At 47.1% G+C, this 115,343-nt stretch carries 99 protein-coding genes, 1 rRNA gene and 1 riboswitch (1 of these 101 running past the window's edge); of the genes, 78 read left to right on the top strand and 22 right to left on the bottom strand.

Annotated features, from left to right (window positions below):
* The 5 genes from AB4114_RS24610 to AB4114_RS24590 form a co-directional block, all read left to right on the top strand.
* Window positions 1-30, top strand: the 3' end of a protein-coding gene (locus AB4114_RS24610) for a sensor histidine kinase (protein ID WP_441990815.1). The gene continues 1,758 nt to the left of window position 1, outside the view; the window shows 30 of its 1,788 coding nt (coding positions 1,759-1,788); its start codon lies beyond the left edge, outside the window; its stop codon occupies window positions 28-30.
* Window positions 31-260: 230 nt separating this feature from the next.
* Entirely contained in the window at window positions 261-1,121 is an 861-nt protein-coding gene (locus AB4114_RS24605) for an ABC transporter permease (protein ID WP_235549681.1), read from the top strand.
* Complete coding sequence (locus AB4114_RS24600) at window positions 1,115-1,975, top strand: carbohydrate ABC transporter permease (RefSeq protein ID WP_441990814.1); 861 nt, start codon at window positions 1,115-1,117, stop codon at window positions 1,973-1,975. The genes AB4114_RS24605 and AB4114_RS24600 overlap by 7 nt, the downstream gene beginning before the upstream one ends.
* A 94-nt stretch (window positions 1,976-2,069) precedes the next feature.
* A complete protein-coding gene (locus AB4114_RS24595) occupies window positions 2,070-3,608 on the top strand; it encodes an extracellular solute-binding protein (RefSeq protein WP_441990813.1) in 1,539 nt (512 codons plus the stop codon).
* Between the two features lie 100 nt (window positions 3,609-3,708).
* Window positions 3,709-4,536 (top strand): phytanoyl-CoA dioxygenase family protein, encoded by an 828-nt coding sequence (locus tag AB4114_RS24590; protein ID WP_441990812.1) that lies wholly within the window; start codon window positions 3,709-3,711, stop codon window positions 4,534-4,536.
* A 122-nt stretch (window positions 4,537-4,658) separates the two neighbouring features.
* Here AB4114_RS24590 and AB4114_RS24585 read toward each other — a convergent pair whose 3' ends face one another.
* Both AB4114_RS24585 and AB4114_RS24580 read right to left on the bottom strand, forming a co-directional pair.
* Window positions 4,659-5,642 (bottom strand): hypothetical protein, encoded by a 984-nt coding sequence (locus tag AB4114_RS24585; RefSeq protein ID WP_441990811.1) that lies wholly within the window; start codon window positions 5,640-5,642, stop codon window positions 4,659-4,661.
* A 548-nt stretch (window positions 5,643-6,190) separates the two neighbouring features.
* Window positions 6,191-7,312 (bottom strand): metallophosphoesterase family protein, encoded by a 1,122-nt coding sequence (locus tag AB4114_RS24580; protein WP_441990810.1) that lies wholly within the window; start codon window positions 7,310-7,312, stop codon window positions 6,191-6,193.
* Window positions 7,313-7,573: 261 nt separating this feature from the next.
* Here AB4114_RS24580 and AB4114_RS24575 point away from each other — a divergent pair, with 261 nt between their 5' ends.
* The 3 genes from AB4114_RS24575 to AB4114_RS24565 are packed head-to-tail and all read left to right on the top strand — an operon-like array spanning window position 7,574 to window position 9,518.
* A complete protein-coding gene (locus AB4114_RS24575; protein ID WP_171632822.1) occupies window positions 7,574-7,942 on the top strand; it encodes a GntR family transcriptional regulator in 369 nt (122 codons plus the stop codon).
* Entirely contained in the window at window positions 7,942-8,838 is an 897-nt protein-coding gene (locus tag AB4114_RS24570) for an ABC transporter ATP-binding protein (protein WP_441990809.1), read from the top strand. Before AB4114_RS24575 ends, AB4114_RS24570 begins: the two co-directional genes overlap by 1 nt.
* Entirely contained in the window at window positions 8,835-9,518 is a 684-nt protein-coding gene (locus tag AB4114_RS24565; protein ID WP_441990808.1) for a hypothetical protein, read from the top strand. The genes AB4114_RS24570 and AB4114_RS24565 overlap by 4 nt, the downstream gene beginning before the upstream one ends.
* A 67-nt stretch (window positions 9,519-9,585) precedes the next feature.
* On the opposite strand, the gene AB4114_RS24560 is transcribed toward AB4114_RS24565, so the two are convergent.
* Window positions 9,586-10,113 (bottom strand): SRPBCC family protein, encoded by a 528-nt coding sequence (locus AB4114_RS24560; protein WP_441990807.1) that lies wholly within the window; start codon window positions 10,111-10,113, stop codon window positions 9,586-9,588.
* 48 nt (window positions 10,114-10,161) lie between these two features.
* Window positions 10,162-10,497: an ArsR/SmtB family transcription factor gene (locus tag AB4114_RS24555; RefSeq protein WP_441990825.1), complete on the bottom strand. Its 336-nt coding sequence runs from the start codon at window positions 10,495-10,497 to the stop codon at window positions 10,162-10,164.
* A 272-nt stretch (window positions 10,498-10,769) separates the two neighbouring features.
* On the opposite strand from AB4114_RS24555, the gene AB4114_RS24550 reads away from it, so the two are divergent.
* Window positions 10,770-11,474 (top strand): 3D domain-containing protein, encoded by a 705-nt coding sequence (locus tag AB4114_RS24550; RefSeq protein WP_441990806.1) that lies wholly within the window; start codon window positions 10,770-10,772, stop codon window positions 11,472-11,474.
* 79 nt (window positions 11,475-11,553) lie between these two features.
* On the opposite strand, the gene AB4114_RS24545 is transcribed toward AB4114_RS24550, so the two are convergent.
* A complete protein-coding gene (locus AB4114_RS24545; protein WP_441990805.1) occupies window positions 11,554-12,393 on the bottom strand; it encodes an alpha/beta hydrolase in 840 nt (279 codons plus the stop codon).
* Between the two features lie 254 nt (window positions 12,394-12,647).
* Between AB4114_RS24545 and AB4114_RS24540 the strand changes: the two genes are divergently transcribed.
* The 27 genes from AB4114_RS24540 (at window position 12,648) to AB4114_RS24410 (ending at window position 47,115) form a co-directional block, all read left to right on the top strand.
* A complete protein-coding gene (locus tag AB4114_RS24540) occupies window positions 12,648-12,944 on the top strand; it encodes a LiaF transmembrane domain-containing protein (protein WP_441990804.1) in 297 nt (98 codons plus the stop codon).
* Window positions 12,945-12,994: 50 nt separating this feature from the next.
* On the top strand, window positions 12,995-13,690 hold the full coding sequence (locus tag AB4114_RS24535; RefSeq protein ID WP_171632813.1) for a PspA/IM30 family protein: 696 nt from the start codon (window positions 12,995-12,997) through the stop codon (window positions 13,688-13,690).
* Window positions 13,659-14,120, top strand: a complete 462-nt coding sequence (locus AB4114_RS24530) for a PspC domain-containing protein (protein ID WP_441990803.1) — start codon at window positions 13,659-13,661, stop codon at window positions 14,118-14,120. Before AB4114_RS24535 ends, AB4114_RS24530 begins: the two co-directional genes overlap by 32 nt.
* A 3-nt stretch (window positions 14,121-14,123) precedes the next feature.
* Window positions 14,124-14,810 (top strand): PspA/IM30 family protein, encoded by a 687-nt coding sequence (locus tag AB4114_RS24525; RefSeq protein ID WP_441990802.1) that lies wholly within the window; start codon window positions 14,124-14,126, stop codon window positions 14,808-14,810.
* 607 nt (window positions 14,811-15,417) lie between these two features.
* Window positions 15,418-16,920, top strand: a complete 1,503-nt coding sequence (locus AB4114_RS24520; protein WP_441990801.1) for a sugar ABC transporter ATP-binding protein — start codon at window positions 15,418-15,420, stop codon at window positions 16,918-16,920.
* A gap of 10 nt (window positions 16,921-16,930) precedes the next feature.
* Entirely contained in the window at window positions 16,931-17,920 is a 990-nt protein-coding gene (locus AB4114_RS24515) for an ABC transporter permease (RefSeq protein ID WP_441990800.1), read from the top strand.
* A gap of 68 nt (window positions 17,921-17,988) precedes the next feature.
* Entirely contained in the window at window positions 17,989-18,996 is a 1,008-nt protein-coding gene (locus AB4114_RS24510) for an ABC transporter substrate-binding protein (RefSeq protein WP_441990799.1), read from the top strand.
* Between the two features lie 194 nt (window positions 18,997-19,190).
* Complete coding sequence (locus AB4114_RS24505) at window positions 19,191-20,735, top strand: response regulator transcription factor (protein ID WP_441990798.1); 1,545 nt, start codon at window positions 19,191-19,193, stop codon at window positions 20,733-20,735.
* A 20-nt stretch (window positions 20,736-20,755) separates the two neighbouring features.
* Entirely contained in the window at window positions 20,756-22,534 is a 1,779-nt protein-coding gene (locus AB4114_RS24500; protein WP_441990797.1) for a sensor histidine kinase, read from the top strand.
* A 181-nt stretch (window positions 22,535-22,715) separates the two neighbouring features.
* Window positions 22,716-24,023: an ABC transporter substrate-binding protein gene (locus tag AB4114_RS24495; RefSeq protein ID WP_441990796.1), complete on the top strand. Its 1,308-nt coding sequence runs from the start codon at window positions 22,716-22,718 to the stop codon at window positions 24,021-24,023.
* Window positions 24,024-24,133: 110 nt separating this feature from the next.
* Complete coding sequence (locus tag AB4114_RS24490) at window positions 24,134-25,012, top strand: carbohydrate ABC transporter permease (protein WP_028553433.1); 879 nt, start codon at window positions 24,134-24,136, stop codon at window positions 25,010-25,012.
* On the top strand, window positions 25,009-25,833 hold the full coding sequence (locus AB4114_RS24485) for a carbohydrate ABC transporter permease (protein ID WP_441990795.1): 825 nt from the start codon (window positions 25,009-25,011) through the stop codon (window positions 25,831-25,833). Before AB4114_RS24490 ends, AB4114_RS24485 begins: the two co-directional genes overlap by 4 nt.
* Window positions 25,834-25,884: 51 nt before the next feature.
* Window positions 25,885-28,941, top strand: coding sequence for a glycoside hydrolase family 2 TIM barrel-domain containing protein (locus tag AB4114_RS24480; protein WP_441990794.1), 3,057 nt, complete (start codon window positions 25,885-25,887; stop codon window positions 28,939-28,941).
* A 506-nt stretch (window positions 28,942-29,447) separates the two neighbouring features.
* Window positions 29,448-31,064, top strand: a complete 1,617-nt coding sequence (locus tag AB4114_RS24475) for a response regulator (protein WP_441990793.1) — start codon at window positions 29,448-29,450, stop codon at window positions 31,062-31,064.
* Entirely contained in the window at window positions 31,061-32,854 is a 1,794-nt protein-coding gene (locus AB4114_RS24470; protein ID WP_441990792.1) for a cache domain-containing sensor histidine kinase, read from the top strand. Before AB4114_RS24475 ends, AB4114_RS24470 begins: the two co-directional genes overlap by 4 nt.
* A gap of 15 nt (window positions 32,855-32,869) precedes the next feature.
* Window positions 32,870-33,850, top strand: coding sequence for a substrate-binding domain-containing protein (locus tag AB4114_RS24465; RefSeq protein WP_441990791.1), 981 nt, complete (start codon window positions 32,870-32,872; stop codon window positions 33,848-33,850).
* Window positions 33,851-34,006: 156 nt separating this feature from the next.
* Window positions 34,007-34,906, top strand: a complete 900-nt coding sequence (locus AB4114_RS24460; protein ID WP_441990790.1) for a hypothetical protein — start codon at window positions 34,007-34,009, stop codon at window positions 34,904-34,906.
* Window positions 34,903-35,295, top strand: a complete 393-nt coding sequence (locus tag AB4114_RS24455; protein ID WP_441990789.1) for a DUF3905 domain-containing protein — start codon at window positions 34,903-34,905, stop codon at window positions 35,293-35,295. The genes AB4114_RS24460 and AB4114_RS24455 overlap by 4 nt, the downstream gene beginning before the upstream one ends.
* A gap of 130 nt (window positions 35,296-35,425) precedes the next feature.
* Window positions 35,426-35,863, top strand: a complete 438-nt coding sequence (locus tag AB4114_RS24450) for a BrxA/BrxB family bacilliredoxin (protein WP_068665909.1) — start codon at window positions 35,426-35,428, stop codon at window positions 35,861-35,863.
* 416 nt (window positions 35,864-36,279) lie between these two features.
* Entirely contained in the window at window positions 36,280-37,089 is an 810-nt protein-coding gene (gene nadE, locus AB4114_RS24445) for an ammonia-dependent NAD(+) synthetase (RefSeq protein ID WP_056617478.1), read from the top strand.
* Window positions 37,090-37,499: 410 nt separating this feature from the next.
* Complete coding sequence (blaI, locus tag AB4114_RS24440; RefSeq protein WP_441990788.1) at window positions 37,500-37,874, top strand: penicillinase repressor BlaI; 375 nt, start codon at window positions 37,500-37,502, stop codon at window positions 37,872-37,874.
* A gap of 46 nt (window positions 37,875-37,920) precedes the next feature.
* Window positions 37,921-39,375, top strand: coding sequence for a M56 family metallopeptidase (locus tag AB4114_RS24435; protein WP_441990824.1), 1,455 nt, complete (start codon window positions 37,921-37,923; stop codon window positions 39,373-39,375).
* Between the two features lie 473 nt (window positions 39,376-39,848).
* Window positions 39,849-40,817, top strand: coding sequence for an ABC transporter permease (locus tag AB4114_RS24430; protein WP_441990787.1), 969 nt, complete (start codon window positions 39,849-39,851; stop codon window positions 40,815-40,817).
* A gap of 36 nt (window positions 40,818-40,853) precedes the next feature.
* Complete coding sequence (locus AB4114_RS24425) at window positions 40,854-41,741, top strand: carbohydrate ABC transporter permease (protein ID WP_441990786.1); 888 nt, start codon at window positions 40,854-40,856, stop codon at window positions 41,739-41,741.
* An 87-nt stretch (window positions 41,742-41,828) separates the two neighbouring features.
* Entirely contained in the window at window positions 41,829-43,532 is a 1,704-nt protein-coding gene (locus AB4114_RS24420) for an extracellular solute-binding protein (protein WP_441990785.1), read from the top strand.
* 129 nt (window positions 43,533-43,661) lie between these two features.
* On the top strand, window positions 43,662-45,575 hold the full coding sequence (locus AB4114_RS24415) for a sensor histidine kinase (protein WP_441990784.1): 1,914 nt from the start codon (window positions 43,662-43,664) through the stop codon (window positions 45,573-45,575).
* Window positions 45,553-47,115, top strand: a complete 1,563-nt coding sequence (locus AB4114_RS24410) for a response regulator transcription factor (RefSeq protein ID WP_441990783.1) — start codon at window positions 45,553-45,555, stop codon at window positions 47,113-47,115. The genes AB4114_RS24415 and AB4114_RS24410 overlap by 23 nt, the downstream gene beginning before the upstream one ends.
* Window positions 47,116-47,408: 293 nt before the next feature.
* Here AB4114_RS24410 and AB4114_RS24405 read toward each other — a convergent pair whose 3' ends face one another.
* Window positions 47,409-48,386: an aldo/keto reductase gene (locus tag AB4114_RS24405; protein WP_441990782.1), complete on the bottom strand. Its 978-nt coding sequence runs from the start codon at window positions 48,384-48,386 to the stop codon at window positions 47,409-47,411.
* A 198-nt stretch (window positions 48,387-48,584) separates the two neighbouring features.
* On the opposite strand from AB4114_RS24405, the gene acpS reads away from it, so the two are divergent.
* Window positions 48,585-48,971 (top strand): holo-ACP synthase, encoded by a 387-nt coding sequence (gene acpS, locus AB4114_RS24400; RefSeq protein WP_441990781.1) that lies wholly within the window; start codon window positions 48,585-48,587, stop codon window positions 48,969-48,971.
* 255 nt (window positions 48,972-49,226) lie between these two features.
* Here acpS and AB4114_RS24395 read toward each other — a convergent pair whose 3' ends face one another.
* Entirely contained in the window at window positions 49,227-49,823 is a 597-nt protein-coding gene (locus AB4114_RS24395) for a hypothetical protein (protein WP_441990780.1), read from the bottom strand.
* 99 nt (window positions 49,824-49,922) lie between these two features.
* Between AB4114_RS24395 and mutY the strand changes: the two genes are divergently transcribed.
* The gene (mutY, locus tag AB4114_RS24390) at window positions 49,923-51,047 is read left to right on the top strand and encodes an A/G-specific adenine glycosylase (RefSeq protein WP_441990779.1); all 1,125 of its coding nucleotides are present in this window, start codon (window positions 49,923-49,925) and stop codon (window positions 51,045-51,047) included.
* 22 nt (window positions 51,048-51,069) lie between these two features.
* On the opposite strand, the gene AB4114_RS24385 is transcribed toward mutY, so the two are convergent.
* Window positions 51,070-51,753, bottom strand: coding sequence for a Crp/Fnr family transcriptional regulator (locus AB4114_RS24385; protein ID WP_441990778.1), 684 nt, complete (start codon window positions 51,751-51,753; stop codon window positions 51,070-51,072).
* Between the two features lie 150 nt (window positions 51,754-51,903).
* Here AB4114_RS24385 and AB4114_RS24380 point away from each other — a divergent pair, with 150 nt between their 5' ends.
* Window positions 51,904-52,248, top strand: coding sequence for a DUF805 domain-containing protein (locus AB4114_RS24380; protein ID WP_441990777.1), 345 nt, complete (start codon window positions 51,904-51,906; stop codon window positions 52,246-52,248).
* A 64-nt stretch (window positions 52,249-52,312) separates the two neighbouring features.
* Here AB4114_RS24380 and AB4114_RS24375 read toward each other — a convergent pair whose 3' ends face one another.
* The 5 genes from AB4114_RS24375 to AB4114_RS24355 form a co-directional block, all read right to left on the bottom strand.
* Window positions 52,313-52,924, bottom strand: a complete 612-nt coding sequence (locus AB4114_RS24375) for a superoxide dismutase (RefSeq protein WP_028555379.1) — start codon at window positions 52,922-52,924, stop codon at window positions 52,313-52,315.
* A gap of 96 nt (window positions 52,925-53,020) precedes the next feature.
* A complete protein-coding gene (locus tag AB4114_RS24370) occupies window positions 53,021-53,245 on the bottom strand; it encodes a hypothetical protein (protein ID WP_171629432.1) in 225 nt (74 codons plus the stop codon).
* A 70-nt stretch (window positions 53,246-53,315) separates the two neighbouring features.
* Window positions 53,316-54,440 carry a Ger(x)C family spore germination protein gene (locus AB4114_RS24365; RefSeq protein WP_441990776.1) on the bottom strand — a complete coding sequence of 375 codons (1,125 nt, stop codon included), beginning with the start codon at window positions 54,438-54,440 and terminating at the stop codon, window positions 53,316-53,318.
* Window positions 54,437-55,537, bottom strand: coding sequence for a GerAB/ArcD/ProY family transporter (locus AB4114_RS24360; RefSeq protein ID WP_441990775.1), 1,101 nt, complete (start codon window positions 55,535-55,537; stop codon window positions 54,437-54,439). Before AB4114_RS24360 ends, AB4114_RS24365 begins: the two co-directional genes overlap by 4 nt.
* Entirely contained in the window at window positions 55,534-57,090 is a 1,557-nt protein-coding gene (locus AB4114_RS24355) for a spore germination protein (protein ID WP_441990774.1), read from the bottom strand. Before AB4114_RS24355 ends, AB4114_RS24360 begins: the two co-directional genes overlap by 4 nt.
* Before the next feature lie 316 nt (window positions 57,091-57,406).
* Here AB4114_RS24355 and AB4114_RS24350 point away from each other — a divergent pair, with 316 nt between their 5' ends.
* From AB4114_RS24350 to AB4114_RS24310, 9 genes are all read left to right on the top strand, one after another.
* Complete coding sequence (locus AB4114_RS24350; RefSeq protein WP_436233776.1) at window positions 57,407-57,838, top strand: GNAT family N-acetyltransferase; 432 nt, start codon at window positions 57,407-57,409, stop codon at window positions 57,836-57,838.
* Between the two features lie 142 nt (window positions 57,839-57,980).
* The gene (locus AB4114_RS24345; protein ID WP_441990773.1) at window positions 57,981-58,535 is read left to right on the top strand and encodes a DUF402 domain-containing protein; all 555 of its coding nucleotides are present in this window, start codon (window positions 57,981-57,983) and stop codon (window positions 58,533-58,535) included.
* Window positions 58,536-59,135 (top strand): signal peptidase I, encoded by a 600-nt coding sequence (lepB, locus tag AB4114_RS24340; protein WP_441990772.1) that lies wholly within the window; start codon window positions 58,536-58,538, stop codon window positions 59,133-59,135.
* A gap of 40 nt (window positions 59,136-59,175) precedes the next feature.
* Window positions 59,176-60,357 carry a tRNA epoxyqueuosine(34) reductase QueG gene (gene queG / locus AB4114_RS24335; RefSeq protein ID WP_441990771.1) on the top strand — a complete coding sequence of 394 codons (1,182 nt, stop codon included), beginning with the start codon at window positions 59,176-59,178 and terminating at the stop codon, window positions 60,355-60,357.
* A gap of 1 nt (window position 60,358) precedes the next feature.
* Complete coding sequence (locus AB4114_RS24330; protein ID WP_441990770.1) at window positions 60,359-60,895, top strand: methylated-DNA--[protein]-cysteine S-methyltransferase; 537 nt, start codon at window positions 60,359-60,361, stop codon at window positions 60,893-60,895.
* 34 nt (window positions 60,896-60,929) lie between these two features.
* The gene (locus tag AB4114_RS24325; RefSeq protein ID WP_441990769.1) at window positions 60,930-61,961 is read left to right on the top strand and encodes an HD-GYP domain-containing protein; all 1,032 of its coding nucleotides are present in this window, start codon (window positions 60,930-60,932) and stop codon (window positions 61,959-61,961) included.
* A 78-nt stretch (window positions 61,962-62,039) separates the two neighbouring features.
* On the top strand, window positions 62,040-62,261 hold the full coding sequence (locus AB4114_RS24320) for a YneF family protein (protein WP_056617548.1): 222 nt from the start codon (window positions 62,040-62,042) through the stop codon (window positions 62,259-62,261).
* Window positions 62,262-62,286: 25 nt separating this feature from the next.
* A complete protein-coding gene (gene folE, locus AB4114_RS24315; protein ID WP_171629464.1) occupies window positions 62,287-62,874 on the top strand; it encodes a GTP cyclohydrolase I FolE in 588 nt (195 codons plus the stop codon).
* 261 nt (window positions 62,875-63,135) lie between these two features.
* Complete coding sequence (locus AB4114_RS24310; RefSeq protein ID WP_441990768.1) at window positions 63,136-64,461, top strand: deoxyguanosinetriphosphate triphosphohydrolase family protein; 1,326 nt, start codon at window positions 63,136-63,138, stop codon at window positions 64,459-64,461.
* Window positions 64,462-65,028: 567 nt separating this feature from the next.
* Here AB4114_RS24310 and AB4114_RS24305 read toward each other — a convergent pair.
* Both AB4114_RS24305 and AB4114_RS24300 read right to left on the bottom strand, forming a co-directional pair.
* A complete protein-coding gene (locus tag AB4114_RS24305; RefSeq protein ID WP_441990767.1) occupies window positions 65,029-65,154 on the bottom strand; it encodes a hypothetical protein in 126 nt (41 codons plus the stop codon).
* A gap of 794 nt (window positions 65,155-65,948) precedes the next feature.
* Entirely contained in the window at window positions 65,949-66,974 is a 1,026-nt protein-coding gene (locus AB4114_RS24300; protein ID WP_441990766.1) for an alpha/beta hydrolase, read from the bottom strand.
* A gap of 297 nt (window positions 66,975-67,271) precedes the next feature.
* Here AB4114_RS24300 and AB4114_RS24295 point away from each other — a divergent pair, with 297 nt between their 5' ends.
* The 3 genes from AB4114_RS24295 to AB4114_RS24285 all read left to right on the top strand — a co-directional run bounded on the left by AB4114_RS24295 (window position 67,272) and on the right by AB4114_RS24285 (window position 70,637).
* Window positions 67,272-68,015, top strand: coding sequence for an IclR family transcriptional regulator (locus tag AB4114_RS24295; RefSeq protein WP_056617559.1), 744 nt, complete (start codon window positions 67,272-67,274; stop codon window positions 68,013-68,015).
* Window positions 68,016-68,701: 686 nt separating this feature from the next.
* The gene (locus AB4114_RS24290; RefSeq protein ID WP_441990765.1) at window positions 68,702-69,598 is read left to right on the top strand and encodes a cation diffusion facilitator family transporter; all 897 of its coding nucleotides are present in this window, start codon (window positions 68,702-68,704) and stop codon (window positions 69,596-69,598) included.
* A 121-nt stretch (window positions 69,599-69,719) separates the two neighbouring features.
* The gene (locus AB4114_RS24285; RefSeq protein WP_441990764.1) at window positions 69,720-70,637 is read left to right on the top strand and encodes a hypothetical protein; all 918 of its coding nucleotides are present in this window, start codon (window positions 69,720-69,722) and stop codon (window positions 70,635-70,637) included.
* Between the two features lie 113 nt (window positions 70,638-70,750).
* On the opposite strand, the gene sleB is transcribed toward AB4114_RS24285, so the two are convergent.
* A complete protein-coding gene (gene sleB, locus AB4114_RS24280) occupies window positions 70,751-71,419 on the bottom strand; it encodes a spore cortex-lytic enzyme (RefSeq protein WP_441990763.1) in 669 nt (222 codons plus the stop codon).
* A gap of 229 nt (window positions 71,420-71,648) precedes the next feature.
* The gene (gene acnA, locus AB4114_RS24275) at window positions 71,649-74,366 is read right to left on the bottom strand and encodes an aconitate hydratase AcnA (RefSeq protein WP_171629457.1); all 2,718 of its coding nucleotides are present in this window, start codon (window positions 74,364-74,366) and stop codon (window positions 71,649-71,651) included.
* 235 nt (window positions 74,367-74,601) lie between these two features.
* On the opposite strand from acnA, the gene AB4114_RS24270 reads away from it, so the two are divergent.
* The 10 genes from AB4114_RS24270 to AB4114_RS24225 all read left to right on the top strand — a co-directional run bounded on the left by AB4114_RS24270 (window position 74,602) and on the right by AB4114_RS24225 (window position 84,983).
* Complete coding sequence (locus AB4114_RS24270; RefSeq protein WP_441990762.1) at window positions 74,602-75,624, top strand: amidase domain-containing protein; 1,023 nt, start codon at window positions 74,602-74,604, stop codon at window positions 75,622-75,624.
* A 40-nt stretch (window positions 75,625-75,664) separates the two neighbouring features.
* A complete protein-coding gene (locus AB4114_RS24265; protein WP_441990761.1) occupies window positions 75,665-76,807 on the top strand; it encodes a D-alanine--D-alanine ligase in 1,143 nt (380 codons plus the stop codon).
* Window positions 76,808-76,814: 7 nt separating this feature from the next.
* A complete protein-coding gene (locus tag AB4114_RS24260) occupies window positions 76,815-77,132 on the top strand; it encodes a hypothetical protein (protein WP_441990760.1) in 318 nt (105 codons plus the stop codon).
* 491 nt (window positions 77,133-77,623) lie between these two features.
* On the top strand, window positions 77,624-78,613 hold the full coding sequence (gene uvsE, locus AB4114_RS24255) for a UV DNA damage repair endonuclease UvsE (RefSeq protein WP_441990759.1): 990 nt from the start codon (window positions 77,624-77,626) through the stop codon (window positions 78,611-78,613).
* A gap of 97 nt (window positions 78,614-78,710) precedes the next feature.
* The gene (gene fabI / locus AB4114_RS24250; protein ID WP_028555353.1) at window positions 78,711-79,481 is read left to right on the top strand and encodes an enoyl-ACP reductase FabI; all 771 of its coding nucleotides are present in this window, start codon (window positions 78,711-78,713) and stop codon (window positions 79,479-79,481) included.
* 195 nt (window positions 79,482-79,676) lie between these two features.
* On the top strand, window positions 79,677-80,543 hold the full coding sequence (locus AB4114_RS24245; protein WP_441990758.1) for an inositol monophosphatase family protein: 867 nt from the start codon (window positions 79,677-79,679) through the stop codon (window positions 80,541-80,543).
* A gap of 195 nt (window positions 80,544-80,738) precedes the next feature.
* Window positions 80,739-81,704 carry a sugar kinase gene (locus tag AB4114_RS24240; protein ID WP_441990757.1) on the top strand — a complete coding sequence of 322 codons (966 nt, stop codon included), beginning with the start codon at window positions 80,739-80,741 and terminating at the stop codon, window positions 81,702-81,704.
* 64 nt (window positions 81,705-81,768) lie between these two features.
* Window positions 81,769-82,431 carry a bifunctional 2-keto-4-hydroxyglutarate aldolase/2-keto-3-deoxy-6-phosphogluconate aldolase gene (locus tag AB4114_RS24235; protein ID WP_056617588.1) on the top strand — a complete coding sequence of 221 codons (663 nt, stop codon included), beginning with the start codon at window positions 81,769-81,771 and terminating at the stop codon, window positions 82,429-82,431.
* Between the two features lie 69 nt (window positions 82,432-82,500).
* On the top strand, window positions 82,501-83,373 hold the full coding sequence (locus tag AB4114_RS24230) for a DinB family protein (RefSeq protein WP_441990756.1): 873 nt from the start codon (window positions 82,501-82,503) through the stop codon (window positions 83,371-83,373).
* 134 nt (window positions 83,374-83,507) lie between these two features.
* Complete coding sequence (locus AB4114_RS24225) at window positions 83,508-84,983, top strand: amidase family protein (RefSeq protein WP_441990755.1); 1,476 nt, start codon at window positions 83,508-83,510, stop codon at window positions 84,981-84,983.
* A 254-nt stretch (window positions 84,984-85,237) separates the two neighbouring features.
* Here AB4114_RS24225 and AB4114_RS24220 read toward each other — a convergent pair whose 3' ends face one another.
* From AB4114_RS24220 to AB4114_RS24205, 4 genes are all read right to left on the bottom strand, one after another.
* Entirely contained in the window at window positions 85,238-85,363 is a 126-nt protein-coding gene (locus AB4114_RS24220) for a DUF6254 family protein (RefSeq protein ID WP_235549887.1), read from the bottom strand.
* Between the two features lie 144 nt (window positions 85,364-85,507).
* Window positions 85,508-90,049 (bottom strand): glutamate synthase-related protein, encoded by a 4,542-nt coding sequence (locus AB4114_RS24215; protein ID WP_441990754.1) that lies wholly within the window; start codon window positions 90,047-90,049, stop codon window positions 85,508-85,510.
* 519 nt (window positions 90,050-90,568) lie between these two features.
* Window positions 90,569-91,912 carry a glutamate-1-semialdehyde 2,1-aminomutase gene (locus AB4114_RS24210; RefSeq protein WP_441990753.1) on the bottom strand — a complete coding sequence of 448 codons (1,344 nt, stop codon included), beginning with the start codon at window positions 91,910-91,912 and terminating at the stop codon, window positions 90,569-90,571.
* 498 nt (window positions 91,913-92,410) lie between these two features.
* Window positions 92,411-93,457 carry an LCP family protein gene (locus AB4114_RS24205; RefSeq protein ID WP_441990752.1) on the bottom strand — a complete coding sequence of 349 codons (1,047 nt, stop codon included), beginning with the start codon at window positions 93,455-93,457 and terminating at the stop codon, window positions 92,411-92,413.
* A gap of 231 nt (window positions 93,458-93,688) precedes the next feature.
* Here AB4114_RS24205 and AB4114_RS24200 point away from each other — a divergent pair, with 231 nt between their 5' ends.
* From AB4114_RS24200 to AB4114_RS24190, 3 genes are read left to right on the top strand one after another with little or no spacing between them, the layout of a single operon-like run.
* Window positions 93,689-94,741 carry an ABC transporter ATP-binding protein gene (locus AB4114_RS24200; RefSeq protein WP_441990751.1) on the top strand — a complete coding sequence of 351 codons (1,053 nt, stop codon included), beginning with the start codon at window positions 93,689-93,691 and terminating at the stop codon, window positions 94,739-94,741.
* Window positions 94,734-95,528, top strand: coding sequence for an ABC transporter permease (locus tag AB4114_RS24195; RefSeq protein WP_068671557.1), 795 nt, complete (start codon window positions 94,734-94,736; stop codon window positions 95,526-95,528). The genes AB4114_RS24200 and AB4114_RS24195 overlap by 8 nt, the downstream gene beginning before the upstream one ends.
* 3 nt (window positions 95,529-95,531) lie before the next feature.
* Window positions 95,532-96,317, top strand: a complete 786-nt coding sequence (locus tag AB4114_RS24190; RefSeq protein ID WP_441990750.1) for an ABC transporter permease — start codon at window positions 95,532-95,534, stop codon at window positions 96,315-96,317.
* Between the two features lie 85 nt (window positions 96,318-96,402).
* Here the strand turns inward: AB4114_RS24190 and AB4114_RS24185 are convergent, their stop codons facing one another.
* A complete protein-coding gene (locus AB4114_RS24185) occupies window positions 96,403-97,269 on the bottom strand; it encodes a YheC/YheD family protein (RefSeq protein WP_441990749.1) in 867 nt (288 codons plus the stop codon).
* A gap of 223 nt (window positions 97,270-97,492) precedes the next feature.
* Between AB4114_RS24185 and AB4114_RS24180 the strand changes: the two genes are divergently transcribed.
* The 14 genes from AB4114_RS24180 to AB4114_RS24115 form a co-directional block, all read left to right on the top strand.
* Entirely contained in the window at window positions 97,493-98,659 is a 1,167-nt protein-coding gene (locus tag AB4114_RS24180; RefSeq protein WP_441990748.1) for an AMP-binding protein, read from the top strand.
* A 14-nt stretch (window positions 98,660-98,673) separates the two neighbouring features.
* Window positions 98,674-99,639 carry a 2,3-diaminopropionate biosynthesis protein SbnA gene (sbnA, locus tag AB4114_RS24175; RefSeq protein ID WP_441990747.1) on the top strand — a complete coding sequence of 322 codons (966 nt, stop codon included), beginning with the start codon at window positions 98,674-98,676 and terminating at the stop codon, window positions 99,637-99,639.
* Window positions 99,640-99,655: 16 nt separating this feature from the next.
* A complete protein-coding gene (locus tag AB4114_RS24170) occupies window positions 99,656-100,636 on the top strand; it encodes a 2,3-diaminopropionate biosynthesis protein SbnB (protein ID WP_441990746.1) in 981 nt (326 codons plus the stop codon).
* Window positions 100,637-101,617: 981 nt separating this feature from the next.
* Entirely contained in the window at window positions 101,618-102,895 is a 1,278-nt protein-coding gene (locus AB4114_RS24165) for a phytoene desaturase family protein (protein WP_441990745.1), read from the top strand.
* Between the two features lie 44 nt (window positions 102,896-102,939).
* The gene (locus AB4114_RS24160; protein WP_441990744.1) at window positions 102,940-103,851 is read left to right on the top strand and encodes an RNA polymerase sigma-70 factor; all 912 of its coding nucleotides are present in this window, start codon (window positions 102,940-102,942) and stop codon (window positions 103,849-103,851) included.
* A 146-nt stretch (window positions 103,852-103,997) separates the two neighbouring features.
* Window positions 103,998-104,480 (top strand): thioredoxin-dependent thiol peroxidase, encoded by a 483-nt coding sequence (bcp, locus tag AB4114_RS24155; RefSeq protein WP_441990743.1) that lies wholly within the window; start codon window positions 103,998-104,000, stop codon window positions 104,478-104,480.
* 200 nt (window positions 104,481-104,680) lie between these two features.
* On the top strand, window positions 104,681-106,147 hold the full coding sequence (locus AB4114_RS24150; RefSeq protein WP_441990742.1) for a polysaccharide deacetylase family protein: 1,467 nt from the start codon (window positions 104,681-104,683) through the stop codon (window positions 106,145-106,147).
* Between the two features lie 64 nt (window positions 106,148-106,211).
* Entirely contained in the window at window positions 106,212-107,189 is a 978-nt protein-coding gene (locus AB4114_RS24145) for an AAA family ATPase (protein ID WP_441990741.1), read from the top strand.
* A gap of 10 nt (window positions 107,190-107,199) precedes the next feature.
* Window positions 107,200-108,411, top strand: a complete 1,212-nt coding sequence (locus AB4114_RS24140; protein WP_441990740.1) for a DUF58 domain-containing protein — start codon at window positions 107,200-107,202, stop codon at window positions 108,409-108,411.
* Entirely contained in the window at window positions 108,398-110,851 is a 2,454-nt protein-coding gene (locus AB4114_RS24135; protein WP_441990739.1) for a DUF4129 domain-containing transglutaminase family protein, read from the top strand. The genes AB4114_RS24140 and AB4114_RS24135 overlap by 14 nt, the downstream gene beginning before the upstream one ends.
* Window positions 110,852-110,962: 111 nt before the next feature.
* Complete coding sequence (gene guaA / locus AB4114_RS24130; RefSeq protein ID WP_441990738.1) at window positions 110,963-112,501, top strand: glutamine-hydrolyzing GMP synthase; 1,539 nt, start codon at window positions 110,963-110,965, stop codon at window positions 112,499-112,501.
* Between the two features lie 158 nt (window positions 112,502-112,659).
* Window positions 112,660-113,022 carry a DUF1304 domain-containing protein gene (locus AB4114_RS24125; RefSeq protein ID WP_441990737.1) on the top strand — a complete coding sequence of 121 codons (363 nt, stop codon included), beginning with the start codon at window positions 112,660-112,662 and terminating at the stop codon, window positions 113,020-113,022.
* A 130-nt stretch (window positions 113,023-113,152) separates the two neighbouring features.
* Window positions 113,153-113,253, top strand: a riboswitch (purine riboswitch).
* A gap of 233 nt (window positions 113,254-113,486) precedes the next feature.
* Window positions 113,487-114,890, top strand: a complete 1,404-nt coding sequence (locus AB4114_RS24120; RefSeq protein ID WP_441990823.1) for an NCS2 family permease — start codon at window positions 113,487-113,489, stop codon at window positions 114,888-114,890.
* A 368-nt stretch (window positions 114,891-115,258) separates the two neighbouring features.
* A 16S ribosomal RNA gene (locus tag AB4114_RS24115) occupies window positions 115,259-115,343 on the top strand; the annotation flags it as partial.

Below are 115,343 nucleotides of genomic sequence, written 5' to 3'. Positions count from 1 at the left end.
TCTGTAGAACATACAGAGAAACCAAAATAAAACGTTTGCAAGAATTCGGACATTTTCGCAGGATCACTGTATATTTTCCAAAGAAAGCGCTTGCTATACTAAACGTAACCCGTTGGAAGCGAGTACAGAGATGGAAAAGAGGTGTCCTTATGGATCAGCAAATCATGATTGAACAGCAAACAAAGGCGGGGAACAAGGTAAAGGAATCCAGGTTTAAACTATCTGCTAGGCAGGTTTGGGCCTTCCGTGCATTTTACCTCATGCTGTTGCCCGGTGTTGCTTACTACATTATATTCCGCTACATTCCCATGTACGGTGTAATCATTGCGTTTAAAGATTTTCAAATATTGGATGGCATTCTCGGCAGTGGTTGGGCGGATCCATGGTACAAACATTTTCAAACGTTTTTTAATTCTCCGTATTTCGGACAGCTCATGGTTAACACCTTCGTTATTAGCATTTATAAGCTGCTGTTCGGTATGGCTCCACCAATCATTATGGCGTTGCTTCTCAATGAATGCAGGCTTCGTTGGTTCAGAACTGTTGTCCAGACGCTAACGTACATGCCGCACTTCTTATCTTGGGTCATTATTTATGGGATCCTAATGGCGCTTCTATCGCAAAACTCCGGAATCGTCAATCGCTGGATCGAAGATGCTGGCGGACAATCTATCGGATTCATGACATCGATTGATTACTTCCGTACGATTCTGGTAAGTTCGGAAGTTTGGAAAGATCTAGGCTGGGGGGCCATTATCTACTTGGCTGCAATGACAGCAATTGATCCGACCTTGTACGAGGCAGCCCGAGTTGATGGTGCAAGCCGTCTTCGGATGATTTGGCACATTACGCTTCCAGGCATTCGAAATGTCATTGTGCTTCTACTCATTTTGAAGCTGGGACATATTATGGATGCCGGTTTTGATCAAATCTATATTCTTTATAACATTCAAGTGTATCAAGTTGCAGATATATTGGATACCTGGGTATTCCGAACAGGACTGCAGCAGCTTAACTTCAGCCTGGGGGCTGCCGTCGGTTTGTTCAAATCCGTGATCGGGCTCGTTCTGGTCCTTGGTTCCAATCAATTATCTAAGAAGTGGGGTGAGGGCATATGGTAAGAGGCTGGGAAGACCGGATCGTGAATACGATCGTCATTATCATTCTCGGGCTTGCTGCGCTAGCGGCAATTCTACCGCTGATGTATGTAATCGCCGTATCCATTACTCCATTCTCTGAGGTACTGAAAAACGGAGGCTTCATCCTCATTCCGAAATCCGTCACCTTTAGTGCGTATCACAAGCTTTTCACCGAAACGAATATACCAAAGGCTTTCTGGGTGACGATCTTCATCACCGTTGTAGGTACGCTGGTAAACCTGATATTGACATCCCTAATGGCTTATCCACTAAGTCGCCGCAATCTGCCAGGCAGAAGCTTGTTCCTTCTCATGGTCGTCTTTACAATGTTGTTCAGCGGGGGGCTCATTCCAACTTATTTAGTTGTAAAGTCTCTAGGGCTCTTGGATTCTGTTTGGTCTATGATATTACCAAATGCGATTTGGAGTTTTAATATCCTGATTATGAAAAGTTTTTTTGAAAGCCTTCCTGAAGAGTTGTTTGAATCCGCACGGATGGATGGCGCAAAGGAATTCCGGATTTTATGGCAAATCGTATTGCCGCTCTCAATGCCATCTATGCTCACAATTGGTTTGTTTTATATGGTCGGCCATTGGAATGAATTTTTCCAAGCGATTATGTATGTGACAGACCGCAGTTTATTTCCTTTGCAAGTCGTTATTCGTGAAATTCTCATGCTTACCCAGCAACCGCTGGAAAATGCTGAAAATATGCTGCCCACTGAAACGATGCAAATGGCATCTGTTGTCGCTGCAAGCTTACCCATTATTCTTGTATATCCGTTTATCCAAAAGCATTTCACCAAAGGCATGCTTATGGGCTCTGTCAAGGGTTGACCCCGTATGCCAGATGATCAGGACTGCAGCCTGAGATTCAGGTAACGGCGACATATTGAAACATCATTAACTTTGAAAGAAAGAAGGGGTATCTATGAAAAGGAAATTGCTCGTACCTATGCTTCTCGCTATGACTTTCACCGGTGGAACACTAATTGCCGGCTGCGGTGGAGCACCTGCTGCAGATAAACCCGCTGACAAACCAGCGGAGAGCACCAAAGCGGTTACTAGCTCAAAACCAGTTAAGCTTGATATCATTGAAACCGGCAGCGGTCTTCCTTCTCCAGATCAAGACATTATTAAGCAAGAGATAGATAAGGTGTTGAACACAGATCTCAATTTAACCGTATATGCATCAGGCGATGATTATAAAAATCAGTTGAATGTACGTATGTCTTCTGCAAACTTCCCGGACTTGTTCGCTGTAGACCGCCAGCAACTAAAACAATTCACAGATCAAGGCCTTCTTCTTGACCTGACGCCTTATTTAGACAAACTGAAGCCAACCAAAGACTTTATTGGCGAGGACAGCTTGAAGAAAGGGATGCTAGGCGGTAAAACGTATGCAATTTCGAAGTCACCGCAGGTTCCCTACAATACGTATTGGATTCGTCAGGATTGGTTGGATAAGTTGAACCTGAAGGTTCCTACCACACCGGATGAATTGCTCGAAGTGGCCAAAGCATTTACAGAGAAGGATCCGGACGGCAATGGAAAGAAAGATACGTATGGTCTCACAGGCGGTAAAGCGGGTGCATTTGATACCGTTTTCGGAGCCTTTGGCGTTGGTCAAGACGGTGGTACACCGAGCATCTATGTTAGAGATAATAAAATGGTGAACGCGCTGTATGATCCTGGAATGAAGGATGCGCTTGCTTTTGTTCAGAAAATGATTGCTTCTGGCTCTGTGGATCCTGAGCTTTTGGCCAATACAGGCCTCCAGCATCAACAAAAGGCGATTAAAGGGCAAGCCGGTATCGTTTATCTGGATTGGCCGAATATGACGAAGGACCAATTCGTTGAACAGATGAAAGCGGTTAATCCGAATGCCAAATGGGTGCAGGTCGATGCGTTGAAAGGTCCAGGCGGCAAATATGCAAGCGTCTACGACATTGGGAAGTCAGCAGCTATGTATGCGATTCCGAAGTCGCTTGAAAAAAATCCGGAGAAGCTGCAAAAGGTCATCGAATTGCTTAATTATGTTTCATCGAAAGATGGTTCTTTGCTGGTACAATACGGCGTGAAGGGCAGGCACTACAATCTCGAAGGAACTAAAGTGGTTCCGACCGATCTGATGGGCAAAGAAGGTGGTTACTTCTGGTTGTATCAATTCGCAGGACGGCCGGAAATGGAGTATTTGACAGTGAAATTCGGTCCGCAGGCCAAATTTATGGAATTTGCAAGTAAACAGCCGCATATCGATGGATTGGCAGGTTTTGTTGACATGCCAACCGGCTATAATGCCGCAGACGCGAGCCGTTACATTGAAGAGGAGTTTTCCAAATTCCTGTATGGCAAACGTCCGCTCAGCGAGTATGACAGCTTCCTCAAAACATTGGAAAGTTCCATGAATTATAAAGCGTATTTGGATGCAGCGGAGAAAAGGATTAAAGAACTTGGCTACTTGAAGTAAAATGGTGAGGAAAGGAAGGAGAGGGTGCTTCCTCCTTCCTTTACCACTATTATTTACTCGTGTAAATTTAAAGTTATCCTATAAAAAGGAGCGAATCACTATGACTACAAATAATCTGAACATACCTGCCTTAATTCAACAATTTAATGAGGACGGTTATTTAATTTTACCTGGCATTTTATCGGAAGAAAAGGTCAATCGGTTGAATGCCGCCATTGATAGGATCGTTGCCGAGGAGCCAGAATCCTTAGCCCATAACATTTATAACAGTGTGGAGCGTGACGGTGAAATTGCTTCACTGATCGACGAGCCTTCTCTGCTCCCGCTAATGGTCAATCTGCTGGGTTTTAACATTCAACTGCATATCTCGCATTTGACCATTCGGAAACCGAATCCGAACGATGTGAAAACCGAATCACACAGTTTCATTAACTGGCATCAAGACGGACCGCATCCGCAGTTCCCCCAACAAAACGGCATCACCTCTACGTATTACATCAAAACGTGCTACATTCTAAGCGACATGTCACAGCCGGACCGCGGCAATACGAAAGTCATACCAGGTTCTCATAATAAGCCGTTTCATCCCGGGAGCCAGGACGTGAATGGTCAAGTGGTTGGCGAAGTGCAAGTCTGTGGTAAACCTGGGGATGTATTTATTTTCCCGCAAAACCTATGGCATGCTGGGGCGCCTAACCGCTCTGAGTTTACACGCAGACAATTGTTTCTAGGCTATAGTCCGATCTGGATGAGGCCGATCGATTACCGCAACGCTTCTGACCGGTTGTTGGAAAATGCATCACCGCAACGTAAGCAGCTATTGGGCGTTATTGACAAAGATCCATTTAAATACTACGTTCCACAGGAATCCATGGTACCTTTGAAGGCGCTATACGTGCAGGATGCTGGGGAAAGTGTCTATAAGTAAGCTCAGCAGGGTGAAACATAGGATTAGTAGAATAGATGTTGCTAGGCGTTCTCTCTATTAGAGGGGACCCTTTTTGCAGAATGCGGACAGTTTAAGTGTATTGATATGTCCAGGGTTTCCGCCTATAGCGGCTTATCCGGCTGAACCCACATATCCCCGGCCCAAGTATGAATATGGTACCACCGTTCACCTTGCGGATCGGTCCATCGTTCGAATGCATCTACGGTTTGAGCCGATAGCACCCCGAAGGATGGGAAAGGCATTGTTGGAAACAGATAGAGCCTGACGTCCTTCAATAGAGTAAGCCGTTCATTGATTGCTTCAGCCCCTACAGGCTCAGCAAAATCAGGCTGAATCCAAAAAGTACTGCCATCCTGAGACCGAACATGGTAGATGCCATTCTGTGTTTTTTCCAAGGCAAATACTTTCTGTGGAGGAATCATCTTAACATCCGAGGGACGTTGCAGACGATTCGATGTATCATAGTCCTCCATGTACAAGGTTGCGGTCGGCAGATCCACCTCCTGATTCACAATCTCCATATCTAGTAACATTTGAGGTTGAGAGACAACCCACATATCTCCTAGCCAAGAAGTCTCAATGCGATAAGAGTTGGTTAAGTAGGATGCAGGTGATTCAAATATGGCATTCGCATGAACCGTTTGCGGGGCGAGTACAGCATCCGTTCTCGTCGATAAAGATGGTTGCGTATACAGATAGGAGTCCCAGAGCAGTGCAATGTTCGTATCAAGCGGCTTGAGGATGCCAATTTTGTCATAATCCAGGTGCATCCAGAGATCACCAGCCCAGGTGGTCTTAATTTTAATCCATACCTTTTCCCCGCGCTGTTTGGTGTACCAAGCTTGCTCTGCATCAACCGTGGTCACATTTTGAGGAGTGAGTGCGGCAAATGGTTTGCGCGATTCGTCTGTTGTGGAGTAGAGCGGCGTCTCCTCGAGTAAGGTGATGACCGGTGGGACTTTAGGCGGAATAAATTCTCTTTGCGGTGGTGGCGCAGCATTTGCCTGCAAATTGCTAATAACATTGAACAACATCATGACAAAGACAAGGGCAATGACATGCCTGATTCGTGTTTTGAATTTCATATACTGTTTTCACCTCAATTTCCTAATGTTGTAAATATAGACTTGGTAAAAAGCTAAATTGTTGCAAGCGTATCGAATCTTTTCGTAATTGAAAAGAAAAAGCCAGTCCCCGAAGGACTGACTTTCAATTATTCATATACGTCTGTAGCTGCGTGGGAGTCGGCCCGTATTGTTAATAAAACCAATCTGAGCAGCCGTCAGGCGCTGTTTCGTAGAAATGAACGATGACTACCAATTCGTGTTTAGATGTAGAAACTACAGCTAATTTGCTCGAACTCGACGTATTTTCATGATTTAATGGAAAAAGTCCATCTAATTTGTATGAAACTTGAAGGGACGTGGGAATTGGAGAAATATAGCTACAGGAAATACAGTTAATCTTTCAAATTCGAGAAATCCACTTCAAATAGATGGAGAAAATCCAGTTAGATGGTCGAAGCAAGCTTATTACTCATCGGTTATTACCTGAAAAAGAGTCTGTCTCAAAAAGTCTAAATTGACTTTGAGACAGACTCTTTGTATATAATCCTACTTGGAGAAACTGTAGTCTACTTCACATCATACCCCTTCGCGATGGATGGCTCGATCCATCGCTTTTCAGTATGCTCCCGGCGTAGAATGACGACGCGTTTGGGGTAGACGTCGACGACGAGGCTCTGGCTAAGCGACTTCGTCTCGGGCTCGTTCTGGGCGCTCCATACCTCACGGATGGAGGCGCTCGAAGCAGCAAGAAACTTCAGCTGCTTCACTTGGTTGGTCGTTTCAACGTTCCAGTGGGTGTGCCCACTGAACAAAATGACGTTCGGGTGCGCGTCAAGTATCGCGCGCAGTTCCTGGTGCTGGACGACGCCCAGCTCCAGGTCCGTGCCATCCAGCGTGCGCGGCAGCGGCTGGTGGAGGAACACGAACACGGGCTTGCCGGCATCCGCCGAGCCCGCGGCCGTGAGCCGCTCGCGCAGCCAGCTGAGCTGCGCGGGAGAGAGATACGCATCCTCGTTGATGGATGCGTCCACGTCCCTGTACGCTTCCCCGCTAAGGAACAGGAAGCGATAGCCCTCCACGACAAGCTCGTGATACGGCTTGTCATACCCCATCATGCGGTCGAATAACGCGACCGCATTCGCACTCGACCACGAAGAATTCATCTTCGTGTAATCCATCGTGCCATCCGGCTTGCGCCACACGCCGTAGTAATCGTGGTTGCCCATGGTCGCCTGCACAGGGGCATGGGGCTGGCGGCTAAGCAGCGTCAGCAAACTGCGATAATCGCTCTCACTGCCATTCGTGAGATCACCGTTCAGGACAAGCAGCTTGCTGTCAGGACGCAGCTCATGGTGATCTGCGAGCGCTTGCCGCAGAAGCCGCTGGGAAGCTGAGTCCGACGATAGGATATGAACGTCGCTCATCACCGAGAAGGAAAACAACGGTGCGGCGGTTTGTGGCTCATCTTGTGCAGTAGTTGTTTGTGGCTCATCTTTTGCAGTAGTAGTTTGTGGCTCATCTTGTGCAGCAGCGGTTTGCGGCTCATCTTGTGCATCTGCAGTTTGCGACGCCACTTGCACAGCAGCATGCTGTGACGCGCGAGTAGACTTTATGCTTTCTCCAACAGGGTTAATCAACGCTAACCCCAACAAAACCACGAAACTACTCCGTATGATAGATAGAAACATAGAGAACCTACCTTTCTATTAAGTATGTAGTGATACGCTTGCTCTATGTCTCTCTTTAACCATCTCTATCTCTCTTTAACCAACTCTTGTCCTTTTCTTTACCTCGTCAGGCTCCCAGCCCACGCCCTATTGGTATTCCCCTCTAAGGCAACTATTTAACTACCCAATTTTTGTAACTCGCTTGACATGGAACTTGTTTGGTTGTATGGTTAATTACATGAGTAACTAACCAAAGTAGTAACGAAAGCGGTGGTGAGAATTGTGGGATTTATGATGGATGATAGCCGCCCGATTTTTGTGCAAATCGCAGAACAGATTGAAGATGACATTATCGAATCACGCATGCTGGAAGAATCGCAGGTTCCTTCTACGAATCAATTTGCAGCCTTTTATCAGATCAATCCGGCAACGGCAGCGAAGGGTGTTAACCTGCTAGTGGACCAAGGGATTTTATACAAGAAGCGTGGAATTGGCATGTTTGTAGCGGAGGGAGCGAGGGCTAAGCTAATGGAGAAGCGGAAAGAACTCTTTTATGAGCAATATGTTGTGACGATGGTGAAAGAAGCTGAGAAACTGGGCATAACGGTAGAGCAATTGACGGAAATGGTGCGGAGAGGGGAGAAATCCTAATGATGAACGTTGTTGAGGTAAAAGGACTGACGAAAGCCTATGGCCAAGTTAAGGCTGTTGACGGGGTCAGCTTTACGGTAGAAGCGAACAAAATCTATGGCTTGCTCGGCAGAAATGGCGCAGGCAAAACAACCATCATGCATATGATCTCCGCCCAGCAGTTCGCGACAAGCGGTGAGCTTAAGGTGTTTGGCGAAGAGCCTTTTGAGAATAGTCGTGTGCTGAATCAGATTTGTTTTATCAAAGAGAGCCAGAAATATCCGGATACTTTCCGAATTATTGACGTGCTGGCGGTTGCCAAAACGTTATACCCGAACTGGGATGATGCGTATGCCAACGCGTTAATTGAAGATTTCCGACTTCCGATCAAAAGGAAAATTAAAAAGCTTTCCAGAGGGATGCTCTCCTCCGTGGGGATTGTGGTTGGGCTCGCTAGCCGTGCACCATTGACAATCTTCGATGAGCCATATCTGGGCTTGGATGCTGTAGCACGCGTACTTTTCTATGATCGCTTGCTGCAAGATTACGCAGAGTATCCACGGACCGTCATCCTCTCTACGCATTTGATTGACGAGGTAAGTCGTTTACTGGAGCATGTGCTTGTGATCGATAATGGTAAGTTGATTCTTAATGAAGATGCCGATGCATTACGCGGCCGTGCTTGTACGGTTTCGGGTTTGAAATCAGCGGTAGATGCGTTCACACGGGGGAAAGAGGTGTTGGAGCGCAACGCAATTGGTTCTGCTGGAACAGCAACGATCATCGGTGCCCTCTCGACGCAGGATCGGGCATATGCCGAAGAGTTAGAACTCGAATTTGCTCCAGTATCAATTCAGCAATTGATCGTTCATCTGACACGCACGCAAGTCGCGGGAAAGGGGTCTGAATCACTATGAACCGAGTTAAGCAAGTCGTCATGCTCCATCTGAGGAACAAGAACACATGGTTTATGGTTCCATGGGCCATCCTTGGCGCTAATTTTCTAATCAATGCTTTAATTGCTCTCTCACTTAATAATGGTGAAACCATCAATACAGGCGCGGTTGCTTCTATCTTCGTATATGCATTTGTAGCAGGTACGCTGACGATTAAAGAAACGTTCCCGTTCGCCATTGGTCTTAGTATTCGGAGAAAAGATTATTTCTTAGGTACAGCCTTGACTGTCCTTTTGGTAAATAGCATTTCGGGGATTGCCCTAACCATACTTTCGGCCATTGAACAAGCAACAGACGGGTGGAACGTGAATTTACATCTGTTTAAAATAGGTTTTCTGAGCAATCTGCCGTACATTGGTATACTGGGGTTTAATATCCTCCTATTGGTACACTGCTTTTTCCTCGGGTTTGCTATTTCTAGCTTGCATCGCCGTTTTGGCAGCATGTCCATGTACATCTTTTTTACAGCGACGCTGCTAATTGGGACGATTGGTTCTTATACGATGACGCATTTCGAGCTATGGAGCGATTTTGGCCATTGGGTAGCTGATAATTACATGGATTTGTTCTGGTATATGATCCCGTTGGTCGTTATCTATTCGCTCATTTCCTATGGGTTGCTGCGCAAAGCAGCTGTATAAATACAAACAAAAACGAGCTACAGAAGAGTTCTTCTGATGGCTCGTTTTTTGTTATTTGTGTATGAGATTAAGCTGTAATTTTCGCAATGTAGTCATCCAATTGCTTGAAGGTTCCGCCAAATCCTTCTTCCATAGAACCTTTCATCGAAGCGAAGAACTGAATTTCTTCTTCCGTGGCGTTGATCGGGCCGCCGCTCATGACGATGATCGTTTTGCCATCTTCTTCGGTGAACGTTAATTTATTTAAGATTTCAAGCGGGAAAATAGGGCTGAACGGTGCACGAATTACGTTACCTTCCGTGTCTGCGAAAGAGGTCACATAGGAAAGCTTCTCCGGTGCAACAACCTCTTGATACGCGAATCTGCCAAACATTTCAAAACCTTCCGGTGACTTCATTCCGTAGTGGAAAAGGCCCCCTGGGCGAACATCCAGTGATACGACCGTCAACTCCATACCCGTTGGCCCCCACCATGCAGCTAAGTGTTCAGGCTCTGTCCATACTTTATAAACAAGCTCGCGCGGTGCGTTAACGATACGTGTAATCACCAATTCTGTACCTTCATGATTCATTTCAAATGTGTTCTGTTGTGTCATGTCTATTCCTCCATTATTTAAAATCGTTTACGCTAGCTTGATCGCGATTTATTTCGAATCAGCTGGCTTGATTTCCTTAGCTTGCAGAGCCTCTATATAGGCTTCCATGCGATCAAATCGGGTTTCCCACAGGCGCCGGAAGGAACCTAGCCAGTTTTCGATGTCCTGAAGGGACTGCGGCCGCAGTTTATAGACCCTTCGATTCGCTATTGGCTGTACCTCTACGAGCCCTGCTTCACTAAGTACACGCAGATGCTTGGAAACTTGCGGCTGACTAAGGCCGAGCCGATCGACGATCTCCCCTACAGTTAGGGGGCCGTCTCTTAAAAGCTCAACCATGTGCAAGCGATGTGGTTCGGCAAGAGCACTGAATATCGTATTCATGTATTGAATATAACTCAAATGGAATATTCCTGTCAAGGCATATAAAGATGGGGAATTTTATCATCTGGACTCATCTTTTTGCAATCGGATATCTTCTAGAGGTTTACTATCGTGAACAGAATAAGGTGGAAATATACAAGACAACTTTTATGGTTCTCTCTTATTGTTTCTATGTATCTAGCATTAATTTCATAGTAAAGGTATAGAATGTTTACTTTTAGCCGAGTCTAGTAGCTATAACTCTATTAACTTTTTTAGGAGGAGCTATAGCTATGATGTTTCGTAAAATATGTATATCGACCTTATCCTTAATTGTGTTGCTTGGTTTGTGGTTCATGCAATCGAAGGTGTATTCGTATCCGTCGAGCTTTGAAGATATGTCCATGTCACCAGTCTATGTGGCCTCTTCGAATGAAAGCTCGGATTCTTCGATAGCTGAAACTCCAGCCGCTGCAGTCGAGCAAGCTGCGACAACGTACAAAGTAAGCCGAGGAGATACCCTTTTCAAAATAGCAAAAAGCTTTGAAATCGCCGTCGATGATCTCATTGCTGCCAATTCAATTTCGAATCCAAACCAATTAACGATCGGGCAAAGTCTGACAATCCCGCTTGTCGCTGTAGCCTCTACATCATCGGATGGACAGCCGAAAATTATCAAAAAAGTAATTAATACAACGTTAACCGCATACACTGCGGGTTTTGAATCGACAGGCAAAAAAGCCTCTCATCCTACATACGGCATCACTTATAGCGGTATCAAAGCCAAGGAAGGGCGCACGATTGCTGTAGATCCCGCCGTCATTCCTTTAGGATCCACGGTGTTCATCGAAGGCATTGGCATCCGGAAAGCGGAAGATATCGGATCGGCGATTCGCGGCTCTCGAATTGATGTCTTCATGAATGATTTGGGCCAAGCACAGGAGTTTGGTGTGAAAAAGAACGTGAAGGTGTACGTGCTAGATAGGGAAACCGTGTAGCAGTTACTATGAAGATAGGAAAGACCGACGTCATTGACGTCGGTCTTTCTTTCATTTTCAAGCATATATCTTTGGCTTATTAGTCGGTAAGAGTATGCAGATCCAACCAACCCAGTAAATCAGAAAGGAATTGCTCTCGTCCTAAGTCATCAAAAGGACGATGAAGCATCCTATCGTAAGCGTAGCTCTTTTTATCTTGCGAACCCACCAAGTGCAGGAATTGCTGAAGTTTCGCGGGGGGAGTCAATTTATCTTCTAAGCCATATTGCAGGAGAAGGGGGAGTTGAAACAATTGTGCTTGATTCAAGATTCTTGGAATGGCTTGGCTTAGTCCAAGGCCTAAACCTGGCGTTACGGTACTATGACGCAAAGGATCTGATTGCAGCTTCGCCGCCATGTCGGGATCTTGTGTTAATCCATCGACACTGCCTGATTTTTGAATGGTGAGTTGTGGTCTTATTTTCCCCAGAAGTTTAATGAGCCAGCTCTCAAAGGTCGTCATTTCATACGAAATCGCGGGAGCTACCAAAACGAGTCCACTAATCCCCGTGCCCCGATCGAGCACATAGTCCGCACTAATCACGCCACCCATACTGTGACCAATGATAAAGATAGGCAATTCAGGATTTTCAGATAGGACGAGTTCTCTAAATAGATGCAGATCTCCTTTGTATTCATCCCATGAACGTATAAATCCACGAATACCGGGGCTTCGCCCATGACCGCGCGAATCAGCCGAATAGACGATATACCCCCCCTGTACGAGTGCGTTACACATATTGACTAAACCACCGCTGTGGTCGCCGTGTCCATGGACAGCAATAATGGCGCCTTTGACTGGTACTTCTGATGGAGTGGCTCTTCTATAGAAAAGTCCAACCCCACCAATTCCCTGAAAAGTTCCCTCCGAGATGTTCACAAGAGAATCCTCCTTACGCAATAAAGCGAGATAGTTCAAACTAGCCCTTATTTTACCATACTTCCAAAATGGCACTCACGATAATTTTAGCCATGCCATCAAGGGGAATGCCTGTCTATCATAGGTCGTAGACCCACCCCGACTAAGGTCTAGGAGTAAATACCGTCCACGGTCCGTTTTGGAAAGCCGCGATTTTACCTAGAATAAAGACATGAAGAAGACGACGACAAAGGGCGAAAGGCGGTGACGAAACGATGAAAAGAAATACAGGATTTGCCGCTCTGCTAATCGCATTCGGCGCACTGATTTTATTCAATAAGCTAGGTTTTCACTTAGGAGACTTTATTGGCTCGGTGATGGGATTTGTAATTCCCCTCATTATGGTTGGACTGGGGTACCTAGGGATTAAGAACGATAAGAAAATAGGATGGGTAATTGCCGGAATCGGGATTATCATTCTAGTAAGTAAGCTAGCAGGTTGGATCATTATCCTTCTGGCAATCGGATTAATCGGATATGGATTTTCCATGTTGAAAGGAAGAACGGCTTAACGTAAGCAGTAAGAGAATCGAATACAGAGTGTGAAAAAGGTGGAGTGAAGATGAGCCTATTTAGGCGGATGAGAGATATAACCGTGGCAACTTTGAATGAACATTTAGAGAAGTCGGAAGATCCGGTACGCTTGATTGACCAATACTTAGCGGCCCAACGTGAGCAGCTTGTGCAGTCAGAAAGATTGTATCAGCAATGCGTAAGTCATGCAGCATCACTTCGGCAGCAATATTTAACCGCATTAGAGACGAAAGAAAAGCGCGAGCATCAAGCGCTGCTGGCTTTGAAGGCTGGCGAAGAGCACATGGCACGAATCGTGCTGCAAGAGAAGTTGCAAGCGGAAGAGAAAAGCGTGCAATATCATGATCTTTATGAGCAGGCGAAGCAGTCCATCCTTGAGCTTGATGAGGAGCTGCAACAACTGAAGGCGGATTACAAAGAAGTCGCAGACAAACGAAGCTACTACTTGGCTCGTATGGAGTCCGCTCGTTTGCAGCAGCGCATGCATGCTCGCAGCAGTGTCACACAAGATGGGGCACCGCGGATGTTCGGCCGATTGGAAGAGCGCGTATCCGATATGGAGCTGCACGCCAGGACGCTTCGCGACGTAAGGAAGATGGGTCGCGAAAGCTACTACAGTGGGGGGAACCCAGCTGTAGATGCGGAAATGGAAGCACTTCGCAATAGACTGAAACAGGAGGGAACACAGGATCATGAACAAACTATACCGCTCACGAAGAGATAAGAAATTAACGGGCCTATGCGGGGGACTTGCAGAAGCCATGAATGTAGATGTCACACTATTACGTTTACTAGTCGTGATCACCACGTTTTTTACCGGAGGCACCGTCATTTTCGTCTACTTTGTAGCGGCGATTGTCATTCCGAAGGAACCTGGGTTTGATCAGCCCCCATTTGATCCCTATGCAGGCTCGTATGGTCGTCAAAACTATCCAGGGGGAGCATGGAATCATCATAAATCCCATAACCACCACCAAGCGCCACAACCGACTAGCAAGTATGCTTCATATGAAGCTAGCCAACCAACGAACAACATCGATGAGATGATGAAAGACATTGAGAAGAAAGCTTTGCAAAGAGAAGTAGACGAACTAAGAGCCAAAGTCGCTCGTTTTGAAAAACAAACATTGGATAGTAAAAAAGGAGACGTGTAAACCATGGGTGTATTCACAAGAATGAAAGATATGACGAAAGCTTCAATTCACGAGGTATTAGATAAAATTGAGGATCCAATCGTAATGTTGAACCAATATCTGCGCGATATGGAGCAAGAAATTGCCCAAGCGGAAGTAACGGTTGCTCGCCAAATCGCAAGTGAGCGCAAGCTGAAGCAGCGCCTTGAAGAGTCCGTTCGCCTAGTAGCTGATCGTGAAGCGAAAGCTTCTGCTGCCATCAAAAACGGCCAAGAAGCGATTGCTCGTCAAGCTGTTGAAGAAAAACTGTACCACGAAGATAAAATTGTTGAGTACTCAGATCTTCACGCTTCTGCGAAAGCACATGCCGATGAGTTGACTCAGCAATTGCACGAGATGAAAGATGAATTCTACAAAATGCGCAACAAACGCAACGAGCTTGTATCCCGTGCTCAATTAGCGAAAGCAAAGAAACAAATGGCGCAAGTATCCTACAACGGTGTGATCGAAAGCGGCAACGCATCCCGCGGCTTCCAGCGCATGGAAGAGAAGATCATTCAGCTTGAAGTTGAAGCTGAGATCGCTCGCAAGCCATACGTACCCGCTGGTGGGGTTGGCAGCTACACGCCGATCGACACAGCGAAGCAGGCTAAAGTAGATGAGCAGTTGAACCTGCTCAAAGAGAAATTGAACGGTCCAGCTGCTGAGTAGCAGCTTGGGTAGTGAAGTGCGGAAGCCCCTCCTGGTGAGGGGCTTTTTGCTGTGTTTGGGGGTGGTGCGGAACTCCTCAACACCAACAGCACGCCCTCACACCAAATGCCAATAACCCCTCCAGCCAGGCAAAGAACACTAGTCAATTAACAAGCGATCTCTACCAGTTAGTCCGCCTACCTGCGACCCATTGGATAAATCCAGTAGAATGCTCTCTCAAGTGGCTCAAAAGTGGATTAGATTGGACAAATCCACTCAAAATTCAAAAATAGCCCCTTTTTAACACCAAAACAGGTTATCCCACTGGATTTATCCAATGCAGGGATGAAATCTCCGCTTATTTTACTCATCCCATTGGATTTGTGTAATGGAGCTCGCCGTTCGGCGCCCAGCGCACGATGAGCCTGTCTCTCCCACCATGCGCAGACTGGTCTCGGAGTCAGCGCACGACGTCCTGTGCCCCACACTTAGCTCGAACCCCATGCTCGAATCAGAAGATTTTCAACGTTTTTGAAGAGATTTATCCACTCTCATTCCAACTTCTGGAAGGTAGAATGAACTCATGAACAAGGGACATGACGAACTGGGGTAAGAGGTGAGATCGACGATGAGTGAGGAAGTTTTGCTCAGGATGGAAGGGATTGAGAAGCATTTTCCTGGTGTTCATGCGCTGCATCAGTGTCAGTTGGCGTTAGCTGCTGGTGAGGTGCACGCGCTAGTCGGTGAGAATGGGGCAGGGAAATCAACGTTGATGAAAATTGTCACGGGTGTGTACCAGAAAGACGAAGGCCGCATCTTGGTGAAGGGCAAGGAAGTGAATATCCCCCATACCAGAGCAGCGCAGCAACTGGGTATTTCGATGATTCACCAAGAGTTGAACCTGATGCCGGATTTGACGATAGCACAGAACATCTTCATCGGCCGCGAGCCGAGGCACAGCATCAAGCTATTCGTCGATGAGCGCAAGTTGAACGAGCAAGCGCAACTGCTCCTGGATCAGATGAACCTACAGCTAGATCCGCGAACGCTGGTTGCGGATTTGACGGTCGCGAAGCAGCAGATGGTGGAGATAGCGAAGGCGCTATCCTTTCAATCCGAGGTGCTGATCATGGATGAGCCGACAGCGGCGCTAACGCACGCGGAAATAGAGGAGCTGTTCCGCATCATCAACCAGCTGCGCGCAAGAGGCGTAGGTATCGTCTATATCTCGCATCGGATGGAAGAGTTGAAACGCATCAGCGACCGCATCACCGTCATGCGTGACGGCCGCTACATCGATACGGTGCAGACGCAGACGACATCCATCGATCAGATTATCGCGATGATGGTAGGGCGCGAGCTCTACGTCAGCCCGAATCAACAAACGACGACCGCCTCTAAGGCGAAGGTGCTGGAGGTTTCCAAGCTAAACCGCGGCTCGGCGGTGAAGGATGTGTCCTTCCATCTGGCCAAAGGCGAGATCCTCGGCTTCGCTGGCCTTATGGGAGCGGGGCGCACGGAGGTGGCGCGGGCGGTTTTTGGCGCAGACGCCATCGATTCTGGCGACATCCGCATCCACGGACAGCAGGTCCGTATTCAAGCGCCGCATGACGCGGTGAGGCACGGTATCGGCTACTTGTCCGAGGACCGCAAGCGCTACGGACTCATGGTGGACATGGATGTGAAAATGAACATCGCCGTGGCCTCCTACCGAAAAGCGCGGCGACTTGGCTGGATGCGTGACGGTGTTATCGCTCAAACAGCTAAACACTATGTGGAAGCGCTTCAAATCAAAACGCCGACCATCCACCAGCAGGTGAAATTCCTATCTGGCGGTAACCAACAGAAGGTCGTTATCGGCAAATGGCTGCACCGCAACTGCGATATTCTCATCTTCGATGAACCGACGCGGGGGATTGATGTTGGAGCCAAAACCGAGATTTACAAGCTGCTCGATGATCTCGCTGCACAGGGGAAATCGATCATTATGATCTCCTCGGAGCTGCCAGAAATATTACGTATGAGTCATCGCATCATGGTCATGTGCGAAGGTCGCATTACCGGTGAACTCACGCAGCAAGAAGCGACACAGGAAGCCATTATGAATTTCGCCACGATGCAGATCAGTTAGGAGGAGCCCGATGTCAACACGATTAGCACATGCCTACAAGAAAACCATTCCCACCTTGTCCAAACAAAGCGGGGCTACACAGAAGCTACTGGCGTTCGCCAGCTTGATCATGCTCGTACTTATTTTTTCCATATCATCGAGCAACTTTTTCCAATTCGATAACCTAGTCGCGATCATGCTTTCAACCGCCGTTATTGGCGTTCTAGCCTTGGGCTCTACGTTCGTAATCATTACGTCCGGCATCGACTTGGCCGTGGGAACGGTCATGACCTTCTCCGCCGTGATGGCCGGTGTAATCATCACAACATGGCAGCTGCCTATGCCACTCGGTATCCTCGGAGGCATTCTCGCCGGAGCAATCTGCGGTCTCATTAGCGGGCTGCTCGTAGCCAAAATGAAAATTCCGCCCTTCATCGCGACACTCGCCATGATGATGGTGACAAAGGGCTTATCACTAGTTATTTCAGGTGCGAAGCCGATTTATTTTAACGACACACCCGCATTTACGAAGATTTCAATGGGCTCGATCATCAGTGGCATTCCGAACGCGATTCTGATCTTCTTCGGGGCCGCGATTGTGGCCAGCATTATTTTGACCAAAACGATCATCGGCCGTTACAACTTTGCCTTAGGGAGCAATGAAGAATCTACTAGACTCTCCGGTGTTAACGTGGACTACTGGAAAATCGTGATTTACACACTGACAGGTGTGTTCAGCGGAATTGCCGGTATTATGATGGCCTCCAGGCTCAACTCTGCACAGCCCGCACTCGGATCCGGCTATGAGTTGGAAGCGATTGCAGCTGTTGTTATTGGAGGAACGTCCCTCAGCGGGGGCAAGGGCTCCATCCTTGGAACGGTCATCGGGGCGCTGATCATGAGCGTGTTGACGAATGGACTGCGGATTTTATCTGTGAAGCAAGAGTGGCAGACCGTCATCGTAGGTATCGTGATTGTGTTGGCAGTTTACGCAGATATGATGCGTCGTCGCAAGAAATAACCTTGGTATTTACTCCATTAGGAGTCATATACAAACCAAACCAAATTAGGAATAAGGGGCGATCAACCGTGCAAAAACGGACTAAGAAATTGGCGTTAACGTCATCGTTAATCTTGCTATCCGCTATCGTTTTGAGTGCATGTGGTTCCACTTCTACGAAAACAGCAACATCAACAGCAGGAACAACGACAACAACTGTGAAGTCAGATAAGATCTACATTCCTGTCATTTCCAAGGGCTTCCAGCATCAGTTCTGGCAAGCGGTGAAGCAAGGTGCTGAGAAAGCAGCGAAGGAATTCAACGTGGAGATTACGTTTGAAGGTCCTGAGACGGAGACGCAAGTGGATAAACAAATCGAAATGCTGCAAGCGGCACTGGGCAAAAAGCCTGCGGCTATCGCTTTCGCTGCACTTGACAGCAAAGCAGCATCACCGCTGCTAGAGAAAGCGAAAGCGGGCAAAATCCCGATTATCGGCTTTGACTCCGGTGTCGATAGCGACATTCCGGTAACGACAGCCGCTACGGATAATAAAGCCGCTGCTTCACTCGCTGCTGATAAAATGGCTTCACTTATTGGGAACGAGGGCGAGATTGCGTTAGTTGTCCATGACCAAACGAGCCGCACAGGTGTTGATCGCCGAGATGGCTTCGTGAACCAGATTAAAGCGAAATACCCGAATATCAAAATTGTAGATACACAATACAGTGGTGATCCGCTGAAAGCAACAGACTTGTCCAAAGCGATCATCCAAGCTCACCCGAATATCAAAGGGATTTTCGGTTCTAACGAAGGTGCGGCCATTGGGGTTATTAACGGGATAACAGAAAGTAAAAAAGACGGCAAAATCGTCGTTATCGGCTTCGACTCTGGTAAACAACAAATGGATGCGATCMGCAGCGGTAAAATGGCTGGAGCGATTACGCAAGATCCAATCGGCATCGGCTATTGGTCCGTGAAAGCGGCTGTACAAGCGATTAAAGGCGAAACCGTCCCGAAAAATATCGACACAGGCTTCCACTGGTATGACAAAACAAACATTGATGCTGCGGATATCAAGCCGCTATTATACGAATAAAAACTTCTAGTAAAAAGCATCGTTCACGTTAACATGGTGAATGATGCTTTTTTGTCTGCGTAGTTAAGCGCTCGGGTGATGATTGTTGATTCATACTTGTTAAAGTGTAGAATTAAATTTAAAATCTGACAGAGATCCATACATCGTTCAATTTAAAAGTGGGAAGCTATGTATAGTCCACAAAGGAGTAAGCCATGGAGACGTATTGCAAGGTGTTAATTGTTGATGATGAGATGCTGGTGCGTCAAGGAATCAGACATCTTCTCGACTGGGAAAGCGAAGGCTTTCAAATTGTCGGCGAGGCATCGAACGGTAAGGATGCCCTTGATATGGTGAAACAACTCGAACCCAACATGATCCTGACGGATATCGTTATGCCGGTCATGAGTGGGGAGGAATTGGTCCGAGTTGTGAAAGGTTTATATCCGGAGATTGAGATTGTGGTTCTCAGCAGCTACGGTGAATTTGAGTATGTACGCTCCACGTTTCAGAGTGGTGTAGCAGATTATTTATTAAAGCCCAAATTAGATGCGAAGTCGCTGCTAGCCGTCTTAAAAAAGACGGTAGAGGGGATGCCAGCCTTTCGACACATGGACTTTACGAATGAAAAAGGACAGTCCATTGACTATGTGCTGGACAGGCTGATTTCCGGCTATGCCATGGAGGTTGATAGTGCGGAGATAAAGACCCTTTTCCCGTATCCATGTTTCGTTCTACTCGTTGTAGATAGGCAAGATAGCTCATCCGCGATGAAACGTAACGAGGAATGGATCGAAGCCTTTCTGAAAGGTATGGTTCAGGATGTTAAGGAACCGTGCATCATTCATCGCCTTTCACATCAAGACAGTCATATCCGGTTTTTGCTAAATATAGAGCATGCTGGCCGAATGGAGGTCATTCATATGGCCGAGCAATTAGTACAATCCAGCGTAATGGCGGGTTTATCCTTTTATGGGGCACTTAGCAAGAATTTTACGCAAATTACAGAACTTCATGATGTGTATACGCATGATATTCTCAAAGTGTTGGATCACCGTTTCTTTCTGTCGGATCAACAACTGTTCTTTGCTGACGAACTGTTGGAGCATGAAGGGAATGGCGATACGTTTGATTCGGAGGCGTTTACTGCGGAGCTGAATCGTCAAGATTTTCAACAAGCTTTTGGGCGTCTCAGCCATTATGTAGACACCATGCCTGACAGGCTGGATACGGATATGTTTGAGTTTAAGTCTTTTTTAGGTCACAGCCTATTCAATATTATTGTTTCTTTACTGCATTTTCACTACGAGGCTAGAACGCTGGATGATGCGAAGTATGAGTATTTCCGTGCCATTCATGAGGCCAAACATATTGGGGAAGTGCGTTCTCTTTTGGCCAAATTCCTGAATGAGGCGACAGATTGTGTGACAGGAAACAAAACAAATTCTCCAGGCATACAGAAGATTTTATTGTATCTGGATGAGCACTTCACTGAACCTCTCACGCTGACAGAAGTAGCCAAACAATTTCATTTCAACCCATCGTATCTATCCAATTATTTTACCATTCATAATAAAGAAGGATTTAATGAGTATTTGAATCGTATTCGGATTGAACGTGCATGCGAATTATTAAGGGATAATGCGCAAATTTCGATTTCGGAAATCAGCAGTCTTGTTGGATACTCGGATCACAGTTACTTCACGAAAGTGTTTCGGAAGTTGATGGGGACTTCACCTAGCCACTATCGAAAAAAATAAAGAAGGGAATCATCAAACCTATGGGGGCGTGGCTCAAACGGATCTCTGATCTAAGTTTATTTAGTAAATTATTTCTTGTCATGGTGCTTAGCATGATTACGGTTACGGTGGCGACTTCTTGGGTTACCGTGCAAATGTCGGAGAAACTTTTTGTGCAGACATTCAGTATCACGAATTCAAAAATCATCGAGCAAATTAAAAGCGGTCTGGATTCCATTCATTATTCGAATGTCAATATAGTCATTAACACCGCGCAAAGTGGTGCGATTAAACGTTTTCTGACAGAAGGGGATGTTGATTCGGTAACCAACTCCAAAGTAACCTTCGACATGAGCGAGCAGATGAAGCGAATCCAGTCGGGTATTGGAGCCAAGAACATTGGGATGATCATTTCAGGTATTAATGGCAAAAGCTTTAAGAGCGACCGGACTTATTGGTCCGGTTCTTCGGCGGATTTAGGGCGAAATCCGATTACACAAGAGTCGCGGAACCAGCCAGGACGTCTGTTGTACAGTTATTTAGGTGAAGGAACTCCGGGTTCTGGGGATCAAGGCCTTGTTGCCGTCAAAACGCTAACTGATTCTGGCAGTAAAGAAGGGTATGGGACGCTTTATATCTTCCTGAAAGAAAACGATTTAAGATCCATTTATGCTAGCTTTACAAGTGCTGGGAATGATGTGATGATCTTGGATCGTCAAGGTCTAATCATTTCTAGCAACCGAGCGGAGTTGATCGGAACAACATCGAAATCGCTTTTAGAGAGCGCACAGAGGATTCAGCAGCAGGGTCTGGCTAAGGATGAAATAAGGATGTCCGGTAAGGATGTCATGGTATTGGCTGGCGATTTGCCATTGTACGACTTTTACATCATGAATGTCATTGATAAGGATGCAGCCCTTGGTCAAATGCTCAACAGGAAAGCGATTTTCTTCATTGTTGCGGGGATCGTGGCTTTGGCTGTGCTCGTTGTGTATGTGATCACGCGGAGGTTGACGCTCTCGCTAAGAAAGCTCGTTAAGAAAATGTCGACGGTGACGAAAGAGAATTTTCACAATTATATGGCGGTTACGGGCACCTATGAGACAAGGGAGCTTAGTCGCTCCTTCAATTTTATGCTCGACGAGTTGAACGACTATATCAGTCAACTTGTTGATACGCAGAAGGAGCAGCGTAAAGCAGAATTGGCTGCGTTGCAGCAGCAGATTAATCCGCATTTTTTATATAATACACTGGCTTCCGTTAACATCCTCGTTCAGCGAGGGAGCCAAGAGACCGCCACGCAAACGATTCATGCGCTCATTTCTCTCCTGCAGAATACGATCAGCAATGTCAAAGAAACGATTCCCGTTGTGCAAGAGTTGGTGAACTTAAAGCATTATGTGTTCATTAATCAGATTCGTTATGGTCAAGGGATTAAGGTCGATTACTTTGTTTCACCAGACTGCTTGCCTGCGCAAGTGCCTAATTTGATGCTGCAACCTTTTATCGAGAATGCTTTTTTTCATGCTTTTAATAAGAAGGGTACCGGATATATTTACGTCATCATCACGAAAGAGAGAGATACGCTGCACTGTGAAGTGGTTGACAATGGGGATGGCATGGAACTTTCGGACAAAGCGGACGAGATACCGAATCCCACAAGTGCGAGGCAATTGTTCACAGGGATTGGTATTCGTAATGTTCATGATCGCCTGGTTCTTTTGTACGGTGAAGAGTATGGGGTTACGATAACAAGCACATTGGGACAGGGAACGAAAATATCTATTAATCTTCCATGGCGTACAGATCAGTACACGTAGAAGTATAAAAAACTAAAATAAATACAAAATATAAAAATAATACAAATGAGCAAGTAAGGATGGGATTACAGATACAATAAAAACGCTAATTTCAGCAAATTTCGTTCTAACAAGACAAATTGCCCAAATGATATTATTTATAAGTAAGCACTTACAAAATTAAATCATCCAGGGGGATCACATGAAGAAGAAAATTTCTACGGTTTTACTTGCAAGTTTTATGCTTTTGACGGCATGTTCAAGTAATTCGTCAGACACATCATCAACGACTACTCCTAGTGGCGGTGCAGCGAGCACTAGTAAAGAAATTACAGTTTGGGCATGGGATAAGAACTTTAATATTGCAGCAATGAACCTTGCGAAAGACGCTTATGTGAAGGATCATCCTGATGTGAAAATCAACGTTGTTGAATATGCGCAAGATGACATTATTCAAAAGATGAACACTGGTTTGAACTCCGGTTCAAAGTCAGGCCTGCCGAATGTGGTATTGATTGAAGATTATCGTGCGCAAAGCTTTTTGAAAACATATCCAGATGCATTTGCTGATATGTCCGCATCCATTAAAGCTTCGGATTTCGCTGAATACAAGTTAGGTCCAACAAGCTTGAACGGTAAACAATACGGTGTACCATTTGACTCTGGCGTAACAGGTCTTTATGTTCGCAGAGACTACTTGGAACAAGCAGGCTACAAGGTTGATGATTTGAAAAATATCGACTGGCAGAAATTCATTGAAGTCGGTAAAGCTGTTAAAGCCAAAACCGGTAAAGATTTACTGACACAGGATCCCAATGATCTTGGCTTAATCCGTATGATGATTCAATCTGCAGGCGCTTGGTATCTGAAAAGTGACGGCACTACGCCGGATCTGAAAGACAACGCTGTGTTAAAGGAAGCATTCGAGACGTACAAAGAAATCATGAATGCGAACATTGTTAAAATCAATTCGGATTGGAACTCCTTCCTAGCTGGTTTCAATAGCGGTGCTGTTGCTTCTGTTCCGACAGGTAACTGGATTACGCCGTCGATTAAATCACAAGCTGATCAATCAGGCAAATGGGCAGTTGTTCCCTTTCCTAAGTTGAAAAACACAGCTAGTTCCGTTAACGCATCTAACCTTGGAGGAAGCTCCTGGTATGTATTAAACAGCACAGGTAAAGATACGGCTGCTGATTTCCTTGGGAAAACACTCGGTTCCGATGTGAATTTGTATCAAAAATTAGTAACAGACGTAGGGGTTGTTGGTACTTATAAACCTGCTGCACAAGGTGAAGCTTATACGAAAGCCGACGATTTCTTCGGAGGTCAGAAGGTAATTTCTGATTTCGCAACATGGACGGCGCAAATTCCTAAAGTCAACTATGGTCTGCATACGTATGCGATTGAAGATATTCTCAAAGTTGAGATGCAAAACTACCTGAAGGGCAAAGACATCGCGAAAGTATTCAGTGATGCTCAGTCCCAAGCAGAATCCCAACTTAAGTAAGTTTCTCTTCCCATTAACCTATGGAACGCTGACCTCTGAATTGCGAAATATGCAAAGCAGGGGACAGCGTTTCGATTTTTCATCGTAAATAATGGAAGGATTTGAATTTAATGAACTACTCGATGCGTAGCCGTGCAAAGCTTACGGGATGGCTGTTTATCGCTATTGCCGTATTGATGATTTGTTTGTTTTACTTTTATCCAATGATTCAAGCACTGCTGCTTTCCTTTAAAACAGGCGCGGGTGCCAATCTACATTTCAATGGGATAAGCAACTATAAACGGCTTTTTAGTGATAAGACATTCATCACTGCCGTTAAGAATACGTTTATCTATTTGATTATTCAGGTGCCGGTCATGATCATTCTGTCGATGATGATTTCCGTCTTGTTGAATGATAGCAAGCTTCGTTTCAAAGGCTTCTTCCGTACAGCAATTTTCTTGCCCTGCGTGACTTCACTTGTAGCTTACTCCGTTGTTTTCAAGTACTTGTTTGGCAATGATGGTTTGATTAATATGGCTTTAATTAAGATTCACTTGATTTCACAGCCCATCGCATGGATTTCTGATCCTTTCTGGGCGAAAATTACGATTATCCTTGCCATTACATGGCGCTGGACAGGATATAATATGATTTTTTTCCTTTCCTCTTTACAAAACATTGATAGCTCTATTTATGAAGCAGCCCGTATTGACGGAGCCTCTGCGTTCAAACAGTTTTTCTTTATTACGTTCCCAATGCTGAAACCTATTGTTCTCTTCACGTCCATTACCTCGACGATTGGTACGCTGCAATTGTTCGATGAGATTATGAATATTACGAAGGGTGGACCAGGTAATTCTACCCTCTCCATATCGCAGTACATCTACAATCTTTCCTTTAAATACACACCTGATTTTGGCTATGCAGCAACAGTTTCCTACTCGGTTGTAGTCATGATCATTGTGTTATCTGTCCTTCAAATCAAATTGGCAGGTGATAAAAAATGATAGGTTTAAGACGTACAATCATCTATGTCTTCCTTTTTGCCGTGGCGATTATCTCCATTTTTCCATTCCTATGGATGGTCATAAGTTCCACGAATCTGTCTGTGGACGTTACACAGGGCAGAATGTTACCAGGATCGCATTTTATGGATAACTTCCATAAATTAACAGAATCGATTAATCTCGTTCCTGCACTTTGGAATTCCTTGCGGATCTCGTTGTCTACAACGATCTTAGCCTTAGTCGTTGCTTCGCTGGCAGGCTATGCCTTCGAAATCTATCGGAGCAAAGCCAAGGATATCGTGTTCAATATACTGCTTGTCTCCATGATGATTCCGTTCGCGGCGTTGATGGTTCCGCTTTACCAAATGTTTTCGAGCCTATCGCGTGCGGTTCCATTTATCGGGATTAACACGATGAACGCGGTTGTCCTACCGACATTTACGACAGCGTTTCTCATCTTCTTCTTCCGCCAAAGCACAAAAATGTTTGCGAAGGAGCTGCTAGAAGCGGGGCGTATTGATGGATTGACCGAATTAGGATTGTTTTTCCGCGTGTATATGCCGACTATGAAAACAACGTATTCAGCAGCCGCTATCATTACCTTTATGTCAAGTTGGAATAATTACTTGTGGCCGCTTATTGTCTTGCAAACACCGGAGAAACGAACAATTCCTTTGTTAATTTCGAATTTGGGTTCTAGTTATTCACCGGATTTTGGGGTGATCATGACCGCTATTGTGATCTCAACACTGCCGACTGCGCTTGTCTTTTTCTTGATGCAGAAACAATTTGTCGCGGGTATGGTTGGTTCTGTGAAATAGTACGTAATTAGAGACCCTTTTTGGGTCTTATTTTTTGGGAGGCGTAGAAAAATGAAACATTCGGTACCAAGCCTTGATTGGCTTCAAGATGTACGTGTATTCAAAGTGAACCGCGTGGATGCCCATTCGGATCATCGTTATTATCATTCGATGGCGTCTGCGGAGGCAGGCGCACCGATGGACATGCGGCATAGTTTGAACGGGCGTTGGCAGTTTAGTTACGCGGTTAACCCCGCTAGCCGCGTGCAGTCTTTTTATCAAATGGATTATAACTGCGCGGCTTGGGAGCATATCCAAGTGCCTGGTCATATCCAGCTTCAAGGCTGGGGTCAGCCACAATATGTCAACACGATGTATCCGTGGGATGGCGTAGAAGCGCTTCGTCCTCCTCACATTTCACAAGAGCATAACCCAGTTGGCAGTTATGTGAAAAATTTTGAATTGCCTGAAACGATGATTGGCAAACCTGTCTATATTTCGTTTCAAGGCGTTGAATCAGCCTTCTACGTTTGGCTTAACGGCGAATTTATCGGTTACAGCGAAGATAGCTTTACGCCAGCCGAGTTTGACTTAACGCCACATATTCGTGAAGGTGAAAATAAACTCGCTGTAGAGGTCTACCAACGAAGCACAGGAAGCTGGCTGGAAGATCAGGATTTCTGGCGGATGTCGGGGATTTTCCGCGATGTGTATTTGTACACCGTACCTAAAGTCCACGTTTGGGATATGCGTGTAAAGGCAGATTTGGATGATGCGTATGAGCAAGGGCTGCTTGAGATTGAGCTCAAGCTTCGCAATGAACATACGGAAACTGTCCGCGCTAAGCTTGAGCTAAAGGATGCTGAAGGGCAAATTTGCCTCACCGAAGAAGGCGAGTTCCGCGAAGGCAACCTTATCTTCAACCTTTCTGCAGGTACTGTTCAACCTTGGAGTGCGGAAAGCCCTTATTTATATGCCGCGTGCATCTCGATTTACGATGAGAGCGGAAATTTAATTGAAGCTATCGTTCAGAAGACAGGGTTCCGTCGTTTTGAAATGAAAGACAAGCTGATGTGCATCAATGGGAAACGGATCGTTTTCAAAGGTGTCAATCGACATGAGTTCAACAGCCGCAGCGGACGTGCGATTACGAAGCAGGATATGCTGTGGGATATTCAAACGCTTAAGCGCAGTAACATTAATGCGGTCCGCACATCTCACTATCCGAACCAGACGCTTTGGTATGAGCTTTGTGATGAGTACGGGGTCTATGTCATTGATGAGATGAATTTAGAGACGCATGGCTCATGGCAGAAAATGGGTGCAGTTGAACCTTCCTGGAATATTCCAGGTAACGATATGGAGTGGCAAGACATCGTCATGGATCGTGCGATATCGATGGTGGAGCGGGATAAGAATCATCCATCGATTCTCATTTGGTCTTGCGGTAACGAATCCTATGCAGGTCAAGTTATTCTTAATGTGTCCAACTACTTCCGTGAAACGGATCCTACACGACTTGTTCACTACGAAGGTGTTTTCTACGATCGCAATTATGATGCGACCAGCGACATGGAAAGCCGGATGTATGCGAAGCCAGCGGATATTGAAGCGTATCTCAATAGCCAGCCGAGCAAACCGTACCTTAGCTGCGAATATATGCACGCGATGGGGAATTCCGTCGGAGGTCTTCATAAATACACGGAGCTTGAGAACAAATATCCGATGTACCAAGGCGGTTTTATTTGGGATTATATCGATCAGGCGATTGTGAAAAAAGACCGAAACGGCCGTGAGTTTCTGGCGTACGGCGGTGATTTCAAAGATCGTCCAACTGACTATAGCTTCTGCGGTAATGGTCTCGTCTTTGCTGATCGTCAAATCACGCCTAAAATGCAGGAAGTTAAATTCCTTTATCAGAATATCAAGCTGGAGCCAACCAGAACTCATATTAACATCGTGAATGAAAATTTATTTGCGAACACAGATGATCTGGTGTTAGTGTACCGCCTTTTCCATGAGGGGAAAGAAATTGGCGCTGGGCAAGCGAACATCGAAGTCGAAGCGCAGAGTGAATTCAGTCTGCCAATTGAATTACCGGATGTAGAAGGAACACCAGGTGAGTACTGCATTCAGGCTTCTTTAGTTCTAAGAGAAGCTACACTATGGGCTGATGCTGGATTTGAAACGACGTTTGGTCAAACGACGTTTGTGGTTGGGGCAAGCCGTCAGAATGAGCAGCCATCAGGTGAAGTTGTCGTCGTTGAGGGCGATGTGAACATGAGCGTGACAGGGAAAGGCTTCACGGCCATTTTCTCGAAGCAGGTAGGATCGCTCGTTTCGTTGAAATACGAAGGTCGCGAAATGATCGCGACACCGCCTTCTCCTTTATTTTGGCGGGCAACCACGGATAATGACAAAGGAACCGCAATGAGCTTTACGGCCGGAGCCTGGTATGCCGCTAGTCTGGCGCGCAAATGCGTCAATTGGGAATTGCGTCAAGAACAAGGTTCAGCAACCGTTGTTTTTGATTACAAATTCAGCATCAACGCTGAAGTGACCGTTCGCATCGCGTACACCGTATTAGCGAATGGAACGATTCGCGTGAATACGCAGTACAAGGGTGCCGCGGGTCTGCCGAATTTGCCGATACTCGCTGTATCGTTCAAGATGTCTGCGGATTATAATCAATCCGAATGGTATGCGATGGGACCTGAAGAAAACTATATCGACCGCAATTTCGGTGCTCGATTGGGCGTATTTAGCCGTCCGGTGAATCAATTGCCTACTCCTTATCTGGTTCCACAGGAATCAGGCAACCGCACTGGTGTCCGCCGTGTGAATGTGACGGATGTGGCTGGTATCGGTCTGTCGATTCAGTCAGATCCACTAGCGCCAGTTGAGTGCAACTTGTCTCCGTATACGGCATTTGAACTCGAGCATGCGGACCATGCTTTTGAGCTGCCGGAGGTTCATTATACCGTTGTGACCGTTGCAGGCAAACAAATGGGTGTTGGCGGCGATGACAGCTGGGGTGCACCAGTCCATGAGGAATATCAGATTCCAGCGGATCAAGAGATGGAGTTTGAGTTCTTCTTGTCTAGTCATAACAGATCTTTACAAGGGTAAAGGAATACGATTGAGTAAGCGAAGGGCTGCCGTTAGGCAGCCTCTTTTGTGTGTCTAAATGTAATTGTTATCAGCGTGGATTAGGGCGTGAGGCGTTGCTCCTGGCGCTGGTGCAGGCACAAATACCTGCACTAGCCATAGGGCATCCTGGTCAAGCGAATAACTGGATTTTCTGTAGCTAATTCAAGCGAAATCACGGAATTTCGTAAACTAACTGGATTTCCTCCCGTTATTTCAGGCCAATTTCGCCAAACGGGACTTTTCGAGCAAGATTAGATGTAGAAAATCCAGTTAAACTCTCCGCAGGCTAGAATTACCCGGAATTAAATGTAGGAAATCCAGTTAATCCCCCAAAGCTATCTAGCCTGGAACGCAGAAGCAGTAGATGTTTTTTCTTAAATTGGCAACGCATTGACGATGTGACGGGGGATGCATTGCCAGTTCTTGGGAGCGACGTGTACAATACACGTAGAGCCTAATTCGATTTCGCCAGAGGTGAACGGACCATGTACACAATCATCATGATCGATGATGAGGATGAAGTCAGAGAAGGCATCAAGAAGAAGACGAACTGGGAAGCCTGCGGCTTCCAGCTGGTTGGTGATTACGATAACGGCCGTGACGCCTATGAGGCGGTTGAGCGGCTGCAGCCAGATGTCGTCATCACCGACATTAATATGCCGTTCATGGATGGACTTCAGCTTACGGAGCGGATTGTCGCCAAGTACCGTACAATTAAAGTCGTCATTGTAACCGGTTACGAGGATTTTGACTATGCGAAGCAAGCCATTAAGCTGAAGGTCAAAGACTATTTACTGAAGCCGATCAATAGTGCAGAATTCACGGAATTCCTGCAGAAGCTATGTCTCGAGCTGGATGAAGAGCGCAAGCAGCGCGAGGACATCACGTTCCTTCGCCACCAATTCCAAGAGAGCATGCCTTTGCTGCGCGAGCGGTTTCTGGAGCGGTTGGTAACGTCAGGCATGCGGAAAGACGAGATCGAGCGGAAGCTGCCGATGTTTGGTCTGCACTTAGAGGGGGCGGGACATACTGTCCTAGCACTCGACATAGATGATTTTGGGAGGGAGCTATACAGCGACCAAGTAGCGGAAGAGGAGCTGCTGCGATTTGCAGCTTATAATATTTTGCATGAAATCGTGGAGAAGGAGCATGGAGGTACGGTTTTTCGGACCCGTGATGATAAGCTTGTCGGACTCGTTTCGGGCAACGAGGATCAGGTGGAAGTCATCTGTCAGACGCTTGCGGAGCAAGCCAGATACAGTATTGAGAAATATTTGGGCATGACTGTCACGGTAGGCATTAGCCGCATGTACAAGGGATTGCAGGAACTGCCGAAGGCTTTTCAAGAAGCGCTTGCGGCCTTGGATTACCGCTTTATGTTAGGGAATAATCGCATCATCGCTATTGGAGATATGGAGTTCGGGAGCAGCCAAGATAACTCGAGCTATTTACGTACAGAGAAGAGATTGATCGCAGCGATCAAAACAGGTGAAAAGACGGCCATCACGAACACCCTGTACGAGTGGATCGACGATTTGAAGAAGTCAGCGTGTCCGATGGAATCTTGCTACGGCAAGCTGCACAAACTGCTCGTTGCCCTGATGAATGCTGGGGTGGAAACAGGGCTGGATGAAGGAGTCGTGCTAGGCGATCATTCGTTCATGGAACTTTATACACGCAAAACATTGGATGATGTGCGACTATGGCTGGAGGCCATTTGTTTAACCTTCGTAGATCGGCTTGCAGAGAAGCGTACCCATGTGTCGGGGGCACAGTTGGAGTCGGCTGTGGCCTATATCCATGAGCATTATGCTGATGAGCAGCTTTCGCTGCAGCAGGTGTGCAATCATATCTATATGAGCATGAGCTACTTCAGCGCCTTATTTAAGCCGTATACGGGTGAGACTTTCATTGAGTATGTGACCCGATACCGGTTGGATAAAGCCAAAGAAATGCTAGCCACCACGCAACTCAAAACCTATGAGCTTGCAGCGAAGGTAGGTTATGGCGATCCGCAGTATTTTAGTGTTATTTTCAAAAGACATACGGGTATGACCCCGAAGGAGTTCAGAGCCGTCAACAAGGCTGGGCTGAGCTTATGAGAAGTGTGCTTCGTTCTTTTCAATTCAAAAGCATACATACGAAGTTCGCGTTGGCTTTCTCCTGTTTAATTTTATGTACAACCGTCATTCTTAGCTATAGCGCCTATCGGCTCTCGACCGTCGCTGTAACAGATGCCTCGCTGACGTATACGAATCAACTAATCGAGCAAGTGAATAAGAACATCCAGACTTACATTGGTAATATGGAGAGCATTTCTACTCTTTCTTTAAGCAACACGGATCTGAAGCAATATCTCTCTTCGAAAAATCCGCAGGATACGGAAGCGCAGCAGTTGAAGCGGCAGATCAGCAGTTATTTCAGCACAATCGTTGCATCACGAAATGATATCGCTTCCATTGTGTTCATCGGTTCGAATGGTGCTGTTGTATCGGATCGGGTGTCACCCGAATTTAAGCCTTATGCCGAGTTGATTTCACAGGAATGGTACACCAAAGCGAGCAGGAGCAAGGGGGATATCGTCATTTCCTCGTCGCATGTGCAGCATGTGTATCAAAATGAATATAAATGGGTCGTTTCGATCTCGAAGCAGATGCCAAGTCCGGGGCCAGGCGGTGCAAGCGGGGTGCTGCTCGTTGACCTGAATTTTAACCTCATTAATGATTTGTGCAATCAAATTCAGTTGGGCCAGCGGGGGTACGTATTCATTCTCGATCAGAGCGGCGATCTCATTTATCATCCTCAGCAGCAGCTGCTGTATTCGGGCTTGAAGTCCGAGGATATCCGTGCCTTGATGCAGGCCAAGGATAGTACGTTCGAGACGGCGGCGACGGATGAAAATAAGATCTATACCGTACGTACAACGAGCTTTGGCTGGAAAATGATTGGCGTCACCTATGCTGGTGATCTCAGCGGGAACAAAAAAGAGATGCAGCTGACATCCGCGATGTGGGGCGGGATTGCGCTTATTATTGCGCTGGCGATTTCGATTTGGCTGTCGATCACGTTGACCAAACCGATTAAACAGCTCGAAGTGCACATGAAGCAAGTGGAGAAGGGGAATTTCGATATCCGTGTCGATGTGGAAGGCGCGAACGAGATTAGCAAGCTGTCGCGGACGTTCAATCTGATGATTAGCAAAATCAAAGAGTTGATGAGCCAGACGGTACTGGATCAGGAGGTCAAACGGATTAGCGAGCTGAAGGCCTTGCAGGCGCAGATTCAGCCTCATTTTCTATATAATACACTCGATTCGATTATTTGGATGGCAGAGATGGGGAAAGTCGATGATGTTGTGACGATGACTTCGGCCTTGTCCAAGCTGCTTCGTTCGAGCATTAGCAAAGGGGAGGAACTCGTTCCTATCCGTGTGGAATTGGCTCATATTGAGAACTATTTAACGATACAAAATATCCGTTACCGCAATAAATTTACGTACGATATCGAGGTGGAAGCGGAACTATTGGAGAATCGAAGTTTGAAAATCGTGCTGCAGCCGCTCGTGGAAAATGCGATCTATCATGGCATGAAGCATTTGGCAGAAAGCGGACATATTCGGATTACCGGGCGGAAGCGGGACGGCGTCATCGAGCTGAAGGTCATGGATAACGGCGTAGGAATGAGCGAGGATCAGTTGAACGCATTAAGACTGAAGACAACACATCAATCGCAATCAGGCAAAGGGTTCGGTTTGCTTAATGTGAATCACCGGATTCAACTATACTTTGGCGAGCTGTACGGATTGCAATTCGAAAGCGAACTCGAAGAGGGTACGACAGTCACGATTACGTTTCCTGAAATGCCGCCGATTCTGGGTCAAAGTGAAGGTTAGAAGTGAGGTGTTCTTTTGAAAATTAGAGTGAGTGCTGTTGTGATTACGCTTGCTGCTGCTGTTATTCTGATCACGGGATATCTGATCTACGCTAACGATTTCGGTGCCAAGAATAATGCCATTATTGTGATCCCCAAGACGATTGATCCCCATGTGGAATTCTGGCAGGTATTGACTCAAGGCGTATTCGCAGCCGCGAAAGAGTATAATGCAGAGATTAAGATCTTGGGAACCGCATCGGAATCACAAATTGAGGAACAGATTAAGCTTGTAGAACAAGCGATAGCGGAGAAGCCGAAGGCGATCATCCTGGCGGCGACGGATTACAATCGGTTAGTTCCTGTTGCGCAGCGAGCAATAGATGCAGGCATTACGCTGATCACGGTCGATTCGGGTCTTGCGGGCGGCGTTTCGGAGAGCTTTATTGCAACGGATAATTACGCGGCAGGACGCAAAGCTGTGGAAACGATGAAGGGCTATGTGCAGGGGCCAGCAACCTATGCCATTGTTAGCTTTGTGAAAACATCGACCACCCAGATGGATCGCGAAAACGGGGTGCGGGATAGCTTGAACAGTGATGCTTCCGTTAAGCTGCTAGATTCGTTGTATAGTAACGGATCTGAAGACAAGGCGTATGAGCAAACGAAGGAACTTCTCAGGGAGCACTCGGAAATCAAAGGCATTTTTGGTTTGAATGAGGTTTCGACTATTGGCGCCGGGAGGGCACTGAAGGAGATGGACCTTGGGCGAACGATTAAACTTGTCGGCTTCGACAGCTCCATGAATGAAATATCGTTCCTTGAGGCAGGGATTTTGCAAGGGACGGTTGTGCAGAAGCCTTTTAACATGGGATACCTCGCTGTCAAAACCGCACTCCAGGCTCATCGTGGGGAAACGGTTAAACGGGTGGTGGATACGGGCTCTGAGGTTATCACCAAGGATAACATGTATACGAATGAGAATCAGAAGTTGTTGTTTCCTTTTGTCGGGAAATAGGATAGGAAGAAAGAACCCTGGGAATGCGCATCAGTAATTTCGTGGGATTTAGACAAACGTTCACGCTCTTCTGCAAAATTTCCCAGGAAATAGTAAGCGTTTTGTCGAAAGTTAAGCGCATTAATGATACATGGAAAGGGAAAATGGAGGTCACCTATGCCTGAAGTGGTACAAATCGGACCGCTGCAATTGCAGGGGCAGTTAGTCGCGTTGTTGTTGGCTTGTGTGCTCGGGTTTTGGCTGATGCGACGTGTAGTACGGCAATGGAATCGGGTAGAGTTGGAAGTGCCTGATACGCATCGGGCAGTCGCAAAAGGGTTGGATGATCTGATTTTGAATAGTGTCTTGATCGTGTTTTTTACATGGCGCTTGGGTAGTCTGTTGACGCAGCCATCCCTGCTATGGGAGAGCCCAATGAAGCTGCTTATGACAGCAGGCTCTAAAATGGAGATCGTAGTAGGCATCGTATTAGCGTATATCTACCTAACATATCAGGTGCGTAAACATGGCATTGTTTGGCGAGTTTTACTGGATATGCTCGCGATCGGTGCGGCGTCAGCCATGTTCCTCTATGCGGCTTTGACGCCTTCTTTCGGACTTCCAACTCTGTTGCCATGGGGGATTGGTGTGGAAGGTACGGTGTCGAGATTTCATCCCCATCATGCGTACCTGGCGATCTTATTAGTGCCGTTACTGGTGTGGCAGCAGCTGTGGACTACTCGTTCGACAACGGTTCTAGGAACAGGCAAGCTGCTGAAGATCACCTTGTTCTATGGTGGTGCAGCGGGGATGATCGCGAGCTATTTCGCATTGGCGGAGCCAACCGCGGTGTATCTCACCCCTGTGCAGTTGTTGAATTTACTCATGCTGATTATTGGAATGAACCTCCCTATTTTGTCACATACTACGGGCAGAAGGGAGCTGATGGATATGAGTCAGAATGATTCCAAAACGCAAATCCAGCAAGAACAGCAAAACCAAGAACGCGATAAAAAACCTGCAAGTAAAGAGGGCTATGATAAAAAATTGGACGGCCCCAACCGCCCATCCACATGAGTCAAGATCAGAAGAAACCAGCCGCCTCTTCGAAGGACCAGAGTGAGCTAGATCCTTTTGAGATTGATTTTCTGCCGCAGTTTGAGCAAGGGCGAGGCCCGCGTGCGCCATTCGTGAACGAGTATGGAGTGACCATCGGCGATCATGATTATGAATCCGACAACTCCCCTCTGGAGCAATGGACATCGGATACGAACCCCGAAGTCATGGCAGGCGACCAGTGGGTGCATCCCTTCAAGGATGTTGGATTCCAAAGCGCAGAGAATCGCGAACTATTTGAAGAAGGCATCAAGCCGCAAAGTGGTATTTTTACCCATGCGGATAAGAATGTGGCCTCTGTGACGGCCGAAGCTACGACCAGTAAAAAGAATGATAAAGCGGAAGCCTAACAGCTTTCGCTTTATTTCTATGTCACGAAGCTGGGACATTGGACTTTGCTTTCACCGCTAACGGATGTATAATATAAGTTGTAGTCATTACGTTTTAAGAGTAACTATTAAATCCTAAGGGGTGGCACATATGGCAATGTCTTTTGATTCATACATGAAAGATATGGTTAAACCGATGAGAGAAGATTTGACTCGTCTGGGTATTACGGAGCTTCTGACTCCTGAGCAAGTTGAAGAAGCAATTGAGAAATCCAAGGATGGCACGATGCTGCTTGTCGTGAACTCCGTTTGTGGCTGTGCAGCTGGTCAATGTCGTCCAGGTGTTGCAAAAGCTCTTCAAAACGAAACTGTACCAACGTACACGTACACCGTGTTCGCAGGTCAAGAGAAGGATGCTACGGCCAAAGCGCGTGAATTCTTGGCGCCATACCCGCCATCATCCCCATCCATCGCATTATTCAAGAATGGTGAGCTAGCTCACTTCATTCAACGTCACCAAATCGAAGATCGTTCCGCAGATATGATCGCTGGCGATTTGATTGGTGCTTTTGAACAATATTGCAAATAATATTGTAGGCGTATAGGCCCTACCTGCCAATGAGCAGGTGGGGTTTTTTATTTGTCATTCCGGATCCCTCCGTGTATCCGCTTTTAAACTAGCTATCTCTGAACTGCCTTACTGTTTCTGGAGGAATAACTGTAAAAAGTACAGCTAATTTTTGCGTTTTCATCTACATATGGAATTTAAATGGAAAATATACAGGTGATTTCGATTGAATGATCTTTTTTAGCTGAAATGGCTGGAATTAGCTGTAGAGAATCCATTTATTCGCTGAAAATGCGCGATTGGCGTGAAATTAGATGTAGGAAATCCAGTTAATCTCCTGTTCTTCCGATTACACTTTGAAATTTAAGAGCCGAAAGTCTATACTAGATCTCAAAGAAGGCATCATTCCAAAATTTAGATAAAAGGTGGAGAGTTGCATGAGTTTACAAGCTGAAATTATCGCAAAGCTCGGCGTTAAACCTGAAATTGATATTGATGAAGAGATTCGCAAACGCGTGGATTTCCTAAAAAATTACGTGCTTGGCGCGCACGCGAACGGCCTGCTGATCGCGATCAGCGGCGGTATCGACAGCGCGGTAGCAGCAGGATTGTGTAAGCAAGCTACGGACGAGCTCACAGCAGAAAAAGGCAAAGAATACAAAACCGTCGGCGTGTTTCAGCCTTATGGCCAACAAGTCGATATCGAAGATAGCTACGCGGTGGCGAAAGCCTTCGATTTGAAATACCAAATCGAAAATAACATCGAAGAGTCCGTCGACGAGATTGCCATCGAAGTCGAATACGGACTCAAGCATATCGGCGTTCACCAGCATGTGAGCCGCGGCGGCAAAGGCAACATCAAGGCGCGGACGCGCATGGTGATGCAGTATGCCTTGGCTTTTGAGCTGGGCTTGATCGTCGTGGGCACGGATCATGCCTCCGAAGCGGTCACCGGCTTCTATACGAAGTATGGCGACGGCGCAGTCGACATTACACCGCTGAGCACGCTGAACAAGCGCCAAGTGCGCTCGCTCGCTGCGAAGATCGGCGTGCCGCAAAGCGTGCTAGACAAAGCTCCTACAGCGGGCCTTTGGGACGGCCAAACCGACGAGGACGAGCTAGGCATCACCTACGGTGATAACAGCGACTATCTCGAAGGCAAGCAAATTGATCCAGCGATTCAAGAAAAGCTGGAGAAGCAATATGTGAAAACCGAACACAAGCGTGTTCCGATTCCAGGCATTTAGGTGTTAGGGTACAGAGACTATCCATGTTGAAAATGGATAGTCTTTTTTACATATAAAAATATGTATGTTTAGGGTTTGGGGTAAGCGAAGCTTTCCCCTTATTTCATGTATAATCACGCTTCACTTTATCAGATTTCGGTTTTCCATAAAATACAGTTACTCTAGTGTTTGGTCCACGGCTGCCTGCATCCCTGCACGAGAGACGAGCGCCAACGTGGCTGCCGTATACAAAAAGGGGCCTCCTTCTCAAGTACAGTCCCTTTTTTGTATTTATCCATAAACGCTCCGTCCTTGAAGGACGGCGGCGGCGTTTTTCTCATTCTCGAACTACGCAGCTTGACAACATTGGATTACAACTGTAATATTCAAGTTGTATTACAGTTGTAATCCAACTGAAAGGAGGAAACGATATGAAGACAGTCCCTCATATAACAGATGCCGAATGGGAAGTTATGAAGGTACTCTGGAACGAATCACCACGCACAGCCAATGAAGTTATTGATGCTATGCAGGAGCGGACAGAGTGGAAGCCCAAGACGATCCGAACCCTATTGAACAGACTAGCGCAGAAGCAGGCGATCTCGTTTACGCAAGAAAACAGGGTGTATGCTTATTTCCCTTTGGTCTCTGAGGGCGAGTGTGTAAAGTCGGAGACGCAATCTTTTCTGAAAAGAATGTATGGCGGGGCTTTTAAGCCGATGCTTGTTAATTTTTTGAAAGAGGAGCAGTTATCGGAGGAAGACATCAAAGAGTTAAGAGATATGCTAGACGGTAAAAACAAATGACAAGGTTCCACTTCTAGGAAAGAAGGGAGGGGTGAAGGTGAACCCAATGAGTGAACTTCTTACAGGATTTTTTGATTGGATCCTATCGGTATCGATCATGGCAACCATTACAGTTGTGTTCATCATGCTGATTCAGCGCATCCTGCATAAGCGGATCAAACCTAGATGGCACTATCTCATGTGGTTGTTGGTGCTCGTAAGACTGCTCCTGCCTTGGCACTTGGAGAGCAATTTAAGCATTTATAATTGGTTATCCTACCCTGATACTATTCACGAAATCTATCCAGCAGATGAGATAAGGACACATGAGGAATTGGCAATAGGTGATTCGTTACAGAATATTTTGTATAAGTGTGCGATGTATGTATGGATGCTTGGAATCGTGCTATTTGCGATATATACCTTCGTGATCAACCGTAAATTTGCGCTGAAAATAACGAAAGAAACGAGACCGATCACAGACATAGGCATATTACAGTTATTCACTCAGAGCCGACAGCTCATGTCGATACATAAACCGGTCACATTAGTGGTATCTGACAAATTGTCGATGCCGACGTTATTTGGCTTCAGAAATCCTTGTTTAGTCATACCGCAGTCGGTTGTTAACAGTTTAAACCAGGAGCAATTACGGCATGTTTTTCTACATGAACTGGCACATTGCAAACGAAATGATATTGGCGTTAATTGGCTGATGCAATTTCTGTTGATTATTCATTGGTTCAACCCTGTCCTTTGGTATGCGCATCAACGGATGCGTGATGACCAGGAGATTGCAAGCGATGCTTTAGCCCTTTCTTATATAGAGCCAGCACGAAGAGATGAATACGGATATACACTCATTCAATTGTTGGAAAGCTATGTGCGTCCCGTAAGCGTGCCAGGCAATGTTTATTTATCTGGAAACAAGTCACAGTTAAAGAGGAGAATTATGATGATTAAACAGTTTCAATTTAATTCCTACCGGTGGTCGTTCCTTGGTTTGGCTGCCATTCTCATCATTAGTGGTTGCTCGTTGACGAATGCGAGTGCAGATAAGAAATCAGCAACGGAATCGAATCCGCCGATTGTTGATCAGAAGACAACAGATACAACTGCGCTAACAACCGGGACGGATAAGAATACCTCAGTTGATACCGCAGGTGAAACCAAGACTACCGACGTAGTGACACCAACTACTCCAAATATTCCAACTGCTCCGAAAGTGGAGTCAAGTCCAGCACCTGCACCAGCCCAGGTAACGGAAGGGTCAAGATCAGGACCAGCACCAGTAGCTGCACCAGCCCAAGAGGTAAGAAAGCCCGAATCAGCAACTGCACCAGTAGCTGTACCAGAAGTAAGAAAGCCAGGAGCAGTGCCATCAGCAGCCCCAACAGTGAGGGAGCCCGAATCAGCACCAGCGGCATCTCAAGAAGTGATGAAGCCAAGAGCAGCCCCAACAGCAGTCCCAGCAGTGAGGGAGTTACCGTCAGCGCCGTCAGTTGTACCAGCAAGTAAGTAAACCCAATCGAAGAAGACCTGAGGCCAAAGATGCCTTGGGTCTTTTTTATTATCAAATAAATGTAAAAAATACAGCTAATAGTGCCGTATTATCTAAGATTTAGCGAATAAATGTAAAAAATACAGCTAATATCAGGGAGATTGGGCGTTTGGTGGACTTTGGTTGAAATTAACTGTAGGAAATCCATCTAATGCTCCCAAATGGGGATAATCAGCAAAATTAGCTACATGAAATCCATTAATTTGTTTAGTGCGGCGTAGAATAGGCTGGATAGTTGAGGCGGTTTTTGGAGTTGAGGGAGGTTAAGAAGTAGAAGGAGGAGTAGAAGGAAGATTAGGATTAGCTTACCACCACTTATCCAAAAAATAGTAACCATAGCTGAAATTTGAAGCCTTACATCATCGGAATAGAAGACCTATAATGAGTAATGTGAAAGTGCTTACATAAAGAAGACACAGGAGGTGCAGCCAGAAATGAAGACGGAGACGGACATCGCCACTCCGAATCACAAGTCAGTCCCATTCCGCAAATCTGCCTCAAGGCTGCTCCGCATCGCATATGCACAGCGATATTTGCAGGTCATGGCGCTGCTGGGCGTCGCGTGGATGATCATTTTTCACTATGTCCCCATGTATGGGATCATCATTGCCTTCAAGGATTTCAATATTGTGAAACCCATATCAGCAGCACCCTGGGCGGGGCTTGAGCACTTCAAGGCTTTTCTGGATGATGATAATTTGGCCAGTGTCATTAAAAATACCGTCGGGATGAGTGTACTCAAGCTCGTCATTGGCTTTCCGCTTCCCATTGTGTTCGCGTTGTTCCTGAATGAACTTCGTTCCATACGATTCAAGAAGCTGGTTCAAACCATATCCTATTTACCGCACTTCTTATCTTGGGTTATTCTCGGGGGCATCCTAGCCACATGGTTAGCAGACGTTGGACTTATAAATAAGCTCCTCCTGGCACTCCATATCATCCAAGAGCCCATCAGCTATTTGGCAGAGCCTTCATATTTCTGGGGTATTATCGTCACCTCCGATATCTGGAAGGAGCTTGGCTGGTCGGCGATTATCTACCTTGCTGCAATGTCCGGCGTATCCCCTGAGATGTATGAGGCGGCAACGATCGATGGGGCAGGACGCTTTCAGAAAATGTTCTATGTAACCCTTCCCTCGATTAAAGGGACGATCACGATCCTGTTCATTCTGTCGGTGAGCGGCATTCTGAACTCCAATTTTGACCAAATTCTCGTTCTCAAAAACCAACTAAACGCCAGCGCCAGCAACGTGATTGATGTATATGTGTATGAGGTAGGTCTGCGTCAAAGCCGCTTTTCCTATGCAACAGCAGTCGGTTTAATCAAGTCGCTCATCTCACTCATTTTGCTGCTTTCGGCGAATTTCATTACCAAACGTCTTAATAATACATCCTTATTTTAAAAACATAACGCTTCTACGCAAGGAGGTGAGCCAACGATGCTTTCCCTGAATCGCAGAACCCACAAAGAGGCAGCATTCGATTATTTCAATTTTATCTTTATGCTAGTCATTTGCTTTGTAACCATCTACCCGATTTGGTATGTGCTCGTCAATTCCTTCAATGAAGGGAATGACGCCATGCGAGGGGGAATCTACTGGTGGCCACGGGTGTTCAGCATCGACAGCTATAAAGCTGTTTTTGCGAATAATGGCATCATGCTGGCGATGGGAGTAACCGTAGCGAAAACACTAATAGGTACTGTGGTTCATGTACTTTTTACAGCAATGGTTGCCTACGCCTTTTCCCGCAAAGAGTTAATAGGTCGCAACGTTTACATGCTAATCGGTACGGTAACCTTATTTTTCAGCGGAGGCTTAATTCCGTATTACTTGCTAATCCGAGATTTAGGGATGCTCGATAGCTTTCTGGTGTATATCATTCCGGCGATGTTCAGCTTTTTCGATCTTATTATCTTTTTATCCTTCTTCCGAGAAATTCCGGACGCGCTAGAGGAAGCCGCCAAAATTGATGGTGCGAACGATTTCAAAATCTTTTATCAAATTATCCTGCCGGTCTCTATGCCTGTAGTCGCTACGATTGCCCTCTTTCATGGGGTCTACCAATGGAATGATTACTTTACGGGGATGATCTACATAAATAAAAGCGATCTTCAACCGATTCAGACGTATCTCTACCGTGTTGTTGCGCAGTCCAGCTCCAATCAAATGATGGCAGCAACGACGGGCAGTGTAGCGAAAACGGTATCGTCTCAGTCAATCAAACTTGCAACGATGGTTGTGACCACATTGCCCATTGTGCTGGTTTATCCATTCTTACAGAAGTATTTTGTAAAAGGTTTTATGATCGGCTCGATTAAAGGTTAATCATGTTAATCTTCATGCAACGCTGGTGGCCAGCTCTGTTAATCGAACAGAGATTACACATAATGAATCCGAAAAGGGGAAACGCCAATGAGGAAACCACGCAAAACGCTAACGACCTTGCTTGCATTATTTACAGCTTTTTCAATAACTGCCTGTACCACAGATAAAGAGACTAACACCAGTACGGCCAGTCCCGAGGCGACCAAAGCTGCAGAAACCGCTGCACCACAGTCCGCTGCGCCTGTAGCGAATGCGAATGATCCAGGCTGGAAATCCGATACGAAGCCGATTACGTTCGATTGGTACCTTAATTTCTCTTGGTTTCCGAATAAATGGGGCGTTGATGCTACTTCGCAGTACATAACCAAGAAAACCGGTGTGAATATCAACTTTATCGTCCCTGCGGGCAATGAGAACGAGAAGCTGAATACGATGATTGCTTCTGGGAAGCTGCCTGATTTTATCACATTGGGCTGGTATGAAGATGCTGTGAAGAAAATGATCGAAGGCAATATGGTCCTTCCGCTGAATGAGCTTGCCAAACAGTATGATCCATATTTCATTAAGGTAGCTGACCCGGCCAAGACATCGTGGTACACACAGAAGGACGGCAATTTCTACGGTTATCCGAACGCTTCCTCTTCCTCCGAGGACTACAAGAAATACGGGCAAAACTTCGTGTCTAATCAAACGTTCCTGGTTCGCAAAGACATGTATGAAGCGATCGGTAAGCCAGATATGAGAACACAAGAAGGGTTCTTGAACGCGCTTAAGGCGGCGAAAGAGAAGTTCCCTGACGTGAACGGTCAGCCGCTGATTCCGCTAGGTTTGCATGAGTTCGGGGACCTCGGAAATAGTTCACTTCTGGATGCTGGTCAAAATGGTTCCATGCTGCAGAATTTCTTAGCAATTCCGTATGAAAAAGATAACAAGCTCTACGATCGTTCCACAGATCCAGAGTTTGTAAGCTGGCTCAAAACGTTCCGTAAAGCCAATGAAATGGGCTTGCTGGCCAAAGATATTTTTATCGATAAGCGCCCTCAAATGGAAGAAAAGATTGCGCAAGGCCGTTATTTTGCCATGTTGTATCAACGTTCTGACTTAGCGAACCAAAATATCTCCCTATACCAAAAAGATCCGAACAAAGTGTATATTGCTGTAGATGGCCCAGCGAATGCTGCAAAAAGCGCACCAACCCTAGCAGGACCTGGTATCTCTGGTTGGACAGTGACCTTGATTTCCAAAGATGTGAAGGACAAAGCTAGGGCAATTAAATTCTTGAGCTACCTCATTAGTGAGGAAGGCAACAAGGATCTGTACCTGGGTGAGAAAGGCGTCAGCTATGACACTATCAATGGCAAGGATCAATTTAAGCCGGAAGTGCTGGATCTGATGAATAAAGACCGGGCTGCTTTTGATAAAAAATACGGCTCGTCCTACACCTTCTGGATGCTCATGGATACAAACATGAACTTGCAATGGGCGCCGCCTAGCGTGGAACCAATTAAACAACCTGAAGAGTGGACGAAAGGCAAGTCGAAGAGCTTCTCTCAGTACGATAACATTGTGCCAACAGGGACATCCGAAGAGGGGATTGCCAATACGAAAATCGCCCAGGCATGGGGCAAAACGCTTCCGAAACTGCTACTAGCTAAGACGGATGCTGAATTCGATCAGTTATTTGATAAATACCAAAAGGATCGAAAAGCAGCTGGATTAGATAAGGTGCAGGCCTACCAACAGAAAGAATTTGAATCGAATACGAAGAAAATTGCCGCATCTGCGAAGTAATCTTATAAGATGACCTGAGAGCCCGAATCTATCGGGTTTTCGGTTTTTTCGCTGCAAATAGTTCCCGCATGCTGCAAGATTTATATTAAAATAAGAGAACTACCGAATAGAAAGACGGGATATGAGACCATGGGATCCATGCTGGGAAAAGGGAGAATGCGGGTTACGCAGATAACGAACCGTATTTCGATTCAAACGAAACTAATTGGTGCCTATATCATCATCATTTTAATTCCCATTATATTGATTTCTTGGTATTTATTTAATGAATTTTACCAAAATACGATTCAAGACACCGTGAACAATAATCAATACGCGTTAGAGAGTGAGAAAGCGAATATCCTGAACAATATTGAAGCGATGGGGCGTGCTGCTCAGTTTTCGATAACGGATAGAGAGGTTATTCAATATTTACATAATGCGCATGAACTTGAAGTCTCAGAGCTTGTAGATTTTAATATGAATACGTTTTCAAATTTGCAGCGGCTTCTGTTTAATAACCCGAATATCGCGAATGTTCGCTTGTTTACGGATAATCCGAATACGGAGGAGATTTGGCCCATTTTTCTAAAAGAAAGCCGAATTGCAGATCGCTCCTGGTATAAGGATGTTCTTGAGCGCAAGGGCGAGGCTCGGTGGGAAATTTTACAGAATGAGAAGGATATTATGAATCGGTACAACACGGATAATGAAGCTAGCTGGACGTATGTATCCTTGTTGAAAGAAATTTATTATCCGAAGGACACGCGCGTTGCGATTCTTGAGGTCGATATGCTAATGGAAAAGTTTTTCCAGAAGTTGTTCAGTCCCATTCAAGATGGCCAGTCGCACATGCTCGTCGTCGATCGACATGGCGGGATGTTCACGGGGAATGGCGATGCTTTTTTCAAAGGCATGAACATGGAGCAGCTGCGCCAAGCATGGAATGCCAACCCGCATCCGGAGGGGTCTAATTTCACAGTAACTATTGGGGATACGCCGTACCTGATCTTGGCGACGGCTATCGATAATCTGGATGCTCATTTGCTGAATGTCGTGTCTTTAAAAGAACCCGTTACGCAAATCCATCATACCCGTAATATATTTATCGCTGTTGCTGTTGTGTTAATTGCCTTATTGTCGGCGATCACTTATTTTCTACAAGGGCTAATCTTGAAGAAATTGCATATCCTGCGAGATTCGATGAAAAAGGTGCGCAGAGGCGATCTCAATGTGCAAATTGATATGGATGCTGGCGGGGAAGTGGGCGAGCTTGCCCATCATTTCCGGCAAATGATGAAGAAAATGAATGAGCTCATCGTGGAGGCTGTGAACAAGCAAGCGGCGACGAAAGAGGCGGAGCTGAATTCACTAAAGAATCAGATCGACGCGCATTTCCTCTACAATACGTTGGAAAATTTAAAAATGATGGCCGAAGTCGAAGCACAGTATACGATTTCTAATGCGTTGACGTCACTTGGCGCCATGATGCGCTACAGTCTGAAGTGGTCCAACGATCAGGTCCAGTTGCGCAATGAAATCCAGCATATTCAGAATTACATCGCGATCATGAACATTCGATATGATGATAAATTAGAGTTGAAATTGGATATCCCAAGCAGCTATCTGGAGCAAGAAGTGCTGAAGATGTCGCTTCAGCCCCTTGTGGAGAATGCGGTAAAGCACGGCATGAATATCGATCGGGCTAGACGTGAGGGAGTCACGATCTGGATTCGTGCGAGCCAGTGTGAGGATGGCATGCTCATCGAGGTTGGCGATAATGGCGCAGGCATGGCTGCACATCAGCTGGAGGAGCTTCACGAGAAGATGCATATGGAGGACGCTTATTTTCACAACAAATATGGGAATAAGCCTGAGCGTGAGCAGGAAGGCAACGGCATCGGTATGCGCAATGTGACGCAGCGAATCAAAATGTACTATGGCAATGAGTATGGGATTTGGGTAGAGAGTGCGGAGGGGACGTATACCAAAGTATTCATGAAGCTGCCTTATTTGATATTATCTGGAGGAATGTCTACGGATGAGAAACATACTTATCGTTGACGATGAGAAAAATATCCGACTCGGCTTGAAAGCCATGATTGCACGTGAATTTCCGGAAACGTATACGTTTGAGTTTGCTGGTGACGGCGAAGAAGCGCTGCAACTGTTGCAGCGCACCACTATAGATATTGTCATTACGGATATTCGTATGCCTGTGATGGATGGGATTACGCTAATTAATCGTATTCAGGAGATGGTTCTGAAGCCTGCGGTTATCATTCTAAGCGGACACGATGATTTCCCCTATGCGAAGGAAGCGATCCGCTGTGAGGTGAAGGAATATCTCTTGAAGCCTATTATTCGGGATGAGCTGTCCAGTACGCTAGTGCGTTTGGAGAATGATCTGAGGCTGAAAGAGCAGATATCCGAGCAACTGAGCAGTTCCTTAAAGCAGAAGGAAGCTTTCAAGGAGAGTCAGTTGAGTTATTTGCTCAGGCATTCTCATATGGACGGGGAAACCATGCGGAGCAAGCTAGGGCAGATCGACATGGCTTGGGTGGAGGCAGGATTTCAAATCGGCGTGCTTCACTACCGGGGAACGATAACGGGGATGAAGCCTTCCGAATTTCTAGCTCGTATCCTAGATGAGCTGGACCATGTTCCTGAGCAAAGCCGTCATCGGCACGCAATCGTGCAAGATAAAGAAAATCAGCTAGTGCTCATCGCAGAGCAGAGGGATTTATTTCCGTATTTGACGGAGCGGATCGCTGGGGCGGGTTACTTCATGTACAGCATGGGTTTAAGTGACTACACGCGTGGAGCGGAGCAGTTGCAGTCTGCGTATATGGAAGCTCATGAGGCGCTTAAGTATACGTTTTTGCAGTCAGGGCCTGGTAGTGTGAGCTATGAAAGTATTTGTGCTAAAAATAAAGATTTCACTGTGCCTATTGCACCGATTCAAAGAATCGCCAATATGCTTGGGACGGACCGCAATAAGGAAATGTCCGCGCTGCTATTGGAAATACTGGACATGAAAACCGTGGCTCGATTCGATATCGCCTATGTGGAGGCTGTGAGCAAAGCCTTGAACGAGCTTGTGTTTGATAAAGTATTTCATGTGTATGGCGGAGAGTCTGTCGAGATCCTGCGGCTGTTCAAGAAGGTCGGGGATATCTCGAATTTCTATTATTTCTCCGATTATTTTCATAGTGTCGAGGGTCTGTTGGACCGACTCAATGCGTATGTGCGCACGATGAAGACATTTCATATTGATCACAGAGAAATGAAGAAAGCCACACAATACATACAGGAGAACTTTGATAAAGATTTGAATATGGCGATGGTTTCGAATCATGTTTCCTTCAATTATTCCTATTTCAGTCAGGCCTTCAAAGAGTACACCGGAGAAAGCTTCGTTCATTATCTGAAAAAGCTGCGCATTGAGCGTGCACGCGAGCTGCTCGCAACGACAGATCTCAAAGTCTACGAGATCAGCGAGCGGGCTGGCTTCGAGAATGTGAAACATTTCAGCCGCGTGTTCAAAGAGATGGAGGGGGTTAGCCCCCAGGAATATCGGGATCTGCGAGAAGTGATCAGCTAAACGTAAGAGAGGCCGTTTTGAAGTAGATTTATCTACTGCAGGACGGCCTTATAACCCCTCACCCCATATTTGGGTTAGGGGGAGTGGTGAAGGGATCGAAGATGCTCTATTTAGCCAAAATTGTTCGAAATTTACTCCGAGAGGAACATAGATACTCTATTTGTTCGATATTCATCATATTTGGCGATTTTCGGTAAAATAAGGCATCCTCGTTCCCTTCGACGTCCATTAGGCTCATTTTATCGTAAATAGTGCCCTCTCGTTCCCTCTCTCCTTGTGAGTAGCTATTCTGGCTACGGCATACGCAAGCCGCGGGAACTCTCGAGCAGCGTGTACCACTCTTCGCGCGTCATGCTGTCCGCGATGCGAATCGCGTCTTCGCAAGCGACGATACGCTTGGCGGAGGAAGTGCCGATGACCGGCTGAATGCGGGCCGGATGCTTCATGAGCCAGCCGAGCACGATGGCTTCGGGCGTTGTTTCTTTCTCAGCGGCAAGCTTCTGAACAAGCGCGGCCGTTTTCTTGACCGTGTCAGGCGCATCAGAGATATCGCTGCCGGAGAACTTCCCTTTGGCGAGCGGGCCCCATGCCTGAATTTGCACGTCGTTCATTTGGCAATATTCAAGGATGCCATCGGCGAAATTAACGCTGGATCCTACCTTCTGATTCACCAGAATGCCTTGCTCGATCCAATCCAAGCGTGCCAAACTTAGCTCCAACTGGTTTACGACAAGTGGTTCAGGCAGTGAGTTTTGGATGAAGCGCATTTGTGCTGACGTCATGTTGGACACGCCGAAATGGCGAACCTTACCCGCAGAGCGCAGTGTATTGAAAGCTTCCGCGATTTCTTCAGGCTCCATGAGCGGATCCGGACGGTGCAGCAGCAAGATATCGATGTGCTCAACGCCTAGACGACCAAGAATACCATCGACGGAGCTTAGGATGTGATTTTTGCTAAAATCAAAACGCTGTGGGTTCTGATCATCTTGGAAACGAATCCCGCATTTCGATTGCAAAATGATTTGGTCGCGCAAATCCCGTCTATTTTTGAGAACCTGCCCGAAAACGGTCTCGGAATTCCCTCTTTTATAAATATCAGCATGATCGAACATCGTAATTCCGATGGATAATGCGGCTTCTACAGCTTTTTCAGCGGTGATGTAATCTTCTTTCGTTAACGGATTGCCGGCCCAATCTCCGCCTAGTCCCATACATCCGAACACGATTCGGCTATTCGAAATCCCGCGTCTTTCCAGTGGCATGATTTTCACTATGATGGCCTCCCAGCTATAATTTCTATGCCTAGTATAACTCCTGATGCCGAACAGCATAAGAGCTGAAAATAGTGTTACTTACTTACCTCGACGTAAGCTATGGAGCTTGTGGTGTCGATTCACTTGACCTTCGTGGAGGAATCGGTTAAATTGTACGCAAAGCGTATCGATAGTAGAAAAGAGGCCAGTTGAGCGATGATCATTGGGGTCGGAACGGATTTAGTTGAAATTGAGCGGATAAGCAAAATGCTAGAGGGCTCTTCAGGCGATCGGTTTCTGGAGCGAGTTTTGACACCGGCAGAGCGGGAGTTGGCACAGCAGCGCCGTGGACGGCTCGCGGAGTTTGTGTCTGGGCGATTCGCTGCGAAGGAAGCGATCGTGAAAGCCATCGGCTGCGGCATTGGCAAACAGATTGGTTTTCAGGATGTAGAAGTGCTGCCGGACCTACTTGGCAAACCAGTCTGCACCGTGAAAGAAGAAGCCATGCTGCGTGCAGGGCTTCAAGGCAGTCACCGCATCCATATCAGCATTACGCATACAGGTTCTATGGCTGCAGCTTATGCGATTGTTGAGAAATTGTAATAACGACTTCCACATATGGAGTAATTTGCAGCCAAATGCCAAATAGCTGGATTTTCTACATCTAAATCCATGGAATTTCGGCTAATAAAGCAAATAGATGGATTTTCTGCCGTTAATTTCAGCCAACTTAGCTAAAGTAGCCAAATTCGGCGAAAATAGATGCAGAAAATCCACCTAAACGTAGGAAAGCATGAATTTCTCTCAAATTAGCTGGAGGTTTTCCAGTTAGTTTGGGTTGGTGTTATAGCTAGCTCCCTATCTCGCCCAAACCCGCAGCATATACCCGCTCACAAGCAGGCTGATGCCGCCCATTCCCTCAAGAATGACACCGGAATACCCCAAATACCACACGCTCATTACAGCGGCTAGCGCGAATAGCCACACGCCCAAATAAATCAGGGGTCTGCCAAGCAGCAGCCCGAACTGCACGAATCCAATTGCGAGTAGGAATGAGCGTAGGATAGGAGCGAAAAACGGGTTCACCGCACCGATCGCCTCCATAAAAGCAACGGCAGCAACAAGCAGAGCTCCTGGCAGCACTAGAAAGACCGGATGCCCCCAGCTCTTCACAGCATCATTCGTTGTAGGCGTATCCCCTGTGTTGAACAGTTTCCGCATTCCCCAAATCTGAATCAAGCTGGCCACCACGGCCGTAACGAAAGCCGCTTGCTTCAGCCAGTCAAGGTCGCGCCAGTATAGGGCGAAATCAACCGCAGCACTAAACACCCATTCCGCGCCCCAAATGAACAGCAGGGTGATTAAGCCCTGTGCATCACGCAGCCAATCTTTTCTTTTATTTTCTAAATGTTGTTGCCTCGTTTGTGTCATATCAGCTTGCTTCGACGTTTGCATACATTCACCTCTAGTTTTATGTTCCGCACTTCTCGTATAATGGTACCATATCTATTCATCCATTATAACTTGAACATGCCCCATAGAGAAGGAGAGCACATGTACAGCGAAGAACAGAAGATGTATTTTTCCAAGAATCTCTTGGATTGGTACCAGACACATAAACGTGATTTACCTTGGCGTAGAAGCAAAAACCCTTATTATATATGGATTTCCGAAGTGATGCTGCAGCAAACGCGCGTGGATACGGTTATACCGTATTTCCATCGATTTGTGGATCAATTTCCAACTGTTGAGGCGTTAGCGACGGCTCCGGAAGAAAATGTACTGAAAGCGTGGGAAGGACTCGGCTACTACTCGCGAGCTAGAAACCTTCAATCGGCAGTCAGAGAAGTGCACGAACGTTACGAAGGCATTGTCCCGCAAAATAAAGCCGACATCTCCGCCCTCAAAGGCGTCGGTCCTTATACTTCAGGGGCGATTCTGAGCATCGCCTATAACAAGCCGGAGCCGGCTGTCGACGGCAATGTGATGCGCGTGCTTTCGCGCTATTTTCTCATCGAAGAAGATATTATGAAGCCGTCCACGCGGACGATTATGGAGAAGCTTGCGCGCGAGCTCATACTGGAAGGGACCGCCAGCGACTTCAACCAAGCCCTGATGGAGCTGGGGGCCATGGTATGTACGCCGAGGTCACCACACTGCTTGACGTGCCCTGTCATGGCACACTGTTCAGCGCGTGAAGCGGGCATGGAAGAAGCCCTGCCCATCAAAAAGAAAGCCAAACCGCCCCGTCCAGAGCTGCGGGCAGTGGCTTTCATCGAAGGCACGGGTGAGAACGCAGGCAAATGGTTGATCCGACAACGCCCGCAAGAGGGCTTGCTAGCCCGCATGTGGGAGCTCCCGCATGTGGAATGGCCGTCGTCCGGATGGCAATCCGATGAGGTTAATATGTCCGAGCTTCGCAAGGCACTTGCCGAGCAAGAGCAAATCGGTATTCAGCCCGATGAGTGGTTCATGGATACGGAACATATTTTTAGCCATATTGTGTGGAAAATGAAGGTATACCGCGCTAAGCTTGGTGACGCGAATCGTCCAAGTACGGGGGAGGAATGGATCCCATTCCATTACCGTTGGGTAGGGCTGGAAGATCTCCAGAATTATGCGTTCCCCAATGTGTTTGTCCGAATCATCAAAGAATGGCAGGACCGCAACGAAGACTAGCCTCATGCAGCAGACTGCAATCTTAACGAATTTCGGCCTGAATCCCTTCGATATTTATTAAAGTGATGAGTTTCTTATCAATGAGAATCAGCTCATCATCAAGCAATTCCTGCAAGACCTTGGTGACGGATTCCCGCACCGTACCAACTAAGTTGGCAAGCTGCTGATGAGTCAGCTTTACATCAATAAGTAGACCGTCTGGCGTAGCGATACCGTGCTGCTCAGACAGTCGAAGGATCGTCTTAATAATACGTGAACGCACGCCAAGGAACGTCAAATCATAGATTTGATCATTGGCATGTCGTAATCGTTGCATTGTCGTTTCCAGGAGCTTTAGGCATAGCCTAGGGCTCTTTTCCATGAACGAAGTGAAAGCGGTTCGACTAAGCACATACATGGTGCTGGCTGCCATGGTCTCTGCTGTTGCTGAGCGGGTCATGCCATTACTGAGCAGTGACATTTCTCCGAAGAAATCTCCGTCCCGGAATAAAGCTAGTGTGACTTCTTTCGACTCGTCTAAACGATATATTTTCACAACACCTGAATGGATTAAGTACATTTCCTCGCCAACTTCGCCTTCTTTAAAAAGGATGGTTCCCTTCTTTACTTTCTTATCTGTAAAAAGTGGTGCAATCCCGACTAGATCTTCTTCCTTAAGCTCTTGAAAGAGGGGGATGTTCTGAAGCAATGGAACAATGGATTTCAAGGAATTGCCACCTCGTTTCCTCATTATGGTAGTTCCTTCATCGTACAACGAGGCTCCATACACGTAAAGGAAAATTGCTAATTGTCACTGGATGGCATGAGACTCCTCTTCCCGGAATATCAATGGGAAGAAGAAAGGAGTCGATGCTTAATGGAATGGTATGTCAAGGTGTTATCGAATTATGTGGGATTCTCAGGCAGGGCAAGACGGAAGGAATATTGGATGTTCGTATTGTTCAATATTATTATTTCGATCGTATTAGGTATCGTGGAGGCTATTATCGGGTTGGATCAAGTCCTGTCGGGCCTATATTCGCTATTTATCCTTTTACCTTCTCTAGCTGTAGCCTTTCGTAGATTGCATGACACGGGTAAAAGTGGATGGTGGATATTGCTCGGCATCATTCCCTTGATTGGTTTCATTATTCTGCTCGTGTTTTTCTGCCAAGATAGTGACGTCAATGATAATCAATATGGTCCCAATCCGAAGGGATAACGGAATCTTAGTGGAACTTTAATCATGTACGAAAAAAAGCKACCCCTCAGGGTCGCTTTTCTAATTACTTCGCTGCGTCGTAACGTTTGCCAACTTCGTTCCAGTTAACAACGTTCCAGAAAGCTGCGATGTAGTCAGGGCGTTTGTTTTGGTAATTCAGGTAGTAAGCATGCTCCCAAACATCAAGACCAAGAACTGGCGTTTCGCCTTCCATGATCGGGCTGTCTTGGTTCGGCAAGCTGTACACTTTCAATTTACCAGCTTTGTCAACAGCTAGGAAAGCCCAGCCAGAGCCAAAACGTGTAGTTGCTGCAGCAGCGAAATCTGCTTTGAATTTATCAAAGCCGCCAAGCTCGCTGTCAATTGCAGCTGCTAGTGCGCCTGTAGGTGCGCCGCCAGCTTCTGGTCCGATTGTTTCCCAGAATAGGGAGTGGTTAGCGTGTCCGCCACCATTGTTACGAACTGCTGTGCGGATATCTTCAGGAAGGCTGTTAAGATCAGCGATCAGGTCGTTAAGGGATTTGTCATGAAGAGCTGGATGCTTGTCCAAAGCTGCGTTCAAGTTAGTTACATAAGCGTTATGGTGACGATCGTGATGAATCTCCATAGTTTTTGCGTCGATGTGCGGCTCAAGAGCTTCGTTTGCGTACGGAAGAGCTGGTAGTTGATGTGCCATTGAATAAATACCTCCTAAAAATTATGTAGTTTCAATTTCATTATGAAGGAACGCAGCTAATAAAGCAACATTTGTGTTTACTAAGTCGGTAGTCCCTTAGATGCCGCGCCGTTCCATTTCCCGTGTAATCTGATTGTGCATGGCAGTATCTTGCTCATGAAGGTAGGGAGACAAGTCGCTCATGGTCCGGTGGAGCTGAAGCAGCTCGATTTCGGTCCACTCCTCAGGTTTCTTGGTGCTTAGAAATTGGAAATCCGGAATTTCGCGGGGGTATTCATGTGCCGTGAGTTCATGATCTAGTTCGTTTTTGTTATCTGACATAGGTGTCACCCCTTTCTCATTGGAATATCCTCCTATAAGATGATGTATTTTCACGCATCTCATACATGCTTTATAAAGTTTCACCCATATTCTTTATTTTCGTTTTCACATGAATGTTCACTTCGGCTTCCGAGAACGCGTGCCCCCACTCATCCTGTACGTGCTCCCAAGCCTTGAATTGATAGGCGCGCGCATACAAGCCTAAACCGATGGGATCAATTTCATGCTCTTGCATTTTTTTTACAAGGGCCCTCATCTTCGTTTCCAGCTGCTGATTGATCTCGGCTTCAAGCTTAGGCGCGTCATTTCTTACATCAAAGGTGAAAGGTTTTTCAGTCAATTGAATCGGCATGGATAATTGGATGTCAAAAACGAACTTATTCTGCGCGAAGGTGACTTTCATGTCCCTTTTGACACGCAACGCATAAAAGCTGAGCGTGCCTGTTTCAAAGAAGGATTCTCCCTTCTCTTCAGGAAGCTTGACGGACATGGATAAAGCGCCATTTTTCTCCTTTTGCAGCATTTGAAGAAGTTGATTCTCCGTATTGTTAATGGTGTAGGCATACTTCCCTTTTTTACTCAAAAGCAGTGTGCCTGCTGCCACAACTTCCGTATCCTTGCGGAGGTCAGTTAAGTAAGGCGTAATTCCTTTCTCATACATGTGCCGATGGAGGTCAAATAGCGTCGTGACTTGTACCAGGTTGCGCATGTGAGCGGTATCCAGGAGTTTGGCAATATGCAAGGACATTCTCCGTTTATCTGCTGGCGCAAAGTTAATAATCTCCTCGATGGAACCCTCAATGGCGATCACTCTGGCTGTTTCAGATATTTTGGGGTCACGGAAGAAGACGTCCAGTAGCTTAAACCAGTCGTCATGGGCCAAAATACGTTTGCTGATGAGCACATTTTGGATTTTACCTGCGCTGATAAGTGCCGAAGCGCGTGTGTCAAATTCGTTTCGGCTAGCCCTGATGTTAATCGCTGTTACTTTTGTGACTTCATTTTTCTCTTTGGCTTCCTTGTTAAAGACGGGACTTGATGAATAAACGATGAGATTATTATTTTTATCCAAATCCAACCCGACCATAAGAACAAGCGTTATATTTTCTAAGGGCATTTGATCTTTACAACTAGATATCAGGATAAAGAAAGCGAAAAACGGAAATAAAATAAGGCTTGTACGCATTGGCTTCATGGGGAAGCCCTCCTTAAGATTCGACGCATGCCTGCTAGAATGGCCCATAAGAGCGGAGGCATAACAAAAGCGATTCCGATTCMACTATTTTGGACAATATCTTTTAAGCGCACACTCGCATCCCAACCAGGCTTCCAAATCCATGCGACAGCTACCATTACGGTAAGTATGAGGAGGATGTGCAGTCGGGGCTGTCCTTTGAGTCCAAGCTGCTGCGTACAAATAACTGCAGCATATAGCACAGGAAGGAATGTTCTTATGATAATCAGCAAGTAGGTGGAAAGGATTAAAATGTCAAAGCGTTCCAGAAAACGAAACTCAATGATTTTAAATAAAGAGATGAGCGTATTATGGTATTGTGTGATCTCGTCTGGACTGAAATTGACGTAAGCAAGTAACGTAAACAGCATGTATATAAGGAAAGATACAGAATTTGCAATAATGATGCCGAGGGAAGCGGAGCTTTTTTTTTCTAAGTAAGGGTATAGAAAGAAGGCAATTTCAAACCCGATAAAAGCCAGGATGTTAGTTCTTACGGTTTGTAAGATCGGTATCCAGCCATGTTTCAGTATGGGTAGCAGATGAATCCATTGCGCATGTTTGAATAGATAGAGGGAAGTTAATATTAAGCTGCTGGAAAGGAACACGAGTATTTCGGAATAACGGCCAATAATGCGAAATCCCCCTCTGGTAATCATATAAGCCGGAAGGAGGAAAAGCAGCATGATTACGGAAATATTGGTTTGCTGCATAATCCAATTCTGAACTAACAGGGCCATACGGTTATAAATTAAGAAGATATAGAGGAGGAAATAGCCCACAAACATAACCATTCCGACCTTTCCAACCCATTTTCCAAAATAGTGACTCAATATGTCAATGATCGTACCATTKGGGTGACACTTCATGATCTGAATGATAATCAGGCTGCTGACTATAGAAACAAGCCATCCGATGACTAGAACAATCCATCCGTCTGTCCCGCAGCCTTTCGCAAGATCGCCAGGCAGAGGGATAAGGCTAACACCTAGTTGAACACTGTGAATAATCAAAATATATTGGAACAGCGTAATTTGATTGCCTTTCCCTGGATTCATGAAGAGTCATTTCCTTTCTGCTTCATTCTGCTATATCGACGTTTTTGAAGAGAGCGCACACTTTTGGGGCGGTGAACCATTTTTTTGAGTGGCAAGCGGATAAACACATCTTTCCAGTCTGCCATTCGCAGCGGTGCAATAGGCGTGCTATACGGTTCTCCAAGTGATTTTAAGCTAATGAGGTGAGCTAGTATAACCATTGCGCCTGCCATAATCCCAATGATTCCGTATAGGGATGCAATCGTCATCATTGGGAAGCGAATCAAACGAACGGAAGCTGCCATATCATAATTAGGGAGAATGAAGGAGGCAACCGCCGTGGACGCAACGACGACGACCATGAGATTGCTTACGATGCCAGCTTGAACCGCTGCTTGTCCAATGACAATACCTCCTACAATCCCGACAGTTTGGCCAACTGGCGCAGGAAGACGGACGCCCGCCTCTCTTAACATTTCGAGCATAATCTCCATAATGAGTGCTTCAATGAAAGGCGGGAAGGGGACCGCCGATCGAAACTCGCCAATGGATAAAATCAAGTCCAAGGGGATCAGTTCATGATTATATGAGACACAGGCAATATAAAATGCCGGAAGAAACGCTGCGATAATACAAGCGAAGAAGCGAAGCAGTCGAAAGAAGGTAGCAACGGGCCAACGTGTGCTGTAATCATCGATACCTTGGAAGAAAGCTGCTAATCCTACGGGTGCAATCAAGACACTCGATGATCGATCAACGACGACAACATAGCGTCCTTGCAACAGCTGGGATGCTGCAGTATCCGGCCTTTCGGTTGTAATCATTTGTGGAAACAGGGAGAAGGGGTTATCTTCGATTAACTCCGCAAGCTCGCCCGTATTTAAGATGCAGTCGATCTGCAGGCTGGAGATGCGACGCTCTAATTCAAGACGTATGTCAGGGAGCGCAATATCTTCCAAATACAAGATAGATACTTTGCTTTTGGTCCTGTTTCCGACATAAAGTTCTTTAATCTTGAGCTCCCGGCTGGAGATGTATCGACGAATTAAGGCAATATTTTGACTACCCGTTTCAATAAAGCCTTGATGTGCGCCTTTCAGCGAAGCTTCAATTTGAGAATCCTCAATGGCTCGCTGCGGCCAGCCTTGTGTTTCTAAGGAATAAACATGGGCTTGCCTATCAATGAAAAGAACGCTATAGCCGTACAATATTGCCGTTTCAACCGCTGACCACGCAATGAGGCTGCTGAGATCGCCAATAGCGACGGGCAACTCGTCCTTCTCATCATTCGTTGTGCGAAACATGAGCTCATGTAAGACATTATTGTTAATGGAATTTTTATCTACGAGACCATCTAGATAGACCAGTGCTGCGGAGGCTCCGGTTTGTTTATAAGTGAACGTGCGCACGATTAAATCGGGTGTGTCACTGAAAATCGTGGCGAGTTGATTTAGATTTTCGGAAAGGCTCGTGGAAATTTCAACGATTTCTGACTGTGGCGGTTCCTGTAGATCGTTGGTGCTTTCTTCGAGCATTCGATTTGCGGCTTTAAATAAGCGGCGGATCAATTCCATGTTCATCCATCCCATAAATTCTCAAATTCACAGTTCTGTCTTCATTGTTCCTTGGCACGTCTCCTTTTATGCGTCTGAAAGGCTAGATCATAAGGAATGGCATAGAGGTAAAAAGAACTAGAATAATCAGCTAAAACAGATTTTTTATAATTGAAAACGCTTGCATTTAAGCGCTTTCAAGAGATATATCGAAAAAAACAAAGTTTTTTGTGAATTTCACCACATTTTCAGCAGGATTTCGTGTTTTTTTGTCGTATTTACTACTTTACCAGAAAATTAATCTCTACAAATTAATATGGAATTGGGAGAGAACCGTATGCATGTTCGTTCATTTCAACTTGGTGATACCTCTTCGGTTAAAGAACTTCTAGAAGACGTTCTGTCGGAAACCTGCTATGAGGAGACGATTGAAGCCTTCGCTCGTCAGCTTTCGTGGGACACGGAGCTTGTTTTAATCGCTCAAGAAGAAGAGCAAGTCGTAGGCATGATTATCGGCACGATTGATAACAACAATGGCTACTACTATAGGATCGCAGTCGCAACAGCATATCAACGTAAGGGTATCGGCAAAGCTTTGATCGAGGCAATGAAGCAGCGGTTTCTCGGGCGGAATGTTAAGAAAATTATGGTAACGGTAGATGTGCACAATGAAATGGTGCTGCCTGTGTATGAGTCTGCTGGTTACAGTTCAAATGACTTTTCCAGAGCTGCTCACCGACTTAGCATTGTGAAAAAAGTAAGCGTCTAGGCTTCACTTGTTACTGGTAGGGAATGAAATAAGTTTGCTTATAGGGAGCATATCTGTGCCGCCATTGCAATTGGGGGTCAGATATGCTTTTCTAGTATAATAAGATGACGTTTCGGCAGCAATTTACAGAGGAGCTTGGAATATGGATAATTTCACGCCGTATGTGATAAAAAGCTTCAAACACGACGGGCATCTCCATCGCATGTGGTTGACCAATTGGCGAGTTCCTTCAAGTATGCTCCATGAAGAGCATCAGAAGCAGGGCATGCTTGTGTTCATTAATAGTCAGACAAAGATTCAAGAAGCGGATGGCAAAGAGTGGGTTAGCCGCATTCCAGGGGTTTCTTTTTTTATTCCGAAAATGTGGTTTAATATCGTTGCTCTTATAGAGGAGACTGGGGTACGCTATTACTGTAATGTGGCCTCTCCTTTGTATGTGAATCAGCAAATTTTAACGTATATCGATTATGACTTGGATGTTATCCGGTTGCCAGATCGAACGGTACATATTGTAGACCAAGATGAATACGAGCGTCATAAGCTCGGCTACCATTACTCGTCCCTTGTCGAAACGAAGGTAAAGGAGGGGCTTGCAACGCTGTTGGCGTTAGTGAATGAGGACAAGCCGCCTTTCCAAGATGACATGGTGATCTACTATTATGAGCAGTGGGAAAAGTATAAGAGCGGAGGCGGTTAAGTGAGCTTCTTTGTAGGGCGAGAAGATTCGAAAAGACAAGTTTCTACGCAAAGGTATGTTCATGAATCGAAAAGCTTCACGCACGAGCTGTGGGATTGGACGAAATCCATTCTCGTAGCTCTTCTTGTTGTTATCATTGTTCATCAATTCGGTTTCAATCTATCTACGGTGCGCGGTCACTCGATGGATCCGACGCTTCAAGAAGGCGAGTGGTTGTTCGTGAATAAAGCCATCACCTATTTGAAAGCACCGAGCCGGGGTGAAATCGTTATTCTTGAGGAGCCTGAGAAGTTAGCATTACCTCAGCACCCTTTGTTGGTCAAAAGGGTTGTGGCTATCGCAGGCGATGAAGTACAGAGCCGCCAAGGGGCGCTCTATGTGAACGGCGATAAAGTCACGGAGCCGTATGCAGATACGCCTATCGAAGATGGTGACTTCGGACCGACAGAGGTCGGACCGGGCCAAATCTTCGTAATGGGCGATAACCGGCATCAGGCAGCAAGCGCAGACAGCCGTATGTTCGGGGTCATACCGATCAGTCTCGTCCAAGGACGGGCTGACTTCGTGTTATGGCCGCTCGATATGGCGGGGAAGCTTTAAGTTCAAACACAAGATGATGTGAAAGAGGGAGGTGTGCAGATTGGCGGTTTCCATTCCTGACAGAACAGACTGGCGTAAATTACAACAAGAGATCGTGGAAGCCGCACCCTCTCTTGGTATTGATAAGATCGGCTTCACTTCTGCGGAGCCGTTTCACGCATTGAAAGATATCCTTCTCCGCCATAGGGAGAAGGGCTTCGAATCCGGCTTCGAGGAGCCGGACATCGAGAAGCGGGTACATCCCGAGCTGAGCTTCGACGCGCCACGGTCGATCATCTCGATCGCCGTCGCGTACCCGTCGAAGCTCTCGAACCCGCCACGATCTGAGCCTGGGGCGTATCGGGGCATGATCTCACGCTCCTCGTGGGGGAGCGACTACCACGACGTGCTTCGCGATCGGCTCGCGAAGCTGGAAGCCTTCATCGCCGAGCGCGTGCCGGAGGCGAGACTGCAGAGCATGGTCGACACCGGTGCCCTCGTCGACCGCGCTGTCGCCGAACGTGCCGGCATCGGCTGGAGCGGCAAAAACTGCGCCGTCATCACCCCCGAATGGGGCTCGTGGGTGTATTTGGGCGAAATGATCACGAACATCCCGTTCGATTCCGATATAGGTATTATGGACCAATGCGGAGACTGCACGATTTGCATCGATGCCTGTCCCACAGGGGCGCTAGTCGGCCCAGGGCAGCTCAATTCGAGCCGATGCATCTCGTTCATCACACAGACCAAGGGGTATGTGGATGACGAATACAAACGCAAAATCGGCAACCGACTCTACGGCTGTGATACCTGCCAGGTCGTCTGCCCGAAGAACAAGGGGATGAACTGGACGCATCATCCCGAACTGCAGCCTGACCCGGAGAAGGTCAAGCCGCTGCTCATTCCCTTGCTCACGATGTCGAACAAGGATTTCAAAGAGCAGTACGGGCGCATAGCAGCTTCCTGGCGCGGCAAAAAGCCCATCCAGCGCAACGCGATCATCGCGCTGGGCAATTTCAAGGACCGCACGGCGGTGCCGGTCTTGAGTGATCTGCTGCGGAGCGATCCGCGCCCGGAAATCCGGGCTACCGCAGCGTGGGCGATGGGGCGCATCGGCGGCGAGGATGCTTTCGCCGCTTTAACTAATGCTGCTGCGGCTGAGCAAGAGCCGCAGGTGAAGACGGACATCGAGAAAGCCATAGCTGTACTGAACAGTCAAGCAGTGGCCATTCAGGAGGAATAAAATGAAACAACCGCAAGAAGCAGTCTTGCTCATCTATACCGAGATCGACTCGCCTATCGGTTCCCTCGTGCTTGTGGCATCCCCACAGGGCCTTTGCAAAGTCGAGTTCGGTACCTATGAGAAGAATCGAGAACAACGAGAGCAGTGGGCAAGTCGTTGGTATGGGGCGTTTGAGCTCAGCGAAAATGCGGAGCAGCTAGCACCCGTAGCTGAGCAGTTAACGCAGTATTTTAAGAGAGAACGAGAGAGCTTTGAAGGGGATCTGGATCTACAAGGAACAGATTTTCAGAAGCGTGTATGGCTGGCTTTGCAAACGATCCCTTATGGGGAGACAGCATCCTATAAACATATAGCGGAAGCGATTGGCTCGCCGAAAGCAGTTAGAGCCGTAGGGGGAGCGAACAATCAGAATCCCATTCCTGTCATCATCCCATGTCATCGGATCATTGGCGCAAACGGCGATCTTGTAGGATATGGCGGGGGCCTTCCGACCAAAGTGCACCTATTAGATTTGGAACAACGATCATTGCTAACCTAGAAGTTCAACAACTACAACTTGTGGAGTGAATCCTATGAAATATGTGCATTTGGATTCGGTGGAGTCCGGTCAATTCCTGGGACGTACGATATATGCCAGCAATGGGGCTATTTTGCTTTCGGAGAATGTGCAGCTAACCGTTTTTATGATTAATACGCTGAATCGAATTGGCGTGACGATGATTTATATCAAAGACCCGAACCTAGAAGATGTGGAGATCCCAGAAATCCTATCGGATGAAACGAAGCGTCTTGTCATGACACAGATGGGGCAGACGTTCGCGTCTATTCAGTCAGGGAAAGATTTCAACTCGCGCAACGTCAGCATGTCCATCAACACACTACTAGATGAGATTATGAAAAATCGTGATGTTCTCGTACAGTTGAATGACATTCGGACGCAGGATAATCAAATGTATATCCATGCCATGAACGTCTGTATGATGGCTGTACTCATCGGGATGAATATGGGGATGAATGCGACCCAATTGAAGGATCTCGCTATGGGGGCGCTTTTGCATGATATTGGGAAAGTGGAGCTGCTCACAGACGATGAATCGGAGGATCCGCGGCGACATCATACGTGGCGTGGGTTTGAGCTATTGAAGAATAAGCGTGAGTTCAATCTGCTCATTGCACATGTTGCCTTTCAGCATCATGAGGCTCTGAATGGAGAAGGCGTTCCGAGAGGGATCATGGGCGAAGATATTCATCTCTATGCCAAAATCACTGCCGTCGCCAATATGTACGACAACTTACTCTTTGATATGTCTGCAGGACGCCGCAAGCTGCCGCATGAAGCCTGTGAATATATGCTGGCGTTGGCGGAAACGAAGCTGGATCGCGATGTGTTGATTCAATTTTTGAAAATTGTTTCGATCTATCCGACGGGAACTTCGGTTCGATTGACGAATCGGGAGACTGGCGTTGTCGTTGGTCAGCATCGAGGACTTCCAACGCGCCCGATTATTCGGATTGTGAAGCAGGATGCCACAGATAAAGTGTTGGACATCAAAGAGATCGATCTGGCGAAGGAAACGACTTTATTCATTGAACAAGTTCTTTAATTTGTAAACCGTGGAACAGAAATGATATGATAGAACAAGCATTCTATTCTAACTATGTACAAGCAGGGGGCACAGGTTATGTGGAGTTATTTAATTCCCATTCTCACATTGATTGCAGGTTTGGTTGGCGGTTTCTTTATTGGTGTATTCTATTTGAAGAGACAGCTGGAATCCATGCAAAACAATCCTGAAATGCTAGCCAAAATGGCGAAGCAAATGGGTTACAACATGAATAAGCAACAATTGAATAAAGCACAACAGATGATGAAGAACCAAAATTTCAACCAAAAGCGGAAATAAGAAATAGGGTGGAGTGGTAGAGAAGATGGCATCCATCGATTATAAAAATGGATTAGTTGCAGAAAATCGCGAGCAGATTGAAGGGCATGTCCGTGAAATTTTGCGACTGATTGGTGAAGATGTAGATCGCGAAGGTCTGTTGGATACGCCAGCTCGTGTAACGCGTATGTACGAAGAGATTTTTGCAGGGTATGCAGCAGATCCTCGCGAAGTACTTGGTGTTACTTTTGATGAACAGCATGAAGAGCTAGTTATTATCAAAGATATCGTTTACTACAGCCAGTGTGAGCACCATATGGCGCCTTTCTTTGGCAAAGTCCATGTTGGTTACTTGCCAAGCGGTAAAGTGGCTGGTCTCAGCAAATTTGCTCGTTTAGTTGATGTCGTTACACGCAAGCTGCAAGTACAAGAACGTATTACCTCAGAAATTGCTGACATTCTATTCGATGTGCTTAAGCCGCATGGCGTCATGGTTGTCGTTGAAGGCGAGCATATGTGCATGTGCGCCAGAGGCGTGAAGAAATACGGCAGTCAAACCGTAACATCTGCGGTGCGCGGCTCTTTCCGTAAGGATGCAACACTGCGTTCGGAATTTCTATCATTATTAAAATAATAAGAGCACCGGGGAATGTGCACGAAGACAATGGTCTTGTGCATCATTCCCTTTTTTCAGTTGTGCACCAGGTTGGGCTTGTTGGGGAATGGAGAATATAGTATTCTTTTAAAAATATAATCCTTCTGCATCAGGGGGTCGAATGGTGACTATCGTACATGCTCTCGCATAAACTGATAGCAGTGTGAGGAATCGCCCCAGCAGCAGGATACAGGTAAGAACGGCGCCCTACTGCGCTAGAGGGCTAGAGGAGGCAAGCATATGAACAACATACGTAAATATCGGCCTGGTGAGGCAGCTTCCTCGAAATGGAGTGAAGAACGGGATGAATTTGAACGGGATTATGCAAGGTTGATTCAGTCACCAACTTTTCGGCGTCTACAAGGGAAATCTCAGGTGTTCGGGGCCGGTTCGGGAGATTACTATCGGACTCGTCTGACGCACTCCTTGGAGGTTGCACAGATTGCACGAGAAGTGGCGAAGCGTTTAGAGCGGACGAATCCCTTTTTGAGCAAAAGAGAGCACCCAGGCCTGATCATCGATCCGACCGTTGTCGAGTGCGCATCCATAGCGCATGACTTCGGTCACCCGCCTTTTGGACATAAGGGCGAAGAAGTGCTCAATCATATCCTGATGAGGGATCACGGCTTGAAATATGAGGGCAATGCGCAAAACTTCCGGATCCTCATGTTTCTTGAAAAACGAGCAGGTAGCGAGAGTGGCCTGGATCTGACGGCAGCTGTGCTTCTCGGTATCAACAAGTATCCTTTTTTGATCGAGGAAGAGGGACGTCTCAAGGGTGTCTACGGGGCAGAGTGGGACGTCATTCAGGAGCTTCGTGACATTTGGAAAATGCCTGTCGGTTGTTCCACATTGGAAGCGCAATTGATGGACCTCTGCGATGATATTGCGTATTCTACGCACGATATCGAGGATGGCATTCGGGCAGGCAAAATTCAAATGAACGCTACCTTTTTCGAGGATCAACGATTGATTCGACATCTCGTGATGGAGATATTGAACGATCCCAATCAGCATAAATTCGGCTGGGAGCAAGTTGATATTGAGCAGATGGTGCGCCGGGTTCTGCATGATTATTTGGAGCAATGGGAGCTTATTTTTGCTGAGTGCAACCGCGAGGAATCACGGACGCGCAGAGAGATGAAAGCGCGCTGGGTCAGCTCCTTCGCGAGCCGCCTCGACATCATCGACGATACGGATCGTGGCTGGAAGAAGGTCGCCCTCGTCAAAGACGGCGCAGAGGATATGGATTTGCTTCGCACGATGGAGATCCTCAAGAAGCTGGCGTGGGTCACGCTGATCAAGGATTTCCGCGTCCTGCGCCTGCAAAAGCGCAGCGAGATCATCGTCGAGCGTCTCTGGGACAGCTTCATCGAAAAAGACAAAGGGCAATGGATCATCCCGCCCGACTGGATCGATAGCTACGAGCGGCGCAGCACGAATAGTAATTGGAGCTGGCCGCGCTTCGTCGCGGACTACATCTCGGGCATGACCGATGCGTATGCCGAGAAGGTATACGCGGAGTTGTTCGCGAGTAAATCGGGCTCGATTTACGAGATGGATTGAGTGGGTGGCGTGCCCACTCAAGTTCTGTCTGCAAGTAGATGTGAGTGGGTGCTGGTAGCTACAAGTAGCCACAAGCACCAGGAAGTACCTTACAAGTAGCCACAAGTACCTCGCCACCTCTCTTCCACCAACCAGCCGCCGCTAGAGCGCAAATAGATGGATTATATACAGCTATTCAATCTAGTTTTCCTCATTTAGGAAGATTAGATGGATTTCCTGTAGCTAATTTGATGGTTTTAAGGGGAAATGGCGGAAACTGCAACATTTAGCTGTACTTTTTCCATTTAAATTCAAAAATCAACGAAATATGCCAAAATTAGCTGTAGGTTTTCCAGTTAAGTTGGCTGTTATGGGCATACATGGGGCACTTGGATCGAAGCGCATACGGAGTGTAATGCACAAGAGTATAGTGAGTCCAGGGTCTAAGTAAGGACCTAAGTAACTAGCTACTTTTCACTCACCACTAACCATCACTCAACAGTAGCCGCTTGTCACTTACCACAAACCGTAACCCACCAGTAGCCGCTTGTCACTTAACATAAACCGGAACTCACTAGTAGCCGCTTGTCACTTACCACAAAACGTAATCCACCAGTAGCCGCTTGTCACTTTACCACAAACCGTAACCCACCAGTAGCCACTTTTTACATACCACAACCCGTAACCCACCAGCAGCCGCTTGTCACTTACCACAAAACGTAATCCACCAGTAGCCGCTTGTCACTTACCACAAATCGTAACCCACCAGTAGCCACTTGTCACTTAACATAAACCGTAATCCACCAGTAACCGCTTCTCACTTACCACAAACCGTAATCCACCAGTAGCCGCTTGTCACTTACCACAAACCGTAACTCACCAGTAGCCGCTTGTCACTTAACAAACCCGTAACCCACCAGTAGCCGCTTGTCACTCACCACAAACCGTAATCCACCAGTAGCCGCTTGTCACTTACCACAAACCGTAACCCACCAGTAGCCGCTTGTCACTTAACATAAACCTTAACTCACCAGTAGCCGCTTGTCACTTAACATAAACCGTAACTCACCAGCAGCCACTTGTCACTTAACAAACCGTAACCCACCAGTAGCCGCTTGTCACTCATCACACCCCACCACCCACCAGCACAAATCCACCACCCCCGCCGCGTGCAAATAGATGGATTTAGTACAGCTAATCTAGCAAGTTTTTCACATTTAGGAAGTTTAGATGGATTTCCTGTAGTTAATTTAGCGGTTTTAAGGGGAATTAGCGGAAACCGCGACATGTAGCTGTACCTTTTCCATCTAAATTTAATAATCAATAAAATAAGTCAGAATTAGCTGTAGGTTTTCCAGTTAAGTAGCGACACAGGAGCATGCGGTTGAGAGTTTGGCTGATTTGGCTGATGAGGGGTAAGCGTTGCTTGCCTCTTTTTCGTATAGGTTTGTATAGGCGTGCAAGCCGATAAAACGGCAAAAAAATACCGACCTCATCAGAGGTCGATTTTATAGGGAGGAGGGAATACCAGCGTTAACGTGCTCGGATGTGGCCGATGGTTCAATACTGCCGAGGAAGTCCATCGTGCGGCTCACATACGTTTTGGGCTCAGCTCGGTACAGAAGTTCATGCTGTGCGTTAGGGAGAATCCATAGCTTAGAGGCGGTATTGTGTTGCTGCTTGAACATAGCCTCGACTAAAAGATGAGGAGCCTTGTTATCATTTGTGCCATGAATCAGGAAGATCGGCATCTCATATGATGTTGTAGTTACTTTAGTGAAAGGCACGTCATGCAAGCTTACGCCATTAAGTAACGGGAAGAATAAACGAACAAGTGGGAGAGAAGGGTATTTTGGCAGATGTACGACTTGATTCATATTTTGATAAAGGGTGTCTGAGTTCAGCAGAAATGTGCTGTCTAGGATCATCCCTGAAATATCTCCGTTTTGCTGTAGAGCAGTTTGTAAGGCAGTGCCTGCCCCCATGGAAAAGCCCCAAATAAAGATTGAACCACCAGTGGACTGTTTGATGTAATCAATGGCCCCAAGCAGCTCTTGGGATTCCTGAACACCGCCGGTCATGAGGCGACTACTTGTGGGATTCACGTAGCCATAGTCAAACATGAGAACATTATACTGCTTTTTATGAAGCTCGCGGGCTAAGGTGTACAAAGGAACCCATTCTTCTTCACGATTGCCGCCATAACCATGTGAGAAAATGACAGTTTTACTCGAGCCTGCTGCTGGGATGAACCAGCCATCTAAGTTGGATTTACCGTTTAGACTCGGAAACGAAATGTTCGTATAAGGAAGTCGGACAGCTTTCATCGGATTCGAATGTAGAGGCTCAATATGTGGCCTAGCCAAAGTCCAAGCAATGTAAGCGTGGAAGATGAGTACGACTGAGGTGCATAGAATTAATAAGGCTAAAAAAGATGTGGCGATTAGCTTTTTCCTGCGTAAAAAAGGTTGTGTAACCTGATCAAGAGTGGGTTGCAGCGATCCCGTTACAGGATGTAGTGTAGTAGTAGACATCGATGAAGCCTCCCTCCGTGAAGATGTGTATGTGAAATTTCGCTAGTTAGAGGTGTGAAATTGGAAGGGAGAATTAATTGTTTAAATATTCTGATAAATATTTCTATAACTTAATATTATTCTGAATGCGCTTACAAGTCAATGTGGATGCGGCATTTGTAAGCCTATTGTAACGGTTCTGTAATAATGGGAAAAAGAGGTGTTTGACCTTTACGGCTCCACGTAGTTTCGTTATACTGAACATAACAAGGTTTCATATAGTGAAACAGTTTGGCTTATAAAGGTGGTGACTCTTCTATGGAAGATGGCAAGCTGACCGTGCGTGCTGTTGAGCGCGCTTTAGATATTATGCTTTGTTTCACGGGGGCGTCAGAATTGACGTTAACCGAAATTGCTACACGTGTGCAGCTTCACAAAAGCACCGTGCATCGCCTTCTCGCATCGCTTGAAGGCAAGGGCTTCATCATGCGTGATGAAGCGACGGATAAGTACAGACTGGGTTACCGGCTCTGGGAGCTCTCGGCTAACTTGTCCAAAGAGGGAGACCCCGGCATCATTCTGCTGCCGGAGATGGAACGGCTGCGCGATCAGCTCGGCGAGACGATCTCGCTGTACGTGCAGGACGGCCTGGTGCGCGTGCGCATCCAAGCCGTGCAGAGCAACCATGCCATTCGCCGTGTGGCCCCTGTCGGGGCGCGAATGCCGCTTTACGTCGGCGCCTCGAGCAAGGTGCTCGTCGCCTTCGCTGAGCCAGGGCTGCTGGAGCAGCTGCTAACCTCGGCCGACTGGCCGACAGGGTTAGACACGCAGGCGTACCTGCAGCAGCTCAGCGACACACGACGCGCGGGCTTCGCCACGAGCGTCGAAGAGCGCGAGCCTGGCGCGGCGGCTGTGTCCGCGCCGATTCTCGACCGCGGCGGCCGACTAGTGGCCGCCCTCGCGGTCTCAGGTCCAGCGAACAGGCTCACGCTGGAGCTGATGCAAGAGCAGGCGCCGACGATTATGGAGGCGGCGCGCCGGATGGGCACGATGCTGCGCTAAGCGGTATCGTTGGCCATCTTGCAGTACATAAGCAATCGCGGTGGTCTTATCTCGCGATAAGCCTCTGATCTAAGCAGTAATAAGCAAGGTAAACTTGCTTATTACTGCTTTTTCATTGCGCTGCCGCGCCCTGGCTCTCCTGTCCCGTGCAACCCGTACGGACCTCCTGCCCCCATCGTCCCATCGCATCCCCAATGTTGTTAGGATAGGTGAGGTGAGTGAGTGGGATTCCAGACGGGTGCTGCTGGCATGGGGAGAGCAGGGGGAGGCGTGGAGACAAAGCGGGGTTTAGAGAGAGTCTCTCCCCTTTCTCAAAAATGCAAAAATACAACCTTTTCTACTAATTTATGGTTGGAATTGACAAATGCGTGCAAATAGGCAACCTTTTTAACGTATTTCATGAGAATCTCCTGAAATCACTCCAAATAGATGCCTATTTGCATCAATTTCCAATAACGAGAGCGGAATCCATTCGAAAAGTGCTCTTTTGCATTTTTGACAGGGTTATTGGATTTGAAGACGTGAGAGTTCTCAGAAAATCAATTACTTTACTCCATCGACACTATGTTTGTCGCCATCACGTCCCTCCCACTCCCAACCCAAGTCCCCATCTAAATCGCCCAACATAGACGGATGCTTTGCCGCCGTTAAGCCATACTAAACATGGGAAGGGGAGTGGGCAAACCATGAAGAAGACAGCCTCGATGCTGGCGATTTGGATAAGCTTGGCCAGTAACATCGTGCTGACCGCCATCAAAATCATCGTCGGCCTTCTGTTCAATAGCCAAGTACTGATTGCTGACGGTATTCATAACGCTGGGGATGTCATCGCGACAGCAACAGCTTACAGCTCCATGCGAGTATCCTCCAAACCAGCGGATGTCGATCATCCTTACGGGCATGGAAAAGCAGAGGTGCTCGGTGCTTTTATCGTTGCAATAATACTGGGCTTAGCCGCGATCTATATGGGCTATCACTCCATACATGCCCTGTTCGAGGCAGCAGGAGAGGCACATATCATTGCCCTTTGCGCAGCTGTTGTTTCCCTCGTATGGAAACAAATTCTCTATGTCTACACGATGCGTATAGGAAAGCAGCTCAATAGCAAAGGGTTGATAGCCACAGCCTACGATCATTTAGCGGACGTGTACGCCTCTATAGCGGCTTCTGTAGGGATTGGTCTAGCATTACTCGGAGATCATTACAATATTAGCTACTTGGCGTACGGAGATCCTGTAGCGGGGATCATCGTCTCTTTCCTTGTATTGAAGTTAGCCTACGAAATGGGCAGCGAATCCTTTGATATTTTGATGGAGCGAAGTGTTAGTCCTGCCTATATCGAGCAGTATGCTGCGTTAATCCGAGGTGTGCCAGAAGTTAAGCGGATTGATCGACTACGTGCGAGGGAACATGGTCATTACATATTAGTTGATGCGAGGCTTGGCATTCCGGGCCAATTGTCGATCCAAGAAGGTCACGACATTAGTCGCAGCATTAAGCAGAAAATCAAAGAAGCCCATAGTGATGTGGATGAGGTACTAGTCCACTTAAATCCTTGGTATGAAGAGCAAGCTGACGCCTGAGTTGTTGCGTCGGCTTTTTACATTGTTTTTGGATATTATTTACAATCACTCCGATTCGCGTTAGATTAGTCATAGCATCTTATCGACAACGTCTACGTTACAGTTTAAAGGAGTGAAAGCTTTGAGTCGAAGAGCAAAAGACATTTGGATAGGTATCGCGGTGGCAAACGGATGTGGAATCTTCTTTATGCTGTTGACCGCCTATATCATCAAACTAGCTACAGGTGTAGAAGGAATATTGATCTTGTCCGACTTCGTCTTACTTCCATTCATCATGGGCATCATTAATGCTTTTTTCTGGCGAAAACACCGCGTCACAGTTGGTCCGTGTTTTGGATACGCATTTCTTAATCTAGTTGTGGGTTTAATTTATAGTTATTTCATGATGGGCGAGGGCTATATTTGTCTTATTATCGTGGCTCCACTGATTTATCTCTTTATTTTACTTGGGGTTCTGATGGGTAAACTGATGTTCAAATGGAACCAAACAACGTTAAACGTCAGTATTCTTGGGGCGATGACCGTTCTCGTATTTACAAATATCATCACAGCCGAACCTGGTGAAAGCCAGGTTACCGACCGAATTCTCATACATGCGAAACCCGAAGTCGTATGGCAAAATGTCACGGCATTTTCACCCATTACGTCAGAGCCTGACTATTGGTTATTTAAAATTGGCTTGCCAAGCCCCATTCAATCCACGGCAGAAGGCCATTATGTCGGCGCAGAGCGTAAGTGTATTTTCAGCAACGGCATTGTATTCGATGAGAGAATCGTAGAATATGAAGAAAACCGAAAGCTAACCTTCGCGATTACGAAGTTGCCTGACGATCCAGAAATTTTAGGGCATATAAGCTTGTCTAAAGGACAATTCATCCTAGAAGATAATGGTGACGGGACTACGACATTAGTAGGCACAAGCTGGTATGATTTAAAGGTGAAGCCATCCCTTTATTTTGATATGTGGACGAAAAGCATCATTCGCAATGTGCATCTCGAAGTTATGGAGCACATGAAAGAGTTAGCGGAACAAGTGTAGGAAGCAACTCATTGTGACAAAAAAACACCCCTACACACGAGCTCGCATTTGCGGCTCCATATAGAGGTGTTTTTTATTTATACATCGCGTTCATCACACGATTCGCACACATGTTACTTCGCAAAAATATGATTCCCAATCTGTAGCGTCTGTTGACGAGTCCAGATCCATGAGCTTGTCGCTGTTTTCGGGTTGAAATAGTAAAGCGCGCCACCCGTTGGGTCCCAGCCGCGAACAGCCTCTAAGGCAGCTTTATAAGCTTGACTATCCGGCGTTAAATTATATTGGCCATCGCTGACTGCGGTAAAAGCACCAACTTCGAACACGATGCCTTGAATGGTATTCTCGAACTGACTGGATTTTAGTCGGTTCATAACAACCGCTCCAACAGCTACTTGACCCTCATAGGATTCTCCGCGTGCCTCACTATAAATGACTTTAGCCAGCATATCGAGCTCTGCTTGATTCACTGTGAATTTACGCAAGTACTCCCACGTCTTCGCACCAACGATCCCATCCACGCTAAGTCCATAATTCGTTTGGAAGTTACGAACTGCCGCGGCTGTAATCGGACCATATTTTCCATCTATAGAAGGCTCATAAATGCCTAAAGTTTTTAGTCGGAATTGTGCGTCCCATACGTCACCATTTTGTGTACCTTGCTTTAAAGTCGTAGCTTCTGCTGCGGATGCCTTCGGGCTCCACGTACCTGCATTCATCCCTAAACCAAAGGAAGCTACGAGTGCGACTACGACTAGTTTTTTAATCAACATCATCTTCATCTCCCCTTTCGCTTTCCTCAGTATAAGTGCCAGTATACCTCGTCTCAACCCGCAGTTTTTGGAAATGTAAGTCAATCTCTTGGGGCTCTAAGGGTTGAGCAGGGTCATTTTTTTATTAAAACGAGCAAATTAATCATTGTTATTCCCATAAATAGGAAAAAGCCCGAGACTGCCATGAAGGCAATCCCGAGCTTTTTTTGTGTGTTTGCTGGTTATTGAGTGTATATAATTAGTTTTTGTTTTCCGCAAGAATCGAACGAAGAACGGTTTGCAGGATACCACCGTTACGGTAGTAGTCTACGTCTACCAAGCTATCCAAACGCACAAGAGCTGTGAATTCGAAGCTAGTGCCATCTTCACGAGTTGCAGTTACTTTTACTGTTGAACCTGGTTGTACGTCGTTGCTAAGGCCAGTGATGTCGAAAGTCTCGCGACCCGTAATTCCTAGCGTTTTCCAGCTTTCGCCGTTAACGAATTGAAGTGGAAGAACACCCATTCCAACAAGGTTACTACGGTGGATACGCTCGAAGCTTTCAGCGATAACTGCTTTAACGCCTAGCAAGAAAGTACCTTTAGCTGCCCAGTCACGGGAAGATCCAGTTCCGTACTCTTTACCTGCGATAACGACAAGGTTTTGGCCTTCAGCTTGATACTTCATGGAAGCATCATAGATGGACTCGACTTCGCCAGTTGGCAAGTAAGTTGTAACGCCGCCTTCAGTTCCTGGAGCCACTTGGTTACGAATACGAATGTTCGCGAACGTACCGCGCATCATCACTTCGTGGTTACCACGACGGGAACCGTAGGAGTTGAAGTCTTCTCTTTTTACACCATGGTTGATCAAGTATTGGCCTCCAGGGCTGTCTACTTTGATGTTTCCAGCAGGGGAGATGTGATCCGTTGTTACGGAATCGCCCATAAGTGCTAGTGTTTTGGCGCTGCGGATATCTGCGATATCATCAAGAACGGTACCTAGGTCTGTGAAGAAAGGAGGCTCTTGGATGTATGTGGAGTTCGTGTCGAACTCGTACAGATCGCCTTCTGGAATTTGAATTTGGTTGAAACGCTCATTCGCACGGAATACATTGCTGTATTTGTCGCGGAACATGTCAGGGCTCATAGCTATGTTAAGAGCATCTTGAATCTCTTGGTTTGTAGGCCAGATATCTTTCAAGTAGACAGGTTTGCCAGTGTGGTCATTACCGATTGGATCTGTCGCAAGATCGATGTTCACAGTACCTGCAAGAGCATAAGCAACAACTAATGGAGGTGATCCAAGGTAGTTCGCTTTTACTTGTGCATGCACGCGGCCTTCGAAGTTACGGTTACCGGAGATAACAGCAGCAACGGTCATATCGTTGTCGATAATCGCTTTGCTTACTTCGTCTGGAAGCGGACCGGAGTTACCGATACAAGTTGCACAGCCGTAACCAGCAACGTGGAAGCCAAGAGCTTCTAGGGACTCAAGAAGGCCTGCTTTAATCAGGTACTCAGTAACAACAAGGGAACCAGGTGTCAAAGAGCTTTTTACGAAAGCTGGTTTTTTCAAACCAAGAGCTACCGCTTTTTTCGCTACGAGACCAGCACCGATCATAACGCTTGGGTTGGATGTATTCGTACAGGAAGTAATCGCCGCGATGACGACTGCGCCAGTACCCATTTTAACGGTTTCGTTTGGATATACAACATCAACAACTTCAGCCACTTTCTCTTCCGTCAAGCCGTATCCGCCTTTTTCGATCGGTGTACGGATGATAGCGTTGAAAGATTCTTTCATGTTCGTAAGTTCTACGCGATCTTGCGGACGTTTAGGACCAGCTAAGCTTGGAACTACCGTGCTAAGATCAAGCTCAAGAACATCTGTGAACACTGGATCTGGTGTGCTGTCTGTGCGGAACATGCCTTGTGCTTTGTAGTAAGCTTCAACAAGCGCGATTTGCTCTTCCTCACGGCCAGTAGCACGCAAGTAGTTCAATGTTTCGTTATCGACAGGGAAGAAACCGATTGTTGCGCCGTACTCAGGAGCCATGTTCGCAACTGTTGCACGGTCAGCCAAGGAAATGTTGCTTAGTCCAGGACCGAAGAACTCAACGAATTTACCAACAACGCCTTTTTTACGCAAAATTTGAGTAACTGTCAACGCCAAGTCAGTCGCTGTAGCGCCTTCTGCCAATTGACCAGTCAATTTGAAACCAACAACGTCTGGAGCGACGAAGTATAGAGGTTGACCAAGCATACCAGCTTCCGCTTCGATACCGCCAACGCCCCAACCTACAACACCAAGACCGTTGATCATCGTTGTATGGGAGTCTGTACCTACGAGGGAATCCGGGTACACGACAGTTTCGCCGTCAATTGTTTTCGTTGCTGCAACAGATGCCAAGTACTCCAAGTTAACTTGGTGAACGATACCTGTTGAAGGTGGCACTGCACGGAAGTTATCGAATGCTGTTTGTGCCCAACGCAAGAAGCGGTAACGCTCTTCGTTTCTTTCGAATTCTAAGTTAATGTTCATTTCGAGTGCATCCGGGGAACCGAAAGCATCAACCATGACAGAGTGGTCAATTACAAGGTCAACAGGAACTAGTGGGTTAATACGTCTAGGATCTCCACCTTCACGAGCCATAGTCGCACGCATTGCCGCAAGGTCAACGACGACTGGAACGCCTGTGAAATCTTGAAGAACGATACGAGCAGGAATGAAAGGGATTTCTTTGTTCTCATCGCGGCCTTCAGCCCAGCCAGCGATTTGTTTCACGTGCTCACTTGTAATCGCGCGACCGTCAAATTGACGAATAGCAGCTTCAAGCAAAACGCGGATGGAAACAGGAAGATTGGTGATCGTGCCGTGACCTTGGCTTTCAAAGTCAGGAAGGCTGTAATACTGGAACGATTTCGTGCCGACAGTTAACTGCTTGCGCACAGAAAAAGAGTCCTTATTGGACATAGGTAGTTCCTCCTCAAATGATAATATCTAACCATGCCATCGAATTTCATCTAGTGAAACTCGATTTCATAATTCCCTCTACCTCAAGTATAGCGCTTCGCCACGTGTGAGTAAAGATTAATTTCAATCATTTTTACCATCAAAATGTCATATATTGAATCAATTCAAAGCAATTCGGGCTTGTCCTAATGAAACCTATTCCATGCCTTAATAAAAGCTAAGGAGGGATACCAAGATGTCCTGGAAAACAGCGCTCTACAATTACGTTCATGCGAAAAATCAGGCTGAGCTTGAGGGCTCATCCGCACCCTTGGAAGCATTTGTCTCGGACAGCGCTTATGTACGGAAACAGGATGTCAAGGTGCGAAGGCTCCTGAACAGTTACCGAGAACGTGACGCTAAGCTGCTGCGCGGAGAAACCAAGCTCCGTATGCAAGGTGTTAAGGAATTGCCATATGGTATTATTGCGGATATCCAGTTGCATCGGTTTTTGACCTATCAAATTGGTTTGATAGAACATCAGGAGGAGCGTATAGAATCAGAACGAGTGATCATTGAGCAAAATGTTTCAGGCTGGAAAGTTCAAAGTGCGGAGCTCGTACAAAGCGAAAAGTCTCAGCCTAGCCGCGGCCGCAGCTTCCATTTGTCAGAGAATGAAACGTTCCTAGACACCCAGCGCAGCTCACCATCTCTTCCTTATATCAATCCTAGTATACGCAATACGAGTGGTCTGGAATCCGCTCACCGCAAAATCATTTATAATCGTCCCAAAGCCGTCCAATATGCGGAAAAATGGTGGCAAACACCGAATCCTAGTTATGAGTATTTTGAAGTAGATTGCACGAACTATGTCTCGCAATGCCTCTTTGCAGGCGGGGCTCCAATGGACTATACTGGGAAAAGGGAATCGGGCTGGTGGTATGCTGGCAAAAAAGGAAATCAAGAGCTTTGGAGCTATAGTTGGGCAGTAGCCAACAGCTTGCATCATTACCTTGAGCGTCCACATAAGCATGGTTTGACAGGTACAGTCGTCAAGGACGCTTGGGAGCTACAGCCAGGAGACACCATCAGCTATGATTGGGATGGCGACGGCCGTTTCCAGCACAACACAATCGTTATAGGTAAAGATGCCAATGGGATGCCGCTCGTTAATGCGCATACCTTTAATAGCCGTAATCGGTACTGGGCATACAAGGATTCACCTGCTTGGTCAGAACGGACGAAATACATGTTCATTCATGTTGCTGATGAAATGTAAGATGGCATAGAGATTTGTAAATACTAGACGGAGGTACGTAATGAGCCGCAAAATACGAATTGGTTTAATTTATGGAGGGAAATCCGGTGAGCATGACGTGTCTTTGCAAACAGCATTGGCAGTTATGAAAGCTGTGGACTTCACGAAATATGAGATAACACCGTTTTATATATCCAAAAAAGGTGAGTGGAGAAGCGGAACGCCGCTTTTGGGTCCTGCTGAGTCCAAGGAAGCGCTGACCTTCAGTACGGACGATGCTGGTGCTCCAGCTTCCAACGCACTGTCCCCAATTTTCGGCGGTATTCAAACGAAGGGTGACGTAGCTGTTTCTTCTATTACAACCGCTGGAGCGGAGGATCTCGGATTAGATGTCGTATTCCCGCTTTTACATGGAACGTTCGGGGAAGATGGAACGATTCAAGGACTTTTGGAAATGGCGAATATCCCCTATGTAGGTGCTGGTGTACTGGCTTCTGCTGTCGGCATGGATAAAGTCATGATGAAGAAGGTTTTCGCGCAGGAAGGACTTCCACAGTGCATTTTCCGTCATTTTACTCGTACCGAGTGGGAAAAGAACCGCGATTACMACCTCATGGAGCTGGAAACAGCGATTGGTTACCCATGTTTCGTGAAGCCGGCTAACTTAGGCTCAAGCGTTGGGATTTCCAAAGCGAGAAATCAAGAAGAGCTGATCGCGGCCGTTGCTTTTGCTTTCCAATACGATCGCAAAGTGATTATTGAAGAGAATATCGATGCCCGTGAAATCGAAGTTGCCGTTCTGGGGAATGATGAGCCTATCGCTTCTGTCGTAGGTGAGATCGTATCTTCGAACGAATTCTACGATTATAAAGCCAAATATTTGGACGGTAAATCAGCGATGATTATTCCTGCCGAGATTTCGCAAGAGATATCGGATGAAGTCAGAGCGCTGGCGATTCGTGCGTTCTTGGCGGTGGATGGCAGCGGGTTGTCACGTGTGGACTTTTTCCTAGGCAAAATCGATCAGAAAATCTATATCAATGAAATCAATACGATGCCTGGCTTCACCCCATTCAGCATGTACCCATTGCTATGGCAAGAGACAGGTAAACCTTATAAAGAGCTGCTGGATGATCTCATTCGTTTGGCGCTTGAGCGCCATGCAGCTAAACAAAATATCCAATATTCTTTCGATGCGGAGTAGATAAGCCATGGGATTTCAAACGGAATTCAATTCAGTTTGTAAGTTTAAGTCCGAGCAAGAGCTCTACGAGCTGCTGGAGTATGGCCGCGGCAAAATGGTAAAAAGCGGCTTCCGCGTTTTCCCGACAGGCCAGAAGGTTATCGCGTACACGCCTGAGAACCAAGCGATCGCCATCGTGCGCATCGTTGCCTCCATCGCGGAAATCAATTTCCAAGGTGACGAGGTTACACAAGTGGAAATGGAGCTAATCCGGCGGTTAACCGAGGAAGAAGCTCGCATTCAGACCTCGCTTGCGTTCGAAATGTTTTTCGGAGAGCAAGCTTAAAGAAGCACCGACCTTTCGAGGGTCGGTGTTTTTTGTATGTTAGGGCCTTTGGTCAAGCGATGCTTATTTCATATGGCCTGCTGATGTGTGGCATGCTGGTTGCAAGTTGAGATGGGAATGTGTAGAAGTAGGTGTATGTTTTGCTGAGTTAGAAAAGAAGTAATCGGGTAGGAATTTCGTGGAATTATCCTGTCGCCTGATAAATAGATGGATTTTTTACAGTTAATAATCTAGATTTTCCGAATAAAAACAGAATAGATGGACAACCTCCAGTTAATTTTAACCATTTTACCCGATCTGAACAAAAAAGGCAGTTTTACCTACATATTTTACAGTTAATTCGAGTGTTCGAAGAAATCCCTTCAAAATAGCTGTACTTTTTCCAGTTAATTATATTTGCGAATCGCTTGAGCCTTTTCTGGTATGTACACCTTTTCGCAAGGGTAATCTAATACAATCCATTTGCAAACGAACCTGGAGGTTAACCGAACATGCTTATTCGCCTAGGATACGTAGCCATGTCCACTGTGGTAAAGAATGCTTCCCCGTCCAAGACGATGACGGCAACAAACTTCAGCAAGCTGCTCGATCGCGAGGCAGCTATTCGCAAGCTGCAGCGCATCGGCGCTGAGAACTTACATAATACGCTCCGTCTGCTCAAACATAATCGTGCTCATGATATCATGGTGTTCAGATTTTCCTCACGCTTCATTCCGCTGATTGGTCACGAGATGCTGGGTGATTGGGATCCGATCCCTGCCTTATCGGCAGAATTTGAGGAACTTGGCAGCTACGCCAAGCAGAATAACATGCGCGTCAGCTTCCATCCCGATCACTTCACCGTGCTCAGTACCGCGAGAAAGGATGTGCTCCAGAAATCGGTCGAAGATTTGGAGCGTCACTCCGCCATGCTAAACGCCATGGGGCTTGGGATGGAAGCGATGTGCAACATTCATGTTGGCGGTTCCTATGGGGATAAAAGTAAATCCGCGAAGCGATTTGTCCAAAACTTCACCGCCATGCGTATTCCGATTCAACGACGAATCACGCTCGAAAATGACGACAAAACCTTCAATGCTCTAGAGACGCTCGAGATTGCTGAGGAAGTCGGTGCTCCAATGGTTCTGGATGTGCATCATCATACAGTCAACAACAATGGCGAAGACGCAGTCGAGCTGTGGCCGCGCATTCAAGAAACCTGGCTAACGCGTGCGCGCTTGCATCTAGATGAGGCATCATCCTCACTCCCACCCAAAATTCACGTTTCCAGTCCCAAAGGCGAAACAGAACCAAGAAGTCATGCCGACTATGTGGAGGTAGGGCCTTTATACAATTTTCTGAAAGCTATAGCCCCCATCACACCGAAACTGGATATTATGATCGAAGCGAAGATGAAGGATAGCGCACTTTTCAAGCTCATGGAGGACCTCAAGGAACAAGAAGGCGTCACAGCCCTCGATGAAGCGTCGCTACAGCTCTAAATCCCATATTTTTCTTGAATTGTTGGACAAAATGGGGTACTTTGGAAGGTAGATCTAATGACTAACCATGCCATTGTGAGAGGGGCTTCTACGAACCATGAGTCAATTGTTAAACGGAAAAAATATACTTGTAATGGGTGTTGCTAATGACCGCAGTATCGCTTGGGCCATTGCACAATCTTTAGCCGCACAAGGCGCTAATTTGGTGTTCACGTTCGAAAACGAGCGCGTTGAGGAACGCGTACGCAAGCTTGCCGATACGATCCCAGGCTCCACGTTGATGCCTTGTAACGTAACCGTAGATGCAGAAATCGATACTTTGGCTTCTGCACTCAAAGAGAAGTTCGGAGTCGTGCATGGACTTGTTCATAGTATTGCTTTTGCCAAAACAGAAGAGTTGGACGGGCTGTTCGTGGACACATCACGCGATGGTTTCGCGCTTGCGCATGACATCAGTGCTTACTCCCTAGTAGCCGTATCCAAACGCATTTACCCGCTGATGACCGAAGGCGGAAGCATCATGACGATGACGTACCTTGGCGCAGAGCGCGCTATGAAGAACTACAACGTGATGGGCGTTGCCAAAGCTGCGCTTGAAGCTAGCGTTCGTTACCTCGCGGCAGATCTTGGCCAATTCGGTATTCGCGTTAACGGAATCTCGGCAGGTCCGATCCGTACGTTGGCTGCCAAAGGCATCAAGGATTTCAACTCCATCCTGCGTCAAGTCGAAGAGAAAGCTCCACTTCGCAAAACAACAGATACAGCTGAAGTTGGTGATACGGCGATGTTCCTTATGAGCAATTTGTCCCGTGGAATCACAGGCGAAGTTATTTATGTAGACGGCGGATACCACATCGTTGGTATATAAAAGGTTTTATTTTCATAGATAAAAGAAGATAGAAAACCGTACGGCTTTGGTGCCGATACGGTTTTTTTATATGAATTTCCGTGCCAATGTGAAAATGTACGAATAAATTAGGATGAAACGCACTAGTATTAGAAACGTATAATTTACTATACTTAACGTAATATCTAAATTAATGAAAAGAAAGAGTTGATATATATGGTAAATGGTGGCGCGGAAACATTCGTTGTTGGTAGCAAAAGTTTTACAGCTGTAGCCATTAATACGGCAGCTAAGGCAGGTCAGTGGATCAAAACCAAGCTTGGAGATATTAATCATGTGGGGACGAAGTACTCTGCACAGGATTTGGTGACAGAGGTCGATAAAGGTTCCGAGAAGTTGATTCGTAATTTGATTATGACGCATTTCCCTAACCATTCCATCCTTGGGGAGGAAGGCGTAGAGCCAGGACCCGAGGCGTCAGCCAAAGCACTGCAAGAAATGAGCGATGAAGAGTATCTCTGGATCGTGGATCCAATTGATGGCACGACGAACTTCGTTCATGGATTCCCATTCTTCTCCGTGTCGATTGCATTAGCGCATAAAGGTGAAGTCATCGTAGGCGTTGTATATGACCCATCACGCGACGAATTATTCGTTGCTGAGAAGGGGAAAGGCGCTTACATGCATGGCAAAAAGACAGAGGTCTCCGAAGAGGAGACGCTGCTTACCAGTTTAATCGCTACTGGATTCCCAGCTGACCGTGATGGAGCGTTGCCTATTAATATGAAAGGCGTTCAGGCGCTTTCGCCGAAAGTTCGTAACATCCGTGTGGCAGGCTCCGCTGCGCTGCATTTGGCCTATGTGGCTGCTGGGCGTCTTAGCGGCTTTTGGGAAATCGGACTCAATGCTTGGGACATTGCAGCAGGTGCCTTGCTCATTACAGAGTCAGGCGGCCGTGTGACGGATACGGAAGGCAAGCCTTATCATTTGGGCGTTCGTAACGTGATGGCAACGAATGGACGTATTCACGAGGAGCTCCAAAACGAGCTCGCAGTAGCTGAAGCGACAGGATATGTGAAGTGAAAAAAACCTCTTGCAGGTCGTTCCCTGAGGGATGACCCAGCAAGAGGTTTTTTCCTCTATTTGGAACGGAGGCAGCCCGTCGTAAAAGTCTGGTGAAATCCGTTGAAATCCTCTATAATATGAGATATCTCATTTATTTAAACGTTTCAATTAACGGGACACGCGAGTCGTGATCGGAATGGATGGAGTGCTTCTATGTCGGTAAATACAGGATCAGGACCAGATATTATTACGTTTGGAGAAACAATGGCACTACTCATGCCTTCAGGTGGTAAGGGCTTAGAGTACTCATCGGAGCTGCATAGCCTGTTTGGCGGTGCAGAGAGCAATGTGGCGATCGGCATTTCACGTCTTGGCGGTCAGGTAGGTTGGTTCGGCAGACTGGGTAAGGACCCGTTAGGTCGTATGATTTTCAAAAAAATCCGTGGTGAAGGTGTCGATGTTTCCCGTGCGGAATTGACTCCCGATGCGCCAACAGGACTCATGATGCGTGAAGTTCTCATGGGCAAAACGTCCGTTTACTACTATCGCAAAAACTCAGCAGCAAGTCAGATGAGCCCGAAACATTTGGATGAGGCATACATCGCTGGGGCCAAAATATTGCATATTACCGGTATCACACCGGCACTTAGTGAGTCGTGCAGAGAGGCAGCTTTTGAAGCTGTTCGCTTGGCTCGTAAGCATGGCGTGAAGGTTAGCTTTGATCCGAATTTGCGCTTGAAGCTGTGGAGCATCGAAGAGGCGCGTCCTGTGCTGCTGGAGCTGGCGAAATTGGCGGATATTTTCCTGCCAGGCTTGGATGAGCTGAAGTTGCTGTACCAAACCGAAGACTGGGATGTCATCGTGAGCAAGCTGCGCGAATTGTCGGCGGTGTCCATTGTCAAAGGTGGAGAAGATGTGACGTATGTCGTGACGGCGGATACGATTACAACCGTGCCTTACTTCAAAGCAGAGCAAGTCGTTGATACCGTGGGTGCGGGCGATGGGTTTTGTGCGGGCTTTTTGGTGGGCGTGCTGAAAGCGTACGAGTACCCTGAGGCAGTTCGCATCGGGAATTTGGTGGGTTCCATGATCGTGCAGACGGAAGGCGACTGGGAAGGCGCTCCGACGTGGGAGCAAGTGGAAGCGGTACTTAATAACATTAAACATATTGAACGTTAATTGTTTGAAAGACGTTATGAAACATAACTCATATTAGGCTTACACATAGAAGGGAAGATGACCAGTGAAGAAACTTCAATTACTTCAGCAAATTACAAATGAGGGCGTAGTTGCCGTCCTACGCGGAGATACACCAGAAGAAGTCGTCGAAATGGCGGATCAAGCGATCGCCGGCGGTATCAAAGTCATCGAAGTCACGATGACCGTGCCTTTCGCGCTGCGCGCGATCGAGGAGCTTGCGAAGCGCTACTCGAGCACAGCGAAGGACGCGTCCAAGTACGCGATTATCGGGGTGGGCACAGCCCTTGACCCCGAAACGGCGCGTGCCGCGATCCTTAGCGGGGCCGAGTTCGTTGTCGGCCCGTCTTTGAACCCAAGCACGGTTACCCTGTGTAACCGGTATCGTGTGCCGATCATGCCAGGGTGCATGACCATTGCGGATATCCAAGCCGCGCTTGAGCTTGGCGTGGACATCGTGAAGCTATTCCCGGGTAATCTGTACTCCCCGGCGATGATTAAGGCCATTAAAGGTCCGCTGCCACAGGCGAACATTATGCCTACTGGCGGGGTTTCGCTGAGCAACCTCGGCGAATGGATCCAGGCCGGCGCAGTTGCCGTCGGCATCGGCTCCGATTTGACCAGCGAAGCGGTCAAAACAGGAAACTACAGCCTTGTTGCGAAGAAGGCTGCTCAATATATCGAGGCCTACCAAGCGGCCAAGAAGTAGGCATTTGCATGCGCTCCGTCGAAATTAGGACGGAGCGTATTTTTTTGTGCGGAAATGGAGGCAGGGCAGATGGAGCATAGCGGTCAGGCTAGATTATTGCTCAGTGTGAGCAATTTGGAGGCGTCGATAGCTTTTTATAGGAGCCAGCTAGGCTGGGAGTTGCTTGAGCGGGACGAGGGGTGCTGTGCGGCATTGCTGCACATTGGTGATACAGCAGATGAGGCTGTTCTGGTCGTGAAGGGATATGAAGCAAGTGGGGTTCTGAAACGTTGGTTAAGAGCGAATTACAGCGCAGCACAAGCTGGAAGCCTTGTTTACATCGGTGTAGCTTCTGTAACTGACGTGGAGTCGAAATTGCTCGCCAGAGGCTATCAGCAGGCTATAGGGAGTCAGGAATCAGAGCATATTCGTGAACGCCATGTTCCGACCATTGATGGGTATACACTGGTCTACTGGGAAGAGCTATTCCCATCCCATATCGAGATTATGAAGATGTATGAAGCGGGCGTGGAAGAGTTACATCAAGCGATCGACGGCTTATCCGATGCACAGCTTAACTTACGTGAAGTACACGACAAGTGGTCGATTCGTGAGCATGTGCTGCATCTGATCGATTTGGAGCTGATCGCCCTGCATAAAGTAAAATTTGCACTTGCGGAGCCGGGGCGGATGTATACGGGGAATGCGTTTCAACCAGATGATTGGCATCGGGGACTCCACTATGCACAGAGGCCAATCGCTGCCGAAGTCCTGCTATTTGGAGCGGCAAGGCAGCATGTTATTGGGCTGTGCAAGTATCTTCCAGACGCATTAGACCGCACCATACGAACGACGAGTCGGGAAGAATCCGTTGCCCAATTGCTGAAAATGATGGCTGGACATGCCAAGCATCATTTGCGTGCTATCGAGCGAATTTGTGAGCTGCATGGGGTTCGTAGGTAAGGGATACATGCTCAGGGAACTGCCTGCCGCCTAATTCAGCTATAGTAAATCTTTCTATATGTGCCCTATCCCAACTTATGGTAAGTTGGATACAACAAGAAAGTTACCCAAGAAGGCAGTAGGGAGTCGATTAAGTGATTAAGCATCTAAAGGATTGGATTGTAGAGGCGGATATAGCAAGTATGCAAGCGGCCTTGGAGACAGGCTCAGTAACCTCGGAGGAGCTTGTTCGTGTATATCTAGAGCGAATTAACAAGTATGATTCTACAATTAATTCAATCTTAGAAATCAATCCCGACGCGATTCAAATCGCAAAGGACTTAGATCAAGAACGCAAGGAATCAGGGAGCCGAGGGAACTTGCACGGGATACCGATTCTTCTAAAAGATAACATCGATACACACGATAATATGCATACAAGTGCTGGCTCGATTGCGCTGGCGGATTCGTATGCGGCTAAGGATTCATTTGTAGCCGCGAAGCTGCGAGCGGCAGGTGCCGTTTTGATGGGAAAAACGAATATGTCGGAATGGTCGAATTTTATGTCTAGCTCCATGCCTGCAGGATATAGTTCACGCGGCGGGCAAGTGCTTAACCCTTATGGTCCCGGGGAAATGTTCGTGAGCGGGTCTAGCTCAGGTTCGGCGGCTGCAGTAGCTGCAAATCTAGGTGCTGCTTCGATAGGAACAGAGACAGCAGGTTCTATTGTTGGACCGGCAAGTCAGGATTATGTCGTGGGGATCAAGCCTACTGTTGGTCTAGTGAGCCGTGCGGGTATTATTCCGATTTCAAGCAGCCAGGATACCCCTGGGCCAATAGCGAGGACAGTGAAGGATGCTGTTATTTTGTTAGGGACATTAACGGGTTCTGATAGCGAGGACCAGGCTACGTTAGCGAGCAGTAAAGTGACATTACAAGACTACACACCGTTTTTGGATGCGAGTTTTGTGCGACAGGCCAGAATCGGTATACCGCGGCATTACTATCAACATTTGGACAAGGAAAGACTAGCCATTATGGAAGCCGCTATTGCAACCCTAACCATGGAAGGCGCAACAATCGTAGATCCGGTTAGCTTACACGTGGAACAGCAAAACTGGAACAATGACGCCATCACGTATGAATTTAAAAAAGGCTTGAATGCCTATTTATCGCAACTGGCTAAAGACATACCTGTTCACTCTTTGGAAGAGCTGATTGCGTATAACAACAACCATGCAGAGGCTGCTCTGCAATTCGGGCAGGACACACTCGTTCGCTCACAAGAAACGACCTTGACGGAGGAAACCTATCTACAGAAGATACAAGCATATAGGGAACTGCCTCTCCAGCAAGGAATCGACTATGCACTGGATAGGGACGACTTGGATGCGCTCTTGCTCCCAGGAGATGTGGATGGCCTGTATATCGCGGCGCGATTGGGCTACCCGTTGATTTCGGTTCCGGCCGGATATGCCGAAGAGGGAGTTATCGACGCGCGTGGGCAATCGACCAAGGGGCCTTTTGGTGTTGTTTTTTCAGGCAGAGCCTTCAGTGAGCCTACTTTGATCAAAATAGCCTACGGCTTCGAGCAAGCTACCCATCACCGTGTTCCGCCTGATTTAGGATAAGAAGAATGTGAGAGAGCAACATGTTTAGCTTAAAAATACAACAACAGATCTATCCAATAGTGGTACGAAAGTTTCAGGGAGAGTTTAGTCGGAAAAACCAACTAACTCGGAGGAAGCGTAGGGAAGATTCCGAAGCTCTCGCGCATTATTAGCCAAACACAAAGAACCCGAAGACCGTATTTCCTTAGAAATAGGTCGAACGGGCTCTTTGTGTTGGTCCCTCTAACGTGTGGGAGGAGAGGGGGAAATTCTAACTACTTGTTTTCCGCATCATACTCGCTGGCGAATTCGGCCAGGGCTTTCACCTTACCATGTGGTGGATGTTGAGCTTGTTTACGACCCTTCCATGCAGCTTCTTGGCGGCGCTTCGAGTGGCTCATAGCTGAAAACCTCCTGTGGCATGCGGATGGTGTTGCACTAATAAAATGCGATAGATGACTATATTTTATGCAACCATTACACTTGCTTTTACGAAAAAACTCCACCAGACCAATGAAGGTCTGGTGGAGTTGTGTGCAACGATACTATTCTGTAGCAACGGATTGGTCAGCTTGCATGTTGACCGGGGAGATCCGGATGAAGTTAGCTTCTAGATTGCTTAGCAAACCTTCGATTTTCGCTGCGGCTTCGGATTGACCGGAGTTCGCAAGCTCAGCGTGGTATGCCGTGAGCAATTCAGTTAGATCTTTTTTACTTTGAAGGCCAATAGGCTCAAGTTTAACTTTAGCGCCTTTAGCGATACGACGTTCAATAGCTGCTTGATCAAGACCCATTTCTGGCACTAGACGTTGGTAGATAACCCCACCTGTCATACCTGCACAGATCCATGGACCTGGATCGCCCATAACAACGGCACGGCCGTTTGTCATGTACTCGAACGCGAAGCCTTTGAGGTTCGCACGAGCGGCTAGACCACCAAGCTCATCTTGTAGAGGTGTTGTGATCTCGCCGCCGAATACAACGTCAGCACCGGAGAAACGGATACATGCACGAGTATCTGCGCTGCCTTGAATCAAGAACAAACCTTTTTGAGCGCCGTAACCGAATGATTTACCAACGCTACCATTGATGAAGGTATTGTTTTTGCCAAGTGATTTCACGATAGCTACTTTACCACCGAAGGCCATTTTACCAAGACCGTCTTCAGCACCGCCGTGTACAGTAATGTCTACGCCACGCGCGTTGAATGCGGCAAGACCGTTACCTGGAACGGAACCATCGATCAAGTTAAGTGCAACAGATGGAAGCTCATCGTAGCTGCCATTGAAACGGTCTCTTACGCGATGGCTGGAATAACGAGTTCCAAGGATACGGGACTCGGCATCCACTTTGGACCAGTTGCGAACGACAGGACCATCGAACGAAACGGAATCTGGGAAGAATTCCAAGCCTTCTGCACCAGCCGCGATACGGATATCGGACGAAACTGCTGCTTCTTCAAGTGCTCTTGTCTCTTCAGAGATGAACTGAAGTGGAGCTGGGCGAAGAATGTCGGACAGATCAATACGCTCGATGTGGCTGATTTGTTCCAAAAGATCAGAACGGCCAACAAGTTCTTGTAGGCTTTTGAAACCAAGGGAAGCAACGACTTCACGTACTTCTTCACCCATCGAACCGAACAAACGAACTAAGCTGTCTACAGCTAGATCGAATTGACGCGGTACGAAACGGCGAAGACCTTTTTCTTCGGCTTCTTCCATGGAATCGATTTGTGTTGCGATACCAACGTGACAAGTGTCCAGGTGACAACCGCGACATGTTGTACAACCGATGGATTGCATAGCGATACTACCAAATCCTGCACGGTTCGCACCTAGCATAACCATTTTAACAACGTCAGCGCCTGATTTCAGACCGCCATCGGACCATAGCTCAACGCGGTGACGAAGACCAGCTTCAATCAAAGCAACGTGAGCAAGCTTCGTACCAATCTCCGTAGGAAGACCAACGTGCGTCAAGGAGTGAATACGAGCCGCACCAGTACCGCCGTCGAAACCAGAAAGCGTAATAACGTCAGCGCCAGCTTTAGCAACACCAACCGCAATCGTACCGATACCAGGAACAACTGGAATTTTTACGATGATTTTGGCTTTACGACCGCTGCCTTCTTTAAGCTCGGAAATGATTTGCGCCAAATCCTCGATGGAGTAGATATCGTGGTTATTGGACGGCGAGATCAAATCTGAACCGATTGTAGCGTTACGAGCTTCAGCGATTTTCGCTGTAACTTTGGAACCTGGTAAGTGACCGCCTTCACCTGGCTTTGCCCCTTGACCGATTTTGATCTCAAGGAAAGCTACTGCGTTAGCAAGCTCAATGTTAACACCGAAACGTCCGGAAGCGACTTGCGCTCCGCGCGTTCTTTTGTAACGGCCAAGCATATCTTTAATCTCTCCGCCCTCGCCGTTCATGGTAACCATGTTCAGACGTTCGCCGGCTTCAGCGTAGGCACGGAAAGCTGTTTCATTTTGTGAACCGAAGGACATCGAAGAGATCAACATCGGCAAGGAATGACCGCCAATGGAAATATCAACTTGCGACGGATCGAGTGGTTGACGGCCATCGCTGATTGCTTTGAAGCCCGCAATGTGACGAATGGAAATCGGGTTCTTCTTCTCTTCTTCACGCAGTTTGTCGCGGTAGTCGCTGTAAGGAGCAGCTCCTGATGCAGCATCGCCTAGCGCTTTCCACATACGTTGGAAGAAACGGAAGTTTTTCGCTGCTTTCGCTTTCGGATTGATGAAATCTGTGTAACGAGCTTCAGCTTCAGCTTCAAGCTGAGCAAAGCCAGTACCTGCTTTTTCACTACCAAGGTAGTTCACGATATCCAGCACCTCGGAAACTTCCGGATGGAAGCCGATGGAGGAGAAGAAACGTGTATACCCGCGAAGCTCATGAGTACCGATAGTTGAAATGACTTTTTCAAGTCCTTTCGTAAGTGCCGCGTATACTTTACGCGCTGCTGCTGCGTTGCCTTCTTTGTCAGAAGCAGTCGAGAACAGCAAGTAAGGTGAGATCACGTCTGCACCAAGACCACAAGCTACCGCGATATCATGCAGACTGCGAATAGCAGCTGAACGAAGGATCAATGTAACTTGACGGCGCAGGTTGTTGCCGAAACCGAGTTTCTCTGCACGAAGTGCGATATCGATTTTGGAAACAGCAAGGTGCGGATCAAGCCACAAGCGGTCGTTTTGGTGAGCTTCTGCATCGTCCAAGACGAGAAGTACAGAGCCATTGCGAGCTGCAGAGATTGCATCTGCTGCAAGTTGGTTCAAGCCGTCTTTCAGCGAAGTTCCTCTAGCGAAAGTTGTGGAAAGAACAGCTACTTTGTTATCGCCTTGTGCACGGAATTGTGCGAGCAATTGCTCGAATGATGGCTGAGATAGGTTTTCTTCGCTGCCTACACCGTTCGTTCCTTCAAGAACAAGAGGAGCAAGAAGTTCAAGACGAAGGTTGCTATCCACCTGTGCAAATACCGGAAGACGAGCTCCTGCAATAACACGTGTAGAGAAATGCTCCATTTCACGGTCACGGTCAATAGCCGGATTCGTTACTACAGCAACACTTTCTTTAATGAAGTCAGGCACGTTCTGGCGTTCCCACGCAAGAGCGGCATGAGGGGAATCATGACCCAATGAACGAATTGGCTCAGCGCCTGTTTCGGACATGGATTCAATGTGTGAAATACCGTCGCGGTCCCAACCAAATGCACTATACACTTGATCAGTTGTAACAATATTCTCATTAAGCTCAGCTTCGGTATTCGTTTGAGCAGGGTTCAAATAGGAGCGAAGACCGCCAATATTTACACGCTTGCTTACACGCTCATACACGAGGGTTTGAACTTCATGATATGGAATCACTTGAATGTGCTCGCCTGGTGTTAGAACAACACCGACTTTCTCACCTGGTGCGATCGGCTTCGGATCAGCAACCATTTCGCCAACCGTAATAACACCTTGCTCCGATGAGAAGTACAGGGACGTATCACTTTCAACCATCCAAACAGGACGAAGACCTAACGCATCTACGCTGAAAATACACTCGTTACCGTAACGGGAAACGATACCTGCTGGACCTTGTGCAAAGTGGCCCCATACTTGACGGTAGTACACATAAAGATCTTGAAGTTCCGGACGGAACTGTTTCATCTCATTAATAATAGGAGGGAACACCATTTCCATCGCTTCGAAAAGGGACAATCCAAAACGGTGAATGAACGTTTCAATCGTTCTGTTCATGTCTTGGGAGTCAGACCCGCCGCTTACAAGCGGAACGCCAACCATGTCAGCTTCAAGACGAAGTTTCTTCACCGTGTTAATTTCGCCGTTATGTCCAAGAAGGGAGAACGGTTGAACGCGGAAGAAGCTGGACAATGTGTTCGTGGAATAACGGTTATGACCAATCGTTACTTGGGACGCAAATAAAGGATCACGCAAGTCGTTAAAATATTTAGGTAGGATGCTAGCTGCACCTAGTACTTTGTAGGCAGATGTTACATTGCTAAGTGTAGCAACATGCACGTTGTAACGATCTTCAATCGCAATATGCAGTTCATAAAGGTGATCGGCAACTTGACCTTCGGTCTTATTGCTGATGGCTGCAATTTGCCAGAACGTAGGCTCATCGAGCAAACCATTAGCGCCTAAGGAGCCGCTATCAACTAGGTTTTCTTGCTCTAGAATAATGGATACATCATGGGAGGCAAATAGCTCACGAATGCCGTTTTGAATCTCAGTAACAGTCAAATCCAACTTGCGTGGAACAAAGATATGTCCAACAGAAAAACGGTTGTCATAAGCAAGTTTGCTGTCCAGACCCGCATCTGTTAACTTCTTTTCCCAAAGCGCACGTGGAATATCTGTTAGAATACCGCAACCATCGCCTTCACCATTGATAAATCCAGAACGATGTTCCATTTTTACAAGGGCATCAATCGTCTTTTGGATGTTATCGCGGGAAGGATGACCATTCTTCTCAATAATACAAATAATACCGCAGCTGTCGTGTTCGGTTCCTAGTAGATCTTGAAAACGGCCTTCATTACGCATAATTTCATTCATTGCTCTGGTCAGTCGCCTGACCGTCACCCCCCATACAAAATTAAACTCCTCTTGCTTTCGCTTCTTGCATTCTGGCACCGATGAAACTGCTAGCTATCGCATTTCCTAAGGAAAATCCACATTGTGGCTCAAATCCGAAATATGCATAATCATGTATAAAGATGCAATATAACTGAATATCATACCAATTTACAGGAGGTATAACTCTTGCAAATTGGCATAAATCGACACGTAGTAAAGTAAGGCACCACACACAAAAATCCGCATAGTATTTGTAAATCATGCCCTAACTTTCTAGGAAAATACTGTGAAACCGAGCGATTTCTCTAAAAGGGTAAAAGTAATCTTAGAATAGCATGAAAAAGTTCATCCGACAATACTTGCAGACGCAAATCACAAATGTAAGCGTTATCTTTTCTGTATATTGGTGAATAAAAGTATAATTCTAACAACTCATGTAAGGGTATAAAGACGAACGAACTATAATCCATACAGGATCATAGTTCGTTTTTGGGACAATCAGCGTGTTTTCATTATTTGGAAAGCTTGGTCTGCAGCCTCGAGCGTTTGAGCAATATCAGCCTCTGTGTGGGCAATGGTCATGAACCAAGCTTCGTATTTGGAAGGGGCTAAGTTAATGCCTTGCTCCAACATAAGTCGGAAGAAATCAGCGAAGCGTTCGCCATCGGTATCTTGCGCTTCCTCATAATTGGTGATCGGATGATCACAAAAATGAGTAGAGAAGGCGCCGCCGATGCGGTTCAGCGTCAAGGCAATGCCATGGCGGGCGGCGGATTCGGAGATGCCATTCGCTAGTGTTGCACCAAGCTGCTCAAGCTTGGTGTAAACCCCCGGCTGCTGGAGCACCTCCAAGCAGGCGATACCGGCGGAGATGGAGGCGGGATTTCCCGCCATCGTGCCGGCTTGATACGCAGGTCCGAGCGGCGCGACCTGCTCCATCACTTCCTTGCGGCCCCCGTAGGCCCCGATCGGCAGCCCGCCGCCGATCACTTTGCCGAGGGCCGTCAGGTCCGGTTCGACTGCGGCGAAGCGCGCCGCCGTCGCGGGGCCTCCCTCTAGAATAGGGAGGCCATCATAGGTCTGTGCCGTTCCGTAATGGAATCGGAACGCTGTGATGACCTCGTCGTAGATGACGAGGGCGCCGTGCTTGCGAGCAGCAGCGCAGAGCTGCTCGAGGTAACCGGCATGGGGCATGACCATGCCGAAGTTGCCGACGATGGGCTCGACCATCACCGCGGCAATGTCTTCACCCCAGCGCGCAAGCGCGGCCTCTAGTGCCGGGATGTCGTTGAACGGCACGGTGATGACCTCTTGCGCGATGCTTGCCGGCACGCCTGCGCTGTCCGGCGTGCCTAGCGTGGACGGCCCGGAACCGGCCGCAACCAGCACAAGATCCGAGTGGCCGTGGTAGCAGCCGGCAAACTTAATGATCTTGGTGCGCTTCGTGAACGCGCGCGCCACGCGAATCGTCGTCATCACGGCCTCGGTGCCGGAGTTGACGAAACGCACTTTGTCGAGCGAGGGAATCGCCGACTTCAGCATTTTGGCGAACTCGATCTCGAGTTCGGTTGGGGTGCCGTACAGCGTGCCGTTCTGTGCGGCGCGGATAATCGCTTCGGTCACGTGCGGATGCGCGTGACCGGTAATGATCGGGCCATAGGCGGCGAGGTAGTCAATGAAGCGATTCCCGTCTACGTCCCAGAAGTGTGCGCCTTGCGCACGCTTCATGAAAACGGGGGCGCCGCCGCCAACGGCTTTGAATGAGCGGGAAGGGGAATTGACCCCGCCGACGATGTGTTTCAGTGCTTCTTGATAGAGGAGTTCGGATTGCTTGCGTTCCATGACGATATCATTCCTTTATATGTAGTAGTGGTTGAATTTTTTAAATAGCGGCTTGCGTCAAGCTAAGGGGAACGAGAGGACGCATCGCCCATCGCGACCATCGGCCCCGTCGCACCATCGAGACCCCTCACACCAATTCGGCCAGCTAACAAATTACGAATGACAAAATTCCATTTTTGTCATTAACGATAATTTTCATTAGCTATACACCGCCCCAGCGAGCAGGTTCGTAATGACGGAATCTGAGATGGGATCGGAGAGCCTTGGGTCTTGGCGATTCGTATTCGGGCAGCTAACAAATTACGAATGACAAAATTCCATTTTTGTCATTAACGATAATATTCTAAAGCTATATACCACCCTAGTGAGCAGCTTTGAAGTAACGGAATCTGGCCATAAGGCATTCGTTCCACTCGGTGCGAATGCTCGCTCATACAAAAAATAAGAGTGGATACCCACTCTTATTATCCGTGTTTCATGCTATGCTCTCACATGTTCCTATTTTACCGTTTTCCCAGCAACCTTCGGCGTTGGAGAAGGTGACGGCTTGGTTGGTCCTGTATCAGCTTCAGCTATACCCGCAAAAAGGTCTTTCATATACTTTTGAAGCTTCAGCTTATCCGCTGTAATGACAGAGGCGCCGCGGATTGTTTTCTCCATCAGTAAGTCTGATGGGGGAAGCTGTGAAGTGATGATACCGTCAGCTTTGGCTTCATAACCAAGGCTTCCAAGCTTGAGCATGTCCGTAACGCTAAGATTCGTATCAATATACGGATCGATTGCATTTAGAATGCGCGGGAGCTTGATCAGCGATGAAGTGGATTGCATTTTAGCCGCAACAGCTGTCAGGAACTTTCTTTGTCTCTCCGTTCGGGAGAAGTCGGACAAGGCATCATGGCGGAAGCGCACATATTGCAGGGCTGTTTTGCCATCCAGATGCTGCTGCCCCTTTTTCAAATTAATGTCGTACACATGGTCATCTTCGGAGTCGGAATATTTCATATCCTTCTCCACATCAATATCAATTCCGCCAACCGCATCGATCAATGCGATGAAACCTTTGAAGTCGGTGTACACGTAATATTGAACGGGAATGCCAAGCAAATCGCTAACGGTTTTCATGGCCAAATTAGGACCGCCAGTCGTAATCGCTGTATTAATCCGATCTTCGCCTTCGCCGGGGATTTTCACGTAGGTGTCCCGCAGAATCGAGAATAGATGAGCCTTCTTCGTGACCGGATCGAGGGAGGCTAGCATAATACTGTCTGATCTTGGCAACTCATTCTTCACCATGCCACGAGAATCGCCGCCTAACAGCAAAATGTTCACCCGCTGCTTGCTTTCCCATTTCGGTGGTGTGTATTTATCTCCATCCTTCAACACGCTGCTCGGGATTAAGCTTGTGCTTCCACTACCTTTTCCATCACTATTGTCTGATTTATGAGAGATATTATTAGCGAAGCTGTAGAAGGCGTAAGAATAATAGCCGGCGACCACCAAAAGCAGCATGACGATCAGGAGCATGGTCCGTTTGAAGATTTTCATACTATGTAAGCTCCTCTCCAAGGTAAAATGCAGCGATATTTAAAGGCAAATAAGATACCTGTTAATCTGTACTTTTTTTTCTTACAGAATTGGGGTATTATGAGCTTGTTGTACGGTTGTATGAAACATCATTATGATCCATATTATAGATGCTACGAAACTTCGATAGCAAGTTGTGACGAATGTTGCCGTAATCTGTAACCGAGACGACGAAGTCAGGGGGGAAGACGCATGTTAGCCATAGATGTTCAAATGCTGCGCAAAGAATTTCAAGTTCAGCAAAGCCGCGGTGGCCTCAAGGGGGCCATGCAAGATTTATTCAAACGTGAGTATAAGCAAATTACAGCTGTGAAGGACATAAGCTTTCAGATTCCTAAAGGTGAAATTTGTGGATATATCGGTGAAAATGGTGCTGGGAAATCGACGACGATCAAAATGTTGACGGGTATTCTCGTACCTACGTCCGGTCACATCAAAGTGAATGGCTATGTGCCTTTCAAAGAGCGGGAGAAATTCGTCGCTGGGATCGGTGTTGTTTTTGGTCAGCGCAGCCAGCTCTGGTGGGATATTGGTGTTGTTGAGTCGTTCCAGCTGTTGAAAAAGGTGTACCGTGTGTCCGAAGCCGATTACAAAAAACGCCTCGACGAGCTCGTCGATCGTTTGCAGCTGTCGGATCTTCTATCACGACCTGTCCGTAAGCTGAGCTTAGGTCAGCGGATGCGCTGTGAATTAGCGGCTTCCTTGCTGCATAATCCTGAAATTTTATTTCTGGATGAGCCAACCATCGGCCTCGACATTGTTGTAAAAACAGAGATCCGCGAGTTTCTGAAATCACTCAATCAGCGATACGAGACGACAATTCTGCTGACAACGCATGATTTGCAGGACATCGAAGCATTATGCTCCCGTGTTATTATGCTAGATGACGGCCGAATTATTTATGATGGCGGTCTGGAAGAGCTGAAAGCCAGATGGGGCAAAGGAAAAGAAGTTGTGCTGCAGTTCGAGCATCCAACAACGTTAGCACGACTTCAAGAGTTGACTCTTGGCTTGGATGTAGCTTGGCAGCTTGAGAATGAGCTATCCGCCAAGGTGTTCATTCCTTATGAAAGAGCGAATATCTCTGATGTGTTAAGCCGGGTCGTTGGCGTGCTGCAAATCCAAGATATCAAGATTAATGAAACGAATACGGATGATATTGTCCGTGAAATTTATAAATCAGGCTCGGCCGAAGTGAAACGTTTGGAGATTGATCAGCCAGAGGGAGTTACGATCCATGCATAAAGCTTATATAGAAGTTATACGCATGCGATTTCTCATGATGCTCGCTTATCGGGTGAATTATTACAGCGGGATCCTGATCTATGCGCTTAATATTGGCTCGTACTATTTCGTATATAAAGCAATTTATGGCGATCAAGCTGTCATCGGTGGTCTTACCCTCGGTCAAATGACAACCTATGTGGCGATTTCCTGGATGGGCCGTGCTTTTTACTTCAATAACTTAGATCGTGAAATTGCGAACGAGATTCGGGACGGCAGCGTAGCGATTCAATTCATCCGGCCTTACAATTATATTTTTGTGAAAATGATGCAAGGCTTAGGTGAAGGTGTATTCCGTCTTCTGCTTTTCACGACACCTGGCATGATCCTGATCTGGCTTCTGCTTCCGATTCAGTTCCCAACAGATCCAAGCTTGTGGGTCATCTACTTAGTGATGTTGTTCTTCAGCTTTCTGATTAATACGCAGTTGAATATCATTACGGGTTTGTTTGCCTTTTTCCTCGAAAATAATGAAGGCCTTATGCGCATGAAGCGCGTAGCGGTGGACCTTTTTTCAGGGCTCATTATTCCGATTTCATTCTTCCCAGGATGGTCCAAGTCCATTCTGGAGTGGCTGCCCTTTCAGGCGATCACTTATCTACCCAGCGCAGTGTTTACCGGTAAAATAACGGGCAACGCGATACTCCAAAACTTTGGCGTACAAGTACTCTGGTTCCTGCTCCTTATTATTCCGATCTATGTGCTGTGGGTAAAATCCAAAACACGTCTATTCGTACAGGGAGGGTAACGCATGTTCTATATCACCCTCGTTTTCGATTATTTCAAAAACTACATGAAAACAAGGCTCACCTACCGATCCGATTTTTGGATTGAAGTGCTGTCCGACTTGTTGTTCAATGGGTTGAATCTATTCTTCATTCTTGTCGTCTTTCTGCAAACGCAATCGTTAGGCGGCTGGAATCAAGAACAAATTTTGTTCATCTACGGTTATTTTATGATCCCATATGGCATATTTATTTCCTTTTTTAATCTGTGGGGCTTTAGCGAGCGCTACATTGTCAAAGGGGAAATGGATCGTATCCTAACGCGGCCGGCATATAATCTATGGCAGCTTATGCTCGAAAATCTCGATCCTGCTTCCATGTTCAGTGCATTGGCAGGTTTGGTCGTTATGATCTACTCCTGGGTGCAGTTGGATCTGCCGTTCCACTGGCATGATCCGCTGATCTTCATCGTCATGGTGGTAGGCTCGATCCTTATTTATGCAGGAGTATACATCTCACTGACCTCCTTAGCCTTCTTCTCCGACGCGCCAACAGGCATCTTGCCATTGATTTGGAACATTCAGAACTATGGTCGTTATCCAGCGACGATTTACAATAAGCTGCTCAGAAGTATTCTGACATGGATACTACCGTTTGCTTTTGTTGGCTTTTATCCAGCCGCCTATTTCATTGATCCAGACAACTGGAAGTGGTTCGCTTTGCTAACCCCTGTGGTTGGTATTGCGTTCAGTGCGCTGGGCATCACAGTGTGGAACATTGGCGTGAAGCGCTATCGCGGTGCAGGTTCATAGCTCTAATCATAAGGCCGTCCTACAAGGTAAATAACCTTGCGGGACGGCCTTATATCATTTAGCTGGCAGAAACTTTGAAAAAACATCATTCACTATCCAAAATTGTTTCGGAAGGAGATTCTACGCTTGGGAGCGACTGCTCAATAGACGCGGTCGAAATTCGCCGTTTCGGCGCCTTCTTCGCCTTCGAGCAAGTCAAATCATACTTGCGGCCATTGGCTCTGCCGAATCGGACGATTTTGCGGATGATGGTTTGATCCGCGAGCTTGGTGAAGGGACAGGGATCAGGTCGCGTGTTCACCTCGAGGATCCATGGCTTTAGCTGTTGATCGACGGCGATATCGATGCCGAGTTCATTCATGGAGGGAAAGGAGCGGCTTATTTKACCTGCGGTTAGGTAGGATATTCTTTCCATCTCGCGAGTAAGAATAGACGTTGCTTGGACACCGAATCGGGGTGCCAAGAGGTCATGAGGACTGTAGATCGTGCCCCCTTGACTGCCATTGGTGACAGCTTTCTGTGGGTGAGCGACCCTGGCTGCCGTCCCCGTACATTCCCATTTCCCCGAGGGGTTTCGCTGAATCATGACACGAAAGTCATAGGGATTGCCCTCATGCGTCAGCACGTGAATACCTTTCTGGATGAGATAGCGCTTGGTGCCGCAGCGGTGCCCCAGGGACTGGTACAACTTTTCAAATGTCGGAAAACGGTAAATGTTCACCCCGCTTTGATAGCGATAGACTCCTCCTCGTTTCTCAACGCGCATAACGCCTATCCCAAGGGAACCGATGTCGGGTTTAACATAGAGCATACCGTGCTGGGTGAGCATGGCAGATAGTCTACTGCGACCAAAAGGATGCGTAATAGGCACATGCTTGCGCAGTTTTACATTGCGAAGCATGACGCGTGTTTTGATCCATTTGCTTGAAACGGCCTTTAGTGAACTTGTCATGGTGACGATCCTCTCTAACCGAGTTTGGCGTTTCATTATTTCAATATGATATGAGCGACACTGGAGGCGGGTGAACAGGGAAATGATTTAGGCCATTAGGAAAAAAGAACGATGGGCGAGAAGGGCGCATAGAATATGTAGTCAGGTGGAATTTGGGCTACAGGTGCAGTTAGCTGAGAGGAGGAGCCGCACGTCTATGCGCATAAAGGAAGTTATACAAAAGATGAAGCGGCAATTTCCTTGGTTGCTGCCAGGACACGATCAGGAAGAGCTTGCTGAACTACCGCTAGTGTCAGCCGGCTTGTTGGAATCCTATTACTACATTGATACGAATCCATGTCTGCAGGTTGAGGAAATGAATCGGTATCAAACGTCAGGAACAAGTTCGAAGCGGCGGAAGACGATTTTTTACTCCCAATCAGATGAAGAAGCTTATCTGCGAATTAAACTGGACGTTTTCCGAACTATTCTGGAAGGCGCACGTTATCGGACTGCGATGGCAGACATGGGTACGGGGCACGCGGAGGCAACGGCCGTCGAGGTATTTCGCGAGCTCGGCATGGAGGTGGAATCGGTATCCTTTCGGCTTCCGATCGAGGGGCATATTGAGCGGCTTCAAAGCTTTAGACCCGAGGTGCTGTATACGATGCCGTCCATTTTGGATCGGATTATGCAAGCGTCGGAGAATCCTGCGGGCTATGGCATCCAGCATGTCATTCTAGTTGGGGAGATTGCTTCGCCGGGATGGAGACAACGCACGGCTGAAAGACTGGGGATAACCGAAACGCATATCACCGATACTTACGGATCGATCGAAATAGGGACCATTGCCTACTTTTCACACGATTATGGTAGGTATTTGTTTGTGGAGGGCATCATGGCAGAGGGGATCAAAGCAGAGCTGCTAGAAGGCGATTTGGAGCCGCTGCCGGATGAGTTGGAGCAAGTTCTGGTCCTCACCTCAACTGTAAGGGACGCATTCCCTGCACTGCGTTATGTCACCTACGATGTTGTGCGTGATTTGAAAGTCATTGATGTCGAAGGCGTTCCCACGCAGAGCTTTCAGAGCATTGTAAAGCGAATAGGCCCCGACTTAAAACATGGGGAGAAAATTAGTATCTATGACATCGAGGATGTCGTCTATCGTCATCTGCGTGAAGCCAGCGTTCGTGTACAGGTTAGTGGCAATGCATTGACTGTTTATGTCTTCAGTGCACTGGCAACACCAGCCATTCTGAGCAGCATTCGTGCGGATGTGGAAAGCTGCATTCCAGCTATCGGCATGATGATTCAGGCGAAGCTTTTGGATGGTATCCAAGTTATCGGGGGCACCTATGAGGATTCACAGAACCGCACCTCCGTAAAAAATAAAAAGATTTTTTACACGTAAAGGAGGGGAAGCGAATGGAGCTTGAAGGAGGTATTGTCCAAGCGATCGGGCATACGCCGCTTATTCGGCTATCGCGTTTGTTTAAGGATCAACCCTTTGAGGTTTATGGCAAAATGGAGTGGATGAACCCCGGCGGCAGCGCAAAGGATCGGCCAGCTTTGTTTATGCTGCGGGAGGCGATTCGCCGTGGTGAGGTGACGAGCGGGAGTGTCATCGTGGAGTCTAGCTCCGGCAATTTGGCGATAAGTCTCGCTCAACTTTGCCTCTATCTCGGACTTCGCTTCATCTGCGTTGTCGATCCGCGTACGACACAGCAGCATTTGCAAATTATCCGCAGCTTCCATGGGGAGATCGACCTCGTTTCCGTGCCGGATGAGGCGACGGGCGAGTTTCTGCCAGCACGCATCCGGCGGGTAGCAGAGCTGGTGAGTCAAATCCCGAATGCCTACTGGACGAATCAGTATGGAAGTCCAGACAATGCGCTGGCTCATAGCGAGACTACGATGCGGGAAATTGGTGAGCAGTTAGGCGAGGTTGACTATTTATTTTGCGGCGTTAGTTCGTGTGGAACGATTCGAGGGTGCATGGAGTACATCCGCAGTCGCGGTTGGTCGACACAGATCGTGGCGGTGGATGCCGAAGGCAGCGTTATTTTTGGCGGGGAAAAAGGTTCGAGGAAATTTCCCGGACTAGGCGCAGGTGTCACACCTGGCTTGCATCGGCATGATGTTGCGGACAAAGTCATCTACGTATCCGATAGGGATTGTGTGGAGGGCTGCCGCGCATTAGTTCGTGAAGAAGCCGTTCTAGCTGGCGCTTCCTCCGGAGGCGTTATTTCGGCGATACGCAGAATGAGCAGAATGATTCCCTCAGGAGCCGTTGTTGCGGCGATTTTGCCGGACCGTGGTGAACGATATTTGAATACGGTGTACAACGATGAATGGGTTGGGCGAGAGATAGGGTATGCACCGAGTAACTAGCATGGGAGACTAGCGGATGTTGTATTTACAGGATGACCATATCCGAGAGATCGGAATCGATTGGAAGAAGCTAACTGACATCATTGAAGATGTCGTTGCTATACAGGATAACGGGGATTGTGCTCATCCCTTGAAGCCATACTTACGTTTCCGCGATCCGAAAAACCGGATTATTGCAATGCCTGCTTATGTAGGCGGTAACATCAATATTTCGGGCATTAAATGGATTGCGAGTTTTCCAGACAATCGCCTTAAGGGACTTCCCCGGGCTCATAATACGTTGATTCTGAATAAACCGACGACAGGTGAGCCGCTGGCATTTATCCACAGCGGACTGTTAAATGGTCTTCGGACCGCAGCGGTGAGCGGTGTGATGTTGAGTCAATTTGTGATGTTCAGGCAGCCTGACCGTTTACGCATTCACTTAATCGGGTGGGGACCCATTGGGCGGCTGCATCTGGATATGTGTGTCGCTTTATTTGGCGAGTGGATTGAAGAGGTTCGGATTTATGATCTGAATGGTGTCGAGCTGGGGACGATTCCGGCAGCTATTCAGAGTAGGACGCAAGTGATTAATGATTGGCGCACAGGCTATCGCGAGGCGAATGTTATTATGACGTGCACAGTGTCAGCGGAGAGGTACATTGATGAAGCCCCGCCTCGCGGAGCGCTCCTGCTCAATGTCTCCCTCCGGGACTATAAACCGGAAAGCGTTGCTGACGTGAAAACGATCATTGTGGATGATTGGCGCGAAGTATGCCGTGAGCGGACAGATATTGAGCAGCTGCATCACCTGTATGGCTTACAGGAGTCGGACGTACACACCTTAGCCGATGTAGTGCTTCGTGACCAGTTGGCTAGTGTGGAAACGCAGGAGCCTGTTTTTTTCAATCCGATGGGCTTAGGCATCTTCGATGTTGCCGTTGCAGGCTACTATTGGAGGGAAGCGTTGCGGCTACAAAAGGGAGTTACGTTAGAGGGAAGTAAGTATAAATAGCCACGGGTTGTTGGTTTTTCTGGAGATGCGGAACGACGTTCTGATATTTGGCCTAGAACAGCCATTTTTAAAACGCAACGGAACGTGAGGGCGCTATTTCGCTGGAATTGCTGCTTTGTGTGCGCAATTCGAGGAAATAGCGGGTCCTCGTTCCGCAACTATTTGAAATTGCCGAAATTCACTCGAATAGTGGAATGACGTTTCGTTTCTTGGGGACATGCTGCAGGTGGTGAGGGGTGAATGTGAATGTTGGGTGATTACAAAAGTAAACAAGGGGAGTCTCGGAGGCGAGTCGCTGCAACAAAAGCGACTACTTTTTACTCTTATACACATCTATCCACAGAGTTACCCACAAGTCCACAGGGCCTCAAGTCCCTATTGGGCATAACTTAGGCGATGCGTATTAACATATCCACATGTTGAGTTATCCACAGAAAATCGCCTGTGGATTATAAATTCGCTGGTGTGCTGCATGCAACAGTCACTCCTCCCCAACCCCAACCCAACCCAACCCAACCCAACCCAACCCAACCCAACCCAACCCAACCCAACCCAACCCAACCCCGAGCCAAGCTCAGTCGTAGCTGTTACGTATCAACTAACTGGATTTTCTACATCTATTCGAACCGTATTTTACGTTTCTGAGGGGTTAGCTGCATTTCCTCCAGTTAATTTTCAACGTTTGTCCCGTTTCTTCAAATTTACATAAAATTAACTGGAGTTTTTACAGCTATATCGGGAAAACCAGCAAATCCGCGATAATTAACTGTAGGTTATACAGCTAAACACGCGGACAAGCTACTCTAACCACCTCAACCTGTGCCCGCGCGCAGAACAAGCCACCTCATCACCTCAATTCCTCACCTCAGCCACCTCAATTCACGTCTCAGCCCTGCATCCAAAAAATTCTTTCTTCTCTTGTCACAAAACACACGCCAATTTCGCCTTATAGATATAAAGCGAAATTGGAGGATGATGAACATGACTAAATACGACACAGCCGTCATCGGCGGAGGCTTAGCTGGATTCATTGCTGCACTTGAAGTAGCCAAAGGTGGAAGAAGCGTGGTTCTGCTGGAACGTTCGGGACGAATGGGTGGCAGAGCGATGACGAATAAGAAAAACGGTGTGCTTTTCAACCTTGGGGGCCATGCTTTATACCGTGCAGGAGATGCTTTTCGCATTCTGCGAGAGTTGGGTATTCGCATCGAGGGAGGCTCACCTTCTGCGAAGGTCAATGCACTGTGGAACCAAGGGGTCGTGCCAATGCCGGCAACACTGCTCAGCATGATCACATCGAAGCTGCTCACCTGGTCAGGGAAACTGGGACTTCTGCGACTCGTCATACGGTTAACCAAAATGGACGCGAGCAAGGTTGAAAACATACCGCTTAGACAGTGGGCGGAGCAAGAAATTGCGGATCCAATGGTTCGTCATATTTTTTACTCTTTGTGCAGAACGGCAACGTACACATTTGATCCAGATCATCAGCTTGCTGGCCCAGTGCTAGGGCAGGTACAGCGCTCATTAAAAGGAGTGCTTTATATCCACGGAGGCTGGCAAATGATCGTCGATCAGCTCCAACAGAAAGCGATTGATGCAGGTGTCCACATCATAAGCGGTTCCGACGTGAAAGAAATCGTACACGCGAACGGTCAGGTGCAKGGCATCAAACTTGCCCATGAAGAAATGGTAGAGGTATCGCATGTCATCAGCACTGCGTCCCCATCGGAAACCTACAAGCTTGTCCCGAACGCAGACCGAACGATATTGAAACAGTGGAGGGACGAAGCGCGCCCTTCGAAAGCTGCCTGCCTAGATTTAGGCTTGAAAAAGCTCTCCGTTCCAGGTCGAGATGTGGCGATTGCGTTGGACCAACCGATCTTTTTCTCGCATCACACTTTACATGCCAAGCTTAGTGAGGACGGTACACTCGTCGTGCATATGGTCAAATATAACGGATCTGGAGAAAGTAATCCGAAAGAGGATGAGGAAGCCCTTACTGCTGCCATGAATACCCTACATCCTGGTTGGGAGCAAGTAGTCGTAACGAAACAGTTTCTGCCGAACATGACGGTCGTCCATGACACTTTACATGTGGGTAAATCCAATCTGCAAACAGGTCCAGCCGTTGAAGGCATTCGAGGACTCTTTGTAGCGGGTGACTGGGCAAGTCATGGCGAAATGCTCGCGGATGCCTCGGCGGCAAGTGCTAGACGTGCGGCTCAAGCTATTTTAAAAACGCCTCAGTTCGCTTAGAATTATCCTATTACAGATACCAGTAGATCGGGAGGTGTGACAAGATGGAGATCACAGGGGCAGAAGCTTCCGAGCAAATCTATCTGAGCTATAGACCGTTAATGTTTTCACTAGCGTATCGCATGCTGGGAAGTGTGATGGATGCGGAGGATGTGGTGCAGGAGGCATTTCTGTATGCCAATGAGACGAATCTGGAGCATGTTCACAATCCCAAGGCTTATCTATGCAAAATTGTGACCAACCGCTGCATCGATAGCCTGCGCTCCGCCAGCAAAAAACGAGAGGTGTACGTCGGGCCATGGCTGCCGGAACCACTGATGACGACAAGCGCGACAAGTGCAGATCATCAGATCGCACCAGATCTCGCGTATACGCACAAAGAATCGCTATCCACCGCGTACCTTTTGCTTCTGCAGCAGCTGTCTTGGGTGGAGCGAGCGGTATTCCTGCTTCGTGAGGTCCTGCAATATGACTACGATGAAATCTCCGAAATTGTTGGCAAAAGCAGCACGAATTGCCGTCAAATTTTCCGCCGAGCTAAGAATGCGATTAGCCTCCCGCCGGAGCGGGTGAGTGAAACGAAACAAACGACAGCGATCGTGGAACAATTCGTACACGCGTTAGTGTCAGGGAATATCGCTCAACTGTTAACCATCGTGAAATCCGATGCCATTCTATACTCTGATGGTGGTGGCAAGGTGAATGCGGCGATCAACCCTATTCAGGGAGTGAAACGAATTGCCAAGTTTTTATCTGGCGTTTTGGCCAAATTACCGGAGGACTATCGCTTTACCTTAACGACAGTGAACGAACAAATAGGCATTGTTGCGTATGTGAATAATCAGCCTAATAATGTGATGACATTCCATCTAGAGGAGGGGCAGATCAAGGCTTTCTATATCGTCGTGAATCCTGATAAATTGAGGCACATTGCAACATGGCAAACGGAAGCGTGAGGTCTTAATCTTAGATTATAGAAAGCTGCTAAGGAGTCATTACGATTCGTGGCAGCTTTTTTTCGTTTGATGTCATCCAGTGAATGTCGCATAATGGGAGGAAGTCAAGAGTTGCCTAGCAAGACGAGAAAGAGGAGAGAGCCGTATTGAAAAAAGTAAGTGAAACGGCAGTAACCAAGCGTAAGGCACCAGCCTTCTCGCTGCCTGCCTCCAATGGAGAGAAAGTTTCTTTAGCCGATTATAAAGGGCGTAAAGTTGTTATTTATTTTTACCCACAAGATAATACACCAACCTGTACCCAGCAATCCTGCGACTTTCGAGACTACAACGGGAAATTCGCGGAGTTAGGTGTAGAAGTGATTGGTATCAGCCCGGATGAGCTGAACTCGCATGACAAATTTATTGCGAAGTACGAGCTGCCGTTCCTCCTGCTTTCAGACACCAATCATAAGGTAGCAGAGAAGTATGGGGTATGGGCGTTGAAAAAGCTGTATGGCCGCGAGTACATGGGCATTATTCGATCAACGTTTCTAATTAACGAGAGAGGTTATATCGTAAAAGAATGGAGTAAAGTGAGAATTAAGAATCACGTGCAGTCTGTACTGGATGCTGTGATAGAAATGAAATAGGCTGCTTCTAATCTCGTATTCGTCAACTTATTTTTAGTAGAGATACGCGGAACAGTTTCTTCCATATAAAGGGATGATAAGTCCCAAAGCGATGCTTCTCCTTACGGAGAGGGATCGCTTTTTTTGTGTCATACTCTCGCTCCTCGGCCCATATAATCTATCAGATGTCAAAATGATAGAACATGCGGAGGGATCATCGGATGCGCTCACAGGTACAAACCCCAAACAACGGACGACTACGATTTCAAATCATGATGGTTGTTGTTTTACTAGTTTCACTCTTGGTTGGCAGCATGCCAGCCAAAGCCGCGGACAATGAAGGGGATCCGTCCGTACAAGAGGCGTTTGGGCAGCTTCAAGCAGGGAAGCGACTGAAGAGTGAGAGGACTTACGTAACACCGGAGCAGCCTACTGTATATCTGACGTTTGATGATGGTCCTAGCAAGTTGACGAATCAGGTGCTGGATATTTTAGATAAAGAAGATGTTAAAGCAACATTCTTCGTACTTGGTGAACAAGCGAAAGCGCATCCTGCTGAACTCAAAAGAATCGTAAAAGACGGTCATGCCATCGGCAATCATACCTATAATCATGTTTATAAAGAGCTTTATAGTGATTTTCAAACCTTTTGGAACCAAATCCAGAGCAGCGAAGACGTTATTTCGAATATCGTGGGGATACGACCTCAACTCGTAAGAGCGCCTGGCGGGACAGCAACGAATTTTGACGCCTATTACTTTTATTTGATGGAGCAAGCAGGCTATATCATGGAGGATTGGAATGTCGATAGTGGAGACTCCAAGAGAGCGAATGTGCCAGTGAATGAAATTTGGCAGACGGTGAAAGCTTCCCCCCTGGATCACGAAATTAATATTCTGTTTCACGATGGAACGGGGCATGAATCCTCTGTCCAAGTATTACCCCAAGTGATTAGCTACTACAAAAAGTTAGGATACGCCTTCGCCACGCTGACAGATCAAGTGAAGCCCAAGCAATTCGCCATCATGAAGCCGAAATGGTCGCGGAGCATGAGCATGAAGCAATTCCAAGCGATGATAGATCAAACGCAGCAATATGCAGTCGCTCATCCGAGCCCATCGGATCTCGTGAAGCAGGCAGAGGAAAAGCGCCTCGCGCAGAAGCTTGAGGCAGAAGCTGAAGAGAAAGCGAAAGCGAAGATGGAAGAAGAAGCGGAGGCTGCGCGTATTCTAGCTAAGCAAGCTGCTTTGCCGCTGCAGGTTCATGTACTCGGAGGGAATACGTTTACCATAGAACCTTCCATTTATAAGCTGCATGCGAATCAAATAGAGTTGCCTCTGCGCTATCTGATCGAGAAGATGGGTGGGAAAGTGGCGTGGCAGGCGGATACGAAAACAGCCAATGCCCATTACGGCATTTATGATATGGACTATGATCTTGTGAATAGAAGCATTAGTTTGTTCACTTTAGGCAAGCAAACAGCCACTTATTCGTTAGCGGATATGAACATGCAAGATAATCAAATTATCGTGCCACTGCGCAAAACGATCGTATCACTCGGCGGCCGTATTACGAATGCTGTGATGGATCCCGACTACCGTGAGGTTTCTATGGCGCTGCGTCCCCTTCACTTTTTTAAAGAAAATAATCGAATTCTCAAAAACTCTCTATTTGCAATGGCAGGATAATGTCTAAAAGAGTAGAGAGCTGGAAAAACTAGAAGCATACCCTTATAAAGGAGGCTTCTTGTCTATGGCATCGAAAACCCGAATATTCGATCAACCGCAGCCTCTTGTGGAACGGATGATCATGAACGTAGAGAAAGTGATAGTTGGCAAGAGAGAAACGATAGAGAAAGCTTTTATCGCGATGTTGAGCGGCGGGCATCTACTGCTAGAGGACGTTCCTGGTGTAGGTAAAACCATGCTAGCACGCGCGTTAGCCAAAACGATCGGTTGCGAGTTTAAGAGAATTCAATGTACGCCAGATTTGCTTCCTTCGGATGTGACCGGTGTTTCTGTTTTTAATGTCAAAAGCAATCAGTTTGAGTTTCGGCCAGGGCCATTAATGACGTCTGTCGTACTTGCGGACGAATGTAATCGGACCTCTCCGAAAACGCAGTCTGCTTTCCTTGAAGCGATGGAAGAAAAACGAGTGACCATTGACGGCACAAGTTATGAGTTGCCGAAGCCCTTCGTCGTCATCGCGACGCAAAATCCGATGGATTATGAAGGCACGTACGCGCTGCCGGAAGCGCAGATGGATCGGTTTATGATGAAGCTCTCACTTGGCTATCCAACGCATGATCAAGAGATTCTAATGTTGGATCGCTTGCAGGATCGCCACCCCTTGGAAAGCTTGAAGCCGGTGATTGTACAGGATGAGTTTGTACAATTGCAGAAGGAAGCGGCCATGATCCATGTGGATAATACGTTAAAAGATTTCATCGTTCGCTTAGCTTTAGCGACGCGAGATCATGCTGATTTTTACATAGGTGCAAGTCCGAGGGCGTCTTATGCGTTGATGCGTGCTGCACAAACGGCGGCTTATGTGAAGGGGAGAACCTTTGTTGTTCCGGATGATATTAAGGATTTGGTTTTACCTGTGTGGACGCACCGGCTTATTCTCACTTCGGATGCGCGCATGATGGGCCGTTCGGCAGATCTCATTCTTCAGGGTTTATTAGATGGCATGCAAACACCAGTTCTCCGTTATGTCACAGCGAAGTAGGGGACATGACATGAAAAGCTGGGGGAAGACGACGCTATTGCTGGTAAGTTGTGTGTTGGTGATCTATTTGGCTTATCGCCAAGGTGGATTCGCTGCGTGGTATCTTGGTATTTGTTTATCGTTGATCTGGATACAGGCCGGATTATTTTATGTATTTGCGCTGAAAGGCTTGAACTTGAATCGGCGCCTGTCAGGTGACGTGTTTCTCGCAGGCGATGATGTAACGATCGTGCTGGAGATCCAGCATCGTTCTTGGGTTCCAATGCCGTGGCTGCTGTTGAAAGAAACTTGGATCCATGAAGGAAATGGGAGAAAGCTGACGTACAGCAAGCTGCTTTTCCCTTGGTTTCAGAAGTCGATTCTGCTGCCTTACAAAATGACCCATCTCATGCGAGGCAGTTACCGTTTTGCTCATTTTGAAGCTGCGGCAGGGGATCTCTTTGGTTTCGCGCTTCGCAGAGTACAGAGGGAAGATTTGCAGCGTTATGTTGTGTATCCAAGGCCGGATGCATTGGGACGAAGCGGGATGACCTTTCAATCGGAGGAAGGCTCAACAACACTTAGTTCCAAGGGCGAAACGCCGCTGATCAGCTCCGTTCGTGATTACGTCAGCGGTGATCCGTATCACCGCATCCACTGGAAATCGACGGCTCGCCTGAGCCGTCTGATGACCAAAGAACCCGAGCAGGCCGCCTCCACGAAGTGGATGCTGCTGCTAGATGTCACGCCTGCGGCGGGCCCAGCAGAAGCGGCACAGCCGCTGCTGGAGAAGGGCGTCGCCCTCGCGGCGGGGTTCTTCGAAGCCGCCGCTAGTGGGCGAGAGAGCTGCGGCTTCGCCTGCAGCTCCTCTAACACAAGGCGAATCGCACCGACGATTCGCCCCGATCTGACGCTCGCGTACGAAGTACTCGCGAGCGTTGGCGGCAAGCCCGCCCTGTCCTTTCCTGACCTCGTCAGGAAAGAGGCGGCAGACTTGCCGCTGCATGCGTCGATGCTGTGTATCACATCGACGCTGGATGTGGCGCTGGTGCGCGCGATCGCAGATAGCGGCACCAGGCGCAGAGCCGTGCACGTGATCTACGTGCACGCGCGGCCTTCCCTCTCGGTCGCAGAGCGAGAGGGGGCTTCCCAGCTGCAGGCCGCAGGCTGCAGCTTCACGGAAGTGCCGCATCCGCAGAGCCAGTGGCCAAGGCAAGGGGGTGTTGCGGATGCAACCGCTTGAACCACGTCGCGGGCTGCACGCGCGCTCTCGCACTTCGCATTTTTTTAATAAGCGCGCAGGTACTTCGAGCGCAAGGAATTCGTATTTAGGCACTTCGTCTTTAGGCACTACAAATATAAGCAATCCGCACTTGAGCACTTCACCCTTAAGCAGCCCACAAGCCAATCCATCCCACCCAGACCCATCATCACGCAACCCATCCAAACTCATCTTCCGCGCAGACAGCCTGCCGCCTCAACCTAATAGTCTCTTCCGAGACGGTCTCATCACCCTGCTGCTCTTTCTCCTTCTCTCGGAATGGCTGCGACCTTTGGCATGGATGGGCGATGAGTTGATCCGAATTGGACCGATACTTGTTGTGTTTGCACTGTGTCTTGCGCTGGATTGCTTCCGAGTCCCTTATGGATGGGGATGGCTGGCAAAGTGCAGCATAATTGTGGTTTTTATCGGATATATGTTTAACCGCGAAACCTTACTTACTGGAGGATGGATCCTCTCGTTGGTGAGGACGCTTGCGCAAGATTTTGTCTATATCGTACAGGCTCATTTTGATCTGATCAGCGGTGAAATGCGCACGCTCCTGTTTCTAATGGGTTGGACATTACTGCTTTCGGTTGTTCAAGCTCTAATGCTCCAAAGACAGCATAGTCTTTGGTTTGTGATGGCTACCTTGATCTATCTCGTAGGTATACAGCTCGTATTTGGAGCGGATACCGTACAAGGAATCATACGCACATTAGGTTATGGGTTGCTTCTGATGGCTCTTCTCAATCTCTCAAGAATCGAACAGACCTATCGCGTGACAACTGTGCGTTCACGTCATTATTTGCAGTGGCTGATAGTTAGTGTGATCGTCGTTGGTATGTTGTCCGGCGTGGGTTGGTTGTCGGCTAAGCAAACCGAGTCCGAGCCTTTAATGAAGCCAGTAAGCTGGGCACATTGGTATGATCGTTTGTTTGAGCTCTATGAGGAGGAGACGGGAGTGAGCCCAGCTGTGGCGACTTCTGGGTATGGCCAGAACGATACGTCATTAGGAGGTCCACTCCAGGTGGACACTTCGCCAGTGTTTACGGCCAAAACTTCTGAACTCACCTACTGGCGCGGCGAATCCAAAAGCTTCTACGATGGCAAAGGCTGGACCCAGCCTACGCAAAAGCTAGAGCCTTTCGTGACCACTAGCACATCGGCGACAGCTCCAGTCATTGTGCAGGAGATTTTAATGAATGAGAAGGCGGCCAATAAGCAATTGTTCGTAGGTGGTGGGCTGCGTAGCATTGATATGCTACTGAGTGAAAAAGGGAAGCCTATACCATCTTGGAATGTGCTAACTTCCGAAACGAGTGGCTTAACGACCTTGCCGGAGATCGCTGACCCTCTTTCCTATTACAAAATCACCGTGCAACCCATTAAAGAAAATCCTGACCTCTTGAACACAGATATCGCACCTTATCCGGAAGAGATCACGCGGGAATATTTGCAATTGCCTGAGTCGTTGCCAAGGACGGTAAGAAGCACAGCTGAGCAAGTTACCGAAAATCGGTTGACGCCGTATGCCAAAGCAGTAGCGATCGAGCAATATTTGAGCCAATACTTTCCCTACAGTCTCGAAAAGCCGACCAATCCCAGCCGAAGTGAAGATTTCGTCAGTCATTTCCTGTTCGTAGATCGAACAGGGTATTGTGATCATTTTTCCACGGCCATGGTGGTTATGCTACGTTCTGTCGGTGTACCTGCTCGGTGGGTGAAGGGGTATGCTCAAGGAACAGTAGACGCCACCGATGACAATGGGCTGCACGAGGTAGTTGTCCGCAATCAAGATGCGCATTCTTGGGTTGAAGTCTATTTCCCTTCGATGGGATGGGTGCCATTCGAGCCGACACCTGGTTTCTCAGGGATATCCGTCGATCAACCTAGAGATAGGTTAACGACAGCAACCATGGAGCAGCTGGGGATGACAGCTTCCCTTACGAATGCACCGGTGACTAAATCCGTCATGTCCAAATCGAGTGAATGGTTGCACACGATGAAGAATAATCTCATCCAATTAGTAAAGGCTTATAAGAGTGCCGTTTTTGTTCTTATTTGCACTATCTGTTTACTTGTTGGCCTATATGTCGTACTAAGACGTCAAGGATACTTGTTGCGCAGAACGGTGGAGTTCTCAAGTTACAACAATGGATCTCCTAATCAGCAACATCCGTTGACGCCGTTTATGGATCGATTATGGAGACAGCTTTTCCGCAAATACGGTGTAAAGCCTGCCAATCAAACGGTTCGCGAATATGTCATGAATCTCCAGGTGGCCCATCAAGGACAGCAACAGGCACTGATGGCTTTCGCTCACATCTATGAAAGTGTCCGCTACGATCCGGCGCGTGCTTTTGCCTATTCGAAGCGGGAAATTACAGCAATTTGGAAAGCCATTCAAAAGACACATTAAATCCCCTTTACATCCTAGGTGCCTAATGTTTAAAATTAGTACCTAGAAATAGCGGTAAGTGGACAAGGGTTCTACCCCATCTTCAATCGCTATGAATCTAGGAGGTCGGATATGAGTAAACCAAGTGAATTGATCGTTGTTTTAGATTTTGGAGGCCAATATAACCAACTGATTGCTAGACGAATCCGTGATTTAGGCGTTTACAGCGAATTGCTGCCGCACAATACAACGGTTGATAAAATTCGTGAGATTAACCCTAAGGGGATCGTGTTCTCCGGCGGGCCTGCAAGTGTTTATGGCGAAGGAGCTCCTTCGGTTGATGCTGGCATTTTCGATTTGGGTATTCCAATCTTAGGCATTTGCTATGGCATGCAGTTGATTGCCCACCAATTGAACGGGAAAGTTGAACGCGCACATACGCGTGAATACGGGAAAGCAGATCTTGAGTTCTCGAACCAAAGCCCGTTAGTCAAAGGCCTAGAGGCGAAACAAACGGTATGGATGAGTCATGGTGACCATGTTTCCGTTCTACCTGAAGGTTTTGTTGTTGAAGCTAGCACGGAGTCACTTCCAATTGCTGCAATGAGCAACCGTGATCGCAAAATCCATGCTGTCCAGTTCCACCCAGAGGTTCGTCATTCAGTTCAAGGTAACGAAATGATCCACAACTTCATTTACGAAGTGTGTGGTTGTGTCGGCGATTGGACGATGTCATCCTTCGTGGAAGATATGATTAAAGAACTTCGTGCAGAAGTTGGCGATAAAAAAGTGCTTTGCGCACTTAGCGGCGGCGTAGATTCCTCCGTTGTTGCTATCTTGCTTCACAAAGCAATCGGCGAGCAATTGACATGTATGTTCATTGACCATGGATTGCTTCGTCAAGGTGAAGGCGAAAGCGTTATGGAGACGTTTGTCGGCAAATTTGATATGAAAGTTGTCAAAATCGATGCAAAAGATCGTTTCCTCGGCAAATTGGCTGGCGTAGCGGATCCGGAGCAAAAACGTAAAATCATCGGCACCGAATTCATTCGCGTGTTTGAAGAAGAATCCAGCAAGTTTGACGACTTTACTTACTTGGCGCAAGGCACGTTGTATACCGATATCGTAGAAAGTGGTACAGCTACCGCACAAACGATCAAATCCCACCACAACGTTGGCGGTCTGCCGAAAGATATGAAGTTCAAGCTCATCGAACCATTGAAAACACTATTCAAAGACGAAGTGCGCAAAGTGGGCGAAGAGTGTGGTCTTCCTTCCGCAATCGTGTGGAGACAGCCATTCCCAGGTCCTGGTCTAGCTATTCGTGTTCTAGGTGAAGTTACTGAGGATAAGTTGAAAATCGTTCGTGAATCCGACGCGATCTTGCGCGACGAAATTGCCAAAGCTGGCCTAGATCGCGAGATCTGGCAGTACTTCACGGCACTTCCAGGCATGAAAAGCGTTGGTGTTATGGGCGATGGCAGAACCTACTCCTATGCAGTAGGTATCCGTGCAGTTACATCCATCGACGGCATGACAGCCGACTGGGCTCGTATTCCTTGGGATGTACTTGAGAAAATTTCCGTTCGTATCGTCAATGAGGTTGAGAACGTGAATCGTATCGTATACGACATCACTTCCAAGCCGCCAGCTACGATTGAGTGGGAATAGATTGACAGTTTAATCAACACCAATAGTGTGAAAGAAAGACTCTCTTGAGCTGTAGACCAGCTGGAAGAGAGTCTTTTATTTTGAGCGATTTGACTGGATAAATATGTTACAGTAATAGGAACATCTAATATATTGAAGTACCAACGGGAGGAAAAATTATGACAATGATGGCAATGATTTTGGTCGGACTTGTTGCGCTTGAGCATTTGTATATCTTAGTTTTGGAAATGTTCTTATGGACAACTCCACGCGCGATGAAGTCTTTCGGTATGACGAAAGAGAATGCTCAGATTACGAAAAGCTTGGCAGCCAATCAAGGGCTGTACAATGGTTTTCTGGCAGCAGGTCTTGTATGGGGCCTTGTGCATCCGGACGCTGCGGTCGGGCGATCGATCGAGATTTTCTTCCTCGTTTGCGTACTTGTCGCAGCCGTATTTGGAGGCGCCACAGCCAAGAAATCAATTCTGCTTGTGCAGGGATTGCCTGCTCTTGTAGCGCTTGTTTTCGTCCTTCTTACCTAGCGGAATCGGCTATGATTTCCATTGAATGGGAATATGAATGTAAACTAGAAAAAGACGAACGATATGGGAATCTTTACCCGTATAATGTTCGTCTTTTTTGTTGACACTAGATCAAATTTTAACTAGAATATGAAATTGGATAACAGTTTTTCGTATAATCTCGGGAATTGGCCTGAGAGTTTCTACGAGATCACCGCAAATGATCTGGCTACGAAAAAAAGGAACGGTTTCCGTATGAGTTTTACGTGCGACTTCACACATTGAAGGCAGCCCTCATATGGACGGCTCCTTTTTCGTACCCGGAATCAGGCAACACGATTCCGGGTTTTTTGCTGTTTGCCAGAAAAGTATAGATGTATACTTTTGTTTCGCAAACCTTGGTAAACGCGCTCGTCCTAGAAGGACGACAAGGGCGTTTATCCTTGGTTCCCCACCATTCGTTTAGGAGGAGTAGGAAAATGGATTTGGATCGTTTTTTTAAATTGAAACAAAATGGCACCACGGTAAGAACAGAAATCATGGCGGGGATTACAACGTTCATGACAATGGCTTACATCCTTGCGGTAAATCCAGATGTATTAAGTGCGTTTAAATCAGGGGCAACTGGCGGAGACTGGACTTCCATTTTCTTAGCAACAGCGATTGCGGCGGGCGTGATGACGATTGCAATGGGGCTTTTCGTAAACTTTCCTGTGGCACTAGCACCGGGAATGGGCTTGAATGCGTACTTCGCGACGATTATTTTGACCTCACAAGGTAAATTTACGTTTTCGATGGCACTCACGGCCGTGTTTATCTCCGGTATAATCTTTATCATCCTAACGGTTACGAAAATCCGTCAAATGCTTCTAGTCGCTATCCCAGATAGCTTGAAGCATGCGATCACAGTGGGGATTGGGTTGTTTATTGCCATGATCGGTTTCAAGAACAGCGGCATTCTCAGCGTTGCAGTTGAAGCGGGTAATGATATTAAAGCACATCAGTTTACAGAAGTTCTTTCGTTTGAAACGATCTTTCATCTAGGTTCATTAGAAGATAAAGGTGTTATTTTAACCATCGTTGGTATTCTATTGATCTCCATCTTAATGGTGCTTCGTGTTCGTGGCGCGATCTTGTTCGGAATTCTTGCAACAACGGTTGTTGGTTATTTCATGGGTATGGTGGATCTAGGTACGTTAACTAGTGACAAAACAACATGGGTACCCGATATGTCCAAGCTGCGTTTTGCTGATTTTGATTTCGCGGGCATCATGACGACAGGGATTGTTTCTGTCATTGCTACATTTACTTTCGTTGAGTTGTTCGATACTTTCGGCACAATGGTAGGGACAGCTTCACGCGCAGGTATTATGAAGAACAAAGAAGAAGGTAACAAACGTGTAGGTAAAGCGATGTTCGTTGATGCGATCGGTGTTAGCGGCGGTGCATTAGTTGGAACAAGTACAGTAACAGCATTCGTAGAGAGTGCGGCAGGTGTAGCAGAGGGTGGACGTACAGGTCTAACGGCTGTAACGACAGGCGTATGTTTCTTGCTTGCTCTGTTCTTGGCGCCAATTGCGATGTTGATTCCAGGTTCCGCGACTGCGGCAGCGTTGATTGTTGTTGGTGTCCTAATGGTTCAATCCATTAAAGAAATCGACTTCCAGGACTTCGTTGTTGCGATCCCAGCGTTCCTTACACTTGTATTGATGCCTTTCACATACAACATTGCGAACGGAATTTCCTTTGGAATCGTGACTTATGTGGTTCTAGCTACAGCAGCTAATTTAGGTGGCAAAAGTGAGAAGAAATACAGCGTCCACTGGTTAATGTGGATTCTAGCCCTTCTAATTATTGCTCGATACGTCTTTATTGGAAGCCAAGGTTAAAAAAAGTTAGGGCTCTGGTACATCTGTACCAGGGCCTTTCTATATTCCGTTTATTTCCATGTCGAAAAAACTTGCAATCCCTTGGAGGATTTGTTATATTACTCCTTGTCGCTTCGGCGGTCGAACGAAAGAATGAGAGAATCGAAAGAAACTTAAAAATAGTTCTTGCATTCGAATGAGCTGATGTGGTATATTACTTCTCGCTGCTTCGGTAACACGGTAGCGGGCGCATGGAATATTGATCCTTGAAAACTGAACAACGAGTGAGTAAGCACGAACGAGTAATCGTTCAAAAAAGAGATTGCAAAATCTCGCTAGCTTCAAATGAGCAATTAAGCTTTTTCAAATAGGACGAGCAATCGTCCACTATTATGGAGAGTTTGATCCTGGCTCAGGACGAACGCTGGCGGCGTGCCTAATACATGCAAGTCGAGCGGGTTTAGAGCGGGTTTA

It is taken from the genome of Paenibacillus sp. 2RAB27 (assembly GCF_052115445.1).
Classification (GTDB): domain Bacteria; phylum Bacillota; class Bacilli; order Paenibacillales; family NBRC-103111; genus Paenibacillus_E.
The sequence above is the reverse complement of the archived record's forward strand: the minus strand, read 5'-3'. Positions and strand labels throughout refer to the sequence as shown.

Coding starts and splice junctions, on each gene's coding strand:
- AB4114_RS24605 (WP_235549681.1), top strand. CDS start 261: ATGCTGTTGCCCGGTGTTGCTTACTACATTATATTCCGCTACATTCCC.
- AB4114_RS24600 (WP_441990814.1), top strand. CDS start 1,115: ATGGTAAGAGGCTGGGAAGACCGGATCGTGAATACGATCGTCATTATC.
- AB4114_RS24595 (WP_441990813.1), top strand. CDS start 2,070: ATGAAAAGGAAATTGCTCGTACCTATGCTTCTCGCTATGACTTTCACC.
- AB4114_RS24590 (WP_441990812.1), top strand. CDS start 3,709: ATGACTACAAATAATCTGAACATACCTGCCTTAATTCAACAATTTAAT.
- AB4114_RS24585 (WP_441990811.1), bottom strand. CDS start 5,642: ATGAAATTCAAAACACGAATCAGGCATGTCATTGCCCTTGTCTTTGTC.
- AB4114_RS24580 (WP_441990810.1), bottom strand. CDS start 7,312: ATGTTTCTATCTATCATACGGAGTAGTTTCGTGGTTTTGTTGGGGTTA.
- AB4114_RS24570 (WP_441990809.1), top strand. CDS start 7,942: ATGATGAACGTTGTTGAGGTAAAAGGACTGACGAAAGCCTATGGCCAA.
- AB4114_RS24565 (WP_441990808.1), top strand. CDS start 8,835: ATGAACCGAGTTAAGCAAGTCGTCATGCTCCATCTGAGGAACAAGAAC.
- AB4114_RS24560 (WP_441990807.1), bottom strand. CDS start 10,113: ATGACACAACAGAACACATTTGAAATGAATCATGAAGGTACAGAATTG.
- AB4114_RS24555 (WP_441990825.1), bottom strand. CDS start 10,497: ATGAATACGATATTCAGTGCTCTTGCCGAACCACATCGCTTGCACATG.
- AB4114_RS24550 (WP_441990806.1), top strand. CDS start 10,770: ATGATGTTTCGTAAAATATGTATATCGACCTTATCCTTAATTGTGTTG.
- AB4114_RS24540 (WP_441990804.1), top strand. CDS start 12,648: ATGAAAAGAAATACAGGATTTGCCGCTCTGCTAATCGCATTCGGCGCA.
- AB4114_RS24535 (WP_171632813.1), top strand. CDS start 12,995: ATGAGCCTATTTAGGCGGATGAGAGATATAACCGTGGCAACTTTGAAT.
- AB4114_RS24530 (WP_441990803.1), top strand. CDS start 13,659: ATGAACAAACTATACCGCTCACGAAGAGATAAGAAATTAACGGGCCTA.
- AB4114_RS24525 (WP_441990802.1), top strand. CDS start 14,124: ATGGGTGTATTCACAAGAATGAAAGATATGACGAAAGCTTCAATTCAC.
- AB4114_RS24520 (WP_441990801.1), top strand. CDS start 15,418: ATGAGTGAGGAAGTTTTGCTCAGGATGGAAGGGATTGAGAAGCATTTT.
- AB4114_RS24515 (WP_441990800.1), top strand. CDS start 16,931: ATGTCAACACGATTAGCACATGCCTACAAGAAAACCATTCCCACCTTG.
- AB4114_RS24505 (WP_441990798.1), top strand. CDS start 19,191: ATGGAGACGTATTGCAAGGTGTTAATTGTTGATGATGAGATGCTGGTG.
- AB4114_RS24500 (WP_441990797.1), top strand. CDS start 20,756: ATGGGGGCGTGGCTCAAACGGATCTCTGATCTAAGTTTATTTAGTAAA.
- AB4114_RS24495 (WP_441990796.1), top strand. CDS start 22,716: ATGAAGAAGAAAATTTCTACGGTTTTACTTGCAAGTTTTATGCTTTTG.
- AB4114_RS24490 (WP_028553433.1), top strand. CDS start 24,134: ATGAACTACTCGATGCGTAGCCGTGCAAAGCTTACGGGATGGCTGTTT.
- AB4114_RS24485 (WP_441990795.1), top strand. CDS start 25,009: ATGATAGGTTTAAGACGTACAATCATCTATGTCTTCCTTTTTGCCGTG.
- AB4114_RS24480 (WP_441990794.1), top strand. CDS start 25,885: ATGAAACATTCGGTACCAAGCCTTGATTGGCTTCAAGATGTACGTGTA.
- AB4114_RS24475 (WP_441990793.1), top strand. CDS start 29,448: ATGTACACAATCATCATGATCGATGATGAGGATGAAGTCAGAGAAGGC.
- AB4114_RS24470 (WP_441990792.1), top strand. CDS start 31,061: ATGAGAAGTGTGCTTCGTTCTTTTCAATTCAAAAGCATACATACGAAG.
- AB4114_RS24460 (WP_441990790.1), top strand. CDS start 34,007: ATGCCTGAAGTGGTACAAATCGGACCGCTGCAATTGCAGGGGCAGTTA.
- AB4114_RS24455 (WP_441990789.1), top strand. CDS start 34,903: ATGAGTCAAGATCAGAAGAAACCAGCCGCCTCTTCGAAGGACCAGAGT.
- AB4114_RS24450 (WP_068665909.1), top strand. CDS start 35,426: ATGGCAATGTCTTTTGATTCATACATGAAAGATATGGTTAAACCGATG.
- nadE (WP_056617478.1), top strand. CDS start 36,280: ATGAGTTTACAAGCTGAAATTATCGCAAAGCTCGGCGTTAAACCTGAA.
- blaI (WP_441990788.1), top strand. CDS start 37,500: ATGAAGACAGTCCCTCATATAACAGATGCCGAATGGGAAGTTATGAAG.
- AB4114_RS24435 (WP_441990824.1), top strand. CDS start 37,921: ATGAGTGAACTTCTTACAGGATTTTTTGATTGGATCCTATCGGTATCG.
- AB4114_RS24430 (WP_441990787.1), top strand. CDS start 39,849: ATGAAGACGGAGACGGACATCGCCACTCCGAATCACAAGTCAGTCCCA.
- AB4114_RS24425 (WP_441990786.1), top strand. CDS start 40,854: ATGCTTTCCCTGAATCGCAGAACCCACAAAGAGGCAGCATTCGATTAT.
- AB4114_RS24420 (WP_441990785.1), top strand. CDS start 41,829: ATGAGGAAACCACGCAAAACGCTAACGACCTTGCTTGCATTATTTACA.
- AB4114_RS24415 (WP_441990784.1), top strand. CDS start 43,662: ATGGGATCCATGCTGGGAAAAGGGAGAATGCGGGTTACGCAGATAACG.
- AB4114_RS24410 (WP_441990783.1), top strand. CDS start 45,553: ATGAGAAACATACTTATCGTTGACGATGAGAAAAATATCCGACTCGGC.
- acpS (WP_441990781.1), top strand. CDS start 48,585: ATGATCATTGGGGTCGGAACGGATTTAGTTGAAATTGAGCGGATAAGC.
- AB4114_RS24395 (WP_441990780.1), bottom strand. CDS start 49,823: ATGCAAACGTCGAAGCAAGCTGATATGACACAAACGAGGCAACAACAT.
- mutY (WP_441990779.1), top strand. CDS start 49,923: ATGTACAGCGAAGAACAGAAGATGTATTTTTCCAAGAATCTCTTGGAT.
- AB4114_RS24380 (WP_441990777.1), top strand. CDS start 51,904: ATGGAATGGTATGTCAAGGTGTTATCGAATTATGTGGGATTCTCAGGC.
- AB4114_RS24375 (WP_028555379.1), bottom strand. CDS start 52,924: ATGGCACATCAACTACCAGCTCTTCCGTACGCAAACGAAGCTCTTGAG.
- AB4114_RS24370 (WP_171629432.1), bottom strand. CDS start 53,245: ATGTCAGATAACAAAAACGAACTAGATCATGAACTCACGGCACATGAA.
- AB4114_RS24365 (WP_441990776.1), bottom strand. CDS start 54,440: ATGAAGCCAATGCGTACAAGCCTTATTTTATTTCCGTTTTTCGCTTTC.
- AB4114_RS24355 (WP_441990774.1), bottom strand. CDS start 57,090: ATGGAATTGATCCGCCGCTTATTTAAAGCCGCAAATCGAATGCTCGAA.
- AB4114_RS24350 (WP_436233776.1), top strand. CDS start 57,407: ATGCATGTTCGTTCATTTCAACTTGGTGATACCTCTTCGGTTAAAGAA.
- AB4114_RS24345 (WP_441990773.1), top strand. CDS start 57,981: ATGGATAATTTCACGCCGTATGTGATAAAAAGCTTCAAACACGACGGG.
- AB4114_RS24330 (WP_441990770.1), top strand. CDS start 60,359: ATGAAACAACCGCAAGAAGCAGTCTTGCTCATCTATACCGAGATCGAC.
- AB4114_RS24325 (WP_441990769.1), top strand. CDS start 60,930: ATGAAATATGTGCATTTGGATTCGGTGGAGTCCGGTCAATTCCTGGGA.
- AB4114_RS24320 (WP_056617548.1), top strand. CDS start 62,040: ATGTGGAGTTATTTAATTCCCATTCTCACATTGATTGCAGGTTTGGTT.
- folE (WP_171629464.1), top strand. CDS start 62,287: ATGGCATCCATCGATTATAAAAATGGATTAGTTGCAGAAAATCGCGAG.
- AB4114_RS24310 (WP_441990768.1), top strand. CDS start 63,136: ATGAACAACATACGTAAATATCGGCCTGGTGAGGCAGCTTCCTCGAAA.
- AB4114_RS24300 (WP_441990766.1), bottom strand. CDS start 66,974: ATGTCTACTACTACACTACATCCTGTAACGGGATCGCTGCAACCCACT.
- AB4114_RS24295 (WP_056617559.1), top strand. CDS start 67,272: ATGGAAGATGGCAAGCTGACCGTGCGTGCTGTTGAGCGCGCTTTAGAT.
- AB4114_RS24290 (WP_441990765.1), top strand. CDS start 68,702: ATGAAGAAGACAGCCTCGATGCTGGCGATTTGGATAAGCTTGGCCAGT.
- sleB (WP_441990763.1), bottom strand. CDS start 71,419: ATGAAGATGATGTTGATTAAAAAACTAGTCGTAGTCGCACTCGTAGCT.
- acnA (WP_171629457.1), bottom strand. CDS start 74,366: ATGTCCAATAAGGACTCTTTTTCTGTGCGCAAGCAGTTAACTGTCGGC.
- AB4114_RS24270 (WP_441990762.1), top strand. CDS start 74,602: ATGTCCTGGAAAACAGCGCTCTACAATTACGTTCATGCGAAAAATCAG.
- AB4114_RS24260 (WP_441990760.1), top strand. CDS start 76,815: ATGGGATTTCAAACGGAATTCAATTCAGTTTGTAAGTTTAAGTCCGAG.
- uvsE (WP_441990759.1), top strand. CDS start 77,624: ATGCTTATTCGCCTAGGATACGTAGCCATGTCCACTGTGGTAAAGAAT.
- fabI (WP_028555353.1), top strand. CDS start 78,711: ATGAGTCAATTGTTAAACGGAAAAAATATACTTGTAATGGGTGTTGCT.
- AB4114_RS24245 (WP_441990758.1), top strand. CDS start 79,677: ATGGTAAATGGTGGCGCGGAAACATTCGTTGTTGGTAGCAAAAGTTTT.
- AB4114_RS24240 (WP_441990757.1), top strand. CDS start 80,739: ATGTCGGTAAATACAGGATCAGGACCAGATATTATTACGTTTGGAGAA.
- AB4114_RS24230 (WP_441990756.1), top strand. CDS start 82,501: ATGGAGCATAGCGGTCAGGCTAGATTATTGCTCAGTGTGAGCAATTTG.
- AB4114_RS24220 (WP_235549887.1), bottom strand. CDS start 85,363: ATGAGCCACTCGAAGCGCCGCCAAGAAGCTGCATGGAAGGGTCGTAAA.
- AB4114_RS24215 (WP_441990754.1), bottom strand. CDS start 90,049: ATGAATGAAATTATGCGTAATGAAGGCCGTTTTCAAGATCTACTAGGA.
- AB4114_RS24210 (WP_441990753.1), bottom strand. CDS start 91,912: ATGGAACGCAAGCAATCCGAACTCCTCTATCAAGAAGCACTGAAACAC.
- AB4114_RS24205 (WP_441990752.1), bottom strand. CDS start 93,457: ATGAAAATCTTCAAACGGACCATGCTCCTGATCGTCATGCTGCTTTTG.
- AB4114_RS24200 (WP_441990751.1), top strand. CDS start 93,689: ATGTTAGCCATAGATGTTCAAATGCTGCGCAAAGAATTTCAAGTTCAG.
- AB4114_RS24195 (WP_068671557.1), top strand. CDS start 94,734: ATGCATAAAGCTTATATAGAAGTTATACGCATGCGATTTCTCATGATG.
- AB4114_RS24190 (WP_441990750.1), top strand. CDS start 95,532: ATGTTCTATATCACCCTCGTTTTCGATTATTTCAAAAACTACATGAAA.
- AB4114_RS24180 (WP_441990748.1), top strand. CDS start 97,493: ATGAAGCGGCAATTTCCTTGGTTGCTGCCAGGACACGATCAGGAAGAG.
- sbnA (WP_441990747.1), top strand. CDS start 98,674: ATGGAGCTTGAAGGAGGTATTGTCCAAGCGATCGGGCATACGCCGCTT.
- AB4114_RS24170 (WP_441990746.1), top strand. CDS start 99,656: ATGTTGTATTTACAGGATGACCATATCCGAGAGATCGGAATCGATTGG.
- AB4114_RS24160 (WP_441990744.1), top strand. CDS start 102,940: ATGGAGATCACAGGGGCAGAAGCTTCCGAGCAAATCTATCTGAGCTAT.
- AB4114_RS24150 (WP_441990742.1), top strand. CDS start 104,681: ATGCGCTCACAGGTACAAACCCCAAACAACGGACGACTACGATTTCAA.
- AB4114_RS24145 (WP_441990741.1), top strand. CDS start 106,212: ATGGCATCGAAAACCCGAATATTCGATCAACCGCAGCCTCTTGTGGAA.
- AB4114_RS24140 (WP_441990740.1), top strand. CDS start 107,200: ATGAAAAGCTGGGGGAAGACGACGCTATTGCTGGTAAGTTGTGTGTTG.
- AB4114_RS24135 (WP_441990739.1), top strand. CDS start 108,398: ATGCAACCGCTTGAACCACGTCGCGGGCTGCACGCGCGCTCTCGCACT.
- guaA (WP_441990738.1), top strand. CDS start 110,963: ATGAGTAAACCAAGTGAATTGATCGTTGTTTTAGATTTTGGAGGCCAA.
- AB4114_RS24125 (WP_441990737.1), top strand. CDS start 112,660: ATGACAATGATGGCAATGATTTTGGTCGGACTTGTTGCGCTTGAGCAT.